The organism is Pseudoalteromonas sp. CO348 (assembly GCF_004208845.1).
In the GTDB taxonomy this organism is placed as follows: domain Bacteria; phylum Pseudomonadota; class Gammaproteobacteria; order Enterobacterales; family Alteromonadaceae; genus Pseudoalteromonas; species Pseudoalteromonas maricaloris.
The window spans coordinates 288,357-403,699 of sequence record NZ_SGPI01000017.1 but is presented as its reverse complement, the minus strand read 5'-3'; the positions used below and the strand labels follow the sequence as shown (position 1 = coordinate 403,699).

At 42.7% G+C, this 115,343-nt stretch carries 107 protein-coding genes and 1 pseudogene (2 of these 108 cut by a window edge); 52 read left to right on the top strand and 56 right to left on the bottom strand.

Annotated elements, in window-relative coordinates:
• A protein-coding gene (xthA, locus tag EXT48_RS09330) for an exodeoxyribonuclease III (protein ID WP_130164285.1) crosses the window boundary here: on the bottom strand, positions 1-473 show its 5' portion. Its footprint begins 337 nt before the window's first position; 473 of the gene's 810 nt are visible here — the first part of the coding sequence; its start codon is at positions 471-473; the stop codon falls past the left edge of the window.
• Between the two features lie 265 nt (positions 474-738).
• Here xthA and EXT48_RS09325 point away from each other — a divergent pair, with 265 nt between their 5' ends.
• Positions 739-1,173 carry a hypothetical protein gene (locus EXT48_RS09325; RefSeq protein WP_010373924.1) on the top strand — a complete coding sequence of 145 codons (435 nt, stop codon included), beginning with the start codon at positions 739-741 and terminating at the stop codon, positions 1,171-1,173.
• Between the two features lie 41 nt (positions 1,174-1,214).
• Here the strand turns inward: EXT48_RS09325 and EXT48_RS09320 are convergent, their stop codons facing one another.
• Entirely contained in the window at positions 1,215-1,499 is a 285-nt protein-coding gene (locus tag EXT48_RS09320; protein WP_130164284.1) for a hypothetical protein, read from the bottom strand.
• Between the two features lie 421 nt (positions 1,500-1,920).
• Here EXT48_RS09320 and EXT48_RS09315 point away from each other — a divergent pair, with 421 nt between their 5' ends.
• The gene (locus tag EXT48_RS09315) at positions 1,921-3,156 is read left to right on the top strand and encodes a DEAD/DEAH box helicase (RefSeq protein ID WP_130164283.1); all 1,236 of its coding nucleotides are present in this window, start codon (positions 1,921-1,923) and stop codon (positions 3,154-3,156) included.
• Positions 3,157-3,223: 67 nt separating this feature from the next.
• Here the strand turns inward: EXT48_RS09315 and EXT48_RS09310 are convergent, their stop codons facing one another.
• The 3 genes from EXT48_RS09310 to EXT48_RS09300 all read right to left on the bottom strand — a co-directional run bounded on the left by EXT48_RS09310 (position 3,224) and on the right by EXT48_RS09300 (position 7,256).
• The gene (locus EXT48_RS09310) at positions 3,224-3,604 is read right to left on the bottom strand and encodes a diacylglycerol kinase (RefSeq protein ID WP_010605037.1); all 381 of its coding nucleotides are present in this window, start codon (positions 3,602-3,604) and stop codon (positions 3,224-3,226) included.
• Positions 3,594-5,237 carry a phosphoethanolamine transferase gene (locus EXT48_RS09305; RefSeq protein WP_130164282.1) on the bottom strand — a complete coding sequence of 548 codons (1,644 nt, stop codon included), beginning with the start codon at positions 5,235-5,237 and terminating at the stop codon, positions 3,594-3,596. Before EXT48_RS09305 ends, EXT48_RS09310 begins: the two co-directional genes overlap by 11 nt.
• A gap of 75 nt (positions 5,238-5,312) precedes the next feature.
• Positions 5,313-7,256 (bottom strand): LTA synthase family protein, encoded by a 1,944-nt coding sequence (locus EXT48_RS09300; RefSeq protein WP_240703370.1) that lies wholly within the window; start codon positions 7,254-7,256, stop codon positions 5,313-5,315.
• 162 nt (positions 7,257-7,418) lie between these two features.
• On the opposite strand from EXT48_RS09300, the gene EXT48_RS09295 reads away from it, so the two are divergent.
• On the top strand, positions 7,419-8,096 hold the full coding sequence (locus EXT48_RS09295; protein WP_069022342.1) for a response regulator transcription factor: 678 nt from the start codon (positions 7,419-7,421) through the stop codon (positions 8,094-8,096).
• Complete coding sequence (locus tag EXT48_RS09290) at positions 8,093-9,481, top strand: HAMP domain-containing sensor histidine kinase (RefSeq protein ID WP_069022344.1); 1,389 nt, start codon at positions 8,093-8,095, stop codon at positions 9,479-9,481. The genes EXT48_RS09295 and EXT48_RS09290 overlap by 4 nt, the downstream gene beginning before the upstream one ends.
• An 8-nt stretch (positions 9,482-9,489) precedes the next feature.
• Here the strand turns inward: EXT48_RS09290 and EXT48_RS09285 are convergent, their stop codons facing one another.
• Positions 9,490-11,148, bottom strand: coding sequence for a hypothetical protein (locus EXT48_RS09285; RefSeq protein ID WP_130164281.1), 1,659 nt, complete (start codon positions 11,146-11,148; stop codon positions 9,490-9,492).
• 143 nt (positions 11,149-11,291) lie between these two features.
• Complete coding sequence (locus tag EXT48_RS09280) at positions 11,292-12,587, bottom strand: anti-phage deoxyguanosine triphosphatase (RefSeq protein ID WP_130164280.1); 1,296 nt, start codon at positions 12,585-12,587, stop codon at positions 11,292-11,294.
• Between the two features lie 255 nt (positions 12,588-12,842).
• Between EXT48_RS09280 and EXT48_RS09275 the strand changes: the two genes are divergently transcribed.
• From EXT48_RS09275 to EXT48_RS09265, 3 genes are all read left to right on the top strand, one after another.
• A complete protein-coding gene (locus EXT48_RS09275; protein ID WP_130164279.1) occupies positions 12,843-13,664 on the top strand; it encodes a glucosaminidase domain-containing protein in 822 nt (273 codons plus the stop codon).
• Positions 13,654-14,304: a DUF2987 domain-containing protein gene (locus EXT48_RS09270; protein WP_130164278.1), complete on the top strand. Its 651-nt coding sequence runs from the start codon at positions 13,654-13,656 to the stop codon at positions 14,302-14,304. The genes EXT48_RS09275 and EXT48_RS09270 overlap by 11 nt, the downstream gene beginning before the upstream one ends.
• Positions 14,305-14,618: 314 nt before the next feature.
• Complete coding sequence (locus tag EXT48_RS09265; protein WP_130164277.1) at positions 14,619-17,285, top strand: TonB-dependent siderophore receptor; 2,667 nt, start codon at positions 14,619-14,621, stop codon at positions 17,283-17,285.
• A gap of 307 nt (positions 17,286-17,592) precedes the next feature.
• Here the strand turns inward: EXT48_RS09265 and EXT48_RS09260 are convergent, their stop codons facing one another.
• Positions 17,593-18,927 carry a dicarboxylate/amino acid:cation symporter gene (locus EXT48_RS09260; RefSeq protein ID WP_130164276.1) on the bottom strand — a complete coding sequence of 445 codons (1,335 nt, stop codon included), beginning with the start codon at positions 18,925-18,927 and terminating at the stop codon, positions 17,593-17,595.
• Between the two features lie 180 nt (positions 18,928-19,107).
• Between EXT48_RS09260 and EXT48_RS09255 the strand changes: the two genes are divergently transcribed.
• Positions 19,108-22,092 (top strand): hypothetical protein, encoded by a 2,985-nt coding sequence (locus EXT48_RS09255; protein ID WP_240703369.1) that lies wholly within the window; start codon positions 19,108-19,110, stop codon positions 22,090-22,092.
• 251 nt (positions 22,093-22,343) lie between these two features.
• Positions 22,344-24,989: a type I DNA topoisomerase gene (topA, locus tag EXT48_RS09250; protein ID WP_010373951.1), complete on the top strand. Its 2,646-nt coding sequence runs from the start codon at positions 22,344-22,346 to the stop codon at positions 24,987-24,989.
• Positions 24,990-25,327: 338 nt separating this feature from the next.
• Here the strand turns inward: topA and EXT48_RS09245 are convergent, their stop codons facing one another.
• The gene (locus EXT48_RS09245) at positions 25,328-25,570 is read right to left on the bottom strand and encodes a hypothetical protein (RefSeq protein ID WP_010373953.1); all 243 of its coding nucleotides are present in this window, start codon (positions 25,568-25,570) and stop codon (positions 25,328-25,330) included.
• A gap of 173 nt (positions 25,571-25,743) precedes the next feature.
• Here EXT48_RS09245 and EXT48_RS09240 point away from each other — a divergent pair, with 173 nt between their 5' ends.
• Complete coding sequence (locus tag EXT48_RS09240; RefSeq protein ID WP_017219099.1) at positions 25,744-26,304, top strand: TIGR00645 family protein; 561 nt, start codon at positions 25,744-25,746, stop codon at positions 26,302-26,304.
• Between the two features lie 283 nt (positions 26,305-26,587).
• Here EXT48_RS09240 and EXT48_RS09235 read toward each other — a convergent pair whose 3' ends face one another.
• The 3 genes from EXT48_RS09235 to EXT48_RS09225 are packed head-to-tail and all read right to left on the bottom strand — an operon-like array spanning position 26,588 to position 29,042.
• Positions 26,588-27,841: a hypothetical protein gene (locus EXT48_RS09235; protein WP_130164274.1), complete on the bottom strand. Its 1,254-nt coding sequence runs from the start codon at positions 27,839-27,841 to the stop codon at positions 26,588-26,590.
• Positions 27,838-28,671: an ABC transporter ATP-binding protein gene (locus EXT48_RS09230; protein ID WP_130164273.1), complete on the bottom strand. Its 834-nt coding sequence runs from the start codon at positions 28,669-28,671 to the stop codon at positions 27,838-27,840. Before EXT48_RS09230 ends, EXT48_RS09235 begins: the two co-directional genes overlap by 4 nt.
• On the bottom strand, positions 28,671-29,042 hold the full coding sequence (locus EXT48_RS09225) for a GntR family transcriptional regulator (RefSeq protein WP_010373963.1): 372 nt from the start codon (positions 29,040-29,042) through the stop codon (positions 28,671-28,673). Before EXT48_RS09225 ends, EXT48_RS09230 begins: the two co-directional genes overlap by 1 nt.
• 89 nt (positions 29,043-29,131) lie before the next feature.
• Between EXT48_RS09225 and EXT48_RS09220 the strand changes: the two genes are divergently transcribed.
• The 6 genes from EXT48_RS09220 to EXT48_RS09195 all read left to right on the top strand — a co-directional run bounded on the left by EXT48_RS09220 (position 29,132) and on the right by EXT48_RS09195 (position 37,258).
• The gene (locus EXT48_RS09220; RefSeq protein WP_130164272.1) at positions 29,132-30,616 is read left to right on the top strand and encodes an alpha/beta hydrolase; all 1,485 of its coding nucleotides are present in this window, start codon (positions 29,132-29,134) and stop codon (positions 30,614-30,616) included.
• A 3-nt stretch (positions 30,617-30,619) separates the two neighbouring features.
• Positions 30,620-31,354 carry an ATP-binding cassette domain-containing protein gene (locus EXT48_RS09215; RefSeq protein ID WP_130164271.1) on the top strand — a complete coding sequence of 245 codons (735 nt, stop codon included), beginning with the start codon at positions 30,620-30,622 and terminating at the stop codon, positions 31,352-31,354.
• Positions 31,351-32,487, top strand: coding sequence for an ABC transporter permease (locus EXT48_RS09210; RefSeq protein ID WP_010373969.1), 1,137 nt, complete (start codon positions 31,351-31,353; stop codon positions 32,485-32,487). Before EXT48_RS09215 ends, EXT48_RS09210 begins: the two co-directional genes overlap by 4 nt.
• A 163-nt stretch (positions 32,488-32,650) precedes the next feature.
• Positions 32,651-33,544, top strand: a complete 894-nt coding sequence (ttcA, locus tag EXT48_RS09205; RefSeq protein WP_010373971.1) for a tRNA 2-thiocytidine(32) synthetase TtcA — start codon at positions 32,651-32,653, stop codon at positions 33,542-33,544.
• Between the two features lie 289 nt (positions 33,545-33,833).
• Positions 33,834-35,987, top strand: coding sequence for a TonB-dependent siderophore receptor (locus tag EXT48_RS09200; RefSeq protein WP_130164270.1), 2,154 nt, complete (start codon positions 33,834-33,836; stop codon positions 35,985-35,987).
• A 74-nt stretch (positions 35,988-36,061) separates the two neighbouring features.
• Positions 36,062-37,258, top strand: a complete 1,197-nt coding sequence (locus EXT48_RS09195; RefSeq protein ID WP_130164269.1) for a PepSY domain-containing protein — start codon at positions 36,062-36,064, stop codon at positions 37,256-37,258.
• Positions 37,259-37,310: 52 nt separating this feature from the next.
• Here the strand turns inward: EXT48_RS09195 and uspE are convergent, their stop codons facing one another.
• The 10 genes from uspE to ccoN form a co-directional block, all read right to left on the bottom strand.
• On the bottom strand, positions 37,311-38,234 hold the full coding sequence (gene uspE / locus EXT48_RS09190; RefSeq protein WP_130164268.1) for a universal stress protein UspE: 924 nt from the start codon (positions 38,232-38,234) through the stop codon (positions 37,311-37,313).
• Between the two features lie 118 nt (positions 38,235-38,352).
• Complete coding sequence (locus tag EXT48_RS09185; RefSeq protein WP_010373979.1) at positions 38,353-39,087, bottom strand: FNR family transcription factor; 735 nt, start codon at positions 39,085-39,087, stop codon at positions 38,353-38,355.
• Between the two features lie 185 nt (positions 39,088-39,272).
• Positions 39,273-39,944, bottom strand: a complete 672-nt coding sequence (locus EXT48_RS09180) for a sulfite exporter TauE/SafE family protein (protein WP_039497489.1) — start codon at positions 39,942-39,944, stop codon at positions 39,273-39,275.
• Between the two features lies 1 nt (position 39,945).
• Positions 39,946-40,146 carry a cbb3-type cytochrome oxidase assembly protein CcoS gene (ccoS, locus tag EXT48_RS09175; RefSeq protein ID WP_130164267.1) on the bottom strand — a complete coding sequence of 67 codons (201 nt, stop codon included), beginning with the start codon at positions 40,144-40,146 and terminating at the stop codon, positions 39,946-39,948.
• Entirely contained in the window at positions 40,143-42,518 is a 2,376-nt protein-coding gene (locus tag EXT48_RS09170; protein ID WP_130164266.1) for a heavy metal translocating P-type ATPase, read from the bottom strand. Before EXT48_RS09170 ends, ccoS begins: the two co-directional genes overlap by 4 nt.
• A gap of 6 nt (positions 42,519-42,524) precedes the next feature.
• Entirely contained in the window at positions 42,525-43,016 is a 492-nt protein-coding gene (locus EXT48_RS09165) for a FixH family protein (protein ID WP_010605013.1), read from the bottom strand.
• Positions 43,017-43,134: 118 nt separating this feature from the next.
• The gene (gene ccoP / locus EXT48_RS09160) at positions 43,135-44,100 is read right to left on the bottom strand and encodes a cytochrome-c oxidase, cbb3-type subunit III (RefSeq protein WP_130164265.1); all 966 of its coding nucleotides are present in this window, start codon (positions 44,098-44,100) and stop codon (positions 43,135-43,137) included.
• The gene (locus EXT48_RS09155; protein ID WP_010373992.1) at positions 44,097-44,282 is read right to left on the bottom strand and encodes a cbb3-type cytochrome c oxidase subunit 3; all 186 of its coding nucleotides are present in this window, start codon (positions 44,280-44,282) and stop codon (positions 44,097-44,099) included. The genes ccoP and EXT48_RS09155 overlap by 4 nt, the downstream gene beginning before the upstream one ends.
• 5 nt (positions 44,283-44,287) lie before the next feature.
• Positions 44,288-44,962: a cytochrome-c oxidase, cbb3-type subunit II gene (gene ccoO, locus EXT48_RS09150; RefSeq protein ID WP_010373994.1), complete on the bottom strand. Its 675-nt coding sequence runs from the start codon at positions 44,960-44,962 to the stop codon at positions 44,288-44,290.
• A gap of 12 nt (positions 44,963-44,974) precedes the next feature.
• Complete coding sequence (ccoN, locus tag EXT48_RS09145) at positions 44,975-46,408, bottom strand: cytochrome-c oxidase, cbb3-type subunit I (RefSeq protein WP_010373997.1); 1,434 nt, start codon at positions 46,406-46,408, stop codon at positions 44,975-44,977.
• 306 nt (positions 46,409-46,714) lie between these two features.
• Between ccoN and EXT48_RS09140 the strand changes: the two genes are divergently transcribed.
• Together EXT48_RS09140 and EXT48_RS09135 are read left to right on the top strand one after the other, a co-directional pair.
• Positions 46,715-47,149: a hypothetical protein gene (locus EXT48_RS09140; protein WP_010605011.1), complete on the top strand. Its 435-nt coding sequence runs from the start codon at positions 46,715-46,717 to the stop codon at positions 47,147-47,149.
• Entirely contained in the window at positions 47,146-47,622 is a 477-nt protein-coding gene (locus tag EXT48_RS09135; protein WP_130164264.1) for a transcription elongation factor GreAB, read from the top strand. The genes EXT48_RS09140 and EXT48_RS09135 overlap by 4 nt, the downstream gene beginning before the upstream one ends.
• A 30-nt stretch (positions 47,623-47,652) precedes the next feature.
• Here the strand turns inward: EXT48_RS09135 and EXT48_RS09130 are convergent, their stop codons facing one another.
• The gene (locus EXT48_RS09130) at positions 47,653-48,645 is read right to left on the bottom strand and encodes a GlxA family transcriptional regulator (protein ID WP_130164263.1); all 993 of its coding nucleotides are present in this window, start codon (positions 48,643-48,645) and stop codon (positions 47,653-47,655) included.
• 117 nt (positions 48,646-48,762) lie between these two features.
• On the opposite strand from EXT48_RS09130, the gene EXT48_RS09125 reads away from it, so the two are divergent.
• Positions 48,763-50,661, top strand: coding sequence for a beta-ketoacyl synthase (locus EXT48_RS09125; RefSeq protein WP_130164262.1), 1,899 nt, complete (start codon positions 48,763-48,765; stop codon positions 50,659-50,661).
• A 103-nt stretch (positions 50,662-50,764) separates the two neighbouring features.
• Here the strand turns inward: EXT48_RS09125 and fghA are convergent, their stop codons facing one another.
• Together fghA and EXT48_RS09115 are read right to left on the bottom strand one after the other, a co-directional pair.
• Positions 50,765-51,607, bottom strand: a complete 843-nt coding sequence (fghA, locus tag EXT48_RS09120; protein ID WP_130164261.1) for an S-formylglutathione hydrolase — start codon at positions 51,605-51,607, stop codon at positions 50,765-50,767.
• Positions 51,608-51,663: 56 nt separating this feature from the next.
• Entirely contained in the window at positions 51,664-52,785 is a 1,122-nt protein-coding gene (locus tag EXT48_RS09115) for an S-(hydroxymethyl)glutathione dehydrogenase/class III alcohol dehydrogenase (RefSeq protein WP_130164260.1), read from the bottom strand.
• Positions 52,786-52,880: 95 nt separating this feature from the next.
• Between EXT48_RS09115 and EXT48_RS09110 the strand changes: the two genes are divergently transcribed.
• Positions 52,881-53,756, top strand: a complete 876-nt coding sequence (locus EXT48_RS09110) for a LysR substrate-binding domain-containing protein (RefSeq protein ID WP_130164259.1) — start codon at positions 52,881-52,883, stop codon at positions 53,754-53,756.
• Here the strand turns inward: EXT48_RS09110 and EXT48_RS09105 are convergent.
• Positions 53,743-55,401, bottom strand: a complete 1,659-nt coding sequence (locus EXT48_RS09105; RefSeq protein ID WP_010605005.1) for a SulP family inorganic anion transporter — start codon at positions 55,399-55,401, stop codon at positions 53,743-53,745. The two genes, EXT48_RS09110 and EXT48_RS09105, sit on opposite strands and share 14 nt — an antisense overlap.
• Positions 55,402-55,549: 148 nt before the next feature.
• Positions 55,550-58,948 (bottom strand): ribonuclease E, encoded by a 3,399-nt coding sequence (gene rne, locus EXT48_RS09100; RefSeq protein ID WP_130164258.1) that lies wholly within the window; start codon positions 58,946-58,948, stop codon positions 55,550-55,552.
• A gap of 610 nt (positions 58,949-59,558) precedes the next feature.
• Between rne and rluC the strand changes: the two genes are divergently transcribed.
• Together rluC and EXT48_RS09090 are read left to right on the top strand one after the other, a co-directional pair.
• Positions 59,559-60,509 carry a 23S rRNA pseudouridine(955/2504/2580) synthase RluC gene (gene rluC / locus EXT48_RS09095; RefSeq protein WP_130164257.1) on the top strand — a complete coding sequence of 317 codons (951 nt, stop codon included), beginning with the start codon at positions 59,559-59,561 and terminating at the stop codon, positions 60,507-60,509.
• Between the two features lies 1 nt (position 60,510).
• The gene (locus EXT48_RS09090) at positions 60,511-61,155 is read left to right on the top strand and encodes an HAD family hydrolase (RefSeq protein WP_130164256.1); all 645 of its coding nucleotides are present in this window, start codon (positions 60,511-60,513) and stop codon (positions 61,153-61,155) included.
• On the opposite strand, the gene EXT48_RS09085 is transcribed toward EXT48_RS09090, so the two are convergent.
• Complete coding sequence (locus tag EXT48_RS09085; protein WP_130164255.1) at positions 61,141-61,743, bottom strand: nucleoside triphosphate pyrophosphatase; 603 nt, start codon at positions 61,741-61,743, stop codon at positions 61,141-61,143. The two genes, EXT48_RS09090 and EXT48_RS09085, sit on opposite strands and share 15 nt — an antisense overlap.
• Positions 61,744-61,862: 119 nt before the next feature.
• Between EXT48_RS09085 and yceD the strand changes: the two genes are divergently transcribed.
• From yceD to mltG, 9 genes are all read left to right on the top strand, one after another.
• Positions 61,863-62,387, top strand: a complete 525-nt coding sequence (yceD, locus tag EXT48_RS09080) for a 23S rRNA accumulation protein YceD (protein WP_010374009.1) — start codon at positions 61,863-61,865, stop codon at positions 62,385-62,387.
• A gap of 10 nt (positions 62,388-62,397) precedes the next feature.
• Positions 62,398-62,568 carry a 50S ribosomal protein L32 gene (gene rpmF / locus EXT48_RS09075; protein ID WP_010374010.1) on the top strand — a complete coding sequence of 57 codons (171 nt, stop codon included), beginning with the start codon at positions 62,398-62,400 and terminating at the stop codon, positions 62,566-62,568.
• Positions 62,569-62,579: 11 nt separating this feature from the next.
• Entirely contained in the window at positions 62,580-63,626 is a 1,047-nt protein-coding gene (gene plsX, locus EXT48_RS09070; RefSeq protein ID WP_010374011.1) for a phosphate acyltransferase PlsX, read from the top strand.
• Between the two features lie 53 nt (positions 63,627-63,679).
• Positions 63,680-64,606, top strand: a complete 927-nt coding sequence (fabD, locus tag EXT48_RS09065) for an ACP S-malonyltransferase (protein ID WP_039497519.1) — start codon at positions 63,680-63,682, stop codon at positions 64,604-64,606.
• 13 nt (positions 64,607-64,619) lie between these two features.
• Positions 64,620-65,366 carry a 3-oxoacyl-ACP reductase FabG gene (gene fabG, locus EXT48_RS09060; protein WP_130164254.1) on the top strand — a complete coding sequence of 249 codons (747 nt, stop codon included), beginning with the start codon at positions 64,620-64,622 and terminating at the stop codon, positions 65,364-65,366.
• Positions 65,367-65,582: 216 nt separating this feature from the next.
• Positions 65,583-65,819 (top strand): acyl carrier protein, encoded by a 237-nt coding sequence (gene acpP, locus EXT48_RS09055; protein WP_010374019.1) that lies wholly within the window; start codon positions 65,583-65,585, stop codon positions 65,817-65,819.
• Between the two features lie 86 nt (positions 65,820-65,905).
• Positions 65,906-67,144 (top strand): beta-ketoacyl-ACP synthase II, encoded by a 1,239-nt coding sequence (gene fabF, locus EXT48_RS09050; RefSeq protein ID WP_039497526.1) that lies wholly within the window; start codon positions 65,906-65,908, stop codon positions 67,142-67,144.
• A 33-nt stretch (positions 67,145-67,177) separates the two neighbouring features.
• Positions 67,178-68,017: an aminodeoxychorismate lyase gene (pabC, locus tag EXT48_RS09045; RefSeq protein ID WP_130164253.1), complete on the top strand. Its 840-nt coding sequence runs from the start codon at positions 67,178-67,180 to the stop codon at positions 68,015-68,017.
• Between the two features lie 5 nt (positions 68,018-68,022).
• Positions 68,023-68,994, top strand: a complete 972-nt coding sequence (mltG, locus tag EXT48_RS09040; RefSeq protein ID WP_130164252.1) for an endolytic transglycosylase MltG — start codon at positions 68,023-68,025, stop codon at positions 68,992-68,994.
• A 37-nt stretch (positions 68,995-69,031) separates the two neighbouring features.
• On the opposite strand, the gene EXT48_RS09035 is transcribed toward mltG, so the two are convergent.
• The 7 genes from EXT48_RS09035 to EXT48_RS09005 all read right to left on the bottom strand — a co-directional run bounded on the left by EXT48_RS09035 (position 69,032) and on the right by EXT48_RS09005 (position 75,518).
• Entirely contained in the window at positions 69,032-69,640 is a 609-nt protein-coding gene (locus EXT48_RS09035) for a MarC family protein (protein ID WP_130164251.1), read from the bottom strand.
• Between the two features lie 273 nt (positions 69,641-69,913).
• Complete coding sequence (locus EXT48_RS09030) at positions 69,914-70,297, bottom strand: hypothetical protein (RefSeq protein WP_017219128.1); 384 nt, start codon at positions 70,295-70,297, stop codon at positions 69,914-69,916.
• A 99-nt stretch (positions 70,298-70,396) separates the two neighbouring features.
• Positions 70,397-71,335, bottom strand: a complete 939-nt coding sequence (locus EXT48_RS09025) for a LysR family transcriptional regulator (RefSeq protein WP_010374031.1) — start codon at positions 71,333-71,335, stop codon at positions 70,397-70,399.
• A 16-nt stretch (positions 71,336-71,351) separates the two neighbouring features.
• On the bottom strand, positions 71,352-73,076 hold the full coding sequence (gene aceK / locus EXT48_RS09020) for a bifunctional isocitrate dehydrogenase kinase/phosphatase (RefSeq protein WP_130164250.1): 1,725 nt from the start codon (positions 73,074-73,076) through the stop codon (positions 71,352-71,354).
• A 162-nt stretch (positions 73,077-73,238) separates the two neighbouring features.
• Positions 73,239-73,715 carry a DUF4094 domain-containing protein gene (locus tag EXT48_RS09015; protein ID WP_130164249.1) on the bottom strand — a complete coding sequence of 159 codons (477 nt, stop codon included), beginning with the start codon at positions 73,713-73,715 and terminating at the stop codon, positions 73,239-73,241.
• Between the two features lie 65 nt (positions 73,716-73,780).
• On the bottom strand, positions 73,781-75,301 hold the full coding sequence (locus EXT48_RS09010; protein ID WP_130164248.1) for a DUF3413 domain-containing protein: 1,521 nt from the start codon (positions 75,299-75,301) through the stop codon (positions 73,781-73,783).
• A gap of 4 nt (positions 75,302-75,305) precedes the next feature.
• Positions 75,306-75,518: a DUF1414 domain-containing protein gene (locus tag EXT48_RS09005; protein WP_010374035.1), complete on the bottom strand. Its 213-nt coding sequence runs from the start codon at positions 75,516-75,518 to the stop codon at positions 75,306-75,308.
• Between the two features lie 65 nt (positions 75,519-75,583).
• Between EXT48_RS09005 and yejK the strand changes: the two genes are divergently transcribed.
• The 3 genes from yejK (at position 75,584) to EXT48_RS08990 (ending at position 78,243) form a co-directional block, all read left to right on the top strand.
• The gene (gene yejK, locus EXT48_RS09000) at positions 75,584-76,597 is read left to right on the top strand and encodes a nucleoid-associated protein YejK (protein WP_039497545.1); all 1,014 of its coding nucleotides are present in this window, start codon (positions 75,584-75,586) and stop codon (positions 76,595-76,597) included.
• A gap of 154 nt (positions 76,598-76,751) precedes the next feature.
• Positions 76,752-77,828, top strand: coding sequence for a porin (locus EXT48_RS08995; protein WP_010604987.1), 1,077 nt, complete (start codon positions 76,752-76,754; stop codon positions 77,826-77,828).
• 10 nt (positions 77,829-77,838) lie between these two features.
• Positions 77,839-78,243 (top strand): phosphate ABC transporter substrate-binding protein, encoded by a 405-nt coding sequence (locus tag EXT48_RS08990; protein ID WP_039497548.1) that lies wholly within the window; start codon positions 77,839-77,841, stop codon positions 78,241-78,243.
• Positions 78,244-78,279: 36 nt separating this feature from the next.
• On the opposite strand, the gene EXT48_RS08985 is transcribed toward EXT48_RS08990, so the two are convergent.
• From EXT48_RS08985 to EXT48_RS08975, 3 genes are read right to left on the bottom strand one after another with little or no spacing between them, the layout of a single operon-like run.
• Positions 78,280-79,320 carry a hypothetical protein gene (locus EXT48_RS08985; protein WP_240703368.1) on the bottom strand — a complete coding sequence of 347 codons (1,041 nt, stop codon included), beginning with the start codon at positions 79,318-79,320 and terminating at the stop codon, positions 78,280-78,282.
• Positions 79,268-79,885, bottom strand: coding sequence for a penicillin-binding protein activator LpoB (locus tag EXT48_RS08980; RefSeq protein WP_017219134.1), 618 nt, complete (start codon positions 79,883-79,885; stop codon positions 79,268-79,270). The genes EXT48_RS08985 and EXT48_RS08980 overlap by 53 nt, the downstream gene beginning before the upstream one ends.
• A gap of 4 nt (positions 79,886-79,889) precedes the next feature.
• Positions 79,890-81,551 carry a hypothetical protein gene (locus EXT48_RS08975; protein WP_130164247.1) on the bottom strand — a complete coding sequence of 554 codons (1,662 nt, stop codon included), beginning with the start codon at positions 81,549-81,551 and terminating at the stop codon, positions 79,890-79,892.
• A 176-nt stretch (positions 81,552-81,727) separates the two neighbouring features.
• Here EXT48_RS08975 and EXT48_RS08970 point away from each other — a divergent pair, with 176 nt between their 5' ends.
• Positions 81,728-82,306, top strand: a complete 579-nt coding sequence (locus EXT48_RS08970; RefSeq protein ID WP_039497557.1) for an LPP20 family lipoprotein — start codon at positions 81,728-81,730, stop codon at positions 82,304-82,306.
• Between the two features lie 41 nt (positions 82,307-82,347).
• Complete coding sequence (locus EXT48_RS08965) at positions 82,348-83,694, top strand: murein transglycosylase domain-containing protein (protein WP_130164246.1); 1,347 nt, start codon at positions 82,348-82,350, stop codon at positions 83,692-83,694.
• Here EXT48_RS08965 and EXT48_RS08960 read toward each other — a convergent pair.
• The gene (locus tag EXT48_RS08960) at positions 83,689-84,585 is read right to left on the bottom strand and encodes a TIGR01777 family oxidoreductase (RefSeq protein WP_130164245.1); all 897 of its coding nucleotides are present in this window, start codon (positions 84,583-84,585) and stop codon (positions 83,689-83,691) included. The genes EXT48_RS08965 and EXT48_RS08960 overlap by 6 nt on opposite strands.
• Positions 84,586-84,700: 115 nt before the next feature.
• Between EXT48_RS08960 and EXT48_RS08955 the strand changes: the two genes are divergently transcribed.
• Positions 84,701-85,738: an AI-2E family transporter gene (locus tag EXT48_RS08955; RefSeq protein WP_039497563.1), complete on the top strand. Its 1,038-nt coding sequence runs from the start codon at positions 84,701-84,703 to the stop codon at positions 85,736-85,738.
• Between the two features lie 124 nt (positions 85,739-85,862).
• On the opposite strand, the gene EXT48_RS08950 is transcribed toward EXT48_RS08955, so the two are convergent.
• The 5 genes from EXT48_RS08950 to EXT48_RS08930 form a co-directional block, all read right to left on the bottom strand.
• Positions 85,863-86,297 (bottom strand): hypothetical protein, encoded by a 435-nt coding sequence (locus EXT48_RS08950; RefSeq protein WP_010374053.1) that lies wholly within the window; start codon positions 86,295-86,297, stop codon positions 85,863-85,865.
• A complete protein-coding gene (locus EXT48_RS08945; protein ID WP_010374055.1) occupies positions 86,281-87,624 on the bottom strand; it encodes an ATP-binding protein in 1,344 nt (447 codons plus the stop codon). The genes EXT48_RS08950 and EXT48_RS08945 overlap by 17 nt, the downstream gene beginning before the upstream one ends.
• Positions 87,618-88,292, bottom strand: coding sequence for a response regulator transcription factor (locus EXT48_RS08940; RefSeq protein WP_010374057.1), 675 nt, complete (start codon positions 88,290-88,292; stop codon positions 87,618-87,620). The genes EXT48_RS08945 and EXT48_RS08940 overlap by 7 nt, the downstream gene beginning before the upstream one ends.
• 2 nt (positions 88,293-88,294) lie before the next feature.
• Positions 88,295-88,552: a PepSY domain-containing protein gene (locus EXT48_RS08935; protein ID WP_010374059.1), complete on the bottom strand. Its 258-nt coding sequence runs from the start codon at positions 88,550-88,552 to the stop codon at positions 88,295-88,297.
• A gap of 108 nt (positions 88,553-88,660) precedes the next feature.
• Entirely contained in the window at positions 88,661-88,960 is a 300-nt protein-coding gene (locus tag EXT48_RS08930) for a YciI family protein (RefSeq protein ID WP_010604975.1), read from the bottom strand.
• Between the two features lie 221 nt (positions 88,961-89,181).
• On the opposite strand from EXT48_RS08930, the gene EXT48_RS08925 reads away from it, so the two are divergent.
• Complete coding sequence (locus EXT48_RS08925; protein WP_010604974.1) at positions 89,182-90,606, top strand: sodium-dependent transporter; 1,425 nt, start codon at positions 89,182-89,184, stop codon at positions 90,604-90,606.
• A gap of 72 nt (positions 90,607-90,678) precedes the next feature.
• Here EXT48_RS08925 and EXT48_RS08920 read toward each other — a convergent pair whose 3' ends face one another.
• The gene (locus EXT48_RS08920) at positions 90,679-91,320 is read right to left on the bottom strand and encodes a CPBP family intramembrane glutamic endopeptidase (protein WP_069022411.1); all 642 of its coding nucleotides are present in this window, start codon (positions 91,318-91,320) and stop codon (positions 90,679-90,681) included.
• A gap of 90 nt (positions 91,321-91,410) precedes the next feature.
• Positions 91,411-91,980, bottom strand: a complete 570-nt coding sequence (locus tag EXT48_RS08915) for an inner membrane-spanning protein YciB (protein WP_010374069.1) — start codon at positions 91,978-91,980, stop codon at positions 91,411-91,413.
• A 122-nt stretch (positions 91,981-92,102) separates the two neighbouring features.
• On the opposite strand from EXT48_RS08915, the gene EXT48_RS08910 reads away from it, so the two are divergent.
• Positions 92,103-92,375, top strand: coding sequence for an HU family DNA-binding protein (locus tag EXT48_RS08910; RefSeq protein WP_088530445.1), 273 nt, complete (start codon positions 92,103-92,105; stop codon positions 92,373-92,375).
• A 42-nt stretch (positions 92,376-92,417) separates the two neighbouring features.
• On the opposite strand, the gene trpA is transcribed toward EXT48_RS08910, so the two are convergent.
• The 6 genes from trpA to EXT48_RS08880 are packed head-to-tail and all read right to left on the bottom strand — an operon-like array spanning position 92,418 to position 98,935.
• Positions 92,418-93,224, bottom strand: coding sequence for a tryptophan synthase subunit alpha (gene trpA / locus EXT48_RS08905; RefSeq protein WP_045989645.1), 807 nt, complete (start codon positions 93,222-93,224; stop codon positions 92,418-92,420).
• Entirely contained in the window at positions 93,221-94,405 is a 1,185-nt protein-coding gene (gene trpB, locus EXT48_RS08900) for a tryptophan synthase subunit beta (RefSeq protein ID WP_130164244.1), read from the bottom strand. The genes trpA and trpB overlap by 4 nt, the downstream gene beginning before the upstream one ends.
• Positions 94,406-94,412: 7 nt before the next feature.
• Positions 94,413-95,777 (bottom strand): bifunctional indole-3-glycerol-phosphate synthase TrpC/phosphoribosylanthranilate isomerase TrpF, encoded by a 1,365-nt coding sequence (gene trpCF / locus EXT48_RS08895; RefSeq protein ID WP_130164243.1) that lies wholly within the window; start codon positions 95,775-95,777, stop codon positions 94,413-94,415.
• Positions 95,770-96,774, bottom strand: a complete 1,005-nt coding sequence (gene trpD / locus EXT48_RS08890) for an anthranilate phosphoribosyltransferase (RefSeq protein WP_130164242.1) — start codon at positions 96,772-96,774, stop codon at positions 95,770-95,772. Before trpD ends, trpCF begins: the two co-directional genes overlap by 8 nt.
• Before the next feature lie 9 nt (positions 96,775-96,783).
• Complete coding sequence (locus tag EXT48_RS08885; protein WP_010378569.1) at positions 96,784-97,365, bottom strand: aminodeoxychorismate/anthranilate synthase component II; 582 nt, start codon at positions 97,363-97,365, stop codon at positions 96,784-96,786.
• The gene (locus EXT48_RS08880; RefSeq protein WP_130164241.1) at positions 97,358-98,935 is read right to left on the bottom strand and encodes an anthranilate synthase component 1; all 1,578 of its coding nucleotides are present in this window, start codon (positions 98,933-98,935) and stop codon (positions 97,358-97,360) included. The genes EXT48_RS08885 and EXT48_RS08880 overlap by 8 nt, the downstream gene beginning before the upstream one ends.
• Positions 98,936-99,371: 436 nt before the next feature.
• Between EXT48_RS08880 and EXT48_RS08875 the strand changes: the two genes are divergently transcribed.
• The 6 genes from EXT48_RS08875 to EXT48_RS08850 are packed head-to-tail and all read left to right on the top strand — an operon-like array spanning position 99,372 to position 103,629.
• Positions 99,372-100,217 carry a PHP domain-containing protein gene (locus EXT48_RS08875; RefSeq protein ID WP_045989649.1) on the top strand — a complete coding sequence of 282 codons (846 nt, stop codon included), beginning with the start codon at positions 99,372-99,374 and terminating at the stop codon, positions 100,215-100,217.
• Positions 100,218-100,221: 4 nt separating this feature from the next.
• Positions 100,222-100,842 (top strand): L-threonylcarbamoyladenylate synthase, encoded by a 621-nt coding sequence (locus EXT48_RS08870; RefSeq protein WP_010378577.1) that lies wholly within the window; start codon positions 100,222-100,224, stop codon positions 100,840-100,842.
• A gap of 11 nt (positions 100,843-100,853) precedes the next feature.
• Positions 100,854-101,657 carry a ScpA family protein gene (locus tag EXT48_RS08865; protein WP_130164240.1) on the top strand — a complete coding sequence of 268 codons (804 nt, stop codon included), beginning with the start codon at positions 100,854-100,856 and terminating at the stop codon, positions 101,655-101,657.
• A gap of 53 nt (positions 101,658-101,710) precedes the next feature.
• Positions 101,711-102,298 carry an SMC-Scp complex subunit ScpB gene (scpB, locus tag EXT48_RS08860; protein ID WP_010378581.1) on the top strand — a complete coding sequence of 196 codons (588 nt, stop codon included), beginning with the start codon at positions 101,711-101,713 and terminating at the stop codon, positions 102,296-102,298.
• Positions 102,295-103,155, top strand: a complete 861-nt coding sequence (gene rluB / locus EXT48_RS08855; protein ID WP_039497594.1) for a 23S rRNA pseudouridine(2605) synthase RluB — start codon at positions 102,295-102,297, stop codon at positions 103,153-103,155. Before scpB ends, rluB begins: the two co-directional genes overlap by 4 nt.
• Positions 103,156-103,215: 60 nt before the next feature.
• On the top strand, positions 103,216-103,629 hold the full coding sequence (locus EXT48_RS08850; protein WP_130164239.1) for a GFA family protein: 414 nt from the start codon (positions 103,216-103,218) through the stop codon (positions 103,627-103,629).
• A gap of 44 nt (positions 103,630-103,673) precedes the next feature.
• On the opposite strand, the gene EXT48_RS08845 is transcribed toward EXT48_RS08850, so the two are convergent.
• Entirely contained in the window at positions 103,674-104,417 is a 744-nt protein-coding gene (locus tag EXT48_RS08845) for a YciK family oxidoreductase (protein WP_017219153.1), read from the bottom strand.
• Positions 104,418-104,613: 196 nt separating this feature from the next.
• Here EXT48_RS08845 and EXT48_RS08840 point away from each other — a divergent pair, with 196 nt between their 5' ends.
• The 3 genes from EXT48_RS08840 (at position 104,614) to EXT48_RS08830 (ending at position 108,596) form a co-directional block, all read left to right on the top strand.
• On the top strand, positions 104,614-107,052 hold the full coding sequence (locus EXT48_RS08840; RefSeq protein WP_130164238.1) for a VolA/Pla-1 family phospholipase: 2,439 nt from the start codon (positions 104,614-104,616) through the stop codon (positions 107,050-107,052).
• Between the two features lie 102 nt (positions 107,053-107,154).
• The gene (gene sohB / locus EXT48_RS08835; protein WP_130164237.1) at positions 107,155-108,174 is read left to right on the top strand and encodes a protease SohB; all 1,020 of its coding nucleotides are present in this window, start codon (positions 107,155-107,157) and stop codon (positions 108,172-108,174) included.
• A 113-nt stretch (positions 108,175-108,287) separates the two neighbouring features.
• Positions 108,288-108,596 (top strand): hypothetical protein, encoded by a 309-nt coding sequence (locus tag EXT48_RS08830; RefSeq protein ID WP_045988126.1) that lies wholly within the window; start codon positions 108,288-108,290, stop codon positions 108,594-108,596.
• A gap of 137 nt (positions 108,597-108,733) precedes the next feature.
• Here EXT48_RS08830 and EXT48_RS08825 read toward each other — a convergent pair whose 3' ends face one another.
• Positions 108,734-109,654 (bottom strand): NAD-dependent epimerase/dehydratase family protein, encoded by a 921-nt coding sequence (locus EXT48_RS08825; RefSeq protein WP_130164236.1) that lies wholly within the window; start codon positions 109,652-109,654, stop codon positions 108,734-108,736.
• 154 nt (positions 109,655-109,808) lie between these two features.
• Here EXT48_RS08825 and EXT48_RS08820 point away from each other — a divergent pair, with 154 nt between their 5' ends.
• The 4 genes from EXT48_RS08820 to EXT48_RS08805 all read left to right on the top strand — a co-directional run bounded on the left by EXT48_RS08820 (position 109,809) and on the right by EXT48_RS08805 (position 112,880).
• Positions 109,809-110,225, top strand: a complete 417-nt coding sequence (locus tag EXT48_RS08820; protein ID WP_130164235.1) for a MerR family transcriptional regulator — start codon at positions 109,809-109,811, stop codon at positions 110,223-110,225.
• 393 nt (positions 110,226-110,618) lie between these two features.
• Positions 110,619-110,972 (top strand): hypothetical protein, encoded by a 354-nt coding sequence (locus EXT48_RS08815; RefSeq protein ID WP_130164234.1) that lies wholly within the window; start codon positions 110,619-110,621, stop codon positions 110,970-110,972.
• Positions 110,965-111,996, top strand: a complete 1,032-nt coding sequence (locus EXT48_RS08810) for a trypsin-like peptidase domain-containing protein (RefSeq protein WP_130164233.1) — start codon at positions 110,965-110,967, stop codon at positions 111,994-111,996. The genes EXT48_RS08815 and EXT48_RS08810 overlap by 8 nt, the downstream gene beginning before the upstream one ends.
• Complete coding sequence (locus EXT48_RS08805; protein WP_130164232.1) at positions 111,993-112,880, top strand: hypothetical protein; 888 nt, start codon at positions 111,993-111,995, stop codon at positions 112,878-112,880. Before EXT48_RS08810 ends, EXT48_RS08805 begins: the two co-directional genes overlap by 4 nt.
• Positions 112,881-113,362: 482 nt before the next feature.
• Here EXT48_RS08805 and EXT48_RS08800 read toward each other — a convergent pair.
• Both EXT48_RS08800 and EXT48_RS08795 read right to left on the bottom strand, forming a co-directional pair.
• Positions 113,363-114,369 (bottom strand): annotated as a pseudogene (locus EXT48_RS08800) (IS110 family transposase); the annotation flags it as partial.
• Between the two features lie 278 nt (positions 114,370-114,647).
• Positions 114,648-115,343: the 3' portion of a transposase gene (locus tag EXT48_RS08795; protein ID WP_130164231.1), read on the bottom strand. Its footprint extends 276 nt past the window's final position; the window shows 696 of its 972 coding nt (coding positions 277-972); its start codon lies beyond the right edge, outside the window; it ends in the stop codon at positions 114,648-114,650.

The following is a 115,343-nucleotide window of genomic DNA, read 5'->3' as shown; positions in this document are numbered from 1 at the left end:
AGTGGAGAAATATTAATATCGCCCATGATAACAAGATTAGATTGAGGATCGGCAAAATCATTTAAGTGGGTCATGAGATCTGCATAAAATTGTCTTTTATACGGAAATTTAGTTTCATGGCTGATGTTATCACCTTGAGGGAAGTAACCATTCATAACGGTAACTTCGTTACCTGAATCGCTTTCAAATGTACCGCTGATCATGCGACGTTGTGATTCTTCAGTATCCGTAGCGAAGCCTTTTTGGATAGCTTTTGCAGGTTTCTTGGAGAGTAGTGCCACACCGTAATGCGCCTTTTGACCATGGAAGTAAACATGGTAGCCAAGCGCTTCTACATCGTCGATAGGAAAAGCTTCGTCATGGACTTTAATTTCTTGTAGTCCAATGACATCAGGTTGGTGTTTTTCAATCAATGCCTGTAATTGATGCAGTCTAGCTCTGAGGCCGTTTATATTAAACGAAACAATTTTCATAGCGCTCTCTTTAGATTCTTGCTGTTATTTGGCAAAGTTTATCACTTAAAAACGAGAGGGTCAGCGCTTGGGTGAAATTACTTCTTTAGTCAGCTGAGAAGCATGTTGGCAGTTGTTAAATTTTGCACAAGTTTAGCGAGAGGATAACGAGGATTTTAGCTTAGTGTAAATAGATCATTAAATAACCAAAATTGCATGATTTAGCTGTTTACTTCTTCGTCGTTGTAATTATAATCCGCGCCGAATCGTTCAATTGGGGTATATTATGCTTAAATCTCTCTCTTTCTTTGGTCTTGTTTCTTTGGTTTCTACAACGGCTTTCGCTTCACAGGTTGAGTTCACTCAAGCTGACGCATCACCAGCGACGAAAGTATGTGCTGTTGCAGCAGAGCAAGGTTTCAGTGCAGCACGTAAAGAAGCTGCATCACTAGGCCTATTTATTTCTCGCTTCTCACCAAGCATCCACTGTAATGGTGAAGATATTCGTGAGTTTGCAAAAGCGGCAAAGCGCTCGCAAAAGCAAGAAAAGAAAGTTGAGCTAATCGCTGAAAAAACAGATACCGCAACTGAGCTATGTTTAGATGCAGTACGTCACGGCGTTAATCACTTACGTTTGAACAACCAACAGGTTCGCAACTTACGTTGTAACGATATGCCTGTTAAGCAATTTGTTAAAGAATTCAGAAACGCAGCAATTTAATCAAATTGATGTGAAGAGAAGAGGGGCAGTTAGCCCCTTTTTTATTGGTTTCTATTTAGGTTTGCATCACGGTATTTAGTGTAACAGAGCAAAGCCGCCAAGCCTGCCACAGGGATAGAAATCATACTTACCCAACCACCTGTGTATAAAATGGCAAGTAGCATTCCAATATCAATACCGCCGATAACACAATCAGAATGACCACTTTCTGAAACCCGACAATTCAGTACTGCAACACTAAGTTCAGCAATGAGTAAACCAAATAAAGGCGCAATGGCAAGAAACCCTAGGCTCACCGCTAAAACTTTCAATTGCTTTTGTGACATGTGCATCTCCTTATTTATCACTTTTGAGCATTGTGCGTTAGCGTGCTTAATCTTATCTGAGAAGTTGTTCTGGCTAAATAAAAATCAGTGGAAAGTAACCAACCTGAGCTGCGGATAATTAATGCCTTTCTAGCAGCCAGTTTTAGCGCTAACTGCGTTGAATTCACTTCCAATAGCCAGCTATTGGTGCGTAAATTCGCCTTGCCTACAGGATGTAGGTACCTTAGCGAGAGCAGGACGCTGAAGCGGTGTTTTCCCTAAAACTCTCTGGCTAGGCAAGGAAAAAACTAAGTTGTCCTTTAGAAACAATGAGTTGGAACATTCCTTATCCAAACCTCAGGTTAACTAGATTGAACATTACAGTGCTTAGATAATTCTTTGCTATAATCCGCTCAATTTTGGTAATAGACACTGATCTCCAATGACATTTAGCGAGTTACAACTTCACCCTGAACTACTAAGCGCAATTACTGAGCTTGGGTTTGAGTCACCCACACCAATTCAAGAAAAGAGTATTCCACTTCTGCTCAGTGGTTGTGATTTAATTGCAAGTGCCCAAACTGGAACCGGTAAGACTGCTGCCTTCATGCTACCGATTTTGCACTCCATGCTGATAGGCGGTGAGCAAGGTGAGAAATCGGTTAGGGCATTGATATTAACGCCGACTCGTGAGCTGGCACAGCAGGTTGCAGAACATACTGAAAAGTTAGTTGTGAACACTAACTTAAATGTCGTGTGCTTATATGGTGGTGCAAATATTGGCCCGCAAGAAAAGCGCTTAAGAGCGGGTGTAGACGTAGTGGTTGCGACACCTGGGCGTTTACTTGACCACCTAATCAAAGGCACATTAACACTCAAAAATATTCAACACTTGGTCTTCGATGAAGCAGATCGCATGTTAGATATGGGGTTTATGGGGGAAATTAAGCGGATCATGCGCACTATGCCGCTTAAGCGTCAAACGTTGCTATTTTCAGCTACGGTTGACGATGCTGTGTTATCCCAAGTAAAACCTTGGTTGAACGACCCTAAGCGAGTAGGTGTTGAATCCCAGAACAGCACCGCAAGTACAGTTACGCAAACTTTCTATTCGGTAGACGAAGATCGCAAACGTGAATTGATCGCCCACTTGATTGGCAAAAATAATTGGCATCAGGTACTGGTGTTTACTCGCACAAAAAATAGTGCTGATAGCTACGCAAAAGAATTGAATAAGGATGGCCTTAAAACCGCAGCGATCCACGGTGATAAGTCTCAAGGCGCGCGTGACAAAGCGCTATCTCAATTCAAATCAGGTGAAATTCGCGTCTTGGTCGCAACGGATGTAGCAGCTCGTGGCATTGACATTGACTCGCTAAACTATGTCTTCAATGCTGAGTTACCCTATGTTGCTGAAGACTATGTGCACCGTATCGGCCGTAGTGGTCGTGCTGGACAAAACGGCCAAGCCATTTCGCTTGTGAGTATTGATGAACAGTGGCTACTAGAAGAAATAGAAATTTTCTTAGATGAGCGATTTGCACCGCAATGGCTGCCAGGCTATGAACCTGATTTAACCAAAGAGCCTAAAGACACTCGCCGTAATTCTGGTAAATCTAAGAAGCAAAGAGACAAAAAGCGTATTCTAGGAACAAGAACCAAGCGTAAAAGGAAGTAATGGCTTAGCGCTAAAGCTTATGTTTGGCTTCTCTCATCCAAACATAAGCATCATTGGCCATTAATTGCTAGTAGAGGTTTTGATATAAACAGCTGCCCCAGATGCAGATAAAAACGATAAGTGCGATCAATACGCCTGCAGAGCCCAAGTCCTTGGCAAGCCCCGACAGTGGATGGATTTCTAAACCGACTCTATCAATTGTTGCTTCAATAGCGGTATTTACTATCTCTGCAAACATCACAAACAGCGTTGCACAAAACAGCATAACGCGCTCATAGAGTGAAAGTTCAAGTGTAAACAGCAAAATGATAGTAACCAGCAGTAGAATAAGCTCTTGCCGAAAGGCGGATTCATTTTTTGTGAGCCAATTAAACGCTCTAAATGAGTGTCCAAGCGCCAGCAATAGTCGTTTTGCTCCAGTTGGCTTATTGGTGTTATCAAAATGCATTAGTTTCTCCATTAGTTGCGAGTAATTGAGTTCGACAGGTTGCGAATATGTCATTTTTGGACTGATAGGTTTTCGAATTAACTTGGGTTAAGCCAAGTAACGTATCGTAGATATTGTCATGAGAAAGGGGTCGCTGTTTTACAGCGTCAATGCAACCACTATAGCTTTTATTTGTTAGGCGATTACTCCAGTAAATCATCGGGATCTGAGTTTGCTCTTTAGGTGCTAGACGATATGGAAAGCCATGTAAATATAATCCGGTTTCACCAAGTGATTCGCCATGATCGGAAACATAGAGCATGTTGACAGTTTCTGCGTCTAACGAAGACAGTTGTGTAATGATTTTGTGCAACACTAAATCTGTGTAAGCAATGGTATTGTCATAGGTGTTCACTAATTCTTGAGGCGTACAATTTTGGATATCGCTACGTTGGCAATCTGGGAGGAATTTTTGCTGCGTTTTAGGGTAGCGGCGGTAATAAGTTGGGCCATGCGAGCCAATCATATGTAAGACAACAACAATATTGCTTGTTTGCGCGTTGTTTATGGTAGTCATAAGTGATGGGATTAGTACCTCATCAAAGCAATACTTACCGTCGCACAGCGGGTTATCCTTGTTAGTATCAATCCGGTAATTCTCAACCCGATTACATACACCTTTACAACTACTATTATTGTCTATCCAAAACACTTCGGCGCCAGCCCTGTGGATCACATCAAGCACGTTATCTTGGCTCTGAGCAAGACGGCTATTGTAATGTGCTCTATCTAGCCGTGAAAACATACAGGGTACTGAAATTGCTGTCGCTGTGCCACAAGATGACATTTTACTGAAATACTTGATGCCGTCCTGTTTAGTGTATTCGTTAGTATCTATTTTATAGCCTCCGTGTGAAAAGTTGCTTGCACGTGCAGTTTCACCAACGACGACAACGGTAATATTAGCACCTGACTTGGAAGCTAAAGCAGGTGTTTTATCTAGTAATCGAAATGGTAATGGAGGATAAAAATAGTTATCTCTCAGGTATTTATATCCTGCAATATAAAATGAAAATGGCGTGATATAGCTTGCGACTTCTTTATTGTTTCTACCAACGGAAGCATAGTTTTGATAAAAGCTAAATGCTATCAAAGAGATGAAGGTTATTGAAACAAAATTAATGAGAATAAAGGATTTTAGTCTTTGCTTTAGTGGCTGCCTGATTTTGTTTTTTGTCATTAAATAAGCAGGAATTAAACCCAAAGTTAGTACGAAAAGAACTAGATTTATATTTAAATATGAAAATGCTTCACCTGTGTCTGTTTCAATAATATTTTGCATCATGCTTTTATCAAATATGACGCCGTAGTTTATTGATGCGTATAGCAACACGCTAGATAACACAATGGTAATGAATAGAAAAGGCCGTACGAAGGTGATTAAAGAAAGCCAACTAAATAGTAACAGTGTCAGGAAAAATAAAAGAATAGGGACAGACGCTAAAAATAGCCAATCGGACCAGTCCTGTATTGTAGCAACATTAAATACTTTGATAAAAAATAGGCTATTAAAAGCAAAGGTACAATAAAGGGTGGCGAGAACCATCAGGCTGGTATAGCCTGATGGGGAGATATGTTTTAAAAATTTAAACATATCCAACTCCTGATGAGAAAATAAAAACTAAGTTATCTTTATTTTCTATAGAAATACTTAAGACAACCTTATGCTTTACTCTTTTAATCGATAAATTTGCTCCTGATAGGCCAAATTACTAAATAATACATGAGATAGTGCTTTTTCTTTCAAATCAATGGTGTGCGTTGTATTCACCAGTGGTTTTTGCATCTTAGTCGCCGTGTCATATTGCCAATAACTCACTTTGTTGCCTGGCATCAAAATGGCGGCTTTGTCATCTTCAATGTAGGCAAAATTATCGTAATATTGCATCATCGCTCTTTGCACGGGATATTGTTTGGTTAAGTCAAAACCAAGCATAGGCGTTGGGCGTTCAACCCCTACTAAAGAAAGCAAAGTGACAGGTAAATCAATTTGACTGACCAACCTTTTATCTTGTTTCTGATTAAAGCCTGAATTCAAAATAACGGCTGGAATATGAAAAGACTTAATAGGGACGGGCTCGGATCCATACACCCTGACATCATGATCTGCAACGACTAAAAAGATAGTATCTTGCCAATATCGGCTTTGCTTGGCCTTATCAATAAACTTTCCGAGCGCATAGTCGGCGTACTTGATAGCGAGATCTCGCGCAGGTTTATCACTTTTATGATTTGTTGGTAACATTACTTTTCCGTCAGGAATTTCAAACGGGTCGTGATTGCTAGATGTAAAGATCAAACTAAAAAATGGCTTTTCTTCTTCACTCAGCTGAGTTAGTTCTTTATCCGCTTGATTAAACAGATCTTCGTCGCTGGCGCCCCAAGACGCAACAAATTCTGGGTTTTCAATATCATCAAAGTCAACGATACGTTGAAAGCCATTTCCTAAGAAGAAGCTTTTCATGTTATCGAAGTGGCTTTCGCCACCGTAAATAAACTGTGTGGTATAGTTTTCTTTGGCTAAAATATCCGCCAACGTACAAAACTGTTGCTGAGACTTTGAAAGCTTAACGACGGAGCGTGACGGTGAAGGTACAAAGCCGGTGATCACGGCTTCAATTCCACGAACCGATCGGGTGCCCGTTGCGTAGAGGTTCTCCAGCCCCCAGCCTTCTCGATACAGTTTATCTAACTCTGGGGTTAGATTTGCTCCCCCTAGCGAGCTTACAAAACGCGCGCCTAAGCTTTCTTCCAAGATAATCACTAAATTTTTCTTTTTACCCTGATGGTATGCCGGATTAGTGGCTAGGGTAGGAAGTGTATTTGAGATAAAACCTTGTTTGTAACTTGCTTTTCTTACTGTATCAAAAACCTTTTTTTTGGATAGCGAACCATAAAGCGCACTGGCACTTTTTTCGCTGCCCATATTTTTTGCTGCAAACGCAACACTATAAGCAGAGTTGATGGTCAACGAATTAACCAATGCGTCTTGTGAGAAGTAGACGGTAGCAGGGTTTAGTGGTCTATGACCCAGAGTACCTCTCGCTAATAGCGCTAAACAGATTAGACTACAAAAAGTAGAGATAGCCATATTCCGTTTTAATGGCACATCGTTGCCAATGCGAGGAAAATATCTCAAGGTGGTTATTAAAGCTAAAGTACATAAAAGTAGGGTCAATATCACTGTGCCCAAGTGACCACTCAACAACATTGACATGACTTCTTTGGGGTAAATCAGATACTCAATAAATAAACGGTTTGGTCTGATGTCGTATTGCAAAATAAATGCAGGAGTTGCAGCTTCAAGTAGTAGGACAAATGCAATACCCAACGCAATATACCCCGTTACTAGCGCCGTAAGTAAAGGCTTCAATGGTTTAGGCATAAAATAGTGTGTGACCATTAACAATAAGAGCGGTATTGCGAGATAAGCGGTAGTACTCAAATCAACTCGCAGGCCTGATATCACAAAGGTCAAAGGATCAGAGCCTGCCATTCTCTCTAACATCCAAGCTGATAGTCCTAAACGGCTAAGCGTCAAAATCACCAACAAGGACAAGAAAAACACCATGAAAGGTTGTGCATAAGGAGTTGAAAAGTGTACTTTGTTCATAGAGTGTTAAGAATAGTTGCATTTATCACAAGACTATCCGACGAAACTTAAGAAAAGCTTAGGAAATCCTTCGGAATTGATGAAAGTTGAAGTTCTCTTTAGCGAATCTTAAGTTTGAGCAACTAAGCTATGTGATATTAAGCACTAGCCGAAGGTTTATTTATGAATGTGTTACTGATTGAAGATTCTGAGTCCTTGCGTCGCAGCTTAACCTTAGGGCTCTCTAAACTGGGTTTTACGGTAGATGATACGGCGGATGGTTCTAGCGGTTTGAGTATGGCGCTGATGGATCACTATGATGTAATTATTTTAGATATTATGTTGCCCAGTTTGGATGGCATAAGTGTGCTTAAAGCGCTAAGACAGCAGAAGAATGACACTCGAGTGTTGGTGTTGTCAGCAAAGTCACAACCTGAAGACCGAGTGCTGGGTTTATTAAGTGGTGCAGACGACTATCTCGCCAAGCCCTTTTCGTTTGATGAGCTGCATGCACGGCTATTAACGCTAATGAGAAGAGGGGCATTTAAACAAGATGGTGATGAAATCGTGCATGGCTTTTTGACCATTGACTTGCAGCTAAAGTCGGCGTTAATTGCAGGGCAGCAAATAGACTTAACACCCAATGAGTATAAAATTTTGGAATGTTTGTTTACTAATCAAAATAAGATTATAACACCAGAAAAATTGAGCACTTATATTACCGGCAATTTCGATAGTGTGTCGAAAAATGCCATCGAAGCTCACCTTTCTTCGCTACGCAAAAAGGTCAAAGCGTTGGGTCAATGCTTGCCAGTTAAAACTAAACGCGGGTTTGGATATTATGTTGAGCAACTACCATGAAGTCGATCCGAGGGAACTTAGTTAGCACATTATCAATTACCATCACAGGTGTTGTAGTCGCCATTTTACTCGCCACAGATTTGGCTGTTGACTCTTGGATTGACTCACAATTCGACAAAGCGATGCATACAAAAGTTGGCATGCTGATGACGTTAGTCTCTGAAGATGAAGATCATCTTGAACTGCACTTTTCCGGTGAGTTTTTACCTGAATTTACTGGCAATATCGAGCCCGAATATTATCAAATCTGGTTGAACGACCGAGTTTTTGCACGCTCTGACAGTTTAGATCTTTTTTCGCAACACGAGTTACCTTATTTGTCGTTATCACTTGGCGAGAGCAAAGTGGTAAATGAAACCCTGCCAGATGGTCGTGCGGGACGGATCATATATACCCGTTTTATTCCGCAGATCCATACCCTAAAAGGGGAAAAAAAATCTTTTGACGACGAACTTGTTATTGCCTATGCGGCCTCGTCGGAGGGGCTGGACTTTATTCTTTGGCTCATTGATATCGTTTTTATCGTGACTATCGTATGTGTTGTGGTGTTTATTCGTGTCTTTGTGCGTAAAACGGTCGATGTTGGTCTCGCGCCGTTGAATAGCATGAACGCTCAGATAGCCAAACTAAATTTCTCTAAAGATTCAGACACCATAATATTAGAAAAGCCAGTCTCTGAGCTATTACCCGTCGAGCAAAGCTTAAACCGTTTTATCGTTGAAAACAGACAACTGTACTTGCGAGAAAAGCGCTTAACCTCAGATATTTCGCACGAACTAAAAACGCCCATTACGGAACTCATTAATTTGGCGGAAGTCATTTCACGTTTCCCGGAAGACAATGAATTGACGGATGACTTTGTGCCAGAAGTATTAAGAATAAGTCAGCGGATGAAAAACATCGTCACCAACGTAATGTTGTTACATAAATACGAGCAGATAAAGCTACCTAAAGAAGATGTTGTTGATGTATTGCAAGTCGTCAACCGTTCGATTGGTGAGATAGCATTTGATAATGTTGAGATTCAGACAACTTGCTCCGAATGTCCAATTCAGACCAACTTAATGGCAGTTGAGAGCATCATTGGTAACTTACTAAAAAATGCCAAGCGTCACCGTGTACTGGGTTCCGAAGCACTTATCGTTGTTGAAAAGGGGGCGACAAATGGGATAAATGTTCGAGTGAGCAATCAGGTTTCCGGCGAGCTCGAAAACGTGAATTTAGCACAGTTATTTGAACCACTATGGCAAAGCGACCAATCGAGAAGCGCGAATGATTGCTTTGGCTTGGGCTTACCTATTGCTAGGGCCTTTGCTGAAGCCATTGACGCGGAACTCACTGTTGCGTTGGAAGCGAGCACCATCACCTTTACATTGACCCTTTGAAGCGCTATTTAAAAGTGAGTTTCCACTGATAAACCAAGTTCCCAGCTGTCAACTTCAGGATAGTTACCTAATGGTTTAGTAAAGTCTATATGCACTACGTTTTCGTTACTTGAACGGGCGGAATATAAACGAACTCCGAGCCCTACACTACCTAGCATTTTATTGCTTATATTAGGATGTTGTATATTCCCGGATGCTTTTCCCATATCAACAAAGCCAACGAATCCTAAATCAACAAGCTGATAAATATTAATGTTAGGGTACATACGGAGTTCGAATGAAGATTTGACAGTTTGTGTACCTTGTTGATAGCTTTGTGGGAAGCCTCGGAGCCCTTCTTCTCCACCGAGAGCAAGAGGACGCTCGGCAAATTCCTTGTTTTGCCACGCAGCAATGACATCAGCATAAAAAGCAAAACTATCGCTCCAGCGATAATTTACCTTTGCAGCGAGAGTAGACCATACTCTATCACCTTGCTGCGTGCCGATTTGGGCATTGGTTGATGCTTTAAATCGGTATAAGACATCATCATTAAATAGCCATGCTTTATTGGCTGAAAACTCCCAAATTGAGCCAACTCCATCCGCTTCGGTATCAATACCTGCTTTGGCCGCAAGTGACCATCCGAGGTTGAAATCTTCACTGTGATTGATTAAGTCTACGTCCTGCAGCACGATATAATTATCTTCGATATATTGAAGGCTAATCCAAGGCGCTAACAATTTGAAGTCATAAAGGTTATCCCTTATGGCTAAGTTTGGCTCGTCATAGCTGACATCTTGGTAATCGACACCAGCTATCCACCTAAGTGTGGTGGTGTTGGTTTGCTGCCATAAACGGCCATAAGCAAATTGCGCAGATGTACCATTATATCGAAACTGACTTTCTGTTTGACCGTTATGATAGATAGAAGTCGTTTGGTCTTGTGCATTAATATAAGCTCTATATAACAAAGAGCTGGAGCGCTGATAGAAAGGTTGATAAATGTCAGCCATAAATATTTGACCGTCATCATAATCATCTGCTTGCACCGTTATCATGGCATGTGGTTGCCATGGCGCAGGCATTTGCAATACGGTATGGTAACCGGAACGTTCATGGTCAGATTTGTATTTTACGGATGCCCTAACGCCATACCCTAACAAGTTTTCTTCTTTAAACCCCAAACTTAACTTATTGTTTCCACTACTTCGGCCAAAGTTTACACTGGGCAGCAAACTCCAGGTGTCCCACGTTTGCACTGATATTTTCTGTGGCTCGGCACTGCTGCATGGCTTGACATAGTTAATTTTCGCCTCTCTGATGTATTTTTTAGCACGCAAGATCCGCTCAGCCTCTAAAATATCGGCCTCGCTGACTAGGTCACCAGCCTGAAAAGGGAGTTGAGAAGCGATAGTCGCATCTCGGGTTTCTATATGCAGCCAGTTTACGAAGTCATGGAAAGAGGTCGTTTCTGGGTCGTCTGGGTTAAAAATAGGGTTTGAGTTTATTTCGATAGACTCAATCTTGATGTTTTTCTCTTGACTTGCTTTATCTGTCTGTCGAGCCATTTTATTACTATGTTCAGCTTTATTATTGCAAAGGGCGTCGATGCTAAATGGGTCACCAGCAAACGCAGGAGTGATTGAAGTGACTAACACGAATACCGCAACGGTTTTGGCTGGCATATATGCTCCAACTGAAAAATATCAAGCTACGTTGAAAACATATATGCCGATACTTAAGAAAGGCTTAAGAAAAATTAAAGAATGAATTAATCGCCAATGTATGCGAATTTTTCATGATTGAGTTTTGCCTCTACGAACAGAGTTTACAGTTCCCCGGTAAATAAGCGTCGATGCGTTTTTCGTGCATACTCATCAGACATGCCACCAAGATAGTCCGCTAACACGCGCATTTGCTGCGTTTCATCGGTTGCTTGCTGGTACAATGTTTGGGTTGTATACGGCAACAATCGCATGGGGTCACTGGCAAAAACTTCAAATAAATCAATAAGCAGGTTTTGACCACTAAACTCAATTTGCTGCATTTTAGGTTCACGAATTAATCTTCGATATACGAACACTTTTAATACTTGCAGGATTTCCTGAAATTCGGGTGCCATCTCAACGGTAAAATGAAGTAGGGCGGAGTCAAAATCTGAGTCTTGAACGGTGAGTTTACAATGCACAATAAACAGGTTGACGAGTTCACCTATGGTATCTTTTCGATTAGATTCATCTTCTGAAAATAAACTCTCGCTTACGCGCGGTAAGTTTTGCTTTAACCAAGGTGAGTCTAACTTTTGCAATTCAGGCAGAGCAAAATCATGCCATGCTGCCTCGTTAAGGGTCTCGGTAGCTATCGCATCTTCTAAATCATGAACTGCATAGGCGATATCATCGGCATATTCCATAATGGCGCAATCTAACGATTTAAACTTTGTCTTGCGACGGAAGGTGTCTTTCACCTCGGTTTCTTGCAGCTTTATTTGGTCGTTTTGAGAAAATGGCGAGAGGATCCAATCAAATACCGATTGGTCGCATTGATAAATGCCTTTTGCAGGCAGCCAATCACTGGACAATATGTATTTTCGACTTTGTGTTTGCGTTGGTTGGTGATACCAAAGTGTGTCGATTAATGCAGGATATTTAATAAAACCTAGTAAGGTACGGCGTGTTAAATTCATGCCATAGCCTTTAGTGTATGGTTCCAATTTGGTGACAATGCGCAAGGTTTGGGCGTTTCCTTCAAACCCTCCGTGAGCACGCATAAGGTAATTAAGCGCGATTTCTCCGCCATGGCCAAAAGGCGGGTGACCGATATCATGCGCTAGGCACAAAGTTTCAATAAGACTTGTCGAAGGAAAGTGTTCAAATTCAGGGTGTTGTTTTCTTAAATGGCGTAGTAGACCGCTGCCTATTTGCGATACTTCCAAAGAGTGTGTTAGGCGAGTCCGATAAAAGTCGTTGACGCCGATTGCCATAATTTGGGTTTTGGCTTGCAAGCGCCTAAAAGCTGCGGCATGTATGATCCTAGAACGATCTATTTGCCATGCTGAGCGATTGTCGTTAGGGCGGTTTTTTTGCTGCGATAGCAGACGCTGCTGCCAAGCGTTAGACGTCATACTTCTGTTCCTTTTTCTTTATACCTTAAATTCGTCTAAACTATTTACGATAACTGAACGAAAATTCGCGTTTAATTGCGGCTTTTGATATTATCAGCCGCTATTTTTGAATACTGTTATTTTGGCGCAATTTATCAACGCTCTATCAAACTATAGTAACAGAATAAAACTGTTATTGAGCGGGCTTGAGAAAAGTTCTTAGAGACTTAGGGAAAGAGACTCCGTTTCCAGAACAACGCCACTGCGAGGAGAAGTATGCAAGCTAAACTGATTAAACTCATTGTTGCCCTGGTGACCATTTGGGCGTTAATTTATCCTTTTATCCAAGATGAAAGTTCTCAAGATTCTACTTTAGATCAAGAGGGTACGGGTGCAGAGGTTGTACCTAAGGTGCCGGAAAAGCCACTCCATAGCGTAAAGCTACCCAATTTCTCAGACATTCGTGACATTAAGGAAAAGAAAACGGCGTTTTTCGACTTTATTAAACCGCACGTAGAAGCCGAAAATAAACAGATCTTAGAGCAACGGGCAACGCTTGAAATCGCTCTGATGATGGTGCAATTTGATGAAACCCTAACACGCAAACAAATAGAAAAGATTGCGATGATTTTCACAAAGTATGATTTAAAAGGTGAAGCCATTAATGAATCTTCGCTCAAAAGAGCATTGCGCCGAGTGGATATTATTCCTAAAGAGCTGGCGCTGATGCAGGCTGCTAATGAATCTGCTTGGGGTACGTCACGGTTTGCACGAATTGGGTTAAACTTTTTTGGTCAATGGTGTTACACCAAAGGCTGCGGTATGGTGCCGAAGCGGCGAGAAGATGCGGCCGATCACGAAGTTAGAGCATTTCAGTCGGTAAGAGCCGCGGTCAAGTCATACTTTAGAAATATTAACACCAATGATGCATACAGGGAGTTGCGTTCGGTACGAGCAGAGCTGCGAGCTCAAAAAGCGCCGATTGACGCGACAGTATTAACCAGTGGTCTTTTGAGTTATTCAGAGCGTGGTGAGGACTACGTGAACGAACTTAACGATATGATAAGGCATAACCGAGCGTATTTTGATGAAGAGTAAGATTGTACTTGTCCTGATAATGGCACTTTGGAGTGCGATAGCCTCAGCTAAAACATTCACCTTTGCATATGACAGCTTTTACGACAGGCTAAAAGTGGTAAGTAAAGGCGAGTTTGAGTTTGCACGTGTGGGTTTTTACCTTGTTGATACAGTGAGTATGCAAGCCTGTAAAATCACGACGGGTAATATTGTGACCGAGGAAGCGAGCTTTCCATTGTCGTACACTGATGAAGCGCAGCTATTGCTGCCATTTGATAAAGAGTTGGACAAAGACAAAGCAAAAGTAGTGATTGAAACGAAGGGCACAAACTCGGACTGCCAGCTAAAAATGCAGATTGAAGCTGAGTTATTTAACACGACATCTTTGCGCAAAGCTGACCTTTATAAAATGCAACAGGAATTTGAAGAGCTACTGGCTGATCTCTCTGGCTTTTTTATTAAAAACTTACTGTCATTTTTGCTGCCTGAGCAACAAGGGGTTATTGTGACCTTTGGTAAAAGTCAAACTGTCACCGACGCTACAATGAAGTGTGAGTCGCAAGTCTGTCAAATCAGCGTCCCGAAGACGTGGTCAAACGACAACACACATTTTGCAGACTCTGTTAATGTGAAGTCAGTGCAACCTTGGCTGGCACTATAATTAGCCCATCATAATATAAAGTAACGTCTATAGACTTTAGTCGGAGCTATTCAGACTAACGAAATTCGTTAGACGTTACTTCACCCTTGCATTTCTTACAGATAAAACCCTCTCTCATCACCTTTAATCCTTCTTTTGACAATAATTCATACCGGCAAACAGCGATATCTATTCGTCGTGAATTTCTGCCATTAGACCCCCAAAATGGAAACTTAATGTTAAATAAATGCATTGTTAAAGTTGCTTCGGTATGCTAATAATGGCTGGATTATTAAAAAAACTACAGTGTAATTATCAACTTAAGGGGAAACAGGATGACCTATAAATTACCACTCAGTGCGCTCTCTATTGCCGTTTTAATCGGCATGAATCAACAAGTTAAGGCTGAAGAAACGAAGCAAGTTGAACGTATTGAAGTGACCGGTTCTCACATTAAAAGAACAGATTTAGAAGGCCCGTCACCAATCCAAAGTTTATCAGCTGCTGATCTAGCTTCAACGGGATCAACGGACCTTATTGGCGCGTTGCAAAAGCTGCCGGTATCGGGTACTGGTACTTTTAGTACGCAAGGTAACTCCAGCGATGACACAGCAAATGGTGGCTCTAGTGTTGCTCTAAGAGGGTTAGGGGCGTCATCGACGCTTGTATTAATCAATGGCCGCCGCGTTGCGGTTAGCCCATTTGCAAAAGATATCGAAACATCATTTGTGGACTTAAATACCATTCCGGTGTCATCGGTTAAACGTATAGATATTCTAAAAGATGGTGCCTCTGCAACTTATGGTTCTGATGCGGTAGCGGGTGTTATTAACATCATTCTTCGTGATGATATCGACGGTTTTGAAGTTGCAGGTAAAATCTCAGACACCGCAGATGGTGGTGCCGAAGAACAAAACTTTACTCTTCTTTGGGGGTCGTCAACACAAAATGGCCACCATAATTTCTCACTCGATTATTTCAAACGTGGTCACTTAACGTATGCAGATCGTGACTATACGGCATCTGCTGATCAGCGTTTTCGTGGTGGTAATAACTCATTAAGTTCTGCTGGTGTTCCTGGTAGTGTTGAAGTGATGAGAAGCATGTTAACAGACGAGCAGTGGGCGAGATTACCTGTAGTTCGTGTTGAAGACGATGGCACTCAGGTAAGACAGACTATCTTTACGGACGTATGGGGTAATGATAAATGCGATCCTGCTTTAGATATTGGTGATATTTGTCGCTACGACTACGCGCCACACATGACCGCAATTCCATCGACAGAGCGTATTAGCTTTAACTATAACGGTGTACAAGAAATCACCGACGGTATTGAAGGTTTTGCAGAAATTTCGGCACAGCACTCTACAACTTTCATTCAAGGTGCAGGTAGTCCAAGCTTTACAGAACTATTTATGGATGGTGATAACCCAAACCATCCATTATTTAACGATCCAGACCATTTCTTACATGGTGTAGATATTTCAATGCGTCGTCGTACGGTTGATATCGGTAACCGTAAAAAAGATGTTGATTCTGAATACTACCGCGCCGTCCTCGGTGCTCGTGGTGAGTGGAATGCGTGGTCTTGGGAAGTTGCCTACTCAGCAATTCGTTCAAGTGCAGTTGAAAAGGGTTTTGATGGTTTCCCTAATAAGTTAAGAGCGCAGCAAGCGATTGATGAAGGCCTTTGGAACCCATTTGAACCAAGCACCAATACAGAAGCAGGTCTGGCGTTTTTTGAGACCACGACTACGCGTTATGGTGCATCAACCATGCAATCATTAGACGGTACCATTTCAGGCGAACTGTTTGAATTGGGTGCAGGCTACGTTGCTGCAGCGTTTGGTTTCGAACATCGCTACGAGAAAATCGAAGATAACCCAGATAGTCAATACATCAGAGGCGAAATCTTTGGTACAGAAGCGACGCAAGCGAACGGTGATCGCGACAATACTGCGCTATTCGCAGAATTTAGCGTACCAGTGCTAGATACGCTAGAGCTACAATTAGCATTGCGTTATGAAGATTATAGTGACTTTGGAACAACAACCGATCCAAAAGTAGCATTCCGCTGGTCACCACTTGATAGCCTTGTGGTTCGTGGTTCTTGGGGTACCGCATTTAGAGCACCTTCTCTTGTTCAGCTACATCTAGGTAGAACAGACGAATCTCCAAGCGTGATAGACCGCGAGCGTTGTCGCCAAACTGGCGCTGATGATGATTGTAGCCCGTATGAATACACTGCGATTGTGTCTGGTAACAAAAATCTACAACCAGAAGAGTCAGAAAACTACAACTTAGGCGTTGTGTGGCAAGCGACCGATGACTTTAGTATCGGTGTGGATTACTGGAACTATGATCAAGAAGATCTTATCAAGAAGATAGGTGCACAGAAGTTAGTTGATTGTTGTGGCACTGATCCTAATTTAGTTGTTCGTGCGCCTAATCAAGGTAGCACGCTTGGTCGTATTCTCACCATTAACGACACCTTTGTTAATATTGGTGGTCGTGAAACAGACGGTTTCGATGTTAACTTAGCCTACGCGTTAACTACTCGTGAAATGGGTGAATTTAAGTTCAATTATAACTTAACTTACGCACTTAACTTTGAAGAGCAATCATTTGAAAGTGACGATCAAGGTAACACATTCAATGTTGCAGAAGATCTCAATGGAGAATACCAGCATCCACAGTTCCGTTGGACCGCAGGCATGGACTGGGCCAAGAATGATTGGCTTGCAAATATCAGCGTAAACTATGTCGATTCGTATAAAGACCTTGCCGATAGTGATGGCAATAAATATGAGATTGATTCATGGACTACCGTTGATACAAGCGTCAGTTATATTGGCGTAGAAAAGCTGACAGTAACGCTTGGTGCGTCTAACTTGTTTAATGAGGAAGCGCCGCTTGCTCCTTCAGAGTCTATGGGAATTGACAATAAAACGCACAGTATCCTTGGTCGTCAAGCATACGTGAAGTTTGCATACCAATTCTAATATATTAACGTTTATTAAGATGAAAGCCGCGCTTTATAGCGCGGTTTTTTCTTGTACCAATTCGCTTAATTAAGTGGCCTAGCTTTGAGATGGAGAGACTTACCGGTAACTCCATGTCCAAATCCTGCAATAACTGAAGTACTCATATGCATAGGCACGGAGAATCTTCTGCTTAATCTTATTCTGTACCTAGGAAAAATGGCAATGAAGAAAAGGGTATGGATAGCAGATATGTCGCTAGGAGAGTATTGAGTTAGCTTATTGAGGAGAATAACGCAGCTATTATAACTAGCTGCGTTATTGATATTTACGCTTTTGCTTTAGAAGTGGTTTCTTCCAGTTCTTTTGCAGCATCAGGGTCGTTGAAAACATCAATATCAAATTCGTTTTCAGACTTAGCGACAACGCAAGTAACCATACAGTCACCTGTTATATTAACGGCTGTTCTTGTCATATCTAACAGTCTGTCTACACCAATGATAAGCGCGATACCTTCAACTGGCAATCCAACTTGGTTAAGCACCATTGCAAGCATGATCAAGCCAACACCAGGCACACCTGCCGTACCAACAGAGGCAAGAGTAGCAGTCAAGATAACCATGAGATAGTCATTGATGGTGAGATCTACACCAAATACCTGAGCGATGAAGACTGTTGCAACACCTTGCATAATAGCTGTGCCATCCATATTAATGGTTGCACCCAGAGGGATTGTGAAAGAAGCGACTGAGTTATGTGCACCTAGCTTCTTAGTCGCAGTCTCTAATGTTACAGGCATAGTCGCACTTGAACTTGAAGTACTAAAGGCAAACATACACGCGTCTTTCATCTTCTTCAGGAAGATGATTGGACTCAAGCCCGTCAATAGCTTAAATAAGATTGAATAGTTAATGAATGCATGAATTAGCAGCGCTGCCAGCACCACCATAAAGTATTTGCCGAGCTCGGCGATTAACCCCATGTCGATGGTTGTAAACAACTTAGCCATCAAACAAAATACGCCATATGGAGCGACATTCATTAATAAAGTCACTAGCTTAAGCACCACTGTATTGAGATCTTCAAATACGGTTGCTAGGCGAGCACCAGCGTCTCCGCTTAATGCCATAGCAATACCAAATAGCAGCGCAAAGACGATGATTTGAAGCATGTTACCATTGGCCATCGCATCAATTGGGTTGGTTGGGAACATGTTGATTATGACTTGCACAAGTGTTGGTGCTTGCTTTGCGTCAAATGACGCGCTGCTTGGAATTTCAACGCCACCGCCCGGTGCAATGAGTAGTGCGAGCGTGATTGCAACCGTGATTGCGATTGCTGTTGTAATGAGATACAAACCAATGGATTTACCACCCAAGCGGCCTAATTTCTTTGGGTCACTAAGGCTACATGTGCCACATACAAGGGAAATAAACACCAAAGGAACAACAAGCATTTTTAAGCTTGCAATGAAGATTTGCCCACCTATGTGGAATAAACCGTCAACGAAAAAACCTTTAATGGGAAGGTCAAAGAGACCTAAAGGAATGAGTATTTCTTTATTCTTACCTAGGATGGCTTGAAGAGTGAGGCCTAATACAACACCCAACACCATGCCTATCATAATGCGCGCCGTTAGGCCCATTTTTTTATTTTCTGACATTGTCCTAACACTATGTATCTTAAAACTGCTAAAGCTTAACAGGCTTAGCGCAGATGAACAGCATTTCACGACAGAAAATCTACCTAATCTAATAAAAAATTGTGATTTTATCGCTAAAATTGAGTTACTATTGAACAATAATAAAATTAACTTAGCTAGGGAGATAGGTGAATGCCCTTGATGCGCTATTTTAGCATACTGATGCTAGCATTCTTACTGACCGCGTGCGGTGGCGGCGGCAGTATCCAAAAAGATACAGATAATGGTAATGGTGATGATGGTAGCGATGGTACTTATGCCATTACGCTTTCAGGAGCGGATACTAGTGGTAATTCAACGAATACACTTTCATCTTCATCTCCTCTAGTAATCACTGCCACATTAACAAAAGATGGTAGCCCTCTGGCAAATAGTCGAGTCGTTTTTGAGAGCGACGAATTTGCAACCATGGAACCCAGCTCAGGGTCTGTGCTTACAAATACTGAGGGTAAAGCGTCAATTACGTTAAAAGTAACGGCTACTGTGGGTGCTGGACGTATTACGGCGACTTACACTCAAGGTGATAATAGTGCAACGAGAGCTTTTGATTTTACCTCTCAAGGTGGTGGTGATGACGGCAATGTAACCGCGTCAGCAAAACTTGAGGTCATGTTATTAAGTAAATGTCCTGCAGGTTGGGATGATAGCCGAAATCAGGCAATGATAGATCCAATTGCTGCTGGGTGTACTCGCGTCAATCAAGTATCGTCAAACGAGACTGCTGATGTATTCATCAAAATGACATCTAGCCAAACTGGTGATGCTATTGCCAACGCGTTAATTAGCGTTGAGACTACTTTAGGGGCTATCTTACCATCGACAGGCACCGCGTTAACGGATTCTTTTGGTATTGCAATTCTAAAGTTTCAGCCAGGTAACCAAGGTGGCGCTGGTACTATCACGGTAAACTCTCCTGATTATGTTGATGTCACTCAGGCTATCAATTTTAATGTTGGTGTTGCTCAGTTGAATGTTACGATTGACAATGGTTTGGTTGATAGTAATGGAGTTCAACAAAAGCTTTCCGCAGGTGGAAGTACGGTTATTACCGTGACGTTAAAGGATCAGAATGGGGCATTAATCAATAGCGCTGTTGAAGTTGCATTTAGCTCAGCTTGTTCCGCAGCGACCCCTGCGCTTGCAGAATTAGATGAAACAGTAAATACCTCAAATGGTATCGCCCGTTCTACATACCGTGCTAAAGGTTGCCAAGGCGAAGATAGAATTTCTGTTACTATCCAAAACGGCAGCTCTCCAATAAATCAAGAAACGATTATTGAAGTGGATAGCGCGCTTGCACAAGCGGTACAGTTTTTACCTGAGGAAGATGGGTTTAATCAGTTTATTGCTTTACCCCCTGGTGAAGGCGGTTTACCAACCCAATCTGTTGTGAGCTTTAAACTGGTAGATGAAGATAACCTTGCAATTCCACGAGCGCGAGTCGACTTTAGATTGTCAGATGAGCAAGGCCTAGCCTCGCTTACGCAAATTACCGGAAACACCAATGCAAATGGTATTGTAAGAACAACGGTTAAGTCTGGTATTGTGCCAGGTCCGCTCGTTGTCAGTGCGTGTTATATCCCAGAAGAATCTTACGTAAATTTACCTGAAGGTGATGCGATTACCTGTTGGACGGATATCGCCAATGCATGTAATGATGCAGATGCATCAAACGACGATGTCCGCTGTCCCGCAGGTGTTATGCATACAATCCCATTAAGTGAGCAGATATTTGGTGTATCGTCAGGATTAATTTTAAGCTCAGGTGTCACCGATCAGGATACCTTTGACGCTTCCCCTGTTACATTCAATACCAACTCGCTTAATTATAATGGGGTAACAACAAATATTACCTTGTTCTTTGGTGATCAATTCAATCAGTTTAATGCTGATGGCGTTGCTGCAACTGTGATTGCTGAAGCCGGTGCTATTGGTAGTACTGAGTCTGAGGACACTTACGATTGTAGAACGAATAATGCTGCTTGTACTGTGGTGTGGCGTAGCCAAGGAGATAGACCTTTCTATGAATATCGTTGGGGTAACCGCATTGGTGATATAGACGGTAATGTGAATACCTTTGAAGCGGTAGCTCCTAGACTAGCAGCTACATTATCAAATACTCAAAAGCAAAGCTCAGCTAATTGGAACTGTGACCCATATTTTGGTAGTGCTGCACCATGTATTAATGGCATGCTAAGACAAAAAGACGCTTCGTCGAACGATGGCGCTACAACTGCACTTAGACGAATTGTTATGGGTGGGCGTGTAAGTGTGTTGGCTTTTGTTAAAGGCCAAGAAAATTTCAGAGATGAGCAATCTAGCGGTGGAGTAGAGCGCCGTAATGGTCGGTTCGACATTGGCGAATATCGGCAAGAGTTTGACCTTACAGAAGCATTCCTAGATACCAATGAAAATGGTCGTTTTGATAAAGAGAATTGTGATTCTGCTGCAAACACAGGACCTTGTTCTCCAACGGGAACTGTAAATGGCGGTCATGACGATTGGTGGGTGGATAGCAATAACAATGGTCGCTTTGATTTTGATATCGATGGCAACAATATTTATGAAGGGGACGGCAAATATAATGGTTTGCTTTGTTCAGAAGCCGCCGAAGCCGCAGGAGAATGTACTAAAGAGCTAGTTAATGTTTACAGACAATTTGAATTGATAATGTCTGGCGATAATGCTTTTGTGCGGTTTACAGTGCCGGCTTCGCTTGCTGGTTCTAATTCGTGTCCAAGTGGGAATGGCTTAGTGCTTGAACCATCTGGAGTAGACGGTGTGTGCGACCTCGCCAGTGTAGATTTCACGGCGGCAGGCAGCCCATCAGCCGTTCCTATTACAATTTATTTCACTGATGAGTTTGGTAATCCACTTCCAGCGGGTACAGAAGTCGAGATTTCAACAAATAACGGTGAGCTAACCAGTGGAAGTGTGTCTGGCACCTTAGGGAACTATACAAGTGATAAGCCAAACTTCTTCAACGTTACTTTGGCGAGGGAAGCTGAGCCAAACAACAAACTTTCTGGCGTATTAGGGATCAAATTTACTTTCCCAGCTTTGGGAGATGATGATGACGAACGAAAGACTCAATCAATCGGAATAAGCGTTACAGACGCTGGATAAAATGACAAATGCCAACTTTCGGGTTGGCATTTTTGTTTCTATTCCTTTATATTCCCGTGCCTTAACCTTATATATATGAATGCGTCCCTAAATTGGCTGAATATTGTACATAAATTGGATAATAATTCGGTGATCAGGGAAAAGTTAGTATTTTTAGCTTGTAACAATAGGTGTTTGTAGATATACCTATAAGTAATTTAACGCCCAAGTAAGGGCAAACATCAGACAGAATCGGTCAAAAATAGGCAGCTATGGGCAAATCGCTAGTAATTGTAGAGTCTCCCGCGAAGGCAAAAACAATCAATAAATACCTCGGCAAGGATTACATTGTTAAATCCAGTGTAGGCCATGTTCGAGATCTTCCTACCTCAGGGGCAGGTAAGACGAAAGGCTTGGCAACTAAGTCGCCAGCTGAAGTACGTAAAATGTCACCTGAAGAAAAAGCGCAATATAAAAAGCAAAAAGATTATGCAAATTTAGTTGCGAGGATGGGGATTGATCCTGAGAAGGGTTGGGAACCGCATTACGAAATTTTGCCGGGTAAAGAAAAAGTAGTTCAAGAACTACAGAAACTTGCTGAGGATGCTGACCATATCTATCTCGCAACCGATTTGGATAGAGAAGGGGAAGCTATTGCTTGGCACCTTGAACAGATCATCGGTGGCGATGAGAGCAAATATAAGCGTGTGGTCTTTAACGAGATCACCAAAAACGCGATAACCCAAGCGTTTGAAGCGCCTGGCGACCTTAACACCGACATGGTATATGCGCAGCAGGCAAGACGATTCCTTGACCGAGTTGTTGGCTTTATGGTATCCCCGCTGCTTTGGCAAAAAGTAGCAAGAGGGTTATCGGCAGGTCGCGTACAATCTGTTGCTGTGAGATTACTTGTTGAGCGAGAGCGTGAGATTAAAGCGTTTATTCCAGAAGAGTTTTGGGATATTCACGCCGATGTTAAAGCAACAAAAGATGATATTCGCCTAGCGGTTACTAAGTTTAAAGGTGAGGCATTTAAGCCTGTAAATAAAGCGCAGGCTGATACTGCCGTACAAGTGCTTGAAAACAGTGCTTACGAAGTAGTCAAGGTTGAAGAAAAGCCAAGTAAGAGTAAGCCAAGTGCGCCATTTATTACCTCGACAATGCAGCAAGCGGCAAGTACTCGTTTAGGCTATGGCGTAAAGAAAACCATGATGTTAGCGCAGCGTCTATACGAGGCGGGTTACATCACCTATATGCGTACGGACTCGACGAACCTATCAAACGATGCGTTAGAAATGTGTCGTGGCTATATCGATAGTGAATTTGGTAGTAAGTATCTTCCAGAAGCACCACTGCGTTACTCCGCAAAAGGCAACGCACAAGAAGCGCACGAGGCAATTCGTCCTTCTGATGTGACGATCTTATCAGGTCATTTAGACGGCGTAGAGGCAGATGCTAAGAAGCTCTATGAGCTTATTTGGCGTCAGTTTGTGGCGTGTCAGATGATGCCTGCAGAGTATGACCTAACGACGCTGACCGTCGCCGCGGAAGATTACACGTTAAAAGCGAAAGGTCGCGTGCTACGTTTTGATGGTTGGACACGTGTACAACCGGCTGTGCGTAAGAAGAATGAAGAAGAGCAGGCGCTTCCAAGTGTTTCAGTTGGCGACAAGCTTGATCTTATTGCGATTGATCCTAAGCAGCACTTTACTAAACCACCAGCACGTTTCAGCGAAGCAAGCTTAGTTAAAGAATTAGAAAAGCGTGGTATTGGTCGTCCATCTACCTATGCTGCTATCATTTCGACGATTCAGGACCGTGGTTATGTTCGAGTTGAAAACCGCCGTTTTTACGCTGAAAAAATGGGCGAGATCGTAACTGACAGACTCGTTGAGAATTTCAACGATTTAATGGACTTTGACTTTACCGCCAAAATGGAAGGTCGCCTTGATGATATCGCAGAAGGCGAACGTTTATGGACGCAGGTACTTGATAAGTTTTACGCCGACTTTTCTAACCAGCTAGAAATAGCCGCTGGCGATGAAAGTGAAGGCGGCATGCGACAAAATGTGATGGTTGAAACAGACATCGATTGTCCCACATGTTCACGTAAAATGGGTATTCGTACAGCTTCTACAGGGGTATTCCTTGGCTGTACAGGCTATAACTTGCCGCCAAAAGAGCGTTGTACCACCACAATTAATCTAGTGTCTGGTGATGAAGCGGTTGCTGCTGATGCGGATGAAGAGGCGGAAGCTGAATCGCTGCGTCATATGAAACGTTGTCCAATTTGCGAAACGGCAATGGACTCATACCTTATTGATGAAACGAAAAAGCTCCATGTATGTGGTAATAATCCCGCGTGTAAGGGCTATGTCATTGAAACAGGCGCATTTAAGATCAAAGGCTACGATGGACCACTAATTGAGTGTGACAAGTGTGGTTCGGATATGCAGCTTAAATCTGGCCGTTTTGGTAAGTATTTTGGTTGTACAAATGAAGACTGTAAAAATACACGTAAGCTATTGAAAAACGGTGAAGCTGCACCACCGAAAGAAGATCCAGTTCCGCTTCCGGAACTAGAATGCGAAAAGTCAGATGCGCATTTTGTGCTTCGTGATGGCGCTTCAGGTATTTTCTTAGCGGCGCACACATTCCCGAAATCACGTGAGACAAGAGCCCCGAAAGTATCAGAGCTAAAACGCTTCAGAGATAGAATTTCACCTAAATTCTATTATCTGGCTGATGCGCCTGAGCAAGACTCAGATGGTAACCCTGCGATTGTTCGCTACTCTAGAAAAACCAAGACACAATATGTGATGACAGAAGTAGATGGTAAAGCGACGGGTTGGAAAGCGACATATAGCAATGGTAAATGGGTAGAAGAAGAGAAAACTACCAAGAAAAAGAAAGCTTAACGATTAGCCAAACATCGATAGGTGTCTTCAGATGCTATGGATATTTTGTCTAAAATGTTATTAAAAGCAAAAGGCCGCTCAACACATTGAGCGGCCTTTTTCATCATGAATGCCATCACTTAAATAACCTGAGGTTTGGATAAGGAATGTTCCAACTCATTGTTGCTAAAGCACAACTTAGTTTTCTCCTTGTCTAGCCAGAGAGTTTTAGGGAAAACAAGGCGAATTTACGCACCAATAGCTGGCTATTGGAAGTGAATTCAACGCAGTTAGCGCTAAAACTGGCTGCTAGAAAGGCATTAATTATCCGCAGCTCAGGTTAAATAAGCGAACTGGTATTATTTAATGTTTACGTCTTTGACTTTTTGATAGCCAGTTGCCTCTAGCTCGTCGTTAACGCAATTCAAAACATATTTTTTCATCTCAGATGCTTGTACATCATCATCTTTTGCCCAATCAAGGCACATTTGAGTTAACTCTTGAACCAAATCTGCAGGCGCGACTGGTAACTCTTCATCGGCTTGTACTTGTACACAAGCAAAAAGAGATAGAGCGATTAATGATGAAACTAAGGTTTTCATTCGTGTTACCTGTTAGTTGAAAGAACAAGCATGTTTTAAAGCAAAATTTAAAATAAGGAAAACGAATTTATTTTCTCTTAAAGAGCAGAAAATTGATTCAAATTTACGTCAATAAATAGTGAGAAATATAAGCGTTGATGCTACATTTATAGGTTCAGTTAAACTAACTAAAGATGGTGAAAATCAAAAACATGGAGCAAGAAACAAAGTCCGAGAATGAGCAATTTAATCGTTATGAACATCTCTTAGAAAGAACCTTATTTAAAGGACGATGGCTGTTAGCGCCGTTCTTTGTTGGCCTACTACTCGCGATTGTATTGCTGTTACTTAAGTTCTTTAAACAGCTTTATGTGATGACCATCAGTGCGCTTACAGCGACAAATCAAGAATTACTCATTGGTATCTTAACATTGGTTGATACGGCTTTACTGGCTGGGTTATTGATCATCATTATTTTTAGTGGCTATGAAAACTTTGTTTCCAAGCTTAATGTCGAACCACAAGAAGACAAACCGACTTGGATGGGGAAAGTTGGCTTCTCAGGACTTAAAATCAAGCTGATCAGCGCCATCGTAGCGATATCTGCCGTAGAGTTGCTCAAGGTCTTTATTCATTCTCAAGATTTAACTAGTGAGCAGCTTGCTTGGAAAGTAGGCATACATATTACTTTCGTGATCTCTGGGGTGTTGTTTTCGGTTACCGATTTTATTAATAGTCGAACCCATTCCCATTAAATATTGCAGCTGTAAAAGGAGTGATTATCGACTTATGCTCACGATCACTCCTTTATTCTAACCAGCACAGTCTCCGGTGGCTCAAGCGCTAGCGCCACGCCTCTACGAGCGATCCCTTTCTTATACCAATTGAATTAATTCTCTAATCAATTTGAAGGGTGAAATAGCATATTAGCTTCGTTAAAAATTTCTCATTTAGAACAACTAAATAGTAAAATTTTTGCCTTGCTACTAAAGCTATTTCCCCGCTTCAAGATAGATCATTTACTTAATACAACTGGTATTAATCAAACTTCTTATTACTGTAAACAAGCAGTGAGGTGGCTATCACAACGTAACCTAATAATAGATATAGGGTGGTTGCTGATTGTTCGTGATTTAACAGGTAAGATTTAAATGCACTATGCAAAATGACTACGAACATGCAGCAAAGCGACAACGTAAGGGCGCTTTTAATCATGCTTCCTAGCGCAACACAAAGAACAAATCCCGCGATAGAGCCTGTAAATATCACTAAATAGAAAGCCACAGTCTCGAATGTGGAAAAGAAGCTACAAGCTAGCAATACTAGAAGTTGAAACAAGGCTAGGCAAAACCCAAGTTTAACCGCAGAGACGTGGTAAGCCTGCTTTATCGCTTTAAGGCTTGAATAGATAGGGAGTAGGTATAGTTGATCCCATGTCATTTTCGTTTGTAGTTTGGACCAACAGACAAAAATAGCGACCATCAGAACAAGCATATCGGTAAAGCCGATAACAAAATGGAGTGTGACACCAAAAAAGCCACTTGCGACAATGGCTAATAGCCCAGAGACAAGCAATATCTGACAGGTTTGTATCAACAGATTACCCGCAAAATAGCTCATTGGCATAAAAAATTGTCTAAACCCCTGAGTGAGGAAATCAGGTGCGAAGGTATTGCTCGGGAGCCACCCAGTTTGAATATTATTTATGTAGGTTTGATATGCTAAATGATGCCATTGGCAGTGATGAGCCCGCGTCACTAATAGGTATATTCCCATTACCATAAGGGGAACGGCAAGCAGTGCTAAAATTTGTGGGGTATCGCCAAAAAACATAGCGAGCACGAGTACGAGCATAAAAATGTAACTATTATGTCTGAAATACACACTATTTCGAAGACATAGCAAAAAGAAGCTACCGCCAAAACTCGTTGCAAATAACATGGCATAGGCAACTTCAGATGCGGGGCGGTTGAGAAGTGCAAGGGCATTGAGTAGGTAGCCAATGATCAGAATTACCAAACCTTGCAAGTATATGTGCTGTTTAATTGCTGGGAACAGTAAGGCGCTTTCCTGCGCTTGCAACTTCACTAATTGCCAGCAAAAAGCCATCCAAAAAGCGCTGATTGAAAAGACCAAACTAAATGCTTGTATATTTTGATCTTCTATTAAGGTTAACAAAGGTGAAGCGATAGATGCTAAGGCCCCTGGAATGAAAAAATTTGCTGAGCCGCACTCTCGCAACCAAAACCCGGAAAATCCTGTCCACCAATTGCGCTGAGTTAATGTACTCATGCGTGTAGCTCCACAAAGAGCTGCTCAAGGTTGCTATGGCTTTGCTGTAGGTCTGCTGACCAGTTTGCACTGTCGTGAGCTTGATAAATGCTAAAACGTTCAGATTGATGAAGTACGTCTCCTGATGGCAGTTTGCTTGTAAGATGATGTGGTACAAGCCTAATTTGTTCTTTTAGCGTATCTAATTCGCCAGTAACCAAAACCTTACCATCTTTAATAATGGCAATGTGACTCGCAACGCGCTCAACGTCAGATGTAATATGCGAGGAGAAAAGTACACCAGAGCCGGACTCAAGTGCTAACTCGAATAAGTCCGACATAAACTCCCGGCGTGCAATGGGGTCGAGGCTTGACACTGGCTCGTCAAGGATCAGTAACTTAGGGCGGTACGACATCGCCATTATCAGCGCTAAGCTTTGTTGTTGACCAACTGAAAGGTTACTTACTAGCTTGTTTTCGTCTAACTCGAAGCGAGAAAGCCATTCTTGCTCAAGTGTAATATCCCAATTTGGATAAAAGCTGCGGTGCAGTGCGAGGGCGTCTTTGACTTTAAAGCCTTGATAGCCACAGGGCTGTTGTGGCACATAGCCAATTTGGCTTTTACACGTAGGGCTCAGCTCGAGGTTGCTACTATTGAGGCAGCTAACCTCACCACTATTTTGTTCGATTAACCCAAGTGCAATCCGCAGAAGTGTCGTTTTACCGGCCCCGTTTCGTCCTAGTAAACCCATAACCATGCCAGGTTCAATAATAAGATTTATGTCTTCAAGAACCGGCTTGTCGGTATATTGTTTATGGATTTTAGTGAATTGTAGTAGTGGGCTTGTCATTATTCTTGTCCCCAATTTTTATCAATCAATGATATCAATTCAGTCTTACTGATCCCAAGCTGTTTCGCATCACTAATTAAAATATCTAGGTTTTTATGGAGTAGATTATCGGTCTGTTGTGTCGTTTGCTGCTGTGCAACGCGTGTCGGCTGGCCGCGTCTTCGTTCAAGCCAACCTTGATCGACAAGTTGCCCGATAGCCCGAGAGACGGTCATCGGGTTCACCGAGAAGTGCTCAGCTAGCTTTCTTACAGAAGGTAGCTCTTCTCCGGCTTGTGCTTTACCAGACACAATTAAACGCACTATTTGATCAAATAGCTGCTTATAAATCGGCTCTGCGCTGTTGGGGTTGACATGAATAAGATCTAGCATTACTCTAATTCTACTGTATTAATACAATAATACACTGATACACTCACTTAAAGTTAGCATACTGACCGTGAGTCAACAAGGAAATAACTATGAAAAAGCCATTTAAGTTTAAGAAAAGCTTAGTAAAGCTAGCGCTGCTTCCTCTCGTTTTAGGAACTGTGCTGCCATTACAAGCGGCAACATCAACCGCAGAATTATCCGCTTGTTATGCAAAAGGCCTCAGTGACAGAGCGCAATGCGGAAAAATTTCGCAACCATTAAGTGAAACCAAAACAGAACAAAAAATTGATATTCATTTTATGGTTATTCCAGCAATAAAGCCGCTTTACCCACAAGAAGCGATTATTGCGTTTGCAGGGGGACCTGGACAATCGGCCACCGAAATTGCAGCAAACTTTGAAAGAATTCTTAAATACGCGAGAGAAAATAGAGATATTATACTTGTTGACCAGCGGGGAACTGGAAAGTCCAATCTATTGCAATGTGATATGGGGGATCTTGAGCAACAATTTGCGCTAAATGATACCTTGTTGGGTCTCGATTTTTACAAAGAAGATGCCCTTAAGTGTAAAGAAAATCTAAACACAGATCTTTCCGATTATACAACGGTTGCGGCCGCAAAAGATTTTGACGCGGTACGAGTCGCGCTTGGTTATAGCAAATTACACTTATATGGTGGCTCATATGGAACGCGCATCGCACTTGAGTATATGAGACAGTTCCCTGATAGTGTTGCATCGGCCGTGTTAGATGGTCTTGCGCCCAATAACCAAAGTTTAATGGCGATTGGTGGCGCGATAGAAGATTCATTGAACGCCCTTTTTGCACAATGTGAGGCCGATAAAAAATGTGCAAATAGTTATCCGAATCTAAAGCAGCAATGGCAAAGCTTGCTTAATCAAGTAGAGCAAACGCCGTTAGAAGTGTCTGTACTTCACCCAAGGACCAGCAAACCGCTCGCGATGACGATGACCAAAATGAAGCTATTTAGCGCGATTAGGATGGCGCTTTACTCTCATTCCTTCCGTGCATTGGTGCCGCTTGCGATTAGTGAAGCGACTAACGGTAACCTTGCTCCACTTGTTGGCATGATGGCACCAAGTGAAGACGGTCTGGGATTGGCCATGGGGATGCATCAGGCGATTGTATGTGGGGAAGATTGGCCACGATTAACGGCTGCGGACAAAGCCAAATATAGTGAAAACTATATGGGTGAGATGATGATCACAGGACTAGATGCGACGTGCCCAATTTGGAATGTGAGTCCGGTGCCAAGTAGTTACTATGAACCCGTTGCGTCCGATATTCCAACCTTACTGCTTTCTGGCGGATTAGATCCAGCAACGCCTGCTAAGTGGGCAGAAGTTGCGATGGAAAAATTAAGCAATGCCACGCACTTAGTTGCGCCAACGGCCACGCATATTGTCGCAGGGCAAAGCTGTGCTAATAAGCTTATTGCTAAGTTTTACGATGAAAAGACAGTGGGAGACTTTGATATTAGCTGTCTTGAAGAAGACACACGCAAACAATTCTTTATGAACATCAATGGCCCAGCAACCGCTAATAAGGAGTAACTCATGATCCAAGTAGATAACTTATATAAAAAGATTGGTGAAGTGAACGCGCTAGACGGGCTGTCATTTACCGCTCGAGATGGTCAAATTACGGGACTATTGGGACCAAATGGGGCAGGTAAAACGACTTGTTTACGGACCGTATTTGGCCTGCTCCAAGCTGATCAAGGTATGGCGTCTATCGATAGTATTGATGTTGCCAAAGAGCCAACCAGGGCAAAACAACAATTAGGATTGTTCCCAGACCCGTGTGGACTCTACGAGCGCATGACACCGCGTGAATATACCCAGTTTTACGCTGAACTAAGTGGCATGGACGCAAATTCGGCCGCTGCCGCGACGCAAGAAGTGTTAGAGAAGCTACAAATGTTGGATATCGCGGATAGACGCTGTAAAGGCTTTTCACAAGGTCAAAGAATGAAAACAGCGTTGGCGCAGGCAATCGTGCATAAACCAACGAATATTGTACTTGATGAGCCAACGCGTGGTTTAGATGTAATGAGTACCAGAGTATTACGGGATTTGTTGTTGATGCTTAAGGCGCAAGGTCACTGTGTCTTGTTTTCTAGCCACGTGATGCAAGAAGTTGCAGCACTTTGCGATCATGTGGTGGTCATGGCGAAAGGCAAAGTGGTCGCGGAAGGTTCTCCACAAGCGCTATGTGAACAAACAGGTAAAGCATCGCTTGAGGAAGCTTTCATTACCCTAATCGGTACGGATGAAGGAATTGCAGCATGATGAAATTAATCTCAGTTTTATTTAAAAAAGAAGTGTTAGACGCAAGCCGCGACAAACGTTCAGTGATGGCTGGCCTTTACTATTGCATCGGTGCACCTATTCTAATGTGTGTATTATTTACCGTCATGTTTAAGCAAATGGCTTCGCCTGATGCACTCAAAATCACTATTAATAATGCGGAGAATGCGCCCAACTTAGTACAATTTTTAGCGAGTAAAGAAATTGAACATGGTGAAGGCGAAGAGGTTAAAGCCATTACCTTGGAGGTAAGCGAAGATTATCAAGAAAATATGATGCAAGGTAAGAGCGCGACGGTATTTATCATCGCTGATAAATCGGAGCAAAAGTTACGTTCATCAATTAACCGACTAGAGCGTAACCTCATGTTATACAACAGCGAAGTTGCTTCATTGCGGTTAGTCGCGCGTGGTATCGATCCGACAATTGCACGTGCGATAGATGTTCAAACTCATGACCAAGCGACACCAACCTCTAAAGGGGGCTTCGTATTAGGTATTGCAACGTTATCTATTATTATTTCACTATTTTATGCGGCGATGGGTATGGCAATTGACAGTAGTGCTGGGGAGCGTGAACGCAACTCTTTACAGCTATTACTTAGTCACCCGATCAGTACTATGCATATTGTGTTAGCTAAAGTGGGGGCAATTGCAGGTTTCTCTATCATTGCCTTAGTGTTAACCACCATAGTATCAAAGTTTGCGTATAATATGGTGCCTTGGGAAATGATGGGCTTTACGGTGATTATTGGTCCTAAATTCATTATTTCGGCAATTATAATTGGCCTGCCTATTGCGCTAATGTCTGCCAGCTTGTTGATATTTATCTCTTTCTTGGCTAAATCATTTAAAGAAGCGCAATCTTATGTAGCGATGGCGCTGTTCATTCCGGTAATGATGAGTATGGCAACGACCTATGATATTGCTACCGACATTATGCAGTGGATGCCGATCGCAGCGCAGCAAAACGCAATGATTGAAATCATTAAAGGCAATGCGATACCAGTACCACAACTATTATTATCGAGCGCGGTAACGTTGGGGTTGTTTGCTATTTTCACCTACCTAAGCAGTCGTATGCTAAAAAGTGAAAAGGTAGTGTTCGGCCTTTAATTTACTAATTCCCAACAATGGCGCCCAAAGCGGCGCCATTTTTGTATTTTACCTCATCTCAATTTCACGTATAATCGGCGCCCCATAATTGATGTAGTAATGTACTAGCGTGATAACGTCCACAGTACACAGTTGAGTAAGTATGAATACGGCACCTAACACCATGACAGAGCAAGATAATCGCAAAGAAGTTTTAGAGTTTAATAAGCTGCAAAAGCGTCTGCGCCGTAATGTCGGCAACGCCATCAAAGATTACAATATGATCGAAGAAGGCGATGTGGTGATGGCTTGTATCAGCGGTGGTAAGGATTCATTCGCCATGCTGGATATTTTACTTAGCCTAAAAAAGGCAGCACCAATTCACTTTGATGTGGTGGCGGTCAATCTAGATCAAAAGCAGCCTGGGTTCCCAGAGCATATTTTGCCTGAGTACTTCGAAACGTTAGACATTCCTTATTACATCATTGATAAAGATACTTACTCAGTCGTAAAAGAGAAAGTACCAGAGGGCAAAACGACTTGTGGTCTTTGTTCACGCTTGCGTCGTGGCACTTTGTACTCATTTGCGGAAAAGATTGGCGCGACTAAAATCGCACTGGGCCACCACTTAGATGATATTGTTGAAACGCTGTTTTTAAACATGTTCTACGGTGCAAGAATGAAAGCGATGCCACCAAAGCTACGCTCTGATGATGGCCGTAATGTGGTGATCCGCCCGCTCACTTATGCACGTGAAAAAGATCTTATTCAATACGCAGAGCATAAAGATTTTCCTATTATTCCGTGCAACCTATGTGGTTCGCAAGAAAACCTGCAACGTCAAAACATTAAATCTATGTTGGTAGAGTGGGATAAGAAAACACCTGGTCGAGTAGAGAATATTTTTAAATCAATTCAAAATGTTAGTCCAAGCCAACTGGCTGACACGGAACTTTTTGACTTCGAAAGTCTACCTCTAGATAGAGACGGTGAGCGTGAAGCTTATGACTTTAATGAAGCAGTGGTTTCCTCGACAAACATTGATGAATCATTGTTTATTGATGTAACTAATATTTAATTCTCAACGATGATTTTTCCAGGCTAGGTCTGATAGGCCTAGTCTAAAACTCAATAATTGGTACTCTATTACTTAACAACTTTTGCTCCCCAACATCTTTCACTTTAAATTACCTGGTAACTCTACGCACCTAACTTATTCATGCTGTCGGGAAAATGATCTCTGCATGAGATATTTTTGTTCTTAGTTTTGCAAAAAATGCAATTAAATATAAGTTGGTTATTTTAAATGTAATTAATAATTGTTATCATTTGCCTGCGCTTTAATAATAACCAAGTTGTGGCTCCAAATGAAAACAATATCAAAACTATCCCTTATCGCTTTAGCGATTATGTATCCCTCTTTGCATGCGTCAGCTCAGCAGCAAGTGTCAGAAGATAAGCTTAAAGACCAAGACATAGAAAAAATAACCGTCGTTAGCCGTACATTAAATTTATATCGTAATGGTGAGTCTTCGACGGGAAAGCTTGCGGTTGACCCACTTAACTCGACCCAGATGGTGACTTCTCTCAATGCAAATCTGATCCGTGATTTAGCCGCAAGAGATGCCAAAGATCTCTATCGTAATATCGCGGGGGTCAGCCAATTTAGCTACGCGGGGGTGACTGCACGTGGCTTTCGTCAAGAAGAAATCTATTTTGATGGTCTAAGAGGCGACCCATATGTTGGGTTTAATGTCCCACAGCTATTTAATGTCGAGCGTGTCGACTTTTTGAAAGGTCCCGCCGGTATGCTGTATGGACCCGGGGCACCTGGTGGATTATTCAACTATATAACTAAAAAGCCGCAATCTGAGTTTAGTGCCAATACTCGTATTATCGCGGGCACAGATAGCCGCTATGGTGCTTCTGGTGAGGTGACTGGTGAAGTAGCACAAGCGCAAAGCATTCGCTTGGGGGCGTTTTACGAACAACAAGATACCTACCGCGATAATAGTGCAAGCGAAGTGGCAATTATGGATGTAGGTTACGCTTATGATTTTGATGATGCTCGCTTGATTTTGCAATACACGCACTACAAGCAGGACTTGGACGCGAATCGCTTACGCGGTGTCCCCGCTGGCGATGACGGTGAGTTTCTAACTACACCATCGTGGAATCATAATGAGCCTACAGACTTTTTAAATCTAACCTCAGATGTATTGCAAGCGAGTATTGTTGGGGATTTGAGCCCATCGCTAAGTTACAACGTTGCGCTTCGCTATATAGATAATGAGCAAGAACAAAATTATCATGAACCAAGAGCACTCATCGATAGCAATAAAGATGGTCAAATCGATTTGGTCGCACGTGAGTTCCGAGATCAACTAAGAGCCCAGTCTCAACTCTCTTTTGCGGCTAACTTTGTTTATGAAACACAGATGTTTGGTGCTGAGCAGCGTACCGCATTTGGACTAGATATATATTCTGGTGAAGAAGATGCGTTGTTGGGTCGAGCGTCAGCCTCTAATGACTTTGTCACTCGTTATCTAAATGGTACGTCGTTAGACTCGGATATTTTGCCTTTGTCTCTCCACAACCCTAATTATGGAGAAACGCAGCCAAATCAATACAATGTGAAGTTTGCGCCAGAAAGTACAACGAAACAACAGCGTAATGGCACCTATGTACTCAACGAACTCGCTTGGGAGAAAGTAACGTTTGTAGCAGGCATACGTTATGACCAGTTTGAAGACGATGCCAATGGCAGTAAGTTTGATGATACCAATGTTAGCTTCAGAATTGGTGGTATCTACAAGCTATCTGATGATATCTCATTGTATTCACAGTGGGCTGACTCTTACGAACCCCAAGGCGTATCCAGTCAGGACGAAAAAGCGGGTGGTCCATTTGAGCCAACGACGGGTGATATCATTGAAGTTGGGCTTAACGCTGAGTTATTTGACGGAAGTACATTGCTAAAAGTGGCTGGTTATCAGATAACAAGGCAAAACTTGCTACAAAATATAGGTACAGATCCCGAGCAAGATGGTGTTGATAATTTAGCGCCAATCGGAGAAATCACGAGTAAAGGCCTAGAAATCGAGTTAATCACCGACGTGACCCCTGACTGGGTAGTAAGCTTAGCCTATGCCTATAATGATGCGACTATCACCGCTGACAATGGCGCTGGTGGGATCCGCAATAGTGTTGGCGATAAATTTGCCAACGCCCCTGAAAATCAGTTTGGGGTGTGGACTCGATATCAGATCCCTGAGTGGAATCTGGCTTTCGCAGTTGGCGGTAACTATGTGGATGAGCAGCTTAGTTTATCTGGCCAAACACTAAATTCCTATTTCGTCGCTGACACCTCAATTATTTGGGAATTAGATAACTATAGTGTGCTATTCAGAGTTGAGAACGTATTCGATAAAGAATATGCAGAGTCGGGCTTTTTAGACCGCACGGGACACTTTCCGGGCGATCCAAGAAATGCTTTCCTTGAGTTTACCTACAACTGGTAATGCTTAAGTTAATCTGAGGCTCGGTGAGTTATCCGAGCTTGTGGAAATGAAAGTCTATCTTTATAAGGATCAAGATGGCTGACAAAGCTAGACAAAGAAAGCGGCTACGCAAGTTATATGATTTACATGCCTGGGTAGGCTTTCAATTAGCGACCGTTATGTTTGTGATCCTCGCAACGGGCACAATCGCAACTGTTTCAAATGAATTAGATTGGCTTGTTTTTGAGCAAATGCGTGCTAGCCAAAAGCCCAAAGAGGTAAAAGAGCAAACGGCTGCATCTTGGAGAAACATGTATGCGTCGATAGCTGAACGCTATCCAGAAGGTCGTGTTACTGCTTTAGGTACAATGGGGAGCGACTACTTTTCCTATCGAGCACGGGTGGCTTTCGAGGCTAAAAGTGATAGGTATGTGCACGTCGATCAATGGACTTATGAAGTAACGGGCGATATATCATTACTCACAATTCAACGATTTTTTAGAGATTTGCATCGCTACCTATTTATGCCTGCAATGCCCGGGCTGCCAATTGTCACTGCTTTTGCATTCATTTTACTGATCTCTGTCTATACCGGACTGAAAACCACACGAAATTGGAAAGTTGCGCTGTGGCGTTTGAGATTGGCGCAAGGTACAAGAGTATTTTTGAGTGACCTGCATAAGGTTTTTGGCTTATGGGGACTGTGGTTTAGTACACTTATTATTATCACAGGTATTTGGTATCTGTTTGAGTTTTCTGCACGGGTAGCCGGTTTTAGTTTGGAGCCTCCAGCTCCAAAAGTTGAGCATGTTACAGCGGTAAAAGACGTCAACATGCTGTCCGTAAAGAGGTTTGAAAGCGCTTTTGAAAAAGCGCAGCTTGCCATTCCCAATTGGACGATAACAACCGTACAACTGCCAAGAGCAGATACTGCGGTGCTGCGTTTTCAAGGAATGAGTACAAACCCTGTACTTCGGGATAGAGCGCACAAGGTTTATATGGACCCAACAACGCTAGAGGTTTTAGCAGTACAGCAACCTGAAAATATGGCGTGGGGCAATTATCTTAACGAATATGCAGATCCATTACACTTTGGTTATTTTGCAGGGATCACCTCTAAGCTTATATGGTTTGTGTTTGGCCTTGCGTTAACCGGACTGTCGTTTACCGGTGTGATGATGACATACAAGCGCACTAAGTCTAAAAGTATAACGGGTGCACAGTTGGCAACGTTGCCGATATTTTGTTTATCAGCATTTTACTTTTATTTCTGGCTCGCCAGATACACATAAAGGGATGTGCGGCTGTGTATTTGCCGCACATTAAATTAACTTGAGCGCTGAGTTAGTCTTCTAATGGGGATTTATAGCCATCAGGCTTTAGTGCTAAGACATCACAGTCTAAGCTATCTATCACGTGCTCAGCAGTATTGCCAACAAGCGCTGCACTCAGTCCAGTGCGACCGACAGTGCCGATGACCACTAACTCAGCGTCTTTTTCTTTAGCAACGTAGGGGATAACGTCCTCTGGTAGACCTTCTTTGATGATGCAATCGCTTTTATCTATTGAATAAGTTTCTGCGAGTGTAAATGTCTCGTCTTCATGATGTTTTTTCACGGCTTCATTGTATTGCGATGGGTTAAACTCGGGAATTTCTATCGCAATATTAACAGGCGTTGCTGGATAGGTGTTTACCAAGCTTAATTTGGCATTGGCTAATTCACATAAAAACTGAGCATCTGTAATGATACGTTTATTGAGTTCTTGATGTTGTTCGTTATCGCTGACAGAGTTTACCGCTGCAATAATGTTGCCTTGATCTGGCCAAGCGTGATCTTTAACCAGTAACAGAGGAGCAGGGCATTTGCGAATTAAATGCCAGTCGGTTGGGGTGAAGATAACTGACTTTAGGGTATCGTGCTGATGGGTGGATTTAATGACCAAATCATAGTCATGTGCAAGCACGGTTTTGATGATCGCTTCGTAGGGGCGATTGTGCCACAACACTTTAGTTTGGATACTCACATCAGAAAAGCCCTTAACCATATCGGCAAGCCATGCTTCTCTGTCTTTAATTACTGCCTCACGCATTGCTTCACGTTCGTCTTTAGACAACATCGTGGTCATTTCATAGGAGAAGTCATAAATAGACATAAATGCAGTGATGGCTGCACCGGTACGCTTGGCAAGATTGATAGAGCGTTCTAAGCTATTTTGGCGCTCTTTGGTTGGATCAATTACGGTGAGTATACTTTTGATTTTATCCACGACTATCTCCTTAAAACGGTATACAAATAAGATCAGAAGCTTTTTCACCTCTGACCTTATTGAGTGTAACCGATCCTATCTAAGGATAAAGTCTTAACGATAAATAGTTTGTTCTAAATCAAGATGCAATTGCGGCTGTCTCAGCTAGGGCTGCAGCATCAATAATGGTAATAAACTTGCCTTCGACCTTTATTGTTCCCGCTTTTTGGAAACGACTGAGTAAACGACTAATGGTTTCTACAGTAAGACCTAAGTAGTTACCAATTTCACCGCGCGTCATCGTAAAGCGGAATTCTTTACGAGAAAAACCACGCTCGCCGAAGCGATTTGAAAGGTTATAGATAAAAGTTGCTAAGCGTTCTTCAGCAGTCTTTTTATTCAATAATAACAACATCTCTTGGTCGTAATTGATTTCACTGCTCATTAGTCGCATGATCTGTTGGCGTAGCTTTGGCAGCTTACCAGCTAACTCATCAAGGGTATCAAATGGGATTTCGCACACCATAGAGGTCTCTAAAGCTTGTGCGAAGCTCTGGTGCTGCATTTTATTGATGGCATCAAAACCCACAAGATCGCCCGCAAGGTGAAATCCTGTGATCTGCTCGTCGCCTTGCTCAGACAGTGTGTAGCTTTTAAATGAGCCGGAACGAACGGCAAAGATTGCATTTAATGGCGCACCTGACTCGAAAAGAAAATCCCCTTTATGAAGCGGCTTTTTACGTTCAATGATCTCATCTAACTTGTCCATTTCGCTGCCATTGAGCGAAAATGGGAGGCAAAGTTGACTGATACTGCAATTATTGCAGCTGATTGTGCATTGGCTCTTTGAGCGGTTTTGATTACTTAAGTCCATAAAATTTCCATAAGTCTATGACGCACGTGAAGGCAACCTAGTATCAAAGCATAACGGTTTTGGTACTACAGATCGCCACAAACTCATATGACACGCAAAAGAAAATTTGGTTATCAATTGGAGCTCCTAATCTCAAAGCGCTAACCAATAATCTTAAATGATGAGTTTGCTTAGATAAGGATAGGTTAATGTACTAACTTATCAGTTGCAATAATAATTAAATAAACACCATACCAAATCAATAAATTACCCATAATAATACGTGTAACTAAATGATTTATAAACTTTTGTAGCAGCTGAGCCGATTGTCCTATTACAATCAGCGCAGGCATTGTGCCGATACCAAAGGCGAGCATAATGAGTGCGCCTTCAGTTGCTGATTTTGCTTGTAATGTCCATGTTAAAGCCGAATAAACTAGGCCACAGGGTAGCCATCCCCATAAGGCCCCGTAACAAAACGCTTTGGTTTTTGTATTGACCGGGACTAAGTAGTGATTGAGCTTAACAATATGTTGCCAAATTAAGCTTTTAGCAAACGACTCTAGCCATTTTAAGGTGCTGGCTAAGCGCATTACGTAGATAGCGACAAGCACCATAAAAATACCACTCATCAATTGTAATATAATGGCGAGTGACGTGTTTTGCTTGGCGAGACTTGCCCCGAGTAGGGCAACAAGGCTGCCAGCTAGTGCATAGCTGGAGATACGTCCGATATTATACAACAGGGTAACAACCACTGCAGAAAGCTGCTTACTCGCCAGTTGTAGCGAGCTGGCAATACCGCCACACATCACCAAGCAGTGACCACTTCCTGCAAGCCCCATTACAAATGCACTTAGCAAGCTTATCTCATTCATGCTAGTTGTCGTTATTACTCTTATTATTTGATGGTTTTACGGACTTATCACCCGTGTGCGCTTTATCATCATCGAATAAGATGCTGTGGCCCTGTTTATTCAAATCTGAAAATTGTTCGCTTTTTACTGCCCAAAAGAAAATACCAATAGCAATAATGACGAATAAAATGGCGATAGGTATTAATACGTAGATGATACTCATAGCTTTAATAACCTTAATGAATTACCGATCACGATGATCGAGCTAGCTGACATGCCAATAACTGCTATCCAAGGTGGAATGAGGCCAAGTGCAGCGAGTGGCAAAATGGAGCCGTTATACAAAAGTGATATGGTTAAGTTTTGCTTTACTATTCTGCGCGTTTGTTTCGCTACTTGCTGAAGGGCTAGAATGGCATTCAAATCGCTATTTAACAACACCACATCAGCGGTATTCTTTGAGATATCAGCGCCGGTATCCATCGCAACTGACAAGTGAGCGCTATTGAATACTGGGCTATCGTTGATGCCATCACCAACCATAGCGACAACCTCGCCTTGTTTGGACCAAGTTTCAACGGCTTGTTGCTTAATCTCTGGTGTGCAAGCGCTTTGGTAGCTATCTAATGCTAACTGCTGCGATAACTCTTTGCCTGCATTGGAGCTATCCCCAGTTAGCATGTGGCATGTAAGGCCAGCTTGTTGTAGCTGTTCAACAACTGTTTCAGCATTGCTTTTTACTTTGTCATTGAAGTAAAAATCTGCAACTGCGTTGTTGTTAATGAATAAGGTTGCTTGAGCAAATGACGCGTGGTTATCAAACCAATGGCTCTTCCCAAGGGCAATAGTGACTCCTTGCCAGTGACCACGAATACCTGAACCAGCCACAACTTCAACATCTTGGACTAGGTTTTCGGTTGGGGTGATATGTGCAAATGCGCGAGCGATTGGGTGCTCAGAAAAGCGCTCTAACGCTGCTGCGAAATCCAAGACTTGTTGCTCGTTGTATTCCGTTTGCAGTAGCTCAATGTGTTTAATTGAGAAACGTCCTTCGGTCAGTGTGCCTGTTTTATCAAAGGCAACACGCGTTAATTTGGTTGCCGTTTCTAGTACATGGGCTTCTTTAATCAAGATCCCTTTTTTCGTAAGTGACGCAACGGCGCAGGTAAGCGCGGTTGGTATCGCAAGGCTTAACGCGCAAGGGCAGGTTGCTACTAGCACTGAAATCGTGACCCAAAAAGCCTTATCTGGTGAAATTGGGTACCAGCCGATGGCGGTAATTGAGGCAAAAATTAATAGACAGGCAACAAACCACTGCGCGACTTTATCGGTGATTTCCACCAACTTAGGGCGTTTGGTAAGTGCGTTATGCTGCAGTCGAATAATTTGGTTGAGCAGGGTATTTTGCCCAATTTTATTGATCTCTAACGTAATTACACCGTCATGATTCACGGTTCCAGCATACACTTGATGGCCTTGATATTTCTTAACTGGCAAATGTTCGCCTGTCATCATCGACTCATCAACGGTGGTATGGCCTTTGATCACTAAGCCATCCGCAGGGATAGTTTCTCCAGCCTTAACTAATATCAGATCGTTCAGTTTTAGCTTTTTGGCGGCAATATGTTGCTCATTGTTATTCTCATCAACCTTTCTGGCGGTCAATGGCAGCAGCTTTTGCAGGTTTGCAGTAAACTCACTGGCTTTTAATCTGGCCCTGAACTCAAGGTATTTACCTAACAACAGCAAGAAGGTAAACATACAGATGGATTCAAAATAGACTTCGCCGACTTCCATAAAAGTAGCGTAAGTGCTGGCGCCGTAGGCTCCGAATATAGCAAGTGAAACAGGGAGATCCATATTCAGTTGTTTAGCTTTCAGTCCTTTAACCGCATTCGTTAAAAATGGCATCGCTGAATACAGAATAACAGGAGAGGCAAGCACGAGACTTATCCAACGAAAGTATTGTTCAAAGTCCTCTTCCATGCCTGAAAACATGCCAAAGTACATGGCAAATGCAAACATCATCACTTGCATAGTCATGAGGCCAGCAACGCCTAAACGACGGATGTATGCTTTCGCTACGGCTTGTTTCTGTGCAGCTTCTTCATCGGCTTGAAATGGGTAGGCCTTATAGCCGATTTCCATCAAGGATTTGATGATATCGCTTAACTTTACGTGTTTATCTTGCCATACAATCATGGCGCGATGGGTGGAGGTGTTAACATCAACTCGAACGATACCGCCGAGCGCTAGCAGTTGTTTTTCGATAAGCCAAGCACAAGCGGCGCAGCTTATTCCTTCAACACTGAGCAGTACCTCTTTGTGCTCACCGCTAATTTCGACGAAGTCCTCTTGGATCTCGTCGTTATCATAGCTGAGTAGCATTTTGAGTTGTTCAGGTACAAGCTCTTCAACTTTACCTGCACTTTCTGTGCGGTAAGTATAGTAGTCACTCATACCTTGAGAAATAATGGTTTCGGCAACGGCCTGGCAGCCAATACAGCAAACCGGTTGTGCGCTACCCTCAAAGGTAACCGAGCCTACAAACCCTTTAGGAATAGGCTCCAAACAATGAAAACACGAATTTGCCATGGCAGCTTACTTATACTGTGGAGTGACCGCGATAATACCATCATGTGGCAGTTGGATTTTTTCTTTCATTTTCCAACTGTTGTCCATAGGCTCTATAAATACCGTGAACACACCGCTATGTGGTTCATCAAATAAGCCAGTAAACTCGCCGCTGGCGTTTTTAGTCAGCGTGACTGCAAAATCGTATTTCTCAATAGTGCGGTGGTAAAACGAGAGCTTTAATGCATGAACTTTAGAAGCGTCGCCCTTGGTAAATTTAAAGGTGACTTTTTGCTCTGCTACTTGCAGGTCACCATGTAAATAGAGCGCTTTTGCTTTATCAAACTTACTCAGCTCTAGGTTGATTGCTTTACCTTTTTTGTAGTAGTCATCAACGACCATATCAGGACCATTACCGACTGCAAACGTGATGAGAAAAACACAGGCAACGACAGTAACGAGTGGGAAAAAAATTAAAAACCAAGGCCAAAAATTCTTATACCAAGGGGTAGGGTTCATAGTTGCTCACATGGCTATAAAACTTGCCCGTATTCTACCGTAAGTTGCGGTAAATACCTAAAAAAAAGCCTCCAAATGGAGGCTTTTTTGATCTCAAATAATGTTCTAAAAGCTAAGCTTATTGGTCTTGTGACAAGCTATAAACATACGCTGTTAGAAGGTGTACTTTATCTTCACCTAAGATATCTTTCCATGCTGGCATTACACCCGCACGACCGTGGCGAAGTGTGTCTTCAACTGCGCGTTGAGAACCACCGTATAGCCAGATATTATCGGTTAAGTTTGGTGCACCGAACGGCAGGTTATGTGCAACAGAACCTTTACCATCCATACCATGACAAGCCGCACACATTGCAAACTTAGCTTTACCTGCACCAGCATCTTTTTGGTTAACAGTACGTCCAGAAAGGCTTAGTACATAAGCAGTCATTTCTTTTACGCCTTGATCACCAAGTGCATCTTGCCAAGCTGGCATCGCTGCAACACGACCGTTAAGCAGTGTTTCTTTGATCTTGTCAGGCGTGCCACCATATAACCAGTCTTTATCAGTTAGGTTAGGGAAGCCTGCGCCACCACGAGCATCAGAGCCATGACACTGAGCACAGTTTTGCGAGAATAAACGTTGACCGATTTCAAGTGCTTCTTCATTCTTTGCAAGCGTAAGTACGTCTTGCTTTGCAAATTCTTGGAAGATAGGACCAAAACGGTCTTGTGCTGCTTCAACTTCTTTATCAAGTTGTACCCACTGGCCATTTTCATGTGCTTCAGCGACTGCTTTCTTAGACTCTGCCAAGGTAGTAATGCCTTGGTTAGAGCTCGTCCAGTTTAAGAAACCTTTAAAGTTACCAAGACCTGGGTAAGCAGCAAGATAATATACTGACCAAACAAAAGTCGCGAAGAACATGTAAGTCCACCACTTTGGTAGTGGATTATTTAATTCCTCAATTCCGTCGAACTCGTGACCACAGCTTTCGCCTTCTTTGACACCTGTGTAGTTTTTCAGGTTCCAAATTAGCAGGCCGAAAATCAGAGCTAGACACGCTAGGGTTAGTACGATAACCCAAATACTCCAAAAGCTAGTCATTTTTCAGACTCCTTTTCCTCGTTAGAGATAGTGTTGTTATGTTTTTTCTCATCTTCAAAAATGGCATTAGCAGCGTCGTCGAAACGGCGCTTAGACCGCTTGCTATATGCCCACACAACAATCACTATAAACAGTACCAAAATTACCAGAGTCAAAATGCCTCTGTATGTGCCGTAATCCATAACAATTACTTCAAATGTGTGCCAAGTTGTTGTAAGTAAGCGATAAGTGCTTGCATTTCTGTTGCACCTTCACCACCGTTCATCGCGTGAATTTCATCCACTTGCGCTTGTAGTTCAGCATCATCACCGTAGCCTTTGCCATTGTAGCGGTCTGACGACTTATCAATACCAAATGCATCACGGAACACTTGTAATTTTTTCAGAGTATAAGTGGTATCTACTTTAGTGCTATCAAGCCAAGGGTAGCCTGGCATGTTTGACTCAGGTACCACCGAGCGAGGATCCATTAAGTGCGCATAGTGCCAGTCGTCAGAATAACGCTGACCAACACGTGCCAAATCTGGACCTGTACGCTTAGAACCCCACTGGAATGGGTGATCCCATACCGACTCACCGGCTACAGAGTAGTGACCGTAGCGCTCAACTTCATCACGGAATGGACGAACCATCTGTGAGTGACAGTTGTAACAACCTTCACGTACGAAGATGTCACGACCTTCCATTTCAAGCGCGGTAAGCGGGCGTAAGCCTTCTACTGGCTGAGTGGTATCTTTTTGGAACATTAGTGGAGTAATTTCAACTAGTGCACCGAAGCTAATCGCGAATACCGTTAGGATAGCCATCAGGCCAACGTTCTTTTCAACGATTTCGTGTTTGTTTGTTGAGTTATTGTTGCTCATACTCAATACCCCTTAAGCCACTTGCGGGTTTGCATCAGTGGCAAGTTGACCACTTTTTGCAGTAACCGTACGGAATACGTTGTAAGCCATTACCAGCATACCAACTACGATGAATACACCGCCTAGGAATCGCATGATGTAGAAAGGCTTAGAAGCTTCTAGTGACTGAACAAAGCTGTACATTAATGTACCGTCAGCATTTACTGCGCGCCACATTAGGCCTTGCATAACACCAGAGATCCACATTGCAACGATATAAAGCACAACACCAACTGTGTGTAGCCAGAAATGTGTGTTAACTAGCTTGATGCTGTACATGTTACCGTGACCAAATAGGGCAGGGATTAGGTGGTAAATTGCACCGATAGAAATCATCGCAACCCAACCTAGTGCACCAGAGTGTACGTGACCTACTGTCCAGTCTGTGTAGTGTGAAAGCGCATTTACAGACTTAATAGCCATCATTGGGCCTTCGAACGTAGACATACCGTAGAACGATAGAGACACAACTAAGAAACGCAGTACTGGGTCAGTACGTAGTTTGTGCCAAGCGCCAGACAGCGTCATGATACCGTTGATCATACCGCCCCAAGAAGGAACGAATAGGATAACTGACATCACCATACCTAGAGACTGTGTCCAATCAGGTAGTGCTGTGTAGTGAAGGTGGTGAGGACCTGCCCAAATATATAGAGAAACAAGTGCCCAGAAGTGAACAACCGATAGACGGTAAGAGTACACTGGACGACCTGCTTGTTTTGGTACGAAGTAGTACATCATACCTAAGAAACCAGCGGTAAGTAGGAAACCTACAGCGTTGTGACCATACCACCACTGAACCATCGCATCTACTGCACCTGCGTAGATTGAATAAGATTTAGTAAGTGATACAGGAATAGCCATACTGTTTACAATGTGAAGCACTGCAACAGTGATAATGAAACCAGCGTAGAACCAGTTTGCTACATAGATGTGTGACACTTTACGCTTGATAAGAGTACCAAAAAATACTACAGCATAAGTAACCCATACTACCGCGATTGCGATATCAATCGGCCATTCTAGTTCAGCGTATTCTTTTGAAGAAGTAATACCCAGAGGAAGCGTGATAGCCGCAGATACGATGATGGCTTGCCAACCCCAGAAGGTAAATGCGGCAAGTTTGTCAGAGAACAGGCGCGTTTGACACGTGCGCTGAACAACATAGTAAGAGGTTGCAAATAGTGCACTTGTACCAAATGCAAAGATTACTGCGTTCGTGTGTAACGGACGAAGTCTAGAGTAAGTTAACCATGGAATGTCGAAGTTTAACGCAGGCCACGCAAGTTGCGCTGCGATAAATACACCTACACCCATGCCAACAATGCCCCAAATCACTGTCATGATAGCGAATTGGCGTACAACTTTATAATTGTACTCAGTTTGTGATGCTACTGTTTGGCTCATTTTCTGGATTCCGCTGCAATTTATTGCGATTAGAAATGAATTACCTGAATTACAGGCCCTAGTTATATTTCTTCAAGCCCGTCATGTTTTAACTCAAAAGATGAGTGAAAACCTAACCAGCCCGAGAAACCTTTATTTTTGCGAGGAAATGATAATTTTTTTGCTTATGAAAAGATACCTAAAACGCCTAAAATTATGACATCAATCAAGTTTTCACGCGCTTTTTGTTCGCTTCTTAAGCAACCTAGCATTTGCCCTGAAACTTGCGTACACTGCGCAGGATTCAGAAGTGACGGTAAATCCCTCATGATTGCAAAGCAATTAACAATCGGGTTGCTAGGTGTTTTCCTCGTGGCCTGTTCAGACCCGACTATTATTATACATGAAAGTTCAGAAAAAAGTGAAAGTTCAGTAACAAGAAATGTCTGTAATTTTTCAACGCCCTGTGATTTAACTCCACAAGTGCAGATTTATCTGGGCTCAGAGCAGGTTCAACCTGAAACAGAATTTACCATTGGGCTAAAAAGTGCGACTAAAGTAGAGGTCGTTTCGGCATGGCTTGAGGGAGAAAATATGAACATGGGGAGAATTCCCGTGTTCTTTGACAAAAACACACTGATAGCAAAAACCATGGTCGGTGTATGCACGGATAAATCTATGCGTTGGATTTTACGTTTAGCGCTAACCGTTAACGGCCAGTCTGTTACTACCAGTCATCCAATAGCTGTAAACTACCAATGAATAAATCTGTTTTTATCGAATATCTCAAGTTTGCACTTGAACAAAAGCTGATTGAAGCCACTGAAGCGGCAAACAGTGCACGTGCTGACGCTACCCATGAACAAAGTGCTGCTGAAACACAATACGACTCGTTGAGTATCGAGTATGGCTACCTAGCAGAAGGGCAAAGTGAGCGCGTTGATGCCATGCATTTGGCGAAACAAACAATATTGAATCAATTGGCGCTAGCTGTGAGCAATACAATTACACATAACGCACTAGTTGAAATTGAAGATGAGCAGGGCAACTGTCATTGGTTCTATTTTGCGCCTTGCGAAGGCGGACTAAAAATCCAATATAAAGAAACACCAGTGTTGGTGTTAACGTTTGATGCGCCCCTTGGCAAGCGGCTAAAGGGGTTAACGGTAGACGAAGATATTTCATTTTTCTTCAACGGCCAACAGCAAACGTTAACCGTGATGCAAATACTGTAGCGTGGTTTACCCTCGTTTTGCTACGAGTTGCTACGAGAACAATTTCTTTCTTACTATTGCCCGATATGTGCTTGGTGATCTTCCCATTAATTGCCGAAATACTCTGCTTAATTGCCCTTGTGAATTAAATCCAGAAGCAAGGGCAATATCTTGAATGGAGAGATTACTGCTCGCGAGCAGCTCTTTGCACATCTCAATACGCACCTGTTGTAAGTAGGCAACGGCGGTTTGTCCTGTTGCTTGTTTAAAGCGGCGGTTAAAGGTGCGATAGCTCAAATCAAATTGTGCTGCGACAGTGGGTAAAGAGATTTCCGATGCGGCATTATTTTTCAGCCAAAATTGAATTGCGGCAATTTGCTCATCAGCATGACGGTCCACAGCACCCTCTAAGTAGCGCTGTTCTTCGTAAGGCTTACGAATTTCATGAGAAAAGTTTTGCTGCACATGGTGTGCGGCATCTATCCCGTACAGTAACTCAATAATGTGTACAATCACATCGGCCAGCGCATTTAAGCTGGCTACAGTGTAGATCCGCTCTGATTGAGTGATAAAGTAATCCGGTTTTAATTCAACATTGGGGTATAGCTGAGAAAATTGTTTGGCAAAATGCCAGTGGGTCGTTGCTGAATGCCCGTCAAGCAGGCCTGAACTTGCTAAAAAGCAAACACCTGTACCAACACCTATCAGTGTGCTTCCTGCTCCCCATGCATCCGCAAGTGACTCACTCAGCGCTTGGTTTTGTCTTACAAGTGGTCTTGGATTTCGCCATATGCTTGGCACAATAATGTAGTCATATAAAGGCAATGAGCTAAAGTCACTTTGTGCTTCAAGTGCCATGTAATTATCGGCGTTGACTGCCTCGCCTCGGCTGCTGCAAAGGAGAACTTCTAAAGGAACATAAGCCTCTTTTAGATGCACTTTAGCAAAGGCTTGTCCGGCTTTGAGCATTTCCAGCGGTAAGGTGACACTGGTAACGAGCATATGCTTGTAAAGCACAATGGCGACCTTTGTACAGGATTTCATCTGCTCCGACCTCTTTGGTTTGGCGAAAAATGATTTATATGTGGCGTATTTTGTAAAAACTTAAATTCGAATGCAATTAAAATCAAGTCATTATCTTAGTTCAGAAGTAGGAACGACATGACAGCATTGCCAATTATTGTAGGAATGGGGGGTATTAACGCCGCGGGGCGCACCTCTTTCCATCAAGGCTACAAACGTATTGTACTTGATAAGCTAAATGCTAAAGACCGACAAGAGACCTATTTGGGTCTTGCGAGTTTAATGAACTTAGTGCGTTATAAAGATGGCAAGCTAATTGACCAAAACGACCAAGTCGTTCAAGAGGTGGAGATTGAGTCGCGTTTTGGTGAGCAGATCTTAGCGGGAACGTTGATCCGTAAAATCGAAAAAAACCATTTTGATGTAGATGCGACTCCTTGGCAGCAAAAGCTCACAATGAAAGCAAATGATGACAGCAAGATAGTATTCAGTTGTCGTAAACGTGATTTACCAGAGCCAGTTCCTGCAGCTTGGCAAGTGATTGAGCTTGATCCAAAAATGGTTGAAGTAACCATTGCGGACCAGATTGAAGTTAAGCACGATAGCTATAGAGACAATCCAATTAAAGCCGCAGGTCAATTACCAACAGGCTTTGAGCCGTCACTCATGTATAACAGCCGTTATCAACCACGCGGCCTTCAGGCAACTATTTTCGCTGCAACCGACGCTATCCGCTCAACGGGTCTTGAGTGGGACAAGGTAATGAACAGCGTACGACCGGACCAAATCGGCACTTACTCCGCTTCTGTGGCAGGGCAAATGAATGATGAGGGCTTAGGTGGATTAGTACGTAGTCGTTTACGTGGCGACCGAGTAAGCACTAAGCAGTTAGCGCTAGGACTCAACACCATGTCCACTGACTTTATCAATGCTTATGTTACTGGCAGCGTTGGCACAACATTTACGACATCAGGTGCCTGTGCGACGTTTCTATATAACCTCCGTGCTGCAGTGAATGATATTCAGGCTGGCCGTACTCGAGTGGCGATTGTAGCCAGTGTTGAGTGTGCCATTACACCAGAGATCATCGAAGGCTTCGGTAATATGGGTGCACTCGCAAATGAAGAAGGCTTGCGTAAACTTGATGGTACTGAGCATGTAGATTATCGCAAAACAAGTCGTCCTTTTGGTGAAAACTGTGGCTTTACAATTGGTGAAGGGGCACAAGTGACGATTTTGATGGATGACGCATTAGCACTGGAGCTTGGCGCGCAGATCATGGGCTCTGTGGCCGATGTATATGTCAACGCAGACGGCGTGAAAAAGTCGATTACGGCACCTGGCCCTGGTAACTATATTACCATGGCAAAATCGGTCGCGCTGGCTCAGCAAATCGCAGGCACCGAGGCGTTAGTAAAACGCAGCTTTATTTTGGCACATGGCTCAAGCACACCACAAAACCGGGTTACTGAGTCGCTTATCTACCACAAAATCGCAGAAACTTTTGCGATTAATGGCTGGAAAGTGGCGGCGCCAAAAGCCTATGTTGGTCATACCATAGCGCCAGCGTCTGGCGATCAGTTAGCGATGGCTCTTGGGGTGTTTGAATACAATATTATGCCTGGGATCACTACAATCAATGCAGTAGCAGAGGATGTTCACGCCGAGCATTTAGATATTCGTACCGAGCACTATGAGTGCGAGCCAATGGATATCGCCTTTATAAATTCAAAGGGCTTTGGTGGTAACAATGCAACGGCAACGGTGCTTTCTCCAAAACTCACGAAGCAGCTACTAAGCAAGCGGTATAGCCAAGTTGAGTTTGCAAATTATGAGCAACAACTTGCCATTACAACACAAAGACAAATTGCATATCAGCAAGCGGCCGATTATGGTCAATACGAGCTCATTTATCGTTTTGGCAATGGCATGATTGATGAGTCTGAATTGAATTTAAGTCAGCAAGAGTTAGCCATTCCTGGGTTCGAGCAAAGCATACAGCTTTGTCCAACGAATCCATACGGCGATTTAATCTGATGATTTGATACCAAATAATGTTAAGCAAGCAAGGCGTACAGGGAGTACGCCTTTTTTATTTTTAGCTTAGTGCTGTGCTTAAATGCGCAAACGGCAGTCAGGCTCACTTCATATAGTTAGCATGAAACTCAAGATGATTTTCAATAAAGCTTGAGATAAAGAAATAGCTATGATCGTAACCTTCATGCATGTTTAGCGTGATAGGGTAGCCTACTTTTTCTGCAGCTTGTTCGAATAACCAAGGCTTTAGCTGCTCGTCTAAAAACTGGTCACTTGAACCTTGCTCAATGAGTATCGGACGTTTTGTTGGACTAACATAGTGCGACAATAGTTCGGTCGCGTCATATTGTTGCCAACGCTGTTTGTCGTCCCCTAAATATCCTGTTAGCGCTTTTTGACCCCAAGGGCAGTTACTTGGGTTAACGATTGGGCTAAACGCTGAGATACTCGTATAGGCGTCAGGGTTTCTAAGCCCAATAATTAATGCACCATGACCACCCATGGAATGACCACTAATGGCTTTTTGCGGACTAACAGGGAAGTGCGCTTCGATTAACTGGGGCAGCTCTTCGGTCACGTAGTCATACATTTGATAATGTTGACTATACGGCGCCTGTGTCGCATTGACGTAAAACCCCGCACCTAGACCAAAGTCATAAGCGCCATTTTCGTCGTCTGCAATGCCTTCTCCACGCGGGCTTGTATCTGGTGCGACAATAGCGATACCAAGCTCGTTGGCTTTTTTAAACGCGCCTGCTTTTTGCATGAAGTTTTCATCGCTGCAGGTTAACCCTGAGAGCCAATATAAAACCGGGACTTGTTGTCCCTCATTGACGATTTCAGGTAAGAAAATGGCGAAGGTCATTTCACACTGCGTCGACTGGCTGGTATGTGTGTAGCGCTTATGCCAACCGCCGGATACTTTGTTGCTGGAAATCAGTTCCATCAAGTGCTCCTTAATTAAGTGAAATAGGACGCAACCTGTGCGTCCTTAAGCGGGTACTAGTAATGGATCACCGAGCGGATACTCTTGCCTTCATGCATTAAATCAAAGGCTTCATTAATATTTTCGAGCTTCATGGTATGAGTGATAAAGTCATTGAGTTTGAATTCACCAGCCATATAGCGTTCAACAATCTCAGGAAGCTCTGAGCGACCTTTTACGCCACCAAAAGCACTACCGCGCCATACGCGACCGGTAACCAATTGGAATGGGCGTGTTGAAATCTCTTGTCCAGCGCCTGCAACACCGATGATCACTGACTCACCCCAACCTTTGTGACAGCACTCAAGGGCACTTCTCATGACATCTACGTTACCGATACATTCGAACGAGAAATCCACACCGCCATCGGTCATTTCAACGATCACTTCTTGGATAGGTTTGTCGAAGTTTTTCGGGTTGATAAGATCGGTTGCGCCAAGCTTTGTCGCCAGCTCAAACTTATCTTCATTGATGTCGATACCAATGATCCGACTCGCGCCAGCCATTGCCGCACCGATAATAGCGGACAAGCCGATCCCACCTAGGCCGAAAATGGCGACGGTATCGCCTTTTTGCACTTTAGCGGTATTCATTACTGCGCCCATTCCCGTGGTGACACCACAGCCAAGCAAACAGATCTCCTCAAGAGGCGCTTCTTTGTTTACTTTAGCCAAAGAGATTTCTGGCAGTACAGTGTACTCAGAGAACGTTGACGTGCCCATGTAGTGATAAATTGGTTGGCCGTCTTTATAAAAGCGGGTTGTGCCATCAGGCATCAAGCCTTTACCTTGGGTTTCACGGATCTGCTGACAAAGGTTCGTTTTACCAGACTTACAAAACTTACATTCGCCACATTCTGGTGTGTACAATGGGATCACGTGGTCGCCAACGGCAACGCTGGTAACGCCTTCACCAATCGCTTCAACAATTCCTGCACCTTCATGGCCTAAGATTGCTGGGAATACGCCTTCAGGATCGTCGCCAGACAAAGTGAAAGCATCGGTATGACATACGCCTGTAGCGGTGATTTTAACTAAGACTTCGCCTTTTTTCGGTGGCATAACATCAACTTCTTCAATACTAAGCGGTTGACCTGGGCCCCAAGCGATCGCTGCTTTAGATTTAATAAATTCAGACATGGTTTGTTCCTTTCTTAAAAGTTGATAGCAGTATAACTACATTATGATTTTTGATAATCTATAAAAATTATAAAGACTTTTACGTATATGTAATAATGGATAGGTGGATTGGCATTGATGAGTTTGTTGCGGTCGCAAGTAATGGCTCATTTAGTGGGGCTGCAACTCAGTTAAATACTTCGGTTGCGCAAATTAGTCGCCGAGTGAAAATGTTAGAGGAGCGCCTTAACATTCAACTTTTGACGCGCACTACCCGAAAATTAGCGCTGACTCAAGAAGGTGAAGTATTCTTATCTCACGCAAAGCATTTGCAGCATGGATTAGATGACGCCACTGCTGCAATCCGTCAACGTGATAGACAGCCTACAGGCAAACTTAAGCTTACCGCACCGGTAATGTACGGCGAATCTTATGTCATGCCTGCCGTGGTTGACTTTATGCGTTTGTATCCCAAAGTTGAGGTAGAAATGCATTTGACGAACAACCAAGTCGACTTACTCGATAAAGGCTTTGACTTGGCAATTCGACTCGGTAAGTTACAAGATTCATCACTGCGCGCCAAACGGCTAACCACACGAAAAACCATGGTGTGTGGTGCAAATATCTATTTAAATCAATTTGGTCAACCGCATACGCTCGCTGAGCTTAGCAATCATAAGTGTTTAATTGGCAATAATAGCGAATGGCGCTTTGTTGAGCACGGTAAAGCGCGGCAAATTAAAGTGGCGGGGCCACTTCGTTGCAATAGTGGTTGGGGGCTCTTGGAAGCAGCAAAGCAGGGCTTAGGTTTGGTACAGTTACCGCATTATTACGTGCAGGAAGCACTAGAGAGTGGAGAGTTAACAGAGGTACTCACCAACTTTAGACCTGAGGAAGAGGGCGTCTGGGCGCTGTATCCACCCAGACAATTTGTCGCGACCAGTTTACGATTGTTACTGGATCACTTAAGTGCGCACTTTAATAAGTTTTAGCCATAGTATCAATGGCTTGACTGAGCGCTATCTCGCGACTATCACAAAATGCACGGTCGCCTAGACGGTCATGAATGTTTAAGCGCTTGAGTTTATCGGTGGTCTCCAAATTCGGTGAATAGATAAACACACTACAGTCAGCATCAAGCGCATCTGTAATCGCATTTTCAATGGCTAAGCCCACGGTGACATCAATCATAGCTACGTCGCTTAAATCTAATACCATGGCTTTGTATTCACTAATCTTGCGGTGTTGTCTTGCGATTGCTTTTGAGACGCTAAAAATCATTGGCCCGGAAAGATAAAAGAATAATAGTTTACCGTTGGCTTTATCTAACAGCTCGCTTTCTTTTTTCGTTAGTGGCACATCTTCATCGCTATCACTGTCGCTAATTGCTTTAACGTGATTAGCTTGCACTCGGCTTAATCTCTCTATGATCATCACATTAGAGATAAATACGCCAAGGCCCACGGCAACAATCAGGTCAACAAAAACGGTAAGGAGCATTACGCCATACATAATCGCCATTTGACTGACACTAAGCTTATGAGCACGCTGGATAAAACTCCAATCCAGAATATTAAAACCAACATACACTGCAATACCAGCAAGCACCGCCATTGGGATTGGCTCGGTCAGGCTGCCCGCGATAAAGACTACAGCCATCAAAATTAGTGCCCTGAATATCCCAGCGATTGGCGAGCGAGCGCCCACTTGAATATTGACCACAGTTCCCATCGTTGCGCCAGCACCTGGCAATGCACCAAAAAGGCCAGCTATCATATTGGCAATACCTTGGCCTCTGAGCTCCTTATCAGAATCATGCTCGGTTCGCGTTAAACTGTCGGCTATTACTGCCGTTAACAACGTATCTATACAACCCAAAGTGCCCAGTACTAATGCGTCGATAAGCATTTCAACGAATAGCTCTGGTGATAATACTGGCAACACAATACTTGGCAGGCCACTTGGAATTTCTCCGATGCGGCGAATACTATCGGTATCAAAAATAATAATTGAAAGCAGTGTAACGGCGACGAGTGCGACCAGTTGAGCGGGGACGTACTGGCGCCACTTACTTGGCATTTTGAATAAGATTGCAAGTGTGATCACCCCGAGGAACAACTCAGAAAAGTGTAAGTCCATCAGCAGGCTGGGCAAGTTAGACAAAGTGCCAACAACACCACCTGCAGGCGCTTGGTGTCCAAGTAAAGGAGCAAGCTGCAAAATAATGAGGATAACACCAATACCAGACATAAACCCGGAGATGACGCTGTAAGGCATCAAGGTAACGTATTTACCTAACTTGAGTGTACCGAGTAAAACCTGAAAAGCACCTGCCATCATGACAACAGTAAAGCCCATCGCAAGACCATTTTCGGGGTACTTGCTCATCATGGCGGTGAGTACTGCTGTCATGATAACAGTCATTGGGCCGGTTGGTTCAGAAATGAGGGAGGTTGAACCACCGAACAGCGCGGCAAATAAGCCAACTAAAATTGCGCCCCACATCCCAGCTTCTGCGCCAGCACCAGAGGCAACACCAAAAGCGAGTGCGAGTGGTAAAGAAATGATTGCAGTGGTTACACCACCGAATAGGTCACCTTTTAAAGAGGCGTTTTTAAATCTCTTAAGTGTGATCATACTTTTGACTTTAACGATCAAAGAATTGACGGCATTCTACTGATAAATAACACGGAGTGCTACGAAGGACTGGTATTACCATTTGTCTACTCAGTAAAATTCGGACACAAAAAAGCCAGTCTAAAAAGACTGGCTTTTCAATTACTGCTTAGTCAACCTGAGCAGGAGAGGCCATGTCGGCGCTTGCTCTGCCTGTTGGTGACTTAGAGCCAACACCCAAGCCGCTATTCGCCACAGCCTGACGTAGTTCATGTGGCATCGCAGATGGTGTTTCTACCACGACATCCTCAATCACGCTTTGTGCTTTTGTCATTGGCGCGGCAGCCGTTTGGTTGAAGCGTACACGGCTTTGTACTGAATTGCCGTTTACTACTTGTTGAGTAGGTGCTTCAATAGCGTTAGCGGCTGGTGTCTCTTCAGTTGAAGATTCAGTAACTGCTTCAGCTGCTGTTTCCACAACCGCTTCTGTTGTCGGTGCCTCGACTGCTGGCTCCTGAACTTCAGGTGTTGCCTCAGTGTCAGAAGCCTGAGTTTCTTCTACAACTGCAGTTTCAGCTTCATCTTCAGCCTTTGTCGTTTCAACTTGTTCAGTCTCTACTGTGTCAGCGATTGGCTCAGCTTTAACCACTTTGGCTTCTTCTGGCGGCATAGCTTCAAGCTCTTCTGCGACTACCTCGTCAGCGCTTGCAGACGTTTCGGGCTTTGCAGCTTGTTGCATTGGTGCTTCAGCAGTGGTTGCCTCAACTTCGTTTTCAGGCTCCACTTCTTGCGCTGCCTTTTCGTCAACCTGTGCTTCGGCTGGCTTAGCTTCAACATCTTGGTCTGCATCAGTGTGCGTCTCAGAAACAGTCGCTTCTGCCGCTGGTGCATTATCTTCAGCTACCGTTTCAGGTGACAATTGAGTCTCAACTGTACTTGCTTCTTGCTGCACTTCCGCTTGAGTTTCACTGTCAGAAGAAGATTTCGCTTTTAGCTCAGCTTCGTATTCTGCAGCGGCTTGATCTGCTACGGGTACAAATGCAGCAGCTTGACCTTTTTCAGGCGTATCCTGACGACGGCGACGTTGACCTGCAGCTCTCAGATGACGCGGAGAACGTCTAGAGCGAGTGCGGCCTTCTTTATTTTCGTCATCAATTTGCGATTCTGAAAGTTCAGCAGATACCACCTCGGTAACATCGTTTTGTTCGTGGCGCTCAGTGCTAGCTGTTTCTTGCTGCTTTGCTTGAGCGTGTACGTCAGCTTGTTCAGAAGGTGCAGCTACTTGTTCGTTAGTTGCAGACTCTTGTTCTGACTTATCCGCGACAGGTTTCGCTTTTCTTTGCCTTGGCTTTTGTTCAGCTTTAGGCTCAGCTGTCGTTTTCGCTGGTTGTTCAAGCGGCTTTGCTTCTACTTTCACTTCTTCAGTGCTAGCTTGCTCTGACGTGTTAGTATCCTGCGCATTGCTTTCTTCCACACGTATCTTCTTACGAAGATTACGTCTTTGTCTGCGTGGTTTTACTGTCGCTTCTTTAACTGGTGCGTCTTTAGCCTCAACCGTTTCAACGTTATCGTTTACAGACTCCTTAGCTGGACGGTTTGCTTTGTCCTGATCTTGGCGCTTTCTGTTATTTGGACGACGGCGTTTGCGGTTATCACCACGTTGCTCGTTACTGTTATTTTCGTCTTTCGATTCAACCGTTGTTTCTTTTTGTTGATCGTTACGACGGCGGTTATTGTTACGACGACGATTGTTATTATTGCGACGGCGATTATCACGGTTGTTATCGCGTGATGATTTTTCTTCAGAAGATTTGTTTTCTTCTTGGTTATCGCTGTCACTAGCAAATAGGCTCTTGAACCACTGACCAATCTTTGCAAACAGGCTAGTGCCGTTTTGAGCTGGCTTTTCTTGTGGCTTACGTGCTTGTGGTTTTGCAGCTTGAGTTGGAGTAGGGGCTGGCGCAGGCGCTGGTGCATCAGGCATAACGACACCTTTTAACACAGGCTCCTCTTTCACAATTGCTTGAGCTCGAGCAATTTCAACAACTTCAGGCTCAGGCGCGGTGATCTGCTCATAGCTAGCTGCTTCTGTTGTTTCATCTTTACGCAATCTAACCACTTCATAGTGCGGTGTTTCTAAGTGTTGGTTAGGAATGATAACAACGTGGCACTCGTGGCGCTTTTCGATGCGTTGCACAGAACGACGCTTTTCATTTAATAGATAAGCACCAACAGCGACAGGCACTTGGGCGTTGACCTGAGCGGTATTATCTTTGATCGCTTCTTCTTCGATTAGACGCAAGATAGACAAAGCAATGGATTCGTTTGAGCGAATGGTGCCTTGGCCGTCACAGCGTGGACACGTATGCTGGCTTGCTTCACCTAAAGACGGACGTAAACGTTGACGCGACATTTCTAATAGGCCGAAACGAGAAATCTTACCGATTTGCACGCGAGCACGGTCAGTACGAACGGCTTCTTTCAAGCGGTTTTCTACTTCACGTTGATGGCGAGGCGGGGTCATATCGATAAAGTCGATAACGATTAGGCCACCTAAGTCACGTAAACGTAATTGGCGTGCAATCTCGTCAGCGGCTTCTAGGTTAGTGTTCAGTGCAGTCTCTTCGATATCGCCACCTTTCGTCGCTTTTGACGAGTTGATATCGATAGAAGTGAGTGCTTCTGTTGGATCAATAACGATAGAACCACCTGAAGGCAAACGCACTTCACGCTGGAAAGCTGACTCAATCTGACTCTCAATTTGATAATGCGTAAATAACGGCACATCGTTTTGATAAAGCTTAACACGATTGATGAAGTCTGGACGGAAACGCTCAATATGCGCCTTCGCTTCTTCAAAAACACGCGGTTTATCAATTAGTATCTCACCGATATCACGACGTAAATAATCGCGAATTGCACGGAAGATCACGTTACTTTCTTGGTGAATTAGGAAAGGTGCTTTACCGCTATTTGCCGCATTTTGGATTGCGTCCCAATGAACGAGTAGCGCCTTAAGGTCGTACTCTAGTTCTTCGAAAGATTTACCTACGCCCGCGGTGCGAACGATAAGACCCATACCTTTAGGTACGTTTAAGCGACTCAATGCTTCTTTTAGCTCAATACGCTCATCACCTTCGATACGACGTGAAATACCGCCAGCTCTTGGGTTATTTGGCATTAATACCAAGTAACTACCAGCGACGCTGATAAACGTTGTGAGTGCCGCGCCTTTTTGACCACGTTCTTCTTTATCAACCTGAACGATGACTTCTTGACCTTCTTTGATCACGTCTTTGATGTTAGGGCGACCATTGAATGTATAGCCATCTGGGAAATACGTTTTAGCGATTTCTTTTAAAGGAAGGAATCCGTGACGCTCAGCGCCATAATCAACAAATGCGGCTTCTAGGGATGGTTCGATACGGGTAATTTTACCCTTATAGATATTGGCTTTTTTCTGTTCGTGACCAGGGCTTTCTATATCTAGATCGTATAGACGCTGGCCGTCAACCAGTGCCACGCGCATTTCTTCTTGCTGCGTTGCATTGATCAGCATACGTTTCATATTGTAATTCTCTACTTAATTATTTACAGCGCCTGATACGTCTTGCCAGCGACAGCGTGCTACGCCTTGGATGTTCCTATTAAATGATGCAGTCTCACGACTGGGGGAAAGGGAACATATTCACAGTTTCCGCTTTAAATCAGGGTAAAATCACTGATCCATCGTTCGCTTTTTGCACGTTTATTCGTTTCACAAAGTAGTCATGCACGGGGTAAGTTGAGCTTGGTTTGCCAAGCTTGGCTATCACCATCTTTTGACTTGATTGCTTTGTGATTATTCACGAGTTGCGGCCTGCTATGCACGGGTATTACTGCAACTGTGGTAAACGTATCAGACAAATTTTAATTTCTTGCTTTTTGGTTTGTTCATCGTGTCCAGTCATTAAACGAAATATTACGCGCTTCGCACTGACTGTTCGCACGTGTTTATCTTAGATGCATGATAAAAGCTTTGGAAATATTAGCTCTAATCTGTATGATCTGCCATCCAAGATGTGCATCACGACATTGTTTTTGCGATAAAAAGCACCTCGCAAAAATTTGCGGCCTGATTATCCCACTAATAATGTCGAGATAGCAACTAAATTATTACTCAAATCAGTGATTAGGCAATGTCAGAGAAACCCGCATTACAAGTTAGCTTCGTTACCGTGACTGAAGACCAAGAAGGTCAAAGGATCGATAACTTTTTAGTTACGCATTTGAAAGGGGTGCCAAAAAGCGCCGTATATAAAATTCTTCGTAAAGGGGAAGTGCGCGTAAACAAAAAGCGGGTGAAGCCTGTATATAAACTACAAATCAATGATGAAATCCGTATCCCGCCTGTGCGTGTTGCCGAGAAAACAGAGTTTGTGCCTAAAAACCTAGATAAAGTCGCAAACTTAGAAGATGCCATTCTTTATGAAGATAAGTATCTGATAGTTATAAATAAGCCAGCTGGTATGGCGGTACATGGTGGCAGCGGCTTAAGCTATGGCTTAATTGAAGCATTAAGAGCATTACGCCCACAAGAGCAAAGCTTGGAGTTGGTGCACCGTTTGGATCGCGACACATCGGGTTGTTTGTTGATTTCAAAGCGCCGCGCTGTGCTTAAAGGACTTCATGAGCAGCTAAGAGAAAAGACCATGGAGAAAAATTACCTTGCACTGGTTTCAGGGCAATGGGATGCCAAACATAAAAATGTCACCGAACCGCTACGTAAAAATACCTTAAAGTCAGGTGAGCGAGTGGTGCGAGTCGATCATGAGCAAGGCAAGCCTTCTCATACTCGTTTTAGAGTCGTTGAGCGTTTTGAGTCCGCAACGTTAGTGCAGGCGTCACCAGTAACAGGTAGAACGCACCAGATCCGAGTGCATACTCAATGTAAAGGACATCCAATTGCGTGTGATGATAAGTATGGCGATCAGGTGTTTGATACCAAAATGCGTGAAGTGGGATTAAATAGGCTGTTTTTGCATGCCAAAGAACTCAGATTTATGCACCCAAAAACAGAAACGACACACCATGTAGAGGCGCCATTGGATGGGGCTTTGGAAGCATGCTTAGTTAAATTAAGGAAGTAACATGCGCTACAAGTGTGTGATTTTCGACTGGGATGGCACCGTCATGGACTCTGTGCCAAAAATCGTAAATACCATTCATTTGGCTGCTGAATCTTGTGGAATTGCACCCGTCAGTAACGAAGCGGCGAAAAGTATTATCGGCCTGTCTCTCGATAAAGCGATACTGACACTTTTTCCAAATCATGAAGACAAATTAGCGTCTTTAATTGCGGCTTATAAATATATCTATAAGCATCAAGACAAAACCCCAGCGCCTCTATTTGAAGGCGCTGAAGCGCTTTTAAAGCAATTACATGGCAGTGGTGTCAAAGTTGCGGTTGCAACAGGAAAAAGCCGAATAGGACTTGACCGCCTGATAGCAGAAAGCGGGTTGAGTGATATTTTCGTTACGACACGGACAGCATGTGAGGCGGAGTCTAAACCGCATCCCGATATGTTGCTTCAGATTTTGGCTGAACTAAACGTGGAAGCTACAGAGGCTGTCATGGTAGGCGATACGATAATTGATATGAATTTAGCGAAGAATGCAGGCATTGAAGCGATCGGCGTCACTATGGGTGTTGCAACAAGAGAGCAGTTATCGCAAACATCGGCTGCCCATATTTGCGATAACTATCATGACTTGTCTAACCTATTGTTGGCTTGATTGCTCTGCGAGCACATCAATACCAAACGTGAGCAGTGTTTTAGTGAGTTGAATAAGGGGAAGGCCAATCAGGGTATTGGGGTCTTCTCCTTCAAGTTTATCAAACAGACAGATCCCTAATCCTTCGCTTTTAAAACTTCCAGCACAGTTGTAAGGTGTTTCTGCATCACAATAGTTACTGATCTGTGCTTGGGTGAGTTGGCGAAAGTAAACGTGAAACGGTACCACTTCAGTGACCGTTTTGCCGCTTTCTATGTCGAAAACGGTTAAACCAGTCAAAAAAGTCACGCGATTATTGCTAAATAGGCTTAGTTGCTTAATCGCGTTTTCTTTATTATGTGGCTTTCCTAGGATCTCACCGTTGAATAGCGCAACTTGGTCTGAACCAATCACCACACCTTGTTGATATTTTGCTATTGCTGCTTTGGCTTTTGATTCGCTCAATCGCGCAACAAGTTGCTGAGCTGATTCACCTTCGAGTGCTTGCTCGTCTACATCCGGTGAAAAAGATGCAAAAGGAAGCATTAATTTTTTCAAAATTGACTGCCTAAATGGCGAACTTGAGGCTAGAATAAGGGGCGTTTTCATGAGATTTTTATCTTTGTGACAACATTGCCAACAGGATAATGCGCAATAACGCGAAAAACAAAGGGAAAGTGTATTTTTACTTTGACTAACACAGTAACTATCTATATGATGCAGCCCCTATGCAAAAGGTGAAAATTCCCATCACTATTGATCCATGCAGAGCAGCGCAACGTCGAGCATCTTATGACGGTGTTGTAATGCTTGAAGAACTTTCTCGATTGCAGCAAGTTGTGCGTGATCAAAATAGTGAAATAGCGGTAGACATTCATTTCAACATCGACGAACAAGGTTTGGTTGTTGTGCAAGGCAAAGTCCGAGCCCATCTAACCGTTGTATGTCAGCGTTGTAATGATGAATTAGGGTTGGATTTGGAACAAGACTTTGCGTATTCGCCAGTCGGATTAGGTGCAGAGTCGGATGATCTTCCCGAGCGTTATGATGTGTTGGAACTGGATGAAGAGGGTGAGGTTAATCTAAGACAGATCGTCGAAGATGAACTATTACTCGCAATTCCGATAGTCCCGACGCATGATGAAGCACTATGCTCTTATTCTGATAAGCCAAAGAGCTTTGGTGAAATTGAAGCAGAAGATAGCAAACCAAATCCATTTGAAATTTTGAAACAACTTAAGAAAGATTCTTAGGAGAAGGCTAATGGCGGTACAAAAAAGCAAGAAGTCACGCGCACGTCGTGGTATGCGTCGTTCACACGATGCGATCAGTGGACCAGCTCTAACTGTAGATCAGGTTTCTGGCGAGACTCATCGTCGTCACCACGTGACTGCTGACGGTTACTACAAAGGCGTTAAAGTAATTTCTAAGTAAGAGATTACTTTATGCTGACCGATCTAACCATTGCGTTAGATATGATGGGGGGCGATTACGGCCCCCGTTCATCTATCCCCGCAGCTATCGCTGCTGTGCTTAAGCACCCAAATCTAAATTTAATCCTCTGTGGTAATCAGCAAGTTATTGAAAGTGCTTTGACTAAAGCTAATATGCTGGATCATCCAAGACTCAAAATTAAACACTGTAAAGAAGTCGTCACTAACGGTTGTGAACCTGCCTCTGCACTTAGAAATAAAAAGCAGTCTTCAATGCGTATTGCGCTTGATTTGGTGAAATCTGGCGAAGCGCAGGCTTGTGTTAGTTCAGGAAATACAGGTGCGCTCTTTTTTATGGCCCACTATGTGTTAAAAATGTTGCCTGGCATCAAGCGTCCCGCGTTAATTTCAGCCGTTCCAACAGAGAAAAAACAGCCCGTTTATTTGCTTGATCTTGGTGCGAATGTACATTGCGACCCTGAAACCCTCTATCAGTTTGGTATTATGGGCTCAATCGTGGCTGGAGAGGCATTAAATATTCCTTCACCTAAAGTGTGTTTGCTAAACATTGGCTCTGAAGAAATCAAAGGCCATGATGGTATCAAGCAAGCTGCAAAATTAATGAAATCCTCATCTGTTATTAATTATCAAGGCTATTGTGAGGGGAGCGATATGTTCTCTGGCAAAGCCGATGTAATTGTGTGTGAGGGATTTGTCGGTAACGTCGCCTTGAAAACCTGTGAAGGGATTGCCAAACTCATCATGCATAAGTTTAGCAAAGCGTTAAAAAAGCACTTTTTTTATAAAGCGTTGGCCTTTTTACTTCGACCCGTTATAAAAAAATTGTATAGAAGGGTGAACCCCGACCAGTATAACGGCGCAAGTCTGGTAGGATTGCGCGGTATTGTTGTGAAAAGTCACGGAAATGCCACAACGAAGGCATTTTTAGCCGCGATTGAAGAGGCTGCGCAAGAAGTACAACGCAAGATCCCTGAAAAGATCCAAGCGGTGTTTGCTCAGGTCGACACAGAAAAACAACCGTCAGGTCCGCATCCCTAACACTGCTAAGTGACATGAGGACGTGGCGACAACAGAGAAAATAAGAGCACAATATGTCACAAAAAATCGCATTATTTTTCCCAGGACAGGGCTCACAAAGCGTGGGCATGTTATCTGAATTATTAGCATCTTCTGATATCGTTAAAGCGACTTTCGCTGAAGCCTCAGAAGCACTAGGCTACGATTTAGCCGAACTTGTGCTAAACGGTCCTGAAGAAGAATTAAACCAAACGCATCGTACTCAACCGGCATTATTAACCGCAAGTGTTGCTATCTTTAGAGCATGGCAAGAGAAAGGTGTTGAAGCTGAACTGACACTAGCAGGCCATAGTCTAGGTGAATACTCTGCACTAGTATGTGCAGAAGTATTAACCCTTGCAGATGCCGTTAAGTTAGTTGAAAAACGTGGTTTATACATGCAAGAAGCAGTTCCTGCTGGCACCGGGTCAATGGCGGCAATTATTGGTTTAGATGATGACGTGATTGCCAAGGTGTGTGCCGAATCTGCACAGGGTGACGTTGTTTCGCCGGTAAACTACAACTCACCAGGCCAAGTGGTGATTGCAGGTCACGTCGAAGCCGTAAATCGAGCTTCTGAAGCGTGTAAAGAAGCAGGAGCTAAACGCGCATTACCACTTGCAGTTAGCGTTCCATCTCATTGCGCATTAATGAAACCTGCGGCTGATAAATTGGCCAAAGATCTTGAAGCACTCGCTTTTTCAGAGCCAAAGTTTGATGTGATCAACAATGTTGACGTTGCTGTTGCAAAAGATGCAGCAGCAATAAAAGATGCGCTTATTCGTCAGCTCTATAGTCCAGTAAGATGGACTGAAACTGTACAAGCAGTTGCAAAAGAAGGTGTTACAACAACTTTTGAGTTCGGCCCAGGTAAAGTGATTTCGGGTCTTGTCAAACGCATCGACCGCTCAGTGTCGTGTGTGTCGGTAAATGATTTAGCTGCCATTGCAGCTGCAGAATAATAACGAGAGCATTATGAGTAATTTATTTTCTTTAGAAGGTAAAGTTGTACTAGTAACGGGTGCTAGCCGTGGTATTGGTAAAGCAATCGCTAACGCCTTAGTGGCACAAGGTGCAAAAGTTGCGGGTACTGCAACGAGTGAGTCTGGTGCAGAGCGTATCTCTGAGTATCTAGGCGAAAATGGTAAAGGTTATGCCTTAAACGTGACAAATGCCGACTCAATCGCAGCAACTTTGGATGCAATCAAAGCAGACTTAGGTGATATCGATGTGTTGGTAAACAATGCTGGTATCACTCGTGATAACTTGCTGATGCGCATGAAAGACCAAGAGTGGGATGATATCATCGATACAAACTTGTCATCCATTTTCCGCTTATCAAAAGCGGTACTTCGCCCAATGATGAAGAAGAAAAATGGCCGTATCATTAACATTGGTTCAGTAGTGGGCACTATGGGTAATGCGGGTCAGGCTAACTATGCTGCTGCAAAAGCAGGTGTAATTGGTTTTACAAAATCATTGGCACGTGAGGTTGCATCTCGTGGTATTACGGTAAATACTGTAGCACCGGGCTTCATTCAGACAGATATGACGGATGAGCTAACTGATGAGCAAAAAGCAGCAACTTTGGCGAATGTACCAGCAGGTCGTTTAGGTCAGCCAGAAGAAATCGCAGCAGCTGTGGTTTATTTAGCATCAGATGCGGCAGCTTATGTTTCTGGTGAAACTTTGCACGTAAATGGTGCGATGTACATGGTTTAACCCGCTAAGATCACAAATCAATTGAAATTTTTGTGATCTTGTCGACAACGTACTTGAAATCGTCGCGAAAATAGGCGATAAAAAGATCCAAAGCTTTGTAACAGGTTTGACCAGAAAAAAAAGTACGGGTCAATCCTTGAATCCCAGAATGATGCGTCGTAAACTGCGCCGCAATCTGAAAATTAACGCAGTAGCGTTTAAATAAAGGAAAGAAGAATGAGCGACATCCAAGAACGCGTAAAGAAAATTATTGTTGAACAACTAGGTGTTAAAGAAGAAGAAGTTAAATCAGAAGCGTCTTTCGTTGATGATTTAGGTGCTGACTCTCTAGACACTGTTGAGCTTGTAATGGCGCTAGAAGAAGAGTTCGATACAGAGATCCCTGATGAAGAAGCTGAGAAAATCACTACTGTTCAGGCAGCTATCGACTACGTTACTGCTCACGCTGAGTAACTAGCTTTTCTATTAGGGCAGCACTCGCTGCCCTAACTCTTTCTAGACCCCCCAATTATTATAATAATCCCTTTTTGGAGGACACCGTGGCTAAACGTCGAGTCGTAGTAACTGGCTTAGGTATGTTGACGCCGCTGGGTAATGATGTTGCATCTACCTGGCAGGGCTTATTAGAAGGCCGTAGTGGCATTCGCAATATCACGCATTTTGACACAGAAGGTTTCGGGACTAAGTTTGCTGGTTTAGTTAACGACTTTGATGTCACTGAGTACATTTCCCCTAAAGATGCTAAAAAAATGGATGTCTTCATCCAGTATGGTATCGCTGCAGGTGTACAGGCTTTAAAAGACTCAGGTCTTGAAGTTAACGAACAGAACGCCGCTAGAGTTGGTGTGGCCATCGGTTCTGGTATCGGTGGCTTGACGCTAATTGAAGAAAACCACGTTAAGCTATTAAATAGCGGCCCACGCAAGCTTTCTCCGTTTTACGTTCCTTCTACTATTATCAATATGATCTCTGGTCACTTGTCCATCATGCATGGCTTGAGAGGTCCAAATATTTCGATTGTGACTGCATGTACAACTGGCCTTCATAATATTGGCCATGCGGCACGTATGATTGCGTACGGCGATGCGGATGCGATGGTAGCAGGCGGTGCTGAAAAAGCGTCAACCCCAATTGGTATGGGTGGTTTTAGCGCGGCTCGTGCGCTTTCTACGCGTAACGATGATCCGCAAGCGGCTTCTCGCCCTTGGGATAAAGACCGTGATGGTTTTGTGCTAGCTGATGGAGCTGGTGTGATCGTACTGGAAGAGTATGAGCATGCGAAAGCTCGTGGTGCGAAAATCTACGCTGAACTGGTTGGCTTTGGTATGAGTGGCGATGCATATCACATGACATCACCACCAGAAAATGGTGCTGGCGCTGCACAAGCTATGGTTAATGCATTGAATGATGCAGGGATCAATGCAGAGCAGGTTGGCTATATCAACGCACACGGCACTTCTACTCCAGCGGGTGACGTTGCAGAGACGCATGCTGTTAAGTCGGTATTTGGTTCTGCGGCAAAAAATGTGATGGTGAGCTCGTCTAAATCAATGATGGGTCACTTACTTGGTGCTGCGGGCTCAGTTGAATCAATTATTTCGATTCTTGCGCTGCAAGACCAAAAAGTAACGCCGACCATTAACTTGGATAACCCAGATGAAGGCTGTGATTTAGATTATGTGCCTCATACTGCCCGTGATGCGAAACTAGAGTACACTTTGTGTAACTCGTTTGGTTTCGGTGGAACAAACGGTTCGTTGCTATTTAAAAAGGTGTAGATCAGCCTTAGTAATCTTATAGCAAAGTAGGTTATGATAAAAAAGCTCGGCATTGCCGAGTTTTTTTATGTTTTTGATACCCTTAAAAAGGAAAGTGATGTGGATAATCAACAGCTTTTTTCTAACACTGACAGAGGATTGGCCTATGGCGATGGCTTTTTTACCACTGCGTTAGTCCGTGATGGAAATGTTGATTTGTGGCCACTTCACAGAAACCGACTGGTGGAATGTCAGCAGCGCTTGGGCTTTCCTGAGTTACGACTAGACGAAATCGAGTTTTTGGTTCAAGAGCAAGTTAAAGATAAAGCGGAAGCGGTGCTAAAGATCCTTATCACTCGAGGGGAAGGAGGCCGTGGTTATCAAGCTCCTGAGACGCCACAGCTGAGTGTGAGTATTCAGGTATTACCTTTTCCTTCACACTATACAACTTGGCAGCAGAATGGGATTGAGGTCGCATTAAGCCGAGTTAAACTGGGTATTCAGCCGTTACTTGCTGGATTAAAGACACTGAATCGATTAGAACAAGTACTTATTAAACAAGATGCACTGACATTGGTTTGCGACGATGTCATTGTGACGGACATCAATGATAGGGTGATTGAAGCGTCAGCGGCAAATATCATCATGATTAAAGACAACACGCTGTATACACCAGATCTTAGTGGCTCAGGCATTAAAGGGGTGTTTTTAAGCGCACTTGAAAGTAAACACGATATTAGGATCAAAAATATTGCTTTTGACGAGTTAAAAGCAGCTGATGGTGTATTTATTTGTAATAGTTTAATGCAGTTGGTACCTGTAGTAAGAATTGAGAATAAACATTTCGATATCGCCGACTTACATGAATTGAAAAGGCGATTTTTAGGGAAGTAATATAAATGAAAAAACTGTTTATCATAGTCGCATTTTTGATAGCAGCAGCGTCATGGTGGTTATCTCAGCAAATAAATAAGGTTAAATTTGAACCACTTAATATCTCTGAGCCATTAGTTGAGATAAAGGCTGGGCAAACATTTAATCAGCTATGTCATCTATGGCAGCGTAGCGAGGCATTATCTAACTGCTTTCCTTATCAACTTTATAGTAAGTTAGAGCCTAAGTTATTCGCGTTACAAGCGGGCTTTTATGATCTTAAAGGGCTAACTGTGCTAGATGCCATCAGCAAAATTAGTCGCGGGGATCAACACAACTTTAGCTTTACAATCATTGAAGGGATGCCCATTTGGGAAGTCAAAAACAAGCTTCTCAGCGCCCCCTACTTAAGGCAAGACATTGATAAGCTCACAGCACAACTGAATATATCGCAAAGTTCAGCTGAAGGATGGTTGTACCCCGATACATACCACTATCATGGAAATGACTCAGCGCTACGCTTACTTAAACGTGCTCATACCAAAATGCAGAGTGTGCTTGAAAAGGAATGGCAAAATAGAATGCCAGACCTTCCTTTAAACACGCCTTATGAAGCCTTGATCTTGGCTTCGATTATTGAGAAAGAAACGGGCGTAGTTGCAGAAAGAGATAAAGTAGCCTCCGTTTTTATCAATCGCTTACGTAAAGGTATGCGTTTACAGACAGATCCAACCATTATTTATGGTATTGGTGAGCACTTTGATGGTGACATTAAACGTGAAGATATCCGTGAAAAGACGCCATATAACACTTATCGAATTGATGGCTTGCCACCGACACCCATTGCAATGCCGTCTCGTGCTGCTATCCATGCGGCACTTAATCCAGCAACAACCGAATACTTTTACTTTGTTGCGTCAGGAGATGGTGGACATCACTTTTCGAAAACACTGACTGAGCATAATAAAGCGGTGAAGAAATTTATTTTGAAACAATGACATCGAAAGAGAGGGCTCACCCTCTCGTTACTCTCTATTACAACATAAAATATTCTTTAATACCCGCCAATACACTAGATACCGCAACGGAAGCTAAAATAAGTCCCATTACTCGGCTGACGATACTTGCGCCACTATCACCAATCCATTGGTGAATTTTTGTCGCAACCAGTAAAAATAGCAACACGATAGCCAATACGCTGAGCATAATCATCGAGGTTTGGAGTTGTTCAAATACATTGTTTTCGCTGTTTTTAGTCAGCAAAACGGCTGCCAACATTGCCCCTGGGCTTGCGATAGAAGGCATTGCTAAAGGGAAAATAGCGGTATCGGATGCTTTACTGTCTAACTTAAGCTCTTCACTTGGCTTACCCTCGCCAAAAATCATTGTCATGGCAAAGATGAACAGTACGATGCCTCCGGCAATCGCGAATGCAGGTAGGGGAATACCAATCGCGTTTAAAATGATTTCGCCCGCAATAATAAAAAACAGCAACACAATGGCTGCAACCAGTGTGGCTTTAAACGCTATTTTTCGTTTCGTCGCAATATCAAAGCCAGTGGTGGTTGCGATAAATACCGGTATAGTGCCAATGGGGTCGATGACCGCAAAGAAAAAAATGAACGTTGAGATATAGTGTTCCATAGTTCCCTATTATGAAATAAAGGTTGTTCACAAATTATACCAGTTGTATTAAGTAAATGATCTATCTTGAAGCGGGGAAATAGCTTTAGTAGCAAGGCAAAAATTTTGCTATTTAGTTGTTCTAAATGAGAAATTTTTAACGAAGCTAATATGCTATTTCACCCTTCAAATTGATTAGAGAATTAATTCAATTGGTATTACTTATGGTTGGCCATTTGTTATTGACCAACGGCAAATAATATCACTGATATCATGACTTTGTTCTGAATATTCTTAATTATTTTTTGGATTTACAGTATGTACCCAAGCCACTGCGTCGTTGTAGTTCTCGAAGTTCTTAATCGTTAAGCCGTGCTTGTCAGCAAATGCTTCAATTAATCCACTTTTGGTGTCTGAGGGGGAGATAACTCGGGCAAGAGTAATCCCATCGACAAATTGATTGAGTTTTTGTAAAACGGTTAGCACGCTTGGATAGTCGTAGGTAATATGTAATTGAGAGACGTCGATAACTAAACTTTTTAGCTGATTCGATTTAAGTGCAAGTCCTAAATTTTTGTACATCTCGATAATATTGGCTTCCACGCATTCCCCGTATGCGGCTGCGTGGATAAGTTTCTCTTTACTATCAACCGTTGCTCTATAAGAGAATTTCGCCATGCTCTATTGCACCTTTTATGCATATAGATAAAAGGATAGTTCAATTAGCTGGCGATACCAATTTCAAAAGGCGCACCTAAGCAAAGCTTATTTATATCGCTATGCTAGCTCTTCAGCTACCTCAGCAATTTTTTGTCTCAACCAAATGTGGCTCGCATCGCGGTGTAATAGCGGGCTCCAAATCATATCTAACTCAAACGGCGGAATAGGGAATGGCGGTTCCAGAACCGCTAAGGTCGGATCATCACGATAGATATTCGCGGCTTTTGACGGCAATGTTGCGATTAAATTCTGCTCTTTTGCTAAGTGAATTGCAACGTGATAATTACGTGTAAAAGTTGCGATGTTTCTGTGTTTTCCAAAGTGTGCAAGCGCCTCGTCAACCCAGCCAAGCTTCTGTACATCAGCGGGATCCATTCCAACCCCAACACCAAATCCGGTTTTACTTACCCAAATATGGCGAGATTTTAAATAGGCATCAAGCGTAAAGTTGGTAATAACCGGGTTATCGGATTTCACCAGACAGCAAAAACTATCCTTCCAAATTCGTTTGTGGTGAAACGATTGAGGTAGATTTTCGAAGCGGTTAATTGCCATGTCTACCTTGCCATTTTCTACATCATGAAAAGTAACATCACTCGGCGTGAGAATATCAAGGGTTGTATCTGGGGCTTCTTCATGAAGTTTAGTTAGAAGTTTCGGCGCAAGCGTACTTGCAGCATAATCGCTGGCCATAATCCTAAATACTCGATTACTACTCGCTGCTTCAAACTCCCTGTTAGGGGCTAAGGTTTCTTCCAAAGTCATGAGTATGCCACGGATCACAGGCTGCAGCTCAAGCGCGCGCTCTGTTGGCACCATGCCTTCGCTGGTACGTACCAAAATAGGGTCGTTAAAGAGGTTTCTGAGACGCTTAAGACCGTTACTCATTGCCGGTTGGGTAATACTTAATTGATTTGCGGCACGTGTTACATTGCACTCTCGAAGTAAGGTATCGAGGTAAACCAGCAGGTTAAGGTCAATTTTACTAATGTTCACTCAGTTTTCCTTTGTATTATTCTTCTTTTTTGGCATCTTGGAGAAAGCGATTTTCATGTGGATAAGGGTAAATATGTCTTACGACTTTCTCACGAATATCTCGTTGTGCTTGCTGCCAAAACAACACCTCAGCCAAATCAGCATGATGGCGCAGAAACATTTCCTTTAGTGTAGGATTTGTCAGAACAAATGTACACAACTGTTCAGGAAAGACGTCTTGTGGTGCACTGGAAATATCGCCAGAGTCGTACATATTATCAAGTCCTTGTTTTGGCAGCGCTCTAAAGTTCATTTCTGTGAGATATTGCACCTCATCATAGTCATAGAAGATAACTCTATGATGTTTACTTACGCCAAAGTTTTTTAACAGCATGTCTCCTGGAAAAATGTTTACAGCGAGCATTTCTTTGAGCGCATAGCCATAATCTCTAATGACTTGCTCGCACGTTTCTTCATCGGCTTGCTGTACAAAGAGGTTGAGCGGTGTCATGCGGCGCTCAATATACAAGTGCTTTATCACCATATTATCCCCCTCAATACGTATACTTTGAGAGATAGAATCGAGCAATAGCTGATAAAGGGCTGGTGAAATACGTGCAAGTGGGATCACTACATCGGAATATTCAATTGTATCTGCCATTCTACCCACACGATCGTGGCGCTTTACGAGTTGGTAGCGCTCTAAAACGGTTGTCTTTGTAAATGGCTTACTTTCTGGAAATTGGTCACGGATCACTTTAAAAACATAGGGAAAGCTTGGCAGAGTGAATACCATCATCACCATACCCGGTGTACCTGGTGCGACTTCAAATTGTTCTTCGGAATTAGCTAAGTGGTGTAAAAACTCACGATAAAATTCGGTTTTCCCCTGCTTATGAAAGCCGATGGCGTTATAAAGCTCAGCCTTTGTTTTATTTGGCATAAGTTGATTTAAAAACTTAACTAGCGCAGATGGAGCATGGGTCTCTACTAAAAAGTAAGCACGTGCAAAACCAAAAATCACCCGCATTTGTGAGCTATTGGTAAGCAGCGCATCAATCAGTAAGCCCCCTGTTTGTGCATGTAACACTGAAATGATAAACGGCTGTACACCAGATTTAGATACCACTCGGCCGACAATATAGGCACCTTTATTACGATAGAAAGGTGCGCTGAGGATATCGAAGCGCATTAAATGCGCCTGATGATGCGTGTTGGGTGCTTGTTTAAGAAACGCCTTAACGAGTAGTCGAATATCTCTATCTAAATCTTCAAACTCACAATGGAAGTCGATATGTTCAATGATTCTTTTTATGGTGGGCTTAAGGCCACTGACGACTGGAAAATAACTTCGATACTCAGCTTCTACAGGGAGTGATGTGGCGTTAGCAAGCTGGGTTTCAACAAAAATGAAATCGCTATTGTAATATCGGCGGTGAAAGAGACGACAAAAAACTGAATTATAGAAAGTTTCAGCAAGCTCTGGTTGAGGGTGAAAGGTAAGACGCTCAAGGTAAGCCTGTTTTACTTGATACCATAGCGATTCATCCAGTTGCGTCGAGCCATAGAGTTGTATTAACTTCTGTGCGGTTTCATCAACTTTGCTATCGTATTGGCTGATCCTCGCTTTACTTATTCGCTCTATCTCTCCCCAATTTTGAGCAGCAAAAGCGATGGGTGCCAGTTTGGTAATTTTTACAAATGCGTGATAGTGGTTTTGAAAACCTGATAAAATTCGCTCTGCTAACTGCTGTGCTTGCATCTACATCCCTCATAAATTATCCACGCGTAGTGGTTTCACTTTACAAGGTAATGTGCGAAAAGTCATCTGGTAATACCAGTCAAGGCATTTGCATAACTATAGCGAATGCTCATTGACCAAGTGTGATTCTCAAAAAGCAATCAATGTAAATGAGCGGCTATATCACTCATATTCTTTGAGTTGCTTTTCTAATTTTGAAATCTCTTTCTCTAGGCTTTTAATTGCTTTAGCATGTGCCTTATTAATGGCCTTTATTTCCTTTTTAACTTGCCTTACAACCTTTTTACGCCTGTCTTCATTCATCAGCTTAGTTAATTTATCCTGTTGCTCTCTAACCGCGGTATCTCTTTTGCGATTGAGCACGGCTTTTTCATGGTGTTTGGCTCTGAGCGCACGCTTTGTCCTTTTCGCAATTTGGTTACGTTCCAAATTGTTTAACGTTTTATAGTGCTGCTCAGAGGGAGCCGAGGCTTTAGGATCGGATGTAGTTATTGTATGCTGAGTCGCATTGGCCGAGCAGGGAAATTGGCTAAAAACGATGCCTCTGTCGGTCGTGCATTTGAAGTATTTTACCGTTGTTGTGGCGAAACAATGAGTAGAGACAAAAATCAGTACAAATAGTTTTAGATATAATTGCATGTGGCATCCTTGCTGTAACAGTTAATATCTACTTAACCATAGATGACATCCCACTTTGTTCAAGGTTATTGCGCTTCAGGGGCCGTGAATTTTTTTAATGTCTTAATACTTTGTATTAAAAATGGAATATCTAGATTACCGTTTAACACAAAGCCTTCCTTTGCTGACATCTGCTTGAAGCTACCATCTTGATTGACTAAGGTGATTTTGTCTTTTTTGAAGGCAACTAAGACACCTTGCGTAAAGTTGACGCCTTCTGCATGAGAGCGAGTTTTAATGTTCGATGCCAGCATACTTTGTTGAGCAAGGGGGTCGCAGCCTAGATAAGAGCTTAATAGGGTGTAGGTGATGTCATTGGGCTGCACAAGACCAGAAGCCTGAGCAAACAGCTCAATGTTCGTTACCGCAGAACTGGTTAATACCGTCGCTTGCTGTGCACTAATATCAATTGCCACGAACGGCTTTGAACTATCAATGTCAATTTTGTCACTTACTTCAATGATTGTTAATTTACTTGCTTGATGAGAAGGAACAAAAGAGAACTCGCCGTTAGCATCAACACTCATTAAGTCATTATTAATTGACCATACCGGAACTTGCTGCTGTAGCAGAACAGACTCTTTATAATAACTCGGTAGACCGTATATCAGGCTGAATAACGCATCGCTGCTATTTCCTGCGCGTAAAACAGAATCCATTCGGAACACGTTATTTTTACCGTTGCTCTGAAGTGCTGTTGCTGTTTTTTGGAACAGCGCCTCATCTGTGTAAGCATAAACGTTGATAGGTTGCTCTGTGGTATCTTTCTTTTCTTTGCATACCGCCGAAATTACAGGGGCTTTGTATTTTGAATGCGTATCACCAATGCTTAGTGAGTGCGCTTCTTCATACTGCTCGATATCAAGTAAATCATGTCTGGCAAGTAAGCTCTTTGCGGTTGTAGGATAAGAGAGGGGTAATACATTATCTTGCTTAGTGATATCGAAAAAGGCATTCGCATCAGCCCAAATATGCAAGCTGTGACTGAGCGCAAAGCAGGTAACAATGGTGCCAGTAGCATAGCGAGGGAATTTATAGGATTTAAGCTCGGCCAAATGACGCCAAGCATAATTGCCTGCGAGTAGTTCAAAAGTGAGCACCAGTCCAAGCATTGCAATGGTAATGATGAGATTAACTAGGGATGATCCGACTAAGGTTTCCCACAATAAAACAAAAATATCGGAAAGCGAAGCTGGGTTTATATGGTAGCCAAGTTGTAAGTAAACAAAGGCATCTACTGTTAGTACAACAATACCAACCGAGGCAATAATTGCAGCCATCCCGCGAATATGTCGCGGGTAAGGGAATATTAAACTAAGCGGAAAGATAGTTAATACAAACGCACAAAAAGTGATAAAGCTGGTATGGCTTATCCACGTGATCAGCATATAAAACCAACCGACAAAGGTACTTGGCGCTTTGTCGGCGAACAAATAAACTGAGCTAATCAATAAAACCAAGCCAATGTTAGCAAAGGTAAACCAGTGTCCCCAGCTGAGTAATTGACTTGCTTTTGATGAAAAAGGGCTGTGCGGTGTAAGATTCATTCCGTTACTTTACTGATTGTGTAAGTGCTTTGGCAAAATTTTCGGCAACAGATTGTCTCTTACTCTCTGGAACATGTTCTTTTAGAATGTGCGTGATAGAATTACCCAAACACATTAAGCTGAGATCAACTGGTGCGTTTTGCGAGCTTAATACATTAACTAATTGGTCAACAATTTCTTCTACTTGTTTATTGGAATACTTTGATTGGATAGGCATCAGTTGGTTCAATTTATAAAAGCAATAATTTTTACATTTTAACATTAGAGGCGTGAAAAACAAAGATGAGCGTTGAGGTAAAAAAACTAGTTGTTCACTATGTAGACAAACAAGACGAAGATACCGAAATACATCTACGTGACGATGAAATGCAAATCAATGACAAAGTTAATGTTTTCATTGAACAATTGCATCATGCCTACAATGGCAAACCGGGTAAAGGGTTCTGTGCTTTTAGCGGCGAAAAAAGCAGTGTGGTCGCGTCTGCGATGCAGAGTTATAGAAATAATGAGCTTAACTTTTGGAATTTAACCCAAGAAGCAACCAATGTGCTTAAAGAAGAGCTTAATAAGTATGCATTTCATGAAACTGGGTATTTAGTGTTTTGTCATTATCAGTATGTTGCCAGCAATTTTATTATGATTGCACTGATTAATATTAAAGAGCATTACACGATTACCTCAGACCTAGACTTATCCGCAGCAAAACACTTAGATATTTCACGTATGCAATTGGCTGCTAGAATCGATTTAGATGCTTGGGATACAGCCGCAGAAGAAAACCGTTATATTTCCTTCATTAAGGGGCGAGCTGGTCGAAAGGTTGCTGATTTCTTTTTAGATTTTCTTGGTTGTGAAGAGGGGATCGATCCAAAGCAGCAATCGCAAACTATGTTACACGCGGTTGAGGATTATTTGTCGACACAGCAATTTGAAAAGTCTGAAAAAGACGACATCCGCAAGGAAATTTTTGATTACTGTAACGACTGTGTTTCAAGCGGCGAGGATGCAGATGTTAACACACTGTCCGAGACGCTTTCTAAGTCTTCAGACGTAAAGTTTGAAGACTTTTATAAAGAGCAGGGCTATGAGCTGGAAGAAAGCTTTCCTGTCGATAAAAAGACAGTCACGAGTATGGTGAAATTTTCTGGGCTTGGCGGTGGAGTAAGCGTTGGCTTTGAACGTAAGCATTTGGGTGAGCGGGTTATTTATGATGCTGCGACTGATACGCTTACGATTAAAGGTGTACCGCCAAACTTGAAGGACCAAATTGAACGTTATTATAACGACGAATCTTAATTGTTAAAAAGCAGCGTAAGCTGCTTTTTTGTTCCTATTTCATCCCTTTTTCTGCAAATATTTTTATCAATTTGCTGCTTTTGCTAGCATTTTTTTAAATTTAACTATACTTGCAATGTAGTACTTGTAGAACAAGCAATTGGGATGAATCACAATGAAGATGAAACTAGCTTTAGGTTGTACCCTTTGCCTTGCCTGTTTTTCAGGGCATGCAGAGGTTAACTTTTCCGGATTTGCAAGTATCAATGCTGGTAAGGTGTTGAGCGGAAGTGGTGTTCCACAATTCGGAATAAACGATCCAATATTTCTCGCCGATTATCCTATCGTCAGTGTTTACGACGAGGATATCTCATTTGAACCTGAAACATTGATGGGCCTTCAATTTAGTGCTGATCTAACCGAAGGTTTAAGCGTTACTGGTCAGATTGTTGCGCGCGGCGCAGACGATTTTGATGCAAAGTTTGAGTGGGCTTATTTGTCCTATGAGATTAATGAGAATTGGACGTTCCAAGCAGGTAAAAAGCGCTTACCGCTATTTTATTATTCCGACTTTTATGATGTGGGTTATGCCTATATTTGGATGCGTGCACCCGCGGACAACTACACCTGGCAAATCTTTAATTATAATGGCATCAATATGCTCTACAGCGGCAGTATAGGCGACTGGTCATTAAGCGGGAATATTTACGCTGGTAAAGAAGACGATGATGACAATAAGCTGTTGAGCGAGTTTTTCTTTCAAGAGCCAACTAGAGAAATCTGGAAAGACATCCTAGGCGGCGTAATTCAAACCAGTAATGATTGGCTTGAAGTGCGTTTAACCCACATGCGTTACACCAACCAGCGGTATCGCTCTGGAGAGCCCGTCTTATGGGAGGGGAGTGATGAGCGAGATGGTAAGTTTTATGGTTTAGCAGTAAATGCAGACTGGGGAAATTTCTTTATTTTATCTGAGCTAAATCGGTTGGACTTAGACGGCAATCTAGACACCAAGATGCTGACACTGGGCTATCGCTTTGACAATATCACGCCATTCGTATCTTACGCAGATTTTGAAGGCGAGGGCGACGATGCTGAAAGCCATGAAACCACTTCGTTTGGAGTACGTTGGGATTTCCATTCTTCCGCCGCTTTCAAGATCCAGTATGATGAGGTAGAGGATAACTCCGTTGGTTTAGCGGTCGCAGGTGATAGTAAAGCCATTACAATTGGCATCGACATGGTATTTTAAGGAGAGAAGCATGAAAAAATTATTTTTACTTACTCTACTTTGCAGCGCTTATAGTTGCCTAGCCGTGGATGTCATTGTCAATCCTGCCAATACTTCTACACTGGATGAGAACGAAATTAAGCAAATTTTTATTGGTAAATCAAAGTCATTCTCCGATGGCTCTAAAGCACTTCCGATAACACAGGCTGATGGCTCGACGGTAACCGATGAGTTTAATGAAAAGGTACTTAATAAGTCATCAAGCCAACTTAAAGCTTATTGGTCAAAATTAGTATTTACTGGAAAAGGGACGCCACCAAAAGAAGCCGCCGATGATGCTGAGGTACTTAAACTCGTTGCGAGTAACCCTAACCTAATTGGGTTTGTGTCTTCGGGAGCTGCAGATAGCAGCGTTAAAGTGGTGAAATCATTCTAGGAAGGGATAAGTAAGGCCCTATTAAAGGGCCTTACTTCAGATTTTGCTATCAATGATTAACATCGTCAGCTTTTTGCTTAGCATTTTTGCTGACTTTTCTTCAGCATTAGACTTAGCCATGTTCTCAAAACTAGACGCTGCTTTTATTTGTGCAGAAACATGCGCCTTTTCTTTATCGTTTTCCATGAGTGTTAAACTCGAGTTGGCAAAAACATAATAAGTGCTGTTTTTCTTTACATCTTCGAAATCTACGCGAAAGTCAATTTGAAAGTCTGCACTTTGTTTTTCACCCACAACAGTAAGACCTTGCTTAGTCAAGCTTTCGGCTAACTGGTTGCGGATAGACTCCTGTCCCCAAAACTTTGATGAAATACTAAAAGTTAATGACTGAATAAAATCATTCAGCATTTTGCTTTTGTTGCTCACTGAGGTTGGTATGGCAATGCTGCCGCCACCTAATTGCCTGTGATATTCGTTTGCTTTGCGTCTTTTAGCAATTAGTCGTTTAATTGCCATCGCTTCTTTTAATTTTTCTGAATTGGTTAGTGCCGAAATGGTCGCGTTACTGATCTCCTCGTCAAGTTGCCTAATATCAAGCTCAGCGTGCATCCTCGACTCAATCTTGTTAAATGAGGCAAGGGCATAGGCCGTTTTTTGCTCCGAGGAGTAAAACTCCTGCTCAATATTGATCCCCTGTAATTGTATGCTTGGAACTCGAGAATATAAAATCTCATCCACTCGATACGAAAAATCGCCATTAGCCTGACTTTGAGCAACTTGTGTCGTTCCTTCAATTTCCACATTTACCTGTTTGGCAATCGCCAATCTAGCTGCTTCTTGGGCGGCAAGTTTGGCTTCCGTCCTATCTACAATATGACTCGCTGAACCAACGCCATACACTAGATAATCGGAACTCGGTTGCTGCGTAGCCCAAGTGGGTAAGCTTTCTTCCTTTGCAACCGCCTGCTTGGTAGATTGACAGGCAGATAAACTAAGTAGAATACACAGAGGTAACGCTAGACGTTTAGAAACCATACCCGCTGCGCTCTTGAAGTTTTTGAATTTTCTTCTGTCCATTCCACACCTCTCGGTTAGTCGTCATGTCTATTAATCGAAGATCTACTTGGTAGAAAGTGACCCGACTACCACCTTGTTCGTCAACAAATGAGTTAATCGTGCCGGATAGTGCATAATCAGCACCTTGCTCTTGGCCGATCTCATTACGAGTTTCGAGGCTTGAATTAAGCTCTTGGTCTCGTCTTTCCTCACGAATTTCATCGCGTACATAGCGGTTTGCGACGAAGTCAGCTTGCCCGCTTCGCAATATGGCGCGCTTGAGGTCATTCAAAAAGGTGTCAACTGCAATATGCTGATGCGACTTATTACGAACAGATTGGATAATGATAGCGGGTCGAGTACCTTCTTTGGCACGGTGTTCGCGTACCCAAGGGAAGCCGAGCATATCGCTTATCATTGCTTCAGCAACTAACTGAGAGTCTTTGGCATTCCATTTATCTGAAAGCGCTATTTCTTCATTGGTGTCCACGCGACTCACTTTGGTTGTTGAAGAACAACCCGTCATCGCTGCGCTAGACGCGATGAGCATTGGGACAACTAATTTAACTGCAAATTTAGGCTTCATGTATTCAGTCCATGTTAGTTAAAGATGATAAATAATTTTGTTGTTCTGGTTCAGCTACACCGGTGAAGGTGCGAATGTGGCTAAGCAACGGTGCTGTTTGATTCAGCGGTATATCCTGTTTAATCACTCTGCCAGTCCTTAATTGGGTTTGCAATTGCAGGTGAGTGGTATTTTCGGGTAATTTCACTCGAGCCACTCTAATTTCACCTGGTAAAGATTGCCATTGTCTAGTATCTGCCGCTGCTGTAATGGCGTTGGTGACAGATGATGTTAGCTGAGCAAGCCCTGCCAACAGCGAGTTCTGCTGGATGCCAACTTGCTTTATAGCTTTACTTGCTGTGACTGCTTTTAACACTTCTCGAGAAATAGCGGTGTAAATTTCCATATTGGCATTACCTAGCGCGTCATACAGTGTGAGTAAGTTTACCGAATAAAAGGGGTGTAATTCTGTAAGTTTTTGTCCGTTAGCGAAAAGCGCAACATGTTGGATATCGTTTTTATGGGGTTGTAAGTAAGTAACGGAGATTCTACTGCCATACTTGAGTGCATCAATCACCCCTTCGTCTACGGCTTTTTGCCATAATTTATCACCGAGAGGTAAGCGTTTTGTGACAGTGCCTAATACAACATCACTAAAGTCGCCTGTTGCATAGTTTTGAATGAGATCAAACAAACTGGTATCAGCAAACATTAAATTAAACCATGCGAACTGGGCTTGGCGTTCTTCTTTTGTCCCCCAATAAATCGGCGTAATCACTATCGCTTGTGCCTCTTCATCAGGTCTAAGATAAAGGTTAAACTCTTTGCGCTGCGGTGATACACCTAAGCTTTGAACTAATGTGAAGTAGTTTTCTTCCTTGTCTGCAACCATTCTGTTGAGATCTTGCTGTGCTTGTTGGCCTGCATATTGACCTAGTTTGTATTGTTTACTAAAGCCATTTTTGTATGCGCTCACCGCTCGCTCATATTGGATCCGAGCACTATCTAGCTCGCCTTGTTGTTCATATAAAACGCCACTTAAATACTGTGCAAATGCATCATCTTTATACTCAAGTTCACCGCTGATAAATGGTTGATTAAAAATAGCTTTAAAAATTTGCTCAATATCACTTCCTGCTTTTTGTTGATTTACGTAGCCTCCGGTTTGTTGCTGTAATTGAGATAGGTATAAGTCCAGTTGGCGCATTTCTGTCAGTGCAGAGTCATACAAAGCAACACGGTTTACCTTCGAGGCGTTTGCCAACGACACATAATTAAGCGCCATTAATGTATGGATCATGGGTTTATGAAAAGCGCGACCAGTATATTTTTTGTAACTTGCGCCAGTAAAAGTAGAAAAAAGCTGGTCGCTGATGCTGACAGTGTAGGCAGCTTCAATGATTTCCTTTGCGTGAGAAAGGTGTTGATTACTTAATTCATAATGGTGTTGTAAATGCGCTAACATACCTGATTCAAGATAATACAATAGCTCGTCACGAGATGAGTTTTTATAGGCATAGTCAATACGCTGTTGGGCTGAGATAAAATCTCCTTGCTCCGCGTATTCTATGGCCTGCTTGTTAGCTTTAGGGGTCAAGTTACAGCCGCTCAGCATCAAGCAACCTGTAAAGATCAAGAGTTTTATCATGAAGTTATATAAATCAATTTGGAATCGCATTCCTTGCATACTTGTTCTTATAATGGCAGTGTTGTTGTGTTCAATCATATAACAATAAATTAAATAGTAAAAAATTGAATTGAAAGTGCTAAATTGTTAAAAATCGTTTTTACAATTTATTACTGTTAATCAATGATTTTTTTGATAAATTTTATTCCGTAATCAGGGCAATTAAGGAACCCAACATGAAAGCAAAACAACTACTTATATCAGTGGCCGTTATAGGGATACTATCGGCTTGTAGTTCAAGTAAAGACGATGCGGCTTCAAGTCCAAGAGTTAATATTCCAGAGTGGGTTCTCAATCCAACAATCGAAGATGGTATAGCGGCCGCAGATTGTGTGAAATACTCGGGCAATATTTCAATCGATCAAAAAATGGCGGTTGCAAATGCACGTCTTGCTCTTGCTCAACAGATTGAAACACGCATCGAAGGCCTTGATAAGACATTCGCGAACCGTACAGATGCAAACGAGGACACAACGGTAGGCGCAACCTTTAGCTCTGTATCCAAACAACTTACTAAACAAACATTAAATGGCTCCCGTATCGTTAAGGCCGATGTTATCGATATTTCTGGTAAAGACTATTTCTGTGCATTGACGACGTTATCACCTGATCAGACTAAAGAGCTTTTCAAAGATTTGATCAAAGAAAGTAAGCGCAGTGTAAACCCTCAGGATGAAAAGTTTTTATATCAAGAGTTTAAAGCTTACAAAGCAGAAAAAGATCTTGAGAAGGAAATTGCAAGGCTAACTAATTAAAGCGTGAGTTTCACGCTTTAATTTTTTGAAAGGAACGCTCTATGCGCAAATCGGTATACTCATTTTTAGTCATGGCGTTAAGTGCCATTCCAAGTGCAGTGGCGAGTCAAGCCCAGCTTTTTGAAGAGCTGTCAGAGAAAATGTCACGTTGGCAAACCTCCGAGCCTAGTGATGAAGAGCTGAGCGAGTTTGAGCAATATAAACGCCAACAATTAAGTGAGTTTGCTGATTATGTCGAAGAGCATTTTGAAGAGTACGATGCCTTTCGTGATAACGTGATCCAACAGTGGGGAGATATAACGGTTTCTGATCAAGCCGCATTTGTCACCTACAGTGATGATTTATCATCCAGAATGGTTGTCGACTTTGAAGCCAATGAGCTGGTCGTAAGCATTAGGCATGCGGCAGATGAAAAGGTATCGCAGGCTCAACTTCAAGCCCTATATAAAGAATTTATCGCGAAAGACCGTGCAGTAATTGATGTATTTAATGCTGATACGCTCGCGATAAACCAAAGTGAAACAACAAAACGTGAAGTGGATAACGCTGCTCGTGCAAAAGCATTGATCGCAGCGAAAAAGCAAATAGATAGCCAATTTGAACAACAGCAACGTTATATAGAACGCCAGACAGATGAGGCCATCATTGACGGCGAAGATACAAAATTAGCAGAGGCCCAACAACAAGCGCAACAGAAAAAGCTTGAACTGTTAAAGCAAAAACGTCTTAAAAAGCTATTAGAAACTGCAAGTAATACCGGTAAAAGTGAAGCAACAGTCGTATCTGAAATCGTGCTTAAGCTTCCCAAACAGACTGAACTTTCCAAGCATCGAGCAGAACGTTATGTTAGCCAAGTGAATGCACAAGCGAAGCGCTTTGACATTGAGCCAAGTTTAATTTTTGCTGTTATGCACACCGAAAGCCACTTTAACCCAATGGCAAAGTCACATATTCCTGCGTTTGGTTTGATGCAGATAGTACCGACGAGTGCGGGTGTTGATGTGAATCGTATGTTGTACAATCGCGATGAACCGATGTCGGCGCCTTATTTATATGTGACGGACAATAATATTGAAGCGGGGACCGCTTACCTGAATATTCTCGATAAACGCTACCTGAGTAAAATACAGAATCCAATTAGTCGTAAGTATTGCATCATTGCGGCTTACAATACGGGTGCTGGCAATGTTGCCCGTGTGTTTAATGCTGATGACTCAAGATCAATCATAAAAGCGGCAAAGATCATTAATTCACTCTCACCAGAAAACGTACTAGCGGCGCTAGACAAAAGTTTACCTTATGATGAAACCAAACATTATCTGGACAAAGTCTTAACGCGAGAAAAGCTCTATATAGCGCCAGAAGAAGGTATTGCACAAAAGTTATAAGTTAAGCGCGCTCAAGGCACCTTCAATGTGATCGTGGCGGAATCGATAACCTGCATCGAGAAGTTTTTTTGGTACGACGCATTGGCCGTACAATAGCAATTCTGACATTTCACCATATGCCAATTTGAGGACAAACGGTGGTACGGTAAATAGGCAAGGGCGTGAGATAGCGCGTGCTAAGGCTTGAGAAAATTGCTTATTTGATAACGGGTTAGGGGCTGTAGCATTAACAACACCGCAGAGCTCGTCATGTTTAAGGATATACAGTATCGCCTGAATCATATCGTCGATATGGATCCAAGACATTATTTGTCTTCCTGAACCAATCGGACCGCCAACGCCAAATTGAAAGGGTGGCAACATCTTTGCCAAAGCGCCCCCAGATTTTGAAAGCACAATGCCTGTTCTTAATATGCAGACTCTAGTATGGCTTGACTCGGCTCTAAAGGCGGTATCTTCCCAATCTTTGCACAGCCTATGAGAGAATTCATCATGGTAATCCTTGAAATCTTCAGTGATGGTCAAGTTATCCGGTTGGCGTCCATAAAAACCTATTGCACTACCTGAAATAAACACCTTGGGCGTTGACGTCGCAGTATTTATCGCTGCAACGATTTGCTCAGTGATTTTTATCCGGCTATTGTAGATCTCTTGTTTTTTCTCTTTGCTCCACCGGCCATTGGCGATTGGTTCACCCGCAAGATTAATGACCGCATCAAGCTCATTAAAGTCGACATCATCAGTATCAGTAACGCAGCTAACCCCACTTGGTAATAGGTTTGCAGCTTTTGAAGGCGAACGGCTCAATACAATCAGATTATGTTTGTGTACTAAAAATTGGCATAACTTTTTACCAATTAATCCAGTTGCGCCTGTTATGAATATATTCATGCTCAATACTCTTTATTGTAATCAAATAAACCTACGTTTTAGCAAGGAGTTAGATCACTCATTTTCATTATAGGTGGTTTGTTTTAGAATGGTAAAAAAGCAAAAGGAGTGAACTGTGTCTTCACTGACTGGAATTAACAAAACGCTGGTGGTTTTGGCCTCGCTATTTTTAGTGTTAGGTGGTATCAAGCTTGCGTCTGAGATTGTTGTGCCGTTTATATTAGCCGCATTCATTGCGATTATCTGTAATCCCATGCTCAAGTTTTTGGCTCGCTTTAAAATACCAAAAGGGCTGGCCATTCTGGTGATTATCGCACTTGTGATTTTAATAGGTGCAAGTATTGGTGGGCTTGTTGGGCAATCAGTCAATGACTTCTCTAAGCAGCTGCCAACTTATAAAGAAGACTTACAAGAAAAGTTCGTTTGGTTGGTCAGTACTGCCGCGAACTACAATATATTATTGGATAAACAACAACTTATTAGTATGCTAGACCCAAATAAGCTAATCGATGTGGCCACCAACATGCTGACTGGCTTTGGTGGTGTGATGGCAAATAGCTTTTTAATTTTGCTTATCGTCGTCTTCATGCTTTTTGAGGCACCTTCTTTGGGCCACAAAGTGCATCTTGCCCTAGACGATCCAGAGATGAAAATGCAGCAAATTGATAGATTTTTAGATTCTATCAATAGCTATTTGGCGATTAAAACGCTGGTGTCATTGGCGACAGGTGTCGTAGCGGCTGTTTTTTTATGGGCGTTAGGTGTTGATTACTTCGTGCTTTGGGGCGTAGTTGCATTTTTGCTTAACTATATTCCAAACATAGGTTCAATCATTGCGGCTGTGCCGCCTGTTTTACTGGCCTTAGTGACACAAGGACCATTGGTGAGTGGCATTGTTGCTGTGGGTTACATTTGTATTAATACCTTAATGGGCAACATTATTGAGCCGAGGTTTATGGGTCGAGGGTTAGGTTTATCGACTTTAGTCGTGTTTCTCTCGTTAATCTTTTGGGGGTGGTTACTCGGAACTGTGGGAATGCTGCTTTCTGTGCCACTTACCATGGTTGTGAAAATTGCCCTTGAAACCAGTGAAGAGGGTAAATGGCTTGCAATCCTTCTCGGTTCAGAACAACCCGATAATAGACCATCTTAACCATGCTGAGAACCTGCAAATAAAAAGGAGCTAAAAACAGCTCCTTTTCTAAGCGTTTTACTCGTCATTAGCTGAAGCTCAGGTTATTAAGGCTTGCCACCTAATAATCTAATCAAAAATGCCGCTAGAGATTCAAATCTTCTTTCAATACTTTACTGCTTTTCAGCTCAATGATGTGGGCTTTTAAAAATGCAATTTTGCAATTTTTATAAGCCGTCGCTGAGCGCGTCGCGTTTGGCATATCTAGTAAGTATCGCCACCGGCAGCTATCTTCCATATATTCCTCCTGATTGCGAAGGGCACGTTCCATAATTGGCAAGATCTGAGTATTACCCGTGTCCGCTTGATACTTTTTAGTATCAAGCAATAACTTAGTGATCCAGGTTTGACGGTGACGTTCAAGTAAGTTGATATTGCCATCCAGGCACATGAGGAATTTTTTTGCTTTTTCCGGATGCGTTGACTCATACTTCGTACAGTCTTGTAGTGTGACATCGTCGTCTGCAATCACAAAAAAGGTTAATCCCGATACCAGTAGACTGCTAATTATTCTTTTCATGGTTAAACTCTATCGTAAATTTTGCGCCACCATGTTGGGAAGTACCGATTTGCATCAAGCCATGATATGACTTAACTAAATCAGATACGATAGCCATTCCTACGCCGTGGCCAGCTTCATAGGTGTCTAATCTTGCACCTCTGGTCAGTAGCTCTGAGCGGCGATGCTCTGGAATGCCTGGGCCATCATCTTCTACTTCTATGATTAGTAGGCGCTTTTTAGGTGCACTTACTTTTATATCGACCAAGGAACCACATGCTTTACAGGCGTTATCTATAATATTACCAAGAATTTCCATTAAATCCGTTTTATCGCCAAGAAATGCAACCTCCTCACCACATTCGGAGGAAAATTGAATGTGCTTGTCGTGATACACTTTAGTCATGGCGTTGAGTATTGAGTCTAGTACGGGTTTTACTGATGTTTGTTTCTTCCATGTATCGGATGCACCCGTTGCAGCACGTTTCAATTGATGTTCGATCATCGCATTGATTCTGTCTAGTTGCTCCTGAGCGTCTGCATCTTTTGCCAGTGGACTGGATTTGATCACCGCAAGGGGCGTTTTTAACGCGTGCGCAAGGTCGCTAAGTGACGCTCTATATCTCTCTTTTTGACGCTTTTGAGATTCCAATAGTAGGTTTAAGTCGGATTTGATTGTTAGGAGTTCGACGGGGTAAAGACCCGTGATCTTATCGCGCTCGCCAGCCTCAATCTCTTTAATTTCTTTATCCAATCGCTGTAACGGCCTTGCATTCCATACAAACCCAAATGCCATCAATCCTGCTATCACCACACCCATAACCAGCATCCAGTTGACCAAGGTGTTTCTAAACCCTGACATTAACTCCATCAGCGCGTCATTTTTCTTTAAAAGCACAAAGCGGGCTTGCTGCGATTGCTCTGCATTTCCGAGAATAACAGTTAGGCTAAGTTGCCAAAACAGTACACCATTATATTCAACTCGTTTAAACTCAGATGCTCCAGCTTGGTTTTCTGAAAAGTCAGGTGAAATTGAGAGATTTACAGCCGACTCGGAATACCAAACGAGGGAGTTATCTTGATAGACCAGAGCATAAGTATCAGAATTCAGTCTGTTTAACTCAGGTGCAAGAATACTGCGAGGCATTTCGAGTCCGTTAGAGACAAATTCGACTTCAGAGATAAGTGAGTAGAGGTGGGCTTCCAATGTTTTTTCAGTCGCATCGACTAAAGAAGAATAATAAGCCCTGCCCACGGAGAAAAACAGCGCGGGAAGGGCAATAATAAGCACAAAGACAAGGATAAATCCTTGTCTTATTTTAAGCGAAATTTGAGAGCTGTTTACCACTGATTTTTGAACCTATATCCACGTCCTCTAAGGGTTTCAACAGGGTTCAGAGTGCCATCAGGGTCTAGCTTTTTACGCAGTCTTAAGACAAACACTTCAATGACGTTAGAGTCTAAGTCAAAGTCCTGATCGTATATGTGCTCTGTGAGTTCAGATTTAGAAATAACTTTTTGTGGGTTAACCATTAGGTATTCTAAAACTTTATATTCATAGGCCGTTAGTGATAGCTCGTTATCGTTAACCCAGACTTGCTGTGAGCGAGTGTGGATTTTGATTGGGCCAATACAAATCTCTGGATTTGCTTGTCCAGCGCTACGTCTAATCAGTGCATTACAGCGTGCAATCAGCTCTTCAACATGAAACGGTTTAGTGAGGTAGTCATCAGCTCCTGCATCAAGGCCTTCTACCTTGTCTTGCCAACGGTCGCGTGCTGTTAAGATTAAAATAGGGATCTTTACGCCGTTAGCACGTGCTCTACGGATAATTTCAATACCGTCAAGTTTTGGCAAGCCGAGATCGATCACTGCCATATCTAACGGATATTCTTCAAGGTGAAATAATCCAGACTCACCATCATGACACAAGTCAACGCTATATTTTTCTTTCTCTAATGCATTTCGCAGGTTTTCTGCTAGTTGAATATCGTCTTCGATAACTAAAATACGCATCCTTAGTCCTTATTTACTTCACCTGTCTTCTTGTTTACTTTTAAGTCAACAATTCGACCATCTGGTTGGAGAATTCTTACCACAAAAAACTGATTTTCTTCAGAAATCTTAAGCGTCTTCCCAGCGTACTTATCAAGCGCCAGAGACACAGCTTCTTTTTTTGTAATCGTCTTTACATTCTTATCATTGCGGCTATTGGCGTCTGCTACACTCGAAGCGAACGCCAAGATCAACGCTAAGAGAGTGAGTTGCAATCGCATTTTAAGCTCCACAGTTTCATAGATACTAAGTGTCTAAACTTCATAAATCTCAAACAAATTTAGTGCTTTTGTAATTAACCTTTGCTGAACTTAACGTTCAGTAAACTTTTATGGCAGAACTCGCTTGTACGGTTTTACAATACTAGCAGTATAGACACCAGCATCAATATAGGGATCGGCGCTCGCCCATTGCTGCGCACTTTCTAAGTTTTCAAACTCAGCAATAACCAAAGAACCCGTAAAACCCGCTTCACCAGGATCTTCCGAGTCAATAGCTGGTAACGGGCCTGCTGCAAACAATCGATCTTGTTGTTTTAATTCTTCTAAACGAGCTAAGTGAGCAGGGCGCGCAGCAAGACGTTTTGCTAATGAGTTTTCAGCATCGGTTGAATAGATCATGTAAAGCATAAGTATTAGTTCCGGATTGGTTTCTAGGTTATTATTGTTATTTTTACGTATCTTGTCGGCTTTTCAGGGCCGTTTATCAATACTATGATAAAACGCCCTCAGTGCAAAAGTAAATGTACACAGAGTTTTTCAGTGATTAGACATTTAAACTTGAAAAACACTCAGCTTGACTGGTAGAGTCCTTCGGATATTTATAGAAAATAATAATAAGGTTGATTGCAATGAGTGCAAACCGTGAGCATTTTAGCTCCCGATTAGGGTTTATCCTTGCCGCTGCAGGTTCTGCTGTTGGTATTGGTAACTTAGTCGGCTTTCCTGTTTCCGCCGCAAAAAATGGTGGTGGGGCATTTTTACTAATCTATGCACTATTTGTAGTGTTTATCTGTTTACCTGTCATGATGGCCGAAATGGCAATGGGTAGGAAAGCCCAAAAGGACCCGTTTGGCGCATATAAGCTGCTATCGAATCACGATAAAAAGTGGTCAATAGCTGGATTTTTGGCTGTACTCACGCCGTTTATGATTGCCGTCTTCTACATGGTTATTACCGTTTGGATCTTTGGCTTCTTAGCGCAAACAGCTTTAGGTAACTTAGATGTACTCGCCTCTCCGAAGTACTTTGGCACTTTTATCAACGATACCAATGTTTTCATCTATATGTTGATAGTGGGTGTGATCGTTAATCTTATCTTGGTTGGCGGTGTAAAAGAAGGGATCGAAAAAGCGGCTAAGTTACTCATGCCAGCGTTATTTGTCATGTTAATTGGCCTTGTCGCATACGTACTAACCCTTGATAACGCAATGGCAGGTGTACGCTATTACATCGTTCCTGACTTCGAAAAAATGAATGCAAGTGTGCTAAATGGTGCGTTATCACAGGCTTTCTTTTCACTGTCTTTAGGTATGGGTATATTGATCACTTATGCTTCCTATATCTCTAAGAAAGACGACATTGTCGGTAGCTCTAAAATGGTCGCTATTACAGATTCATTAGTGGCATTCATTGCCGGTCTTATGGTACTTCCGGCTATCTTTAGTTTTAATCCGAATACAGATCCAAGTAAGTTATCGGACTCTTCAGTATCTATGATTTTCGATTACTTGCCTAAATTGTTATTGGCTTTACAAGATGATATTGGCTACGTCGGTGCCTCAATTGTTGCTGGTACTTTCTTTTTATTGGTTTTCTTTGCCGCGATAACGTCGCTTGTGTCAATTGTTGAGGTGCCTACCGCGACTTTGATGGAAGAAAAATGTATTTCACGTAAAAAGGCCCTGATTATCTTAGCGTTGACCACAGGAATTTTGACTGTGCTATCTACGATGTCTTTTGGAATGGTGGATTGGCTTACAAGCTTTGTAAGTTATGGCGATGCTCAGAAGAGCTTCTTTGATCTAATCTACGACGTGTTTTACGACACTATTTTACCGTTGAATGGTTTGCTGTTGTGTCTATTTGTTACTTATCGCTGGAAAAAATCTGGTTTGAATGAAGAACTTGCGCAAGGCGCTGAGGGGTACGTAGGTAGCTTTACTGAGAAATATATTAATTTCTCTCTATCTACATTCATCCCAGTGATCCTGTTGGCTATTTTCATTAATACCGTTGCAACTAAATATTTTGCATTCAGTATCTTTGGCTTCTAGCAGCTGGACATTCGTTTTGGGCACGATGACATCGGCGTATTAATACGCCGATGTTTACTCTCCACTAAGCCACTAAAATTTTACGCCTGAATCTAAGTACTGCCCAATTCCTATTGTAAACATCCACAGCCCCCACAAGCTATGTTCTAACACACACACCGCAAGCGAACGACTATGGGCGTAGGTATAAGAAAATAGTAGCCCGCCAACAAAAGATAACGCCACGGCTATCCAGTTGTCATAGATGCAGTGAGCAAGCGCAAACACTAATGCACTTAGCAAAACTCGATTGTTTTTATTTGGTAAAATCCTTTTATAGCGATGAAAGAAGTAGCTCCTAAAAATTAACTCTTGTGGTAAGACGGAAAGAATAGGGTAAGCAACTAATAATAATAACCAGTCGCTGGGGGAATTGAGCGGTAGGGAAAACCAATTTCCTTGGCTAACTAAACCATAGAGCATGGCTGAAAACATTGCACCTGCGAAAAACGTGGTAAATAATCGCTTTTTGACGGACGAAAACTCCCCCAAACTGGTTAACCTGAATCGTTTGAAATGGGGGTCGGTTAGTAGTAAATGGGTACAGACTGCCATTAAAATGATCAGTGCTGGAAAAAGCCAATTGTTGAGGTGATCACGGAATTGATAAGCGATAATGGGCAGGACAAAGAATACAAATACGAGTTCACACCACCGGTATTGGCTTGCGTTCAAGGCTAGTTCCCCAAAATATTTGGCGGCTACAAGCCGCTATAGTTAGCTCTCACTCGTTAACTATAGCAGCTGCAGATGAACCTTGAATGGTTACTCTTCAGGTAAATATTTTTGAATTTTAAACATGGTAAAGAGGAGGGCAACGAAGGTGATCCCAATTAAACCAAAGACTTTAAAGTTCACCCAAAAATCAAGAGAGAAGTGGTACGCAACGTAAAGGTTTAGGCCTGCGATGAAGAAAAGTAATACTGCCCAAAATAGATTTAATTGGTCGCAGTCTTTGGCTGGTAAATCAATATCAATCTCGCTTTTTTCCTTTTCAGCAACTGACTTTAATACGCCTTCGAGTGCGCCTTTTACCAAGTTTTTATTAAACAGGTATCTGGATATGAGCAGTGCCGCACCTAAAATGGCATAAATAATCGTGGCTTTCCATTTTATAAATTGCTCATCATGGAAGAAAATCGTCATCCCACCAAGGATCAACGCAATCGCTAAGAATACCCAATGACGTTTTGCGACTTCGCGCTTAGTGATGTATTGGTGTGCGACCTGTATAAGAGAGGCAATGATTAGCACACCCGTTGCCCAAAAAATATCGACAAACTTATAAACCGCAAAAAATAAGATGAGCGGTAAGTACTCAATTAAAAATGACATTTTTTATCCTAACAAAGTTGGTTGTAAGGGTTTTACCAAGATACGGCGAGAACATCAACATTGACTTTCTTTGATGAAACCCATAGCCTGCTGCGCTCATTCAATGGTTCAGAGGTATTTGCATGAATAAGAGCGATTTAGTTACAAAAATGGCGGGAATAAGTGGATTAACAAAGAAAGATTCACAGGCGGTGTTAAATGTCATTTTACAGGCCACTAAAAAGCGCTTGTCAGAAGGCGATCAGATGCAAATCAATGGGCTTGGGACATTCGCGTTAAGTTATCATCCCCCAAAGCAAGGACGTAATCCTCAAACTGGTGAGACCATCACCATTGAGGGGCAAAACAAGGTATTGTTTAAACCGGCAAAAGCCTTAAAAGATAACTTGCGTTAATTCTAAGAAAAGCCAGTGTCTAACACTGGCTTGAAAGTAATATTACTTCTGCGTTGCAGCTTTCATTCGCGCAACAAAGGTTTTAAGCTCAAAGCACATAGTGCTAGGGTCATCTAAGTGTTTTTCGATGATTTTTACCACCGCCGAGCCACTAATTGCACCTGCCGCACCTGAGCTAATCGCATGCTTTACATGCTCCGGTTCAGAAATACCAAACCCTAGCAGTGGCGGCGCAGCATGATACTCGATAAGTTTGGTGATCATCTCTGTTGCCGGCATTTGTGCCGTCGTTTCTGTACCAGTCACGCCTGCACGCGAAAGTAAATAAGTATAGCCACGACCTCGGGTGGCGCATTCTCGTAACGTATCATCGCAGGCATTCGGTGTGGCAATGAAAATTGGCGCGATATCATTTGCCATTGCAGTGAGCCTAAACGGTTTGGCTTCGTGCAGTGGCACATCAGCAACTAAGATAGAATCCACACCCGCAGTTTTGGCGTCTTGATAAAACTGCTCAATACCACGAGCAAAAATCAAGTTTGAGTAAAGCAACAAACCAATTGGGATATCACTGTTGTAGCGACGAATTTCAGCGATGATCTCAAGACAGTCTTGTGTATTAACATCTTGCTTTAATGCACGGATGTTAGCCGCTTGAATAACAGGACCATCGGCGATGGGATCGGAAAACGGAATACCGAGCTCCAATGCATCAGCACCACCGTCAATCAGGCTTTTGATGATCTCAATACTGAGAGCCTTATTGGGATCGCCAATCGTCACGAAAGGAACAAATGCACCTTGGTTTTTTTCATTTAAGTGCGCGAACATCGCGTCATAACGTCTCATAGTTCACCTCGCTCAGATAGTACCTGGTGGACGTGAGCTAAGTCTTTGTCTCCGCGACCACTTAAGTTAACAACAATCACCGTTTCTTCGGTTTGCGCTTCTGCATATTTTAGTGCGTATGCCAGAGCATGGCTTGACTCTAGGGCTGGAATAATACCTTCGTGTTTAGCAAGCGCTTGAAAGGCATTTAATGCTTCAGTGTCGGTAATGCCAACATATTGTGCGCGGCCTGTTTCATGAAGGTAGGCGTGTTGTGGACCAACAGCTGGGTAGTCAAGACCTGCTGACACAGAGTAAGATTCTTCAATTTGGCCATCTTTATTCTGCATGATATAGGTATAGGCGCCGTGCAAGATGCCTTTACTTCCTTTACATAGTGCCGCGCCGTGCTCATCGGTATCTAGGCCTTTACCAGCCGGTTCCACCCCGATTAATTTAACGTCTTTTTCGTCAATAAAGTCTGCGAACATACCAATAGCATTTGAGCCGCCGCCCACACAAGCGATAACCGCATCAGGCAAACGACCTTCCGCTTTTAGTACTTGTTGTTTTGCCTCTTCACCAATCATTTTTTGGAACTCACGGACAATCGTCGGGAACGGGTGAGGACCTGCAGCCGTGCCGAGTAAATAATGTGCCGTTTTGTAGTTTGCAGACCAGTCACGTAATGCTTCATTTACCGCGTCTTTTAATGTGCCTGAGCCAGCGATAACTGGGATAACTTCCGCACCCATCAAACGCATTCTAAATACGTTTGGTTGCTGACGCTCAACATCTTTAGCCCCCATGTATACTCGGCACTTTAAGCCGAGTAAGGAGCAGGCTAGGGCGGTTGCAACACCATGTTGTCCAGCGCCGGTTTCAGCAATGACTTCTTTTTTACCCATACGTTTGGTTAAGAGCGCTTGACCTAATACTTGGTTGGTCTTGTGTGCACCACCGTGAAGTAAATCTTCACGCTTTAAGTACAGTTTTACCTTAGGGTTTTTAACTAAGTTGCGTGTCTTGGTCAGTGGTGTTGGGCGACCCGCAAATTCATTCAAAAGTTGATAAAACTCCTGCTGAAATCCTGGGTCTTTTTGTGATTTATAAAATTCCTGTTCTAACTGCTTTAACGCAGGTACGAGTAACTCGGGCACGAACATGCCTCCGAAGTCACCAAAATAAGCTGAATTACTCATGTCCACCTCAATATTTTCGAATTTGTGTAAACGCGTTAGCGATTTTTTGAGCGCATTTTTTACCAGGCGATTGCTCAACACCTGAATTTAGGTCAAGACCATCGGCACCTATATTAACGGCGCCGTGAATATTGTCGGGATTTAGGCCGCCAGCCAACATATAATTGCTCGAACTACGATTTAATAGCTGCCAATCAAACACTTGTCCCGTGCCACCAAATGCAGTGTCGGTTTTGGTATCGTACAATTGCTTGTCTACGCCAGCGAAGGGGCTTGGCAGTGCTGTGTCCACCCCCTGTGCTTTCCAAATTTGACAGGTAACTGGAAGTTGTTTTCGCAGATTATCGATGTACAGCTCATCTTCATTGCCATGTAATTGCACTGCACTCAGTTTTAAGATTTGCGCATACTCTGCAACTTGCTCAAGCGGTGCGTTAACGAACACACCAACGTACTTGAGCGGCGCACTATCAGCAACGGCCTTCGCACAATCAATGTCGACATAACGAGGCGATTTTGGATAAAAGATAAGACCGCCGTATACCGCTCCAGCTTCATAAGCTGCTTGCGCATCTTGGCTTCGAGTAAGACCACACACTTTGTTTTCGCCCAAAATCAAGCGTCTGCAAGCAAGTTCCAAGTCTTGCTCAGCCATCAATGAACTGCCGACCAAAAAGCCGTCACAAATCGGTGATAAGCGTTTCACATCTCGGTGCGTGTATATGCCAGACTCTGAAATCACGACTTTGTCTTCGGGGATTAACTTTCTTAGTTTCTCCGTTGTTGCTAAATCCGTTGATAAATCTCTCAGATCACGGTTGTTAATACCGATAAGCTCAGCATCTAACGCAAGCGCTCTTGTCACTTCTTCTTCGTTGCTTACTTCCGTTAAAATCGACATATTAAGTGATTTGGCCACGCTCGCTAGTGCCAAATACTCTTCGTCATTTAATACAGACAACATCAAAAGAATGGCATCGCCACCGTGTAAGCGGGCGAGATAAACTTGGTATTCATCAATAAAGAAGTCTTTACAGATCAGAGGCTGATCAACCAGCTTTCTCACCGTGGCAAGGTATTCATAACTGCCTTGAAAGTATTTTTCGTCGGTTAGCACACTAATACATGTCGCGTACTTACGATAAACACTGGTAATTTCAGTCAAATCAAAATGTGAGCGAATAAGGCCTTTTGAAGGTGACGCCTTTTTGCACTCTAAAATAAATTGTGTCCCAGCTTGCGCCAACGCAGCGGTGAAGTTAAGCGTGGTGGGGGTTACTTCGTCGATAAAGTCACTTAACGGACGCTGCGCCTTACGCGCTTTTAATTCTTCGACTTTATCGGCAACAATTTTTTCTAATACATTAGCCATTACTCACCTCTACAATGTTAGCCAAGGTTGTCATGGCTTTCTTGCTAGCAAGCACTTCGCGTACTTGTTGGCTTGCGGTTTTAAAATCTGTGGCCTTATCGGTTAATACCAACAAGGCTGCAACGTTTGCAATGATCGCTGCATTGTGTGCAGCTTCGCCTTCACCATTTAAAATCGCAAGGCTCGCTTTCGCGTTATATTCTGGCGTATCACCAGCAATAGATTCAAGTGAATAGTTTTCTAGTCCAAAATCGCTTGGGGTAACGGTGTATTGCGTCACTTCACCCTGCTTTACTTCTGCGACTAGCGTTTCGCCGTGTAGGGCAATTTCATCTGTGCCACTACCGTGAACTACCATCGCTCGTTTCGTACCTAAACGGTTTAACGTTTCAGCCATGGGTAAAACAAGGGCAGGGTCGTAAACGCCGAGTAATTGCACCTCAGGCTTAGCAGGGTTTGCCAATGGCCCGAGAATATTAAATATCGTGCGTGTTTTTAGTTGCGTGCGAACCGGCATGGCATGTTTTACACCGGCGTGGTAATGCGGCGCAAACAAAAAGGTAAAGCCGGTCTCTGCTAAGCACTTTTCTGCAAGTGCGGGGGTCATATCAATGTTGATCCCAAGTGCTTTTAGTAAATCCGCGGAACCTGATTTACTGCTCACGCTGCGATTACCGTGTTTGACCATATTAATACCACATGCTGCGGCGACAATGGCGGCGGTGGTACTCACGTTGATGGTATTTGTGCCATCGCCACCCGTACCACAGCTGTCTGCTGCGAGTAGATTTTGCTTGTCAAATGCGGTGGCATGATCACGCATGGCCTGAGCTGCTCCGGCTATTTCCGCCGCTGTTTCACCTTTAAACTTTAGCGCAAGTAGCGCTGCGGTAAGTTCGATGTCGCTCAGTTGTCCAGCCATAATATCGCTAAACAAGGATTTGGCGGCGTCGAACGATAAATCTTGTTGCTGTAATAGAGGTTGTAACTTTTCCATCGTGCTCTCCTAAGCGCTAAGGTACGCGATACTTTGTTGTAATAGCTGAGCGCCATTGGGGGTCAATATTGATTCTGGGTGAAATTGATAGCCAATCACTTTGTGTTCACTGTGATAGATAGCCATCGGAATGGCCTGATATCTCGCGATCACTTGCAGTGCTGGTGGTACGCTTGTTGCCATCAGAGAGTGATAACGCGCCACGGGGAATTGCGTCCCAAGTCCGGCAAATACCGGATGCTCATCCGCTTCAATAATAGAAGATTTGCCATGTACCGTCTCACCCGCTTTGCCAACTTCACCACCATAACTTTGGGTTAGGGCTTGTTGACCGAGGCAAATCCCAAGCATGGGGAATTTACCTTTGCATAGCTCAATTAACGCGAGCAAACAGCCTGCTTCCGATGGCGCGCCAGGTCCAGGTGATAAAACTAAGATCACAGGATCAACCTCTGCACACATTTTATTGAAAATGGTTTCGGCAGAGATATTGTTACGATAAACGACCAAGTCAAGTCCTAGCAAACTAAGCTCATCCACAAGGTTATAACTGAAAGAATCAAAATTATCTAAAAAGTATACCTTAGTCATGGTTTGCTCCTTCATACGTGGACTGTACTGCTTTAATCACTGCCATGGCTTTAGCTTTGGTTTCATTTGCTTCACTTTGTGGATTTGAATCAAACACAATACCCGCACCCGCTTGCACGTAAGCAACGTTATCTTTTACAAACGCGGAGCGAATGACGATGCAGCTGTCCATCGCGCCATTGCCCATCAAATAACCTACCGCTCCGCCGTAACTACCACGACGCTGCTTTTCTGTATGGCGAACAAGTTCTGCGGCTTTAACTTTTGGTGCGCCGACGAGAGTGCCCATATTCATACAAGCCTGATAGGCGTGAAGCGCATCTAAATCCGGCTTTAATTGGCCAACGACGCGCGATACTAAATGCATGACTTGTGAGTAGCGGTCCACTTTCAATAATTCTTTTGCATGTCGAGTGCCTGCAATACTGATCCGTGCGACATCGTTACGAGCAAGGTCAACCAGCATAAGGTGCTCTGCACGCTCTTTTTGATCGTTGCGCAGCTCAAGTTCAATGCGGCTATCTAAATCTGGATTGATACTGCCATCAGCAAACTTACCTCGTGGTCTCGTCCCCGCGATGGGATAGACTTCAACTTGGTTACTCTGCTCACAATATTTGAGCGCCGACTCTGGAGATGCGCCAAATAGCACAAAGCGTTCATCCTTCATATAAAACATGTAGGGACTAGGGTTTTGTAGTTTGAGCTGTTTATAGGCGGCGAGTGAATTATGGCAAGGAAGTGAAAAAGTGCGAGAGGGAACGACTTGAAATATGTCACCGTTGATAATGTTGGTTTTCAACTTTTCAACGTGTTGACAATATTCGTCGTCACTCACATTGACTTTGACGTCTGCGCCGCCACTTTGTGGCTCAAACTGAAATTCAGTGATTTGATCACATTGACTGTTTAGCTCTTCTAGCTGTTTGCCTACTTCAAAACAATTGGCGTGAACCTCAGGGCCATTGAAAACATTACCAATGAGTTCAGTAGTTCGTGCTTGATGATCGATCACAACTAAGGTTTCAGCGAGATAGAAAACATAGTCAGGACAGTCGTTGTCCCCATCTGGTACTTCAGGAAGTTGCTCGAAGTTTGCCACCATATCATAGGCGAATACTCCACCTAAAAAGACGGAAAACGGCGTATCTGAGTTACGTTTAATTTCATTGATACAGGTTCTGAGCGCACTAAAGGCGTTATCCGCTTTTAGTTTTGTATGCTCATCAATGTTACTTTCCAATGCGTTGTACGTGAGCGTCAAAGTATTATCATTGAGGATCACGTCACAATTTGTGACCTTTTGCGCAAGGTACGGTAGCAACTGAGCACCATTGTTAGACAAGGCTTTGGCAATGACTTGGGCGCCATTACATTCGAATCGAATCGCACTATCCACAAGCACGATACTTTTCACATTGTCTTTAGACTCTATTTCTGCTGATTCGAGCAGTAACGAGTTTGCTTTGTTTAAACCTGCGTATAAAGACAGTGGGCTGGCAATATAATCGCGCCTTTGTCTTATGCTGGTGACCTCACCTGGTGTGGTCGTTATATGACTAAAAATCAAACCTCATTCCTCTTAATTTCTAGATATTCTGTTTAGAAAATAAAAAACCCCCGAAAGCTGAGCTCTGCGGGGGTTATTGTTCAGACACAACAATACCGTCCCGCTAGGGCATCCACCACCACCAAATTGTGTTTACTGTGATATTGTTGTTCATATAAGCCTCTAAAAAGTATAAAAAAACCCGCGACATTGCGCGGGTTGATAAATCGTAGATATAACGAAACACACCCGCTTAGTTCGAGTGCCACCACCAAATGTTTTTTTGAATTTGTTTGTTCATTTGTGAATATTTCGTTGTTTAATCTAAATTAGCTACAGTAAACCCTATTCTTGCTACGAGTGTCAAGGGCAAATATCAGAAAATAACCTAAGGTCGTATCAGTTAACTTGTGATATAATCAAAACGTTGATAATTCATAGAGATAGTTAATACATTTTGATTAAATATGACCTCCATAGCCATACTACTTTTTCCGATGGCCGCTTAGCTGTTGATGAATTGCTTGAGCGAGCAACGGAAAAAGGCGTTGATATTCTTGCAATTACAGATCATGACACGATAGATGCGATCCAGCCTGCCCGTGACTACATCAACCAAAATAATCTCACGTTAGAACTTATCAATGGTGTTGAAATTTCCACAAAATGGGAAAGCTTTGAGATCCATATTGTTGGATTGAATTTTGACCCTGAGCATGAAGCATTAACAAAGTTGCTGCATGAACAGCAGCAAAAGCGAGAAGCTAGAGCAAAAGAAATCGGCGAGCGATTAGCCAAAAAGGGCTATGAGCATGTCTACGAAGATGCCCTTGCACTTGCTCAAACTGCGCAGATCACCAGAGCGCATTTTGCTCAAGTGCTGGTTGAGCGGGGCGTGGCTAAAAACGTGCAAAGCGTTTTCAATAAATTTTTAGCACGTGGCAAAACTGGGTATGTGCCAAGTCAGTGGTGCGATATACAAACGGCCGTTACCGCTATTCACGCAGCGGGTGGAGTAAGTGTATTGGCACACCCTGCTCGATATAAGATGTCGAATAAGTGGCTAAGAAAGTTAATTGCTGAGTTTAAAGCGGTTGGGGGAGCTGCAATGGAAGTTGCACAGCCGCAGCAAGCGCCTACTGAGCGCCAATTTTTGGGGCGACTAAGTCAAGAGTTTGAATTGTTAGCAAGCCAAGGGTCAGATTTCCACTTCCCAATGCCTTGGGTCGACCTTGGTCGTAACTTGTATTTACCTAAAGATTGTCAAGGAGTTTGGCGTCATTGGGGAGGCAAAGAGGAATAAGCTTATGAGTCAATTTTTTCATATTCACCCAGATAATCCGCAAACGCGTTTAATTCGCCAAGCGGCTGATATTATTGAACAAGGTGGCGTAGTGGTGTTTCCAACCGACTCCGGCTATGCGATTGGTTGCAACCTCGGTAATAAGCAAGCTAAGGAGCGGATAGAGCGGATCCGCGGCATCGAAAAACACCATAACTTCACTCTTTTATGCCGTGATCTGTCGGAGCTTTCGACCTATGCCCGTGTCGATAATCAAATGTTTAGGATGATTAAAAATAATACGCCCGGTCCGTACACGTTTATTTTTAAAGGGACGAAAGAAGTTCCTCGTCGTTTGCTCAATGAGAAGAAAAAAACCATCGGGATCCGTGTGACTGATAATCCAATTACTTGCGCGTTGTTGGAAGCGCTGGGTGAACCTTTGATGTCATGCTCTTTGATTTTGCCAGGAGAGCAGTTTACTGAGTCTGACCCCGATGATATCCGCATGCGTCTTGAGAAGCACGTAGACTTGATCATTCATGGTGGCTATTTAATCGAGCAAGCAACCACAGTTATTGATATGTCCGAAGACACCATTGAAATTTTGCGTCGTGGCTGTGGCGATACATCGCCTTTTGAATAACGCATGTTGAGATGACAGAAGCACTCCAACAGAAATTACCGCTGGCTTTTTTACACGGTGAAGCGGTAATTGAAAAGCCGGAAGATCTTTATATTCCTCCCGAAGCCCTAGAAGTTATCTTAGAGACCTTTGAAGGTCCGTTGGACTTACTGCTTTATCTTATAAAAAGACATAAATTAGATATTCTAGAATTACCGATTTTTAGTATTACTCAGCAGTATGTTCAGTATGTTGAAATGATGAAGGACATGCAGCTCGAACTTGCGGGTGAATACTTAGTGATGGCAGCTTTGCTGGCACAAATAAAATCAAGAATGCTACTACCAAAACACGAAGAGTTAGAGGAAGAGGAAGAAGAGGAAGACCCCAGAGCAGAGCTGGTGAGGCGCTTACAGGAATACGAGCAATTTAAGCAAGCTGCTGAGAACTTAGATGAGATCCCTCGTGTTGAGCGTGATATCTTTGTCGCTCATGCGCTGGTAGACAGTAGTGCCGACAATGAGCCAGAATTCCCAGACATTGAACTGAGGGAATTACTTTTGGCGCTGTCGGAAGTGATGGCTAGAGCCAAGACCTTTGAGCACCATCATATATCCGCTGAAGCACTTTCGACTCGAGAGCGTATGAGCTTTATATTGCAATTGCTACGAGAACAGAATAAGCCGGTAGAATTTGCGCGATTCTTTACCTTGGACGAAGGGCGCAGTGGTGTGGTGGTTACTTTTATTGCCATGCTCGAACTCATTAAGGAGCAATTGGTTGACTATATTCAGTCAGCAACGGCAGCGTCGATTTACCTGCATTTAAAAGGCTAGGGGATGGCTGCAGCCTCTGCTATACTCCGCATTTTTATCTTCAAGCATAAAATATGAAAAGACGCGTTAGCGATGAACAACTGGTTGAATTGGTTGAAGCAGCGATTTTCGTTTCAGATAAGCCGTTATCTAAAAAGCGCTTAAAAGAAACTGTGCTGGAAGATATCAGCGTGTCATCACCGCGTATTGATCAGGCACTGGAAACACTGGTTAATCATTATCAAACTCGCGGTGTAAGGCTGGTTGAGGTTGGTACCGGATACCGTTTTCAAGCTTGCCCGAGCTTGAGCCCTTGGTTAAGTAAACTGTGGCAGGAAAAAGCACCAAAATACTCACGTGCTACACTTGAGACTTTGGCATTGATTGCTTACCGACAACCAATCACTCGAGGTGAAATAGAGCAAGTGCGCGGGGTCACCGTGAGTTCTAATATTATCAAAAGCTTGATAGATCGCGAGTGGATAAAAGTGGTGGGTTACAAAGAGGTACCGGGTAAGCCTGCATTGTATGCAACGACAAAACAATTTTTAGATTACTTCTCATTATCTGGTCTCGGGGAATTACCTCGATTACCTGAACAACATAATGAGAAAATAGAACAGTTATTAAACGATCCTTCTGTGAGAGAACCATCTGAATGAGTGAAAAACTACAAAAAGTATTGGCAAGAGCTGGCGTTGGCTCAAGACGCGAAATGGAAAAGTATATTGAGTCTAACCGCGTAAGTGTAGATGGAAAAGTTGCCAAGCTAGGAGATCGAGTAGAAGAGACTTCGGTGATCCGTGTAGATGGACATATTGTTAAAATAGAGCAGCAAGAAGAGCGCATCTGTCGCGTACTTATGTATCATAAGCCAGAAGGGGAGCTGTGTACTCGTCGCGACCCTCAAGGTCGTCGTACTGTATTCGATAGGCTACCAAAGTTAGATGGTGACCGTTGGATAGCAATTGGGCGATTAGATATCAATACATCAGGCCTGTTACTCTTTACCAATGATGGTGAGCTAGCTAATCGCTTGATGCATCCAAAATACGAAGTCGAACGTGAATATTCTGCCCGGGTATTTGGTGAAGTAACAAATCAAACGTTGCGTACATTAACCAAAGGCGTTGAGCTAGAAGACGGTCCTGCAAAATTCCTTAAGATTAAACCACTTGGCGGTGAAGGTCTGAATAAATGGTTCAATGTAACACTGACCGAAGGGCGTAATCGTGAAGTTAGGCGTCTTTGGCAGTCGCAAGAGGTTGAAGTGTCGCGTTTGATCCGTATCCGTTATGGTAAATTGGAGCTTAACAAACGCTTGCCACAAGGTGGATGGGAAGAATTAAAATTAGAAGACGTTAACTACTTACGTAAATCGGTAAGCATGAGAGCCGAGCAGCAAACTAAGTTGTCGGTCATGCCAGAAAAGCGTAAAGACAAGCGCGCGAAAATTAATAAGATCCGCAAAGCAGTGAAAAAGCATAATCAAAGGGTCAAAACCCCAAGAAGAAAGTAATTTAAGCTTTTTTAAAACACCAGCCTAGCTGGTGTTTTTGTATTTGATAAGGAGATGCAAATGAAAGAGATGTTTGCTGGTAGTTGTCTGTGTGGTCAGGTTAGATATCTTGTAGAGGGCAACGCGCAGGGCTTTTATCTATGTCATTGTGAGTATTGTCAAAAAGACACAGGCTCTGCACATGCTGCGAATTTATTTTTTCAAAATGCAGTGCTAACTTGGCTTGCGGGCGAAAAGTTAATAACCCGCTTTACTTTACCGAATACTAAGCACGTTAAAGCCTTTTGTGCTTGTTGTGGCTCTGCATTACCAAACCAGCAGCCAGTTGGTTTAGTGGTACCTGCCGGTAGCTTAGATGATGCGCCGAGTCATACGCCAACTGCACACCTATTTATCGCGAGCAAAGCGAAGTGGGATGAAAAGTTAGAGCAAGTGCAGGCCTTTGAAACCTTGCCGAGGAATTACCTTAAGTAATATAGAAGGCTGCAATTGTGGATCTGCAGCCTTTAAAGTACTAGTTAGTAGGTTTGGGCATCTAAAGATTGGCCATTAACTCCGATTGAGTCATCAGACATCAAGTACAGGTATGTTGGCATTAATTCTTCAGGTGTTTTTAGTTTATCTTTATCTTCACCTGGGAATGCTGATGCACGCATACTTGTTCTTGTCGCACCAGGATTAATGCAGTTAATACGAATATTGGTTTTACCCACTTCTTCGGCCCAAGTTTGCATCATACCTTCGGTTGCGAATTTAGAAATTGCATATGCTCCCCAAAACTCGCGACCTTTGCGTCCTACACCCGATGAAGTAAAGACGATAGAAGCGTGAGGCGCTTTTCTCATTACTGGGAATAGCGATTTGGTGATCACCGCTTGGGCTGTTACGTTTACCTTCATTATGTTTTCAAAGGTTGAAACGCAAAAGTGTTCCATTGGACCTAAAGAGCCTAAAATAGACGCATTATTTAGCAAGCCGTCGAGCTTACCAAATTGCTGCTCGATAGTGGCAGCCAAGTCTCGGAAGTGTTGTTTGGTTGCACCACGTAAATCTAAAGGTACAATTGCAGGCTGCGGGTAACCGGCGTTAACAATTTCATCATAAACGGCTTCTAGTTTACTGGTGGTTTTGCCTAATAGAATAACCGTTGCACCATATTTGGCGTAATTAATTGCCGCAACACGGCCGATGCCGTCGCCAGCACCTGTTACTAGTATCGTTTTATTCGCAAGTGCGTTTTCAGGAGCTTGATAAGTCTGCATTCTGGACTCCAATTAAGATGTTTGGGCTATTTTATCACAATGCAGTAGCAAGTTAGCGAATTTATTGTAAATATGGCTGGCGAAATAACAAAGTTTGAGTTAAGTTTAACTGGTCTAATGTCTTATTAAAAATGCTATTACATAGATTTAACGAGAATTATCACAATAATAATAAGATTATGTCGGAGCCTATAAAATGAAAAAAATGCTACTCTCACTCGCAGTATCAGCAGCGCTTGCTGGCTGTGGAGGCGGTGAAACGTTAGAAGATGTAAAAAATGATACTACACCCGTTTCTCCAACGATTTCTGTTAAATTTGATCCATCAGGCGGTGTGATCTCAGTTCCAAACGATATCCTTTTGTCCGGCACTCAAGACGGAACCCTAAACTTACCTGATGAAATGTTGGGAATGAAGGATGGTGAAGGTAACCCTCTGGTAACGCGTGCAAGCTATGCAAACCCAAGTATTGTGATTGGCGCCTTAGATGGTTGGTCGACACAAATGCCTTACGTTATCGACATGACGACACCGAATGGTTTGACACTTGATGCGCAAAGCGTCATGACTCCGGGCGCTGTACGAATTTTTGAAGTTGCAATGGGTGGGCCATTACAAACCGACGAACAATGTGCGCAGCTACCGTCAGGGGTAGCATGTAAATTTGTTGCTGAATTGGAGTTTGGTCCCCAAGGCGATTTCGTAGCGATGACGAATGGTGCTGGAAATGGCATTGTAGTGGTTCCTGTCAAGCCGCTTAAACCAAGTACGACTTATATTACTGTTTTAACCCGCACTTTGAAGGACTCCAGCGGACAAAGTGTTGACCCATCATCGACGTATACCTTACTGCGTCAAAATGCACCACTGGTGACCGATGCGCAAAAATCCTTACAAGCAGTAATACAAAGTTATGAGGAAGTGGTTACCAAAGCTGGGGTAGATGGTACCGAAATTATTTACACTGCAGCAATGACTACACAATCAGCTGGTGCTGGTTTAGCTGCGACGAAAGCTTTACTTGCACAATCACTCGCAAAGAACGTTCCACCAGTAATCGCAGTTCCTGGTCAGGCACCGATGACGGTTGCTGACGCACTAGAAGGTAAAGTGCCAGCGGCTTTACTGCCTGCTTTCCAACAAATTAAATTAATGCGTGGTGTTATTCAACTTCCTCAGTATTTAGCGAAGCCAAAAACAGGTGGCATTGAAGCATTAGCAGATACCTACTGGCAGGCTTTATGCGACAGCCCAGTTACACTGGGTGGGTATGTTGCACAAGGTGGCCAATTACCCCAAGTAACAGAAGGAGACGATCAGCTTTGTGATAGCTTCCCTGTGCCTGAAGGTGTGCCGAAATTTAGAAGCATTGGCGTGGATAAACAGCGTTTTATTACCCAATATAACCCAATTCCTAAGCAGCAATGGCTTGCTAATGTGCCTGTGCAAATTACATTTCCTGCTAACGATGCGGCGCGTCCAGAAAGCGGATGGCCAGTGGTTATTCTCCAACATGGGATTACCAGCAAGAAAGAAGATATGCTTGGCTTAACCTTGTCTCTTACGCAAGCAGGCTTTGCGACGGTAGCAATCGACCACCCGATGCACGGCGAGCGCGGCATTGATATTGATGGTGATGGCGACGACGAGTTTAATGCGTCGACGGGTAGTGTACTTTCTTACATGAACCTAACATCGTTGTTGGTTGCGCGTGATAACTTAAAGCAATCAGCAGCAGATTTAATGGGGTTACGTTTAGGCTTAAACTTTATTAATCAAGCATCTGGTGGTCAAGTTAACTTCAATACCCAGCAAGTTAGTTACTTAGGTCACTCGCTTGGTTCGGTTGTAGGCCCAAGCTTTCTTGCTCAAACCAATGCGCCATTAAATCCAGCAATTGATGGTTTCTTTAAAGTTGAGTCAGCAGCACTTGCAAGTGGTGGCTCGGGCATTGCTAATTTCTTGATTGAGTCAAAATCATTTGGCCCGTTTGTTCAAGGCTCAGTGTTAAGCTCAGCAGGTAACCTAGCGTCGCAAGCGTTTAATGCCTATCTGCAAGAAGGCGCAATTACTGACTGTGGTACGTTTGCTGCGGATCAAAGCAAATATGTTTCTTGTGCATATGGAACATTTAGAGCGAATTTAGAAGCGGCAGGAGACACCGCGACATTAGCACTGATTGATGGTACGGTGACGCAGTTTGGTTTTGCAGCACAGACCGCATTAGGTAGTGCCGATCCACTTAACTATGCAGCTTCCGTGAAAGCGCTACAAACGCCAGTATATATGAGCGTTGTTACGGGTGGTGTTGATGGCAATGCAGCTGATTTGGTTATTCCTCCAACGACAGAGCGTAGCTTCTTGTCAGGTAGCTTACCACTTGCTGGTTTCATGGGCTTAATGCCAGCAAGTGAAACGCAAATGAGTCAAGACGGAACACCTGGAAGTTATGTAGTGAAGTTCTCTCAGGGCCATCACAGTTCAATCTTAACGACAGGCTTTGATGAAAAAGCCGGTGGCACAGCAGCGGGACACGCAGCGGCGTCAATCGAAATGCAAACACAAGTTGCAAGCTTCTTGAAGTCAAAGGGTTTGGTTTTACAAGTATCTAACCCAGATGTTGTTGCAAACTAAGACATTTTTCGAGACTATAAAAGGCCGCAGCTAGCGGCCTTTTTTATGTCCATTTTATATTGAAAAAATGGTCCCCTTTATGAGCTAAATGAGGAGAACGACTTGGCATTTTTGTTTGAATATGGGTTATTTCTAGCCAAGACAGTAACCATTATCTTTGGTATCGCAGTAGTCATTATTTTGATGGTGGGAGCAAGCTCAAAACCAAAATCGAAAAAGGGCGAAATTGAAGTTACCGATTTAAGCGACAGTCTGGCGCAGTCCAAAGAACAGTTTTTAGAACAAACCTTAGATAAAAAGGCGTTGAAGGCACGAAATAAAGCACAGTCTAAGGAGCAAAAAAGCAAAGGTAAAAACAAGGAAGACACCAAGAATGTATTCTATATTGAATTCAACGGCAGTATGGATGCTCATGAAGTCTCAGATCTACGCGAAGAGATAAATGCCATTCTTATGATCGCTGACAAAGCCACGGATCAAGTCATTGTCTCTGTTGAAAGTGGCGGTGGTGTCGTACACGGTTATGGGCTTGGTGCATCGCAACTTTCGCGCATCAAGCAAGCGGGTATTCCACTGACGGTCTGTGTGGACAAGGTTGCTGCAAGTGGCGGATATATGATGGCCTGTGTCGCAGATAAGATTATCGCAGCACCATTTGCAATTATAGGTTCAATCGGCGTAATTGCGCAGATCCCCAACTTTAATCGTTTATTAAAAAAGAATAACGTTGATTTTGAAATGGTAACCGCTGGTGAGTATAAGCGCACACTCACCCTGTTTGGTGAGAATACGGATAAAGGAAGAGAAAAGTTCAAAGAGGAGATTGAAGAAACACATGGTCTGTTCAAACACTTTGTCTCTGATAATCGTACTGACCTTGATATTGAGAAAGTGGCCACTGGAGAACATTGGTTTGGTACACAAGCGTTAGAACTTAAATTAGTCGATGAAATCTCAACCAGTGATGATTTACTCATGTCCCTAAATGAAAGTCACCAGCTTTATAAGGTGGCTTATAAAGCTAAAAAAGGCGTTGCTGAGAAGTTTGGACTTCAGTTGGGGATCGCCATTGAACGTTTCTCCGTTAAAGCGTTAACAAAACTAAATCAATCTAAATATTAGTGATTGTTGTTCAGTTTATATCAATAAGCTTTATTTCAAACTATTAACAATACTTTATAGACGGCATCGTGTTCACAAAGCGCATGATGCCACGCTCTAAAAGAGAGGTTGTTATGAATAAAGTTATTGTACTTTCTCTACTTACCTTTAGTCTGACTTTAGGTTTAAATCAGGCGAATGCTAAACCGGAGAAGTTACCGCCGGGCCTTGAGAAAAAGTTGAAGCAGGGCAAGCCACTTCCGCCAGGTTGGCAAAAAAAACTCCAAGTTGGAGAACGCTTAGATCCAGATATCTACGACCATGGTAAAGTGATTTATCGCGACAGAGATCGGGATTTGGTAACGATAAGCGTTGAAGGTAGAGTCATCAGGGTACTCGAAAATACCCTAGAAATTGTCGAAATTCTGAAAGGAATGAGATAAAAAGCATCAACTCTGTGCGGGGCAATTTCCCGTACAGAGTCCAAGTTTAGCAATCTAAGTGTTTGTTCCTCGCCAAAGCGTGTGTTAGTTGTAGCACTTAACTTAACGCCTAATGATCTAGGTATTAAATAACGTCGTCATTCCTTGAGAGTTGTTGTTAGTCCATCTCGGTAAGTGGTAATTTCAAACTCCGTAAAGCGCTGCTTAAATTTATCTGATACAAATATGTTGTCGACTGCATATCGAGGTAACAGTTCTCGTGTTTCTCTTATAGGTTTGCTAAAAATGCTTAGCAGTGATAGCTGCCATTTCTTTAATATTGAATACTTACCTTGAATGCCGAGTATTTCGCTCGCTAAGTTAACGATTTGCTTGTAAGTGAGTCGATTGTCATCACATGGTAGATGCCATGTCTGGCCATACGCATCAGAGGTATTGCCTAGTAACGCCATTGCTCTGCTAGCATCTGGCGTGTATATCAAGGTACGTAACGTATTATCGCTGATAAATACTTTCGCAGCATCGCCTGCTCGCAGCTTATCAAGAACCGCTGTATTGGTGATACTTTGCGTTTTACCCGGTCCATAAAACTCAGGCGCGCGGCAAATCATCGCATTGACTTGGCCTGTACTCATCGCATCGAGCAGCATATTCGCTATTAGGCCTCTAACTTTGCCTTTTTCGCCATATGGCAAAAAAGGTGTTTCTTCTGTGAGACGTTCATTGCTTTGCGGATACATATAGGTGTTATCAAAATACACTAATTTGGCATTATGTTTTGCGCACGCATCGATGACATTTCGCATCATAATAGGAAATTGCTCAACCCACATGTTTGTGTCAATCGGCAGTCCTGCGGTTAAGTAAACAATTTCAGAGCCAGCTACTGCTTTTTGCGTTTGACTGCCGTCAAGTAGATTAGCGCTGAGTAATTCGTCCGTGTTGTTTATCTTTTTTGGTGTTCGGCTGACAAGACGAATGTTATCGGTAAAGTCTTTCTTTAAAGCTCGGGCGAGTTCACTACCAATTTGGCCGTTTGCTCCAAGTATTGTTTGCATAAAAATTACCTTAATTTGTATCTGTTTTGTGCAAGCATAAGGTTAAAGTAAACTTGAAGGTCAATACTTAATTTATGATATCTGCTATTGTTTGGGATAAGTACAGACTTTTTCATTTAAGGTAGCAGACTGAGTGCAGTAGGAACTTGAGTTTATGAAAATTGGTGAATTATCAAAAATAACAGGCTTGGCGACGTCGAAAATTCGATTCTATGAGGATATTGGCCTACTTAAATTAGTTAAGCGCGCTGCCAATGGTTATAGGACGTATCCTCCTGAAGCTGAAACTGTATTGCATTTAATTTCAAATGGTCAAAAAGCAGGCTTTAGTTTAGATGAGCTGAGTAAATTACTTCCGAGTGATCTAAGTGACTGGAAACATGATCAGTTACTTAACGCTTTACGTCAAAAACTTGCTGATATTGAACTGATGGAGAAAAAGCTTGCAGACAACAAACGACAATTAAACTCCATCCTTAATGACATAGAAGCCAAACCGCGTGACATGGCGTGTGCCGACAATGCCAAGCGAGTGATATCACAAATAGGGATGGGTAAAGGTAGGAGGTAGATGCAAAAAAATGCAGTAAACTTGCCAAAGCGGAGATTATTTTTTGTAATGTTTGTCAACTGAGTAGTATCAAGATCAGCGCGATATCTGAAAGCAATCAAATCAATGAAATCTATCATTATTTGTATCTATACTGGAAAAGTGAGATTAAAAAGTATGGAAGCACTTAAAGAATACGTGGATAGTGATAATGTAATTGTTTTTATTTTATTCTTGATTTTTAATTAATTTGGTGCCAATGTTATTTACGCATGGTCAAGGAAGCCCAGTATTCTCCCCACCTTGTTATAAGACAGCTTTATCAAAGCAATGTTGAAGTCGTTTGTAATGTCTGAAATATTTATTGATAATAAAATTAAAATCTGATTATAAAAAACAATTAAGGTTTTTGTTATGGCGATCAATGAAGCGAAAATTGGAACGAAAAATTTTGTTATAGATAGTAGTCTACCTAATTCGAATGTGGTTCTGGATAAAAACTCTGACTCTGATATTCAACCAACAAGTTCGACAATTGGAAAAAAATTAGAAAGCGTTAATGAAGATCTAGTTGAGCTAATGGAAAGTTTAAATAAAGAGTTTCAATATTGTTGGGAAAAAGCTGTTGAATCCGGTCGAAGCCCTGATGAAATGACTGTAGAAGTTGCTTTTGCGTTTGAAAGTGCAATAAATGCTTGGGTACTTTCTGGGAAAGGTTCTGCTGGAGTGAAAGCATCATTTAAATGGGTTAAAGGTCAGCATGGGTAATAAAAAAAATGTAGAAATGCTTGATCGGGTTGTACGTATTATCGATAAAGAAAAGCGTTTTTTAGGTACTGGATTGCTATTAAATGAGAATGGGTGGGTTCTAACTTGTGGTCATTTATTTAAAGACTTAAGTATTCAAGATGGAATATCTTTGAATAAAAAACTTGATTTGGAGATTCAAACTTTCGATAACAATGTTTATGAGTGTGACTATTTAGAAGAAAAATTTTATGACGCACAAAACCTATTTGATTACGCCATAATTAAAACCAAGTGTAGTCATAAATGTAAAACAAAGTTAAACGTAAGAAGGAAAATTGAAGAAAACACTAAAGCGCACATGCATGGTTTCAGTGGAAATGCAGACTTCCTCTTACGTATCAACGGAACTATAATCGGACCTACATACTCTTATAGCACATGTTCAGACCTTCCTGCATTGCAGCTCCAGTGGGATAGCAACGGCACATATAGTGGTTTTAGCGGTTCCCCTATTCTTGTAAAAGATTCAAGACTGGGCTTATTTCTTGCGGGAGTTCAAAACAGCGAATTAAATAAATTAGATATGCAATTTGGTACGCCATTGATAAACATATTAGACCATTCGAGTATTCTAACTGATACGGTTGAAGGGGTTTCGGATATGGAATACCGAAAAGCTGGCTTCAAACTAGAATACCTAGTTGAACTTAATACTTCTGAACCTAGCGAGTCGGATATTAATTTTGAAGGTCTCATGGCTGAAATCAAGCAACATACTCCTAAGTTAGTTGGCCAGATTTCAGAAAAAAAATTGTTAAATCGACTGATTAAAAAGGTTTCTAAGAAAAAACACATCGTTGGTTTTGTTGTTTGTCATCAAAGACCTAATAAGAATACTGTTAGGAGAAGCTTAGCAAAGCACTTTGGGCGAAACAAATGGACTCAAAACATGTACGATGTAGTTACAGAAGAAGAGCTGGTGCAACTAAGGAAATATTTAGAATATGTTCAAGTTTTACTTTTTAAGGGCATAGAAAAATGAGTTATTGTGCAGCGATAGAACTTTTCGGAGCAATCGAAAATGGACGGTTTGATTCTGACCTGTTTTACAATATGTGCAATAGACTTGCTCTAACTTTGGATTCAATTCCACCTGATAATGTCACTTGGTTTGTTGATATATATACAGTGTATGCTGAATCCACAGATGAAGAATCACTCTTTCAGTGGGTATCAAAGCTTTGCGCATATAATACTAAAGATAATCAAGAAGATATAGAATCACCATGGATCTATAAAGGTATTATTTTAGATGGAAAACTTGGGGTAAAAAAGACGAAAAATGGTCTTGTTGCTTCACACCAATTCGGAGCTTTCGCTGAACTTAAAGCATACTTGAATAAGTTTCAAAGCATTGGAGTAAAAGTAGGTTATGTTCCTACTTCAGAGAATGCTAGGAAGTTTATGTTTACGAATGTTTTTTGGACTGGTCATAAAGATGTTCCCTACGGTCTTTTTACAGATGTAAAGCCGGTCTTGGCCGAAAATATGGAGCTAGAGTGCATTTCTAAACTTGCCACATTAGCAACAAATACAGCGCGCTACTCAAGAACATGGGCACGACATTATATTTCTGCAATAACCAGAATACTGATAAATTCAAACGACATTGAATTAGATAAGGTTATTGAAATTCTATCAAAATCTAGGTCTGTTGACGGAATCGAACTTGCGGGACTAGTTTTGATTAATCATGTTTACAGAGAGCAAATTACTGATTCTAATCTCTCTAATGCTATGCTCTCTTTTCCTCGGCTAGGAAAGTTATGTACATTATTAGAGGATAAACACGCATTTCCCGTAGGTATTGTTGAGAAAGGCTCTATAAAACAATATTTAAATTTATTAAGAAATGGCAGTCGATAAAAGTGAGATAGTAGACGATAGCGACTTTAGCTGAAGAAATATGCCCATAGAATCATTGATGACATATATGGACGCTCTGCTGCTGTCAAGTAATACTCATCCAACATGATTGTTTTAACAGCCTTGTTGCTTCTTTTATTTATCTCTCATTTACTATTTGTATGTATTGATAAACAGTCACTTTGAGTCATCCTAAATAAGGTGCTGCTCTGACATATATTCGGGCTTAACTGACTTTCAGCGCCCCTAATGAGTTTCGAACCTAGCCACCCAAAAAGCAGAATACACCCACGCGGCATTGAATGCCTTGCCTATAACGGGTTTAACTAGGTAGGTTTGACCTTTTGTTCATCGTTATATTTACAGCAATGAGAATATGGCTATCAAGGGCTCATAAACACCCACTCGGGCTCTAGGCCCTTGTCACGACCGAGCTCCTTGATAGCCATAATTTGAGTCCATGATTGCGCCTCACTTTGTGTATATTGCGCTTTATAAGGTTCATTTCTTTGTAGCAATATCCACATTAAGCGAGCCAATCGGTGGGCCGTGGCCACCACCGCTTTATTTTTACCGCGACGTTCTACCAATGCGTTGATCCATTTGTTTAAATCATCCTGCTTTTTGTGCGCATGATTGACCACTGTACGGGCACCATGAATGAGTTGTTTTCTTAGATAACGATCACCTCGTTTGGTGATCCCTCCCATCTTATTGGTTTCACCCGAAGCATATTGACGTGGTGTGATCCCAGGCCACACAGCCAACTCCTTTTTATTAGAAAATGCTTGCCCTTTATCTATTGTGGCACTCAATGCCGATGCGTTGATAATCCCAATTCCGGGGATGGATTGGATAATTTGAGCAGCTTGGCTTTGTTCATTAAACTGCTTAAATTGTGCCTCTACATTTTTAATATTAGCGTCTAACTTTTGCATTTCTTCATAAACGTCTCTGAGGAGTAGATTTAAAGCTCCATGTAAATTACGGTTGAGCAAATCAGCAATGGTTGCACGAAAAGACTTTAAGCTCTTCTTGATGACGATGCAAAATCAAGTAACAAACCACATGTTTGGTTGATGCAGGCGGTTCGATTATGTATGAGCCGCTCCCGATAGCGATGTAGTGCTAGGATTGCTTGTTGATGCTCTGTTTTTACAGGAACAAAGCGAATGTTAGGTCGAAGGCTCGCTTCATAAATCGCCATACAATCATTTTTATCGTTTTTATTGCCACGGACAAAAGGGGTAACATGTTGCGCAGGGATAAGCTGAACTTGGTGCCCAGCTTGTAAGCAGTACCGCCCCCAATAATGAGACGTTGAGCATGATCCCATAACAACATTACAAGCAGGTAATTGGGTCAATGTTTGCAAGAGCTTTGCTCTATCTAACCTTCTGGAAAAACATTTATTACCTTGCTTATCAAACGATAAAAGTTGGAATACATTTTTTGCTAGATCAATTGAAAGCGTGCTAACGTTATTCATGATGGACTCTCCTAATAACTGTGTTTGCAACTATCAGTTTGGCGCATTGACGCCGATTTGGGAGCGTCCATCTAATCACCCACCATTATTTGTACCTATGCTGGCAAAGTGAGATTAAAAAGTACGGAAACACTTAAACGAGGATGGACAAAAGCGTTTTTAGATAGGATGACCTTTGGCGGGTAAGCGTATCTCTACACTAAAACCGGGTTATCGCGCACGACAACGCGCTGTAAATACAACGGTAAGAAATTCTAGCGTTGAGAATGTGAGTTTTGCTAAGCCAACAAGCGCTCGCAGTTTGTTAGGTTTGTCCGTCGTCGTTTTTGCAGTGTTTCGCAGTAAGCGGTTATTGTTCGCTCTCGGCCAACCGCGCCGTGAAATACCCGTGAAAATTGCGTAGTGAGTTTTATCCAGTTCTCAGGCTCTATATTGAGTCGAGTGAGTATGGGTTGTGCTTCGTTAATATAGCCTCGCTTGTCGGCGCGAATACATTGGCCTGTGAGTTCAACCAATTCAATATAGGATTTGAGTTCAAAAGGCAGGCCTTTAGGCATGTGTTTTCGTGGGCTGCCAGCAAAGCGTAGGAGACTTTTTGGTTGTTTGCCCAGCTTAGCGTGGTCGATGCGTTTTTTGATGCTGGTGTAGTCTGAGGTTTCAGGCGTTGCTGCGATTTTGGCTCTAATGGGGTTTAGGTCTACGTAAGCGAGGCAGGCAGTCAGCGCTGCTTCATCCAGTAATGCTTGGGATTTGAATCGTCCTTCCCAAAACCGGCCTGTACAATTATCTTCTTTATTTGCTCTACGGGCGATGTCTTCGTTAAGCACTCGCATAAACCAGCTAATATCTGCAAGTCTTTCTCTGTACTTATCAACCAGCTCATCGAGTATCAATTGCTCCGAATCATTCAGTGGCTCATCTTCAATAAACTTTTGGCTTATCCAATTACCTTTAAATAACTTGTGCCACCGTAT

Bases quoted from the DNA above. Each gene is read 5' to 3' on its own strand.
- EXT48_RS09235 (WP_130164274.1), bottom strand. From the start codon at position 27,841: ATGAGTACATTAACTCAGCGCAATTGGTGGACAGGATTTTCCGGGTTT.
- EXT48_RS09215 (WP_130164271.1), top strand. From the start codon at position 30,620: ATGATCCAAGTAGATAACTTATATAAAAAGATTGGTGAAGTGAACGCG.
- EXT48_RS08960 (WP_130164245.1), bottom strand. From the start codon at position 84,585: ATGAATATATTCATAACAGGCGCAACTGGATTAATTGGTAAAAAGTTA.
- EXT48_RS09110 (WP_130164259.1), top strand. From the start codon at position 52,881: ATGGATAGGTGGATTGGCATTGATGAGTTTGTTGCGGTCGCAAGTAAT.
- EXT48_RS08930 (WP_010604975.1), bottom strand. From the start codon at position 88,960: ATGCTTTACATGATCTATTCAACCGATGCTGAAAACTCATTAGCAAAA.
- EXT48_RS09325 (WP_010373924.1), top strand. From the start codon at position 739: ATGCTTAAATCTCTCTCTTTCTTTGGTCTTGTTTCTTTGGTTTCTACA.
- EXT48_RS08840 (WP_130164238.1), top strand. From the start codon at position 104,614: ATGAAAAAAATGCTACTCTCACTCGCAGTATCAGCAGCGCTTGCTGGC.
- EXT48_RS09105 (WP_010605005.1), bottom strand. From the start codon at position 55,401: ATGATCACACTTAAGAGATTTAAAAACGCCTCTTTAAAAGGTGACCTA.
- EXT48_RS09260 (WP_130164276.1), bottom strand. From the start codon at position 18,927: ATGTCAGAAAATAAAAAAATGGGCCTAACGGCGCGCATTATGATAGGC.
- ccoO (WP_010373994.1), bottom strand. From the start codon at position 44,962: ATGAGCAACAATAACTCAACAAACAAACACGAAATCGTTGAAAAGAAC.
- EXT48_RS09265 (WP_130164277.1), top strand. From the start codon at position 14,619: ATGACCTATAAATTACCACTCAGTGCGCTCTCTATTGCCGTTTTAATC.
- EXT48_RS08850 (WP_130164239.1), top strand. From the start codon at position 103,216: ATGAAAGAGATGTTTGCTGGTAGTTGTCTGTGTGGTCAGGTTAGATAT.
- EXT48_RS09165 (WP_010605013.1), bottom strand. From the start codon at position 43,016: ATGAACCCTACCCCTTGGTATAAGAATTTTTGGCCTTGGTTTTTAATT.
- acpP (WP_010374019.1), top strand. From the start codon at position 65,583: ATGAGCGACATCCAAGAACGCGTAAAGAAAATTATTGTTGAACAACTA.
- rne (WP_130164258.1), bottom strand. From the start codon at position 58,948: ATGAAACGTATGCTGATCAATGCAACGCAGCAAGAAGAAATGCGCGTG.
- EXT48_RS09015 (WP_130164249.1), bottom strand. From the start codon at position 73,715: ATGCAATTATATCTAAAACTATTTGTACTGATTTTTGTCTCTACTCAT.
- EXT48_RS08940 (WP_010374057.1), bottom strand. From the start codon at position 88,292: ATGCGTATTTTAGTTATCGAAGACGATATTCAACTAGCAGAAAACCTG.
- EXT48_RS09300 (WP_240703370.1), bottom strand. From the start codon at position 7,256: ATGAACAAAGTACACTTTTCAACTCCTTATGCACAACCTTTCATGGTG.
- ccoP (WP_130164265.1), bottom strand. From the start codon at position 44,100: ATGACTAGCTTTTGGAGTATTTGGGTTATCGTACTAACCCTAGCGTGT.
- EXT48_RS08990 (WP_039497548.1), top strand. From the start codon at position 77,839: ATGAAAAAATTATTTTTACTTACTCTACTTTGCAGCGCTTATAGTTGC.
- EXT48_RS08910 (WP_088530445.1), top strand. From the start codon at position 92,103: ATGAATAAGAGCGATTTAGTTACAAAAATGGCGGGAATAAGTGGATTA.
- trpB (WP_130164244.1), bottom strand. From the start codon at position 94,405: ATGAGTAATTCAGCTTATTTTGGTGACTTCGGAGGCATGTTCGTGCCC.
- topA (WP_010373951.1), top strand. From the start codon at position 22,344: ATGGGCAAATCGCTAGTAATTGTAGAGTCTCCCGCGAAGGCAAAAACA.
- EXT48_RS09275 (WP_130164279.1), top strand. From the start codon at position 12,843: ATGCAAGCTAAACTGATTAAACTCATTGTTGCCCTGGTGACCATTTGG.
- EXT48_RS08995 (WP_010604987.1), top strand. From the start codon at position 76,752: ATGAAGATGAAACTAGCTTTAGGTTGTACCCTTTGCCTTGCCTGTTTT.
- EXT48_RS09315 (WP_130164283.1), top strand. From the start codon at position 1,921: ATGACATTTAGCGAGTTACAACTTCACCCTGAACTACTAAGCGCAATT.
- EXT48_RS08810 (WP_130164233.1), top strand. From the start codon at position 110,965: ATGGGTAATAAAAAAAATGTAGAAATGCTTGATCGGGTTGTACGTATT.
- EXT48_RS08935 (WP_010374059.1), bottom strand. From the start codon at position 88,552: ATGCGATTGCAACTCACTCTCTTAGCGTTGATCTTGGCGTTCGCTTCG.
- yejK (WP_039497545.1), top strand. From the start codon at position 75,584: ATGAGCGTTGAGGTAAAAAAACTAGTTGTTCACTATGTAGACAAACAA.
- EXT48_RS09170 (WP_130164266.1), bottom strand. From the start codon at position 42,518: ATGGCAAATTCGTGTTTTCATTGTTTGGAGCCTATTCCTAAAGGGTTT.
- EXT48_RS09290 (WP_069022344.1), top strand. From the start codon at position 8,093: ATGAAGTCGATCCGAGGGAACTTAGTTAGCACATTATCAATTACCATC.
- EXT48_RS09180 (WP_039497489.1), bottom strand. From the start codon at position 39,944: ATGAATGAGATAAGCTTGCTAAGTGCATTTGTAATGGGGCTTGCAGGA.
- EXT48_RS08985 (WP_240703368.1), bottom strand. From the start codon at position 79,320: ATGGACAGAAGAAAATTCAAAAACTTCAAGAGCGCAGCGGGTATGGTT.
- EXT48_RS09030 (WP_017219128.1), bottom strand. From the start codon at position 70,297: ATGGCGAAATTCTCTTATAGAGCAACGGTTGATAGTAAAGAGAAACTT.
- EXT48_RS08820 (WP_130164235.1), top strand. From the start codon at position 109,809: ATGAAAATTGGTGAATTATCAAAAATAACAGGCTTGGCGACGTCGAAA.
- EXT48_RS08915 (WP_010374069.1), bottom strand. From the start codon at position 91,980: ATGTCATTTTTAATTGAGTACTTACCGCTCATCTTATTTTTTGCGGTT.
- EXT48_RS08805 (WP_130164232.1), top strand. From the start codon at position 111,993: ATGAGTTATTGTGCAGCGATAGAACTTTTCGGAGCAATCGAAAATGGA.
- EXT48_RS08870 (WP_010378577.1), top strand. From the start codon at position 100,222: ATGAGTCAATTTTTTCATATTCACCCAGATAATCCGCAAACGCGTTTA.
- scpB (WP_010378581.1), top strand. From the start codon at position 101,711: ATGAAAAGACGCGTTAGCGATGAACAACTGGTTGAATTGGTTGAAGCA.
- rluC (WP_130164257.1), top strand. From the start codon at position 59,559: ATGTCAGAGAAACCCGCATTACAAGTTAGCTTCGTTACCGTGACTGAA.
- mltG (WP_130164252.1), top strand. From the start codon at position 68,023: ATGAAAAAACTGTTTATCATAGTCGCATTTTTGATAGCAGCAGCGTCA.
- EXT48_RS08965 (WP_130164246.1), top strand. From the start codon at position 82,348: ATGCGCAAATCGGTATACTCATTTTTAGTCATGGCGTTAAGTGCCATT.
- EXT48_RS08980 (WP_017219134.1), bottom strand. From the start codon at position 79,885: ATGAAGCCTAAATTTGCAGTTAAATTAGTTGTCCCAATGCTCATCGCG.
- EXT48_RS09320 (WP_130164284.1), bottom strand. From the start codon at position 1,499: ATGTCACAAAAGCAATTGAAAGTTTTAGCGGTGAGCCTAGGGTTTCTT.
- fabD (WP_039497519.1), top strand. From the start codon at position 63,680: ATGTCACAAAAAATCGCATTATTTTTCCCAGGACAGGGCTCACAAAGC.
- EXT48_RS08885 (WP_010378569.1), bottom strand. From the start codon at position 97,365: ATGACTAAGGTATACTTTTTAGATAATTTTGATTCTTTCAGTTATAAC.
- EXT48_RS08970 (WP_039497557.1), top strand. From the start codon at position 81,728: ATGAAAGCAAAACAACTACTTATATCAGTGGCCGTTATAGGGATACTA.
- EXT48_RS09245 (WP_010373953.1), bottom strand. From the start codon at position 25,570: ATGAAAACCTTAGTTTCATCATTAATCGCTCTATCTCTTTTTGCTTGT.
- EXT48_RS09305 (WP_130164282.1), bottom strand. From the start codon at position 5,237: ATGTTTAAATTTTTAAAACATATCTCCCCATCAGGCTATACCAGCCTG.
- EXT48_RS09155 (WP_010373992.1), bottom strand. From the start codon at position 44,282: ATGGATTACGGCACATACAGAGGCATTTTGACTCTGGTAATTTTGGTA.
- EXT48_RS09135 (WP_130164264.1), top strand. From the start codon at position 47,146: ATGAATAAATCTGTTTTTATCGAATATCTCAAGTTTGCACTTGAACAA.
- EXT48_RS09125 (WP_130164262.1), top strand. From the start codon at position 48,763: ATGACAGCATTGCCAATTATTGTAGGAATGGGGGGTATTAACGCCGCG.
- fabG (WP_130164254.1), top strand. From the start codon at position 64,620: ATGAGTAATTTATTTTCTTTAGAAGGTAAAGTTGTACTAGTAACGGGT.
- ccoS (WP_130164267.1), bottom strand. From the start codon at position 40,146: ATGAGTATCATCTACGTATTAATACCTATCGCCATTTTATTCGTCATT.
- EXT48_RS09005 (WP_010374035.1), bottom strand. From the start codon at position 75,518: ATGCCTATCCAATCAAAGTATTCCAATAAACAAGTAGAAGAAATTGTT.
- EXT48_RS09090 (WP_130164256.1), top strand. From the start codon at position 60,511: ATGCGCTACAAGTGTGTGATTTTCGACTGGGATGGCACCGTCATGGAC.
- aceK (WP_130164250.1), bottom strand. From the start codon at position 73,076: ATGCAAGCACAGCAGTTAGCAGAGCGAATTTTATCAGGTTTTCAAAAC.
- trpD (WP_130164242.1), bottom strand. From the start codon at position 96,774: ATGGAAAAGTTACAACCTCTATTACAGCAACAAGATTTATCGTTCGAC.
- EXT48_RS09085 (WP_130164255.1), bottom strand. From the start codon at position 61,743: ATGAAAACGCCCCTTATTCTAGCCTCAAGTTCGCCATTTAGGCAGTCA.
- EXT48_RS09210 (WP_010373969.1), top strand. From the start codon at position 31,351: ATGATGAAATTAATCTCAGTTTTATTTAAAAAAGAAGTGTTAGACGCA.
- fghA (WP_130164261.1), bottom strand. From the start codon at position 51,607: ATGGAACTGATTTCCAGCAACAAAGTATCCGGCGGTTGGCATAAGCGC.
- yceD (WP_010374009.1), top strand. From the start codon at position 61,863: ATGCAAAAGGTGAAAATTCCCATCACTATTGATCCATGCAGAGCAGCG.
- EXT48_RS08830 (WP_045988126.1), top strand. From the start codon at position 108,288: ATGAATAAAGTTATTGTACTTTCTCTACTTACCTTTAGTCTGACTTTA.
- pabC (WP_130164253.1), top strand. From the start codon at position 67,178: ATGATAAAAAAGCTCGGCATTGCCGAGTTTTTTTATGTTTTTGATACC.
- EXT48_RS09255 (WP_240703369.1), top strand. From the start codon at position 19,108: ATGCGCTATTTTAGCATACTGATGCTAGCATTCTTACTGACCGCGTGC.
- EXT48_RS09200 (WP_130164270.1), top strand. From the start codon at position 33,834: ATGAAAACAATATCAAAACTATCCCTTATCGCTTTAGCGATTATGTAT.
- ccoN (WP_010373997.1), bottom strand. From the start codon at position 46,408: ATGAGCCAAACAGTAGCATCACAAACTGAGTACAATTATAAAGTTGTA.
- EXT48_RS08845 (WP_017219153.1), bottom strand. From the start codon at position 104,417: ATGCAGACTTATCAAGCTCCTGAAAACGCACTTGCGAATAAAACGATA.
- plsX (WP_010374011.1), top strand. From the start codon at position 62,580: ATGCTGACCGATCTAACCATTGCGTTAGATATGATGGGGGGCGATTAC.
- EXT48_RS09115 (WP_130164260.1), bottom strand. From the start codon at position 52,785: ATGTCTGAATTTATTAAATCTAAAGCAGCGATCGCTTGGGGCCCAGGT.
- EXT48_RS09310 (WP_010605037.1), bottom strand. From the start codon at position 3,604: ATGCATTTTGATAACACCAATAAGCCAACTGGAGCAAAACGACTATTG.
- EXT48_RS08925 (WP_010604974.1), top strand. From the start codon at position 89,182: ATGAGTGCAAACCGTGAGCATTTTAGCTCCCGATTAGGGTTTATCCTT.
- EXT48_RS09270 (WP_130164278.1), top strand. From the start codon at position 13,654: ATGAAGAGTAAGATTGTACTTGTCCTGATAATGGCACTTTGGAGTGCG.
- EXT48_RS09130 (WP_130164263.1), bottom strand. From the start codon at position 48,645: ATGAAATCCTGTACAAAGGTCGCCATTGTGCTTTACAAGCATATGCTC.
- EXT48_RS09225 (WP_010373963.1), bottom strand. From the start codon at position 29,042: ATGCTAGATCTTATTCATGTCAACCCCAACAGCGCAGAGCCGATTTAT.
- EXT48_RS09280 (WP_130164280.1), bottom strand. From the start codon at position 12,587: ATGACGTCTAACGCTTGGCAGCAGCGTCTGCTATCGCAGCAAAAAAAC.
- EXT48_RS09240 (WP_017219099.1), top strand. From the start codon at position 25,744: ATGGTGAAAATCAAAAACATGGAGCAAGAAACAAAGTCCGAGAATGAG.
- rluB (WP_039497594.1), top strand. From the start codon at position 102,295: ATGAGTGAAAAACTACAAAAAGTATTGGCAAGAGCTGGCGTTGGCTCA.
- EXT48_RS09195 (WP_130164269.1), top strand. From the start codon at position 36,062: ATGGCTGACAAAGCTAGACAAAGAAAGCGGCTACGCAAGTTATATGAT.
- ttcA (WP_010373971.1), top strand. From the start codon at position 32,651: ATGACAGAGCAAGATAATCGCAAAGAAGTTTTAGAGTTTAATAAGCTG.
- EXT48_RS09285 (WP_130164281.1), bottom strand. From the start codon at position 11,148: ATGCCAGCCAAAACCGTTGCGGTATTCGTGTTAGTCACTTCAATCACT.
- EXT48_RS09035 (WP_130164251.1), bottom strand. From the start codon at position 69,640: ATGGAACACTATATCTCAACGTTCATTTTTTTCTTTGCGGTCATCGAC.
- EXT48_RS08950 (WP_010374053.1), bottom strand. From the start codon at position 86,297: ATGAAAAGAATAATTAGCAGTCTACTGGTATCGGGATTAACCTTTTTT.
- EXT48_RS09295 (WP_069022342.1), top strand. From the start codon at position 7,419: ATGAATGTGTTACTGATTGAAGATTCTGAGTCCTTGCGTCGCAGCTTA.
- EXT48_RS08825 (WP_130164236.1), bottom strand. From the start codon at position 109,654: ATGCAAACAATACTTGGAGCAAACGGCCAAATTGGTAGTGAACTCGCC.
- trpCF (WP_130164243.1), bottom strand. From the start codon at position 95,777: ATGGCTAATGTATTAGAAAAAATTGTTGCCGATAAAGTCGAAGAATTA.
- trpA (WP_045989645.1), bottom strand. From the start codon at position 93,224: ATGAGACGTTATGACGCGATGTTCGCGCACTTAAATGAAAAAAACCAA.
- EXT48_RS09220 (WP_130164272.1), top strand. From the start codon at position 29,132: ATGAAAAAGCCATTTAAGTTTAAGAAAAGCTTAGTAAAGCTAGCGCTG.
- EXT48_RS08975 (WP_130164247.1), bottom strand. From the start codon at position 81,551: ATGCAAGGAATGCGATTCCAAATTGATTTATATAACTTCATGATAAAA.
- EXT48_RS09230 (WP_130164273.1), bottom strand. From the start codon at position 28,671: ATGACAAGCCCACTACTACAATTCACTAAAATCCATAAACAATATACC.
- EXT48_RS09140 (WP_010605011.1), top strand. From the start codon at position 46,715: ATGATTGCAAAGCAATTAACAATCGGGTTGCTAGGTGTTTTCCTCGTG.
- EXT48_RS08865 (WP_130164240.1), top strand. From the start codon at position 100,854: ATGACAGAAGCACTCCAACAGAAATTACCGCTGGCTTTTTTACACGGT.
- rpmF (WP_010374010.1), top strand. From the start codon at position 62,398: ATGGCGGTACAAAAAAGCAAGAAGTCACGCGCACGTCGTGGTATGCGT.
- EXT48_RS09185 (WP_010373979.1), bottom strand. From the start codon at position 39,087: ATGGACTTAAGTAATCAAAACCGCTCAAAGAGCCAATGCACAATCAGC.
- EXT48_RS08815 (WP_130164234.1), top strand. From the start codon at position 110,619: ATGGCGATCAATGAAGCGAAAATTGGAACGAAAAATTTTGTTATAGAT.
- EXT48_RS09010 (WP_130164248.1), bottom strand. From the start codon at position 75,301: ATGAATCTTACACCGCACAGCCCTTTTTCATCAAAAGCAAGTCAATTA.